The sequence below is a fragment of the Aquimarina sp. AU119 genome (assembly GCF_900312735.1).
Lineage (GTDB): Bacteria > Bacteroidota > Bacteroidia > Flavobacteriales > Flavobacteriaceae > Aquimarina > Aquimarina algiphila.
Window position 1 is genome coordinate 574,826 of record NZ_OMPF01000014.1, and the last position, 102,479, is coordinate 677,304.

General features: G+C 33.3%; 88 protein-coding genes and 1 tRNA gene. 50 read left to right on the forward strand and 39 right to left on the reverse strand.

Translation table 11 applies throughout. From position 1 onward, the window contains the following. The 4 genes from DK442_RS13290 to DK442_RS13305 form a co-directional block, all read left to right on the forward strand. A partial coding sequence (locus DK442_RS13290; RefSeq protein ID WP_160114170.1) for a T9SS type A sorting domain-containing protein occupies window positions 1-858 on the forward strand: 858 nt, incomplete at its 5' end. 471 nt (window positions 859-1,329) lie between these two features. Then, window positions 1,330-6,189 carry a carbohydrate-binding protein gene (locus tag DK442_RS13295; RefSeq protein ID WP_109436358.1) on the forward strand — a complete coding sequence of 1,620 codons (4,860 nt, stop codon included), beginning with the start codon at window positions 1,330-1,332 and terminating at the stop codon, window positions 6,187-6,189. Between the two features lie 370 nt (window positions 6,190-6,559). Continuing rightward, window positions 6,560-8,926: a TonB-dependent receptor gene (locus DK442_RS13300; protein ID WP_109436359.1), complete on the forward strand. Its 2,367-nt coding sequence runs from the start codon at window positions 6,560-6,562 to the stop codon at window positions 8,924-8,926. Between the two features lie 85 nt (window positions 8,927-9,011). Further along, complete coding sequence (locus DK442_RS13305) at window positions 9,012-9,854, forward strand: DUF4249 family protein (RefSeq protein WP_109436466.1); 843 nt, start codon at window positions 9,012-9,014, stop codon at window positions 9,852-9,854. 88 nt (window positions 9,855-9,942) lie between these two features. Here the strand turns inward: DK442_RS13305 and DK442_RS13310 are convergent, their stop codons facing one another. From DK442_RS13310 to DK442_RS13345, 8 genes are all read right to left on the reverse strand, one after another. Further along, entirely contained in the window at window positions 9,943-10,728 is a 786-nt protein-coding gene (locus DK442_RS13310; protein WP_109436360.1) for an HAD-IIA family hydrolase, read from the reverse strand. Window positions 10,729-10,821: 93 nt separating this feature from the next. Next, a complete protein-coding gene (locus tag DK442_RS13315) occupies window positions 10,822-12,468 on the reverse strand; it encodes a solute:sodium symporter family transporter (protein WP_109436361.1) in 1,647 nt (548 codons plus the stop codon). Between the two features lie 105 nt (window positions 12,469-12,573). Continuing rightward, complete coding sequence (locus DK442_RS13320) at window positions 12,574-14,340, reverse strand: glycoside hydrolase family 36 protein (protein ID WP_109436362.1); 1,767 nt, start codon at window positions 14,338-14,340, stop codon at window positions 12,574-12,576. 34 nt (window positions 14,341-14,374) lie between these two features. Further along, a complete protein-coding gene (locus DK442_RS13325) occupies window positions 14,375-17,737 on the reverse strand; it encodes a VCBS repeat-containing protein (RefSeq protein ID WP_235010956.1) in 3,363 nt (1,120 codons plus the stop codon). 114 nt (window positions 17,738-17,851) lie between these two features. After that, window positions 17,852-19,441, reverse strand: coding sequence for a RagB/SusD family nutrient uptake outer membrane protein (locus DK442_RS13330; RefSeq protein ID WP_109436467.1), 1,590 nt, complete (start codon window positions 19,439-19,441; stop codon window positions 17,852-17,854). A gap of 19 nt (window positions 19,442-19,460) precedes the next feature. Next, window positions 19,461-22,529 carry a TonB-dependent receptor gene (locus tag DK442_RS13335; protein ID WP_109436364.1) on the reverse strand — a complete coding sequence of 1,023 codons (3,069 nt, stop codon included), beginning with the start codon at window positions 22,527-22,529 and terminating at the stop codon, window positions 19,461-19,463. Window positions 22,530-22,831: 302 nt separating this feature from the next. After that, window positions 22,832-23,848: a GntR family transcriptional regulator gene (locus tag DK442_RS13340; RefSeq protein ID WP_109436365.1), complete on the reverse strand. Its 1,017-nt coding sequence runs from the start codon at window positions 23,846-23,848 to the stop codon at window positions 22,832-22,834. 37 nt (window positions 23,849-23,885) lie between these two features. Then, complete coding sequence (locus tag DK442_RS13345; RefSeq protein WP_109436366.1) at window positions 23,886-24,572, reverse strand: NUDIX domain-containing protein; 687 nt, start codon at window positions 24,570-24,572, stop codon at window positions 23,886-23,888. A 158-nt stretch (window positions 24,573-24,730) separates the two neighbouring features. On the opposite strand from DK442_RS13345, the gene galK reads away from it, so the two are divergent. Together galK and DK442_RS13355 are read left to right on the forward strand one after the other, a co-directional pair. Further along, window positions 24,731-25,876 (forward strand): galactokinase, encoded by a 1,146-nt coding sequence (gene galK, locus DK442_RS13350; RefSeq protein WP_109436367.1) that lies wholly within the window; start codon window positions 24,731-24,733, stop codon window positions 25,874-25,876. After that, window positions 25,876-26,919 (forward strand): UDP-glucose--hexose-1-phosphate uridylyltransferase, encoded by a 1,044-nt coding sequence (locus DK442_RS13355; RefSeq protein WP_109436368.1) that lies wholly within the window; start codon window positions 25,876-25,878, stop codon window positions 26,917-26,919. Before galK ends, DK442_RS13355 begins: the two co-directional genes overlap by 1 nt. A gap of 109 nt (window positions 26,920-27,028) precedes the next feature. Here DK442_RS13355 and DK442_RS13360 read toward each other — a convergent pair whose 3' ends face one another. Continuing rightward, window positions 27,029-27,250, reverse strand: coding sequence for a hypothetical protein (locus DK442_RS13360; protein ID WP_143917862.1), 222 nt, complete (start codon window positions 27,248-27,250; stop codon window positions 27,029-27,031). 274 nt (window positions 27,251-27,524) lie between these two features. Here DK442_RS13360 and DK442_RS13365 point away from each other — a divergent pair, with 274 nt between their 5' ends. From DK442_RS13365 to DK442_RS13430, 14 genes are all read left to right on the forward strand, one after another. Then, on the forward strand, window positions 27,525-29,519 hold the full coding sequence (locus tag DK442_RS13365; RefSeq protein WP_109436370.1) for an ATP-binding protein: 1,995 nt from the start codon (window positions 27,525-27,527) through the stop codon (window positions 29,517-29,519). A gap of 1 nt (window position 29,520) precedes the next feature. Next, window positions 29,521-30,156, forward strand: a complete 636-nt coding sequence (locus DK442_RS13370) for a response regulator transcription factor (protein ID WP_109436371.1) — start codon at window positions 29,521-29,523, stop codon at window positions 30,154-30,156. A 66-nt stretch (window positions 30,157-30,222) separates the two neighbouring features. Beyond that, window positions 30,223-31,059, forward strand: a complete 837-nt coding sequence (locus tag DK442_RS13375) for a hypothetical protein (protein WP_160114171.1) — start codon at window positions 30,223-30,225, stop codon at window positions 31,057-31,059. A gap of 208 nt (window positions 31,060-31,267) precedes the next feature. Next, complete coding sequence (locus DK442_RS13380; RefSeq protein WP_109436373.1) at window positions 31,268-32,314, forward strand: PD40 domain-containing protein; 1,047 nt, start codon at window positions 31,268-31,270, stop codon at window positions 32,312-32,314. A gap of 121 nt (window positions 32,315-32,435) precedes the next feature. Then, entirely contained in the window at window positions 32,436-32,960 is a 525-nt protein-coding gene (locus DK442_RS13385) for an outer membrane beta-barrel protein (RefSeq protein WP_109436374.1), read from the forward strand. A gap of 87 nt (window positions 32,961-33,047) precedes the next feature. Then, window positions 33,048-33,485, forward strand: coding sequence for an RDD family protein (locus DK442_RS13390; RefSeq protein WP_109436375.1), 438 nt, complete (start codon window positions 33,048-33,050; stop codon window positions 33,483-33,485). A gap of 385 nt (window positions 33,486-33,870) precedes the next feature. After that, window positions 33,871-34,098, forward strand: a complete 228-nt coding sequence (locus DK442_RS13395) for a hypothetical protein (RefSeq protein WP_109436376.1) — start codon at window positions 33,871-33,873, stop codon at window positions 34,096-34,098. Between the two features lie 210 nt (window positions 34,099-34,308). Continuing rightward, entirely contained in the window at window positions 34,309-35,103 is a 795-nt protein-coding gene (locus DK442_RS13400) for an SGNH/GDSL hydrolase family protein (protein WP_109436377.1), read from the forward strand. A gap of 207 nt (window positions 35,104-35,310) precedes the next feature. Next, on the forward strand, window positions 35,311-35,445 hold the full coding sequence (locus DK442_RS13405) for a DUF2256 domain-containing protein (protein ID WP_109436378.1): 135 nt from the start codon (window positions 35,311-35,313) through the stop codon (window positions 35,443-35,445). Further along, window positions 35,446-36,747, forward strand: coding sequence for a DASH family cryptochrome (locus DK442_RS13410; RefSeq protein WP_109436379.1), 1,302 nt, complete (start codon window positions 35,446-35,448; stop codon window positions 36,745-36,747). It abuts the gene before it with no gap. Between the two features lie 3 nt (window positions 36,748-36,750). Further along, a complete protein-coding gene (locus DK442_RS13415) occupies window positions 36,751-38,283 on the forward strand; it encodes a cryptochrome/photolyase family protein (protein ID WP_109436380.1) in 1,533 nt (510 codons plus the stop codon). Further along, entirely contained in the window at window positions 38,273-39,763 is a 1,491-nt protein-coding gene (locus DK442_RS13420; RefSeq protein ID WP_109436381.1) for a cryptochrome/deoxyribodipyrimidine photo-lyase family protein, read from the forward strand. The genes DK442_RS13415 and DK442_RS13420 overlap by 11 nt, the downstream gene beginning before the upstream one ends. Before the next feature lies 1 nt (window position 39,764). Beyond that, entirely contained in the window at window positions 39,765-40,043 is a 279-nt protein-coding gene (locus DK442_RS13425; protein ID WP_109436382.1) for a TIGR03643 family protein, read from the forward strand. 83 nt (window positions 40,044-40,126) lie between these two features. Next, complete coding sequence (locus DK442_RS13430) at window positions 40,127-40,525, forward strand: DUF2452 domain-containing protein (protein ID WP_109436383.1); 399 nt, start codon at window positions 40,127-40,129, stop codon at window positions 40,523-40,525. A 292-nt stretch (window positions 40,526-40,817) separates the two neighbouring features. On the opposite strand, the gene DK442_RS13435 is transcribed toward DK442_RS13430, so the two are convergent. Both DK442_RS13435 and DK442_RS13440 read right to left on the reverse strand, forming a co-directional pair. Continuing rightward, window positions 40,818-40,891 (reverse strand) — tRNA-Ala (locus DK442_RS13435). 7 nt (window positions 40,892-40,898) lie between these two features. Next, a complete protein-coding gene (locus DK442_RS13440; RefSeq protein WP_109436384.1) occupies window positions 40,899-41,699 on the reverse strand; it encodes a universal stress protein in 801 nt (266 codons plus the stop codon). 214 nt (window positions 41,700-41,913) lie between these two features. On the opposite strand from DK442_RS13440, the gene DK442_RS13445 reads away from it, so the two are divergent. The 5 genes from DK442_RS13445 to DK442_RS13465 all read left to right on the forward strand — a co-directional run bounded on the left by DK442_RS13445 (window position 41,914) and on the right by DK442_RS13465 (window position 46,121). Beyond that, complete coding sequence (locus DK442_RS13445; RefSeq protein WP_109436385.1) at window positions 41,914-42,411, forward strand: GNAT family N-acetyltransferase; 498 nt, start codon at window positions 41,914-41,916, stop codon at window positions 42,409-42,411. Then, window positions 42,408-43,748, forward strand: a complete 1,341-nt coding sequence (locus DK442_RS13450; RefSeq protein ID WP_109436386.1) for an MATE family efflux transporter — start codon at window positions 42,408-42,410, stop codon at window positions 43,746-43,748. The genes DK442_RS13445 and DK442_RS13450 overlap by 4 nt, the downstream gene beginning before the upstream one ends. Before the next feature lie 212 nt (window positions 43,749-43,960). After that, on the forward strand, window positions 43,961-44,725 hold the full coding sequence (locus tag DK442_RS13455) for an enoyl-CoA hydratase/isomerase family protein (protein WP_109436387.1): 765 nt from the start codon (window positions 43,961-43,963) through the stop codon (window positions 44,723-44,725). Window positions 44,726-44,863: 138 nt separating this feature from the next. Next, entirely contained in the window at window positions 44,864-45,316 is a 453-nt protein-coding gene (locus DK442_RS13460; RefSeq protein WP_109436388.1) for a 6-carboxytetrahydropterin synthase, read from the forward strand. A 49-nt stretch (window positions 45,317-45,365) separates the two neighbouring features. Beyond that, window positions 45,366-46,121 carry a UDP-2,3-diacylglucosamine diphosphatase gene (locus tag DK442_RS13465; protein ID WP_109436389.1) on the forward strand — a complete coding sequence of 252 codons (756 nt, stop codon included), beginning with the start codon at window positions 45,366-45,368 and terminating at the stop codon, window positions 46,119-46,121. Between the two features lie 58 nt (window positions 46,122-46,179). Here the strand turns inward: DK442_RS13465 and DK442_RS13470 are convergent, their stop codons facing one another. The 4 genes from DK442_RS13470 to DK442_RS13485 form a co-directional block, all read right to left on the reverse strand. Then, window positions 46,180-47,352, reverse strand: a complete 1,173-nt coding sequence (locus DK442_RS13470; RefSeq protein ID WP_109436390.1) for a T9SS type A sorting domain-containing protein — start codon at window positions 47,350-47,352, stop codon at window positions 46,180-46,182. 159 nt (window positions 47,353-47,511) lie between these two features. Next, a complete protein-coding gene (locus tag DK442_RS13475) occupies window positions 47,512-48,462 on the reverse strand; it encodes an ABC transporter ATP-binding protein (RefSeq protein ID WP_109436391.1) in 951 nt (316 codons plus the stop codon). Between the two features lie 144 nt (window positions 48,463-48,606). Beyond that, window positions 48,607-50,775: a prolyl oligopeptidase family protein gene (locus DK442_RS13480; RefSeq protein WP_109436392.1), complete on the reverse strand. Its 2,169-nt coding sequence runs from the start codon at window positions 50,773-50,775 to the stop codon at window positions 48,607-48,609. 199 nt (window positions 50,776-50,974) lie between these two features. Then, a complete protein-coding gene (locus DK442_RS13485; protein ID WP_109436468.1) occupies window positions 50,975-51,343 on the reverse strand; it encodes a DoxX family membrane protein in 369 nt (122 codons plus the stop codon). A 192-nt stretch (window positions 51,344-51,535) separates the two neighbouring features. Here DK442_RS13485 and DK442_RS13490 point away from each other — a divergent pair, with 192 nt between their 5' ends. Beyond that, window positions 51,536-54,082: a M14 family zinc carboxypeptidase gene (locus tag DK442_RS13490; RefSeq protein ID WP_109436469.1), complete on the forward strand. Its 2,547-nt coding sequence runs from the start codon at window positions 51,536-51,538 to the stop codon at window positions 54,080-54,082. 83 nt (window positions 54,083-54,165) lie between these two features. Here DK442_RS13490 and DK442_RS13495 read toward each other — a convergent pair whose 3' ends face one another. The 4 genes from DK442_RS13495 to DK442_RS13510 form a co-directional block, all read right to left on the reverse strand. Next, window positions 54,166-55,158: an aspartate-semialdehyde dehydrogenase gene (locus tag DK442_RS13495; protein ID WP_109436393.1), complete on the reverse strand. Its 993-nt coding sequence runs from the start codon at window positions 55,156-55,158 to the stop codon at window positions 54,166-54,168. 233 nt (window positions 55,159-55,391) lie between these two features. Next, window positions 55,392-55,805, reverse strand: a complete 414-nt coding sequence (mscL, locus tag DK442_RS13500) for a large-conductance mechanosensitive channel protein MscL (RefSeq protein WP_109436394.1) — start codon at window positions 55,803-55,805, stop codon at window positions 55,392-55,394. Between the two features lie 101 nt (window positions 55,806-55,906). Next, on the reverse strand, window positions 55,907-57,019 hold the full coding sequence (gene alr, locus DK442_RS13505) for an alanine racemase (protein ID WP_109436395.1): 1,113 nt from the start codon (window positions 57,017-57,019) through the stop codon (window positions 55,907-55,909). Next, entirely contained in the window at window positions 57,012-57,659 is a 648-nt protein-coding gene (locus DK442_RS13510; protein ID WP_109436396.1) for a thymidine kinase, read from the reverse strand. The genes alr and DK442_RS13510 overlap by 8 nt, the downstream gene beginning before the upstream one ends. A gap of 172 nt (window positions 57,660-57,831) precedes the next feature. Here DK442_RS13510 and DK442_RS13515 point away from each other — a divergent pair, with 172 nt between their 5' ends. The 10 genes from DK442_RS13515 to DK442_RS13560 all read left to right on the forward strand — a co-directional run bounded on the left by DK442_RS13515 (window position 57,832) and on the right by DK442_RS13560 (window position 64,979). Beyond that, a complete protein-coding gene (locus DK442_RS13515) occupies window positions 57,832-58,647 on the forward strand; it encodes a hypothetical protein (protein ID WP_109436397.1) in 816 nt (271 codons plus the stop codon). Window positions 58,648-58,665: 18 nt separating this feature from the next. Further along, window positions 58,666-59,010, forward strand: a complete 345-nt coding sequence (locus DK442_RS13520) for a DoxX family protein (protein ID WP_109436398.1) — start codon at window positions 58,666-58,668, stop codon at window positions 59,008-59,010. A 61-nt stretch (window positions 59,011-59,071) separates the two neighbouring features. Further along, complete coding sequence (rsmI, locus tag DK442_RS13525; protein ID WP_109436399.1) at window positions 59,072-59,743, forward strand: 16S rRNA (cytidine(1402)-2'-O)-methyltransferase; 672 nt, start codon at window positions 59,072-59,074, stop codon at window positions 59,741-59,743. Between the two features lie 21 nt (window positions 59,744-59,764). Further along, complete coding sequence (locus tag DK442_RS13530; RefSeq protein ID WP_109436400.1) at window positions 59,765-60,106, forward strand: HopJ type III effector protein; 342 nt, start codon at window positions 59,765-59,767, stop codon at window positions 60,104-60,106. Window positions 60,107-60,202: 96 nt separating this feature from the next. Beyond that, complete coding sequence (locus DK442_RS13535) at window positions 60,203-60,901, forward strand: M50 family metallopeptidase (RefSeq protein ID WP_109436401.1); 699 nt, start codon at window positions 60,203-60,205, stop codon at window positions 60,899-60,901. Window positions 60,902-61,099: 198 nt separating this feature from the next. Further along, window positions 61,100-61,888 (forward strand): hypothetical protein, encoded by a 789-nt coding sequence (locus DK442_RS13540; RefSeq protein ID WP_109436402.1) that lies wholly within the window; start codon window positions 61,100-61,102, stop codon window positions 61,886-61,888. Window positions 61,889-61,913: 25 nt separating this feature from the next. Beyond that, window positions 61,914-62,570: a hypothetical protein gene (locus DK442_RS13545; protein WP_109436403.1), complete on the forward strand. Its 657-nt coding sequence runs from the start codon at window positions 61,914-61,916 to the stop codon at window positions 62,568-62,570. 71 nt (window positions 62,571-62,641) lie between these two features. After that, on the forward strand, window positions 62,642-63,355 hold the full coding sequence (locus DK442_RS13550; RefSeq protein ID WP_109436404.1) for a hypothetical protein: 714 nt from the start codon (window positions 62,642-62,644) through the stop codon (window positions 63,353-63,355). Window positions 63,356-63,398: 43 nt separating this feature from the next. After that, window positions 63,399-64,181: a sensor histidine kinase gene (locus DK442_RS13555; protein WP_109436405.1), complete on the forward strand. Its 783-nt coding sequence runs from the start codon at window positions 63,399-63,401 to the stop codon at window positions 64,179-64,181. A 144-nt stretch (window positions 64,182-64,325) separates the two neighbouring features. Next, the gene (locus tag DK442_RS13560; protein ID WP_109436406.1) at window positions 64,326-64,979 is read left to right on the forward strand and encodes a response regulator transcription factor; all 654 of its coding nucleotides are present in this window, start codon (window positions 64,326-64,328) and stop codon (window positions 64,977-64,979) included. A 59-nt stretch (window positions 64,980-65,038) separates the two neighbouring features. On the opposite strand, the gene DK442_RS13565 is transcribed toward DK442_RS13560, so the two are convergent. Next, window positions 65,039-65,629, reverse strand: a complete 591-nt coding sequence (locus DK442_RS13565) for a carboxymuconolactone decarboxylase family protein (protein WP_109436407.1) — start codon at window positions 65,627-65,629, stop codon at window positions 65,039-65,041. Between the two features lie 128 nt (window positions 65,630-65,757). Here DK442_RS13565 and recJ point away from each other — a divergent pair, with 128 nt between their 5' ends. After that, entirely contained in the window at window positions 65,758-67,443 is a 1,686-nt protein-coding gene (gene recJ / locus DK442_RS13570; protein ID WP_109436408.1) for a single-stranded-DNA-specific exonuclease RecJ, read from the forward strand. A gap of 61 nt (window positions 67,444-67,504) precedes the next feature. Further along, window positions 67,505-67,858, forward strand: a complete 354-nt coding sequence (locus DK442_RS13575; protein ID WP_109436409.1) for a hypothetical protein — start codon at window positions 67,505-67,507, stop codon at window positions 67,856-67,858. A 4-nt stretch (window positions 67,859-67,862) separates the two neighbouring features. On the opposite strand, the gene DK442_RS13580 is transcribed toward DK442_RS13575, so the two are convergent. The 15 genes from DK442_RS13580 to pdxA all read right to left on the reverse strand — a co-directional run bounded on the left by DK442_RS13580 (window position 67,863) and on the right by pdxA (window position 83,530). Continuing rightward, on the reverse strand, window positions 67,863-68,804 hold the full coding sequence (locus tag DK442_RS13580; protein ID WP_109436470.1) for an alpha/beta fold hydrolase: 942 nt from the start codon (window positions 68,802-68,804) through the stop codon (window positions 67,863-67,865). A gap of 158 nt (window positions 68,805-68,962) precedes the next feature. Next, entirely contained in the window at window positions 68,963-70,027 is a 1,065-nt protein-coding gene (locus tag DK442_RS13585; protein WP_160114172.1) for a hypothetical protein, read from the reverse strand. A 142-nt stretch (window positions 70,028-70,169) separates the two neighbouring features. Beyond that, on the reverse strand, window positions 70,170-71,975 hold the full coding sequence (locus tag DK442_RS13590; RefSeq protein ID WP_235010957.1) for a hypothetical protein: 1,806 nt from the start codon (window positions 71,973-71,975) through the stop codon (window positions 70,170-70,172). A 289-nt stretch (window positions 71,976-72,264) separates the two neighbouring features. After that, window positions 72,265-72,720 (reverse strand): 3-oxoacyl-ACP synthase, encoded by a 456-nt coding sequence (locus DK442_RS13595; RefSeq protein ID WP_109436411.1) that lies wholly within the window; start codon window positions 72,718-72,720, stop codon window positions 72,265-72,267. A gap of 95 nt (window positions 72,721-72,815) precedes the next feature. After that, window positions 72,816-73,493 carry a monofunctional biosynthetic peptidoglycan transglycosylase gene (mtgA, locus tag DK442_RS13600; protein WP_109436412.1) on the reverse strand — a complete coding sequence of 226 codons (678 nt, stop codon included), beginning with the start codon at window positions 73,491-73,493 and terminating at the stop codon, window positions 72,816-72,818. Between the two features lie 17 nt (window positions 73,494-73,510). Beyond that, window positions 73,511-74,632: an FAD-binding oxidoreductase gene (locus tag DK442_RS13605; RefSeq protein WP_109436413.1), complete on the reverse strand. Its 1,122-nt coding sequence runs from the start codon at window positions 74,630-74,632 to the stop codon at window positions 73,511-73,513. A gap of 159 nt (window positions 74,633-74,791) precedes the next feature. After that, entirely contained in the window at window positions 74,792-75,379 is a 588-nt protein-coding gene (locus DK442_RS13610) for an HD domain-containing protein (RefSeq protein ID WP_109436414.1), read from the reverse strand. 96 nt (window positions 75,380-75,475) lie between these two features. Further along, window positions 75,476-77,158 carry a CocE/NonD family hydrolase gene (locus DK442_RS13615; RefSeq protein ID WP_109436415.1) on the reverse strand — a complete coding sequence of 561 codons (1,683 nt, stop codon included), beginning with the start codon at window positions 77,156-77,158 and terminating at the stop codon, window positions 75,476-75,478. A 180-nt stretch (window positions 77,159-77,338) separates the two neighbouring features. Next, window positions 77,339-78,322 (reverse strand): AraC family transcriptional regulator, encoded by a 984-nt coding sequence (locus DK442_RS13620; protein ID WP_160114173.1) that lies wholly within the window; start codon window positions 78,320-78,322, stop codon window positions 77,339-77,341. 101 nt (window positions 78,323-78,423) lie between these two features. After that, window positions 78,424-79,770, reverse strand: coding sequence for an acetyl-CoA carboxylase biotin carboxylase subunit (accC, locus tag DK442_RS13625; RefSeq protein ID WP_109436417.1), 1,347 nt, complete (start codon window positions 79,768-79,770; stop codon window positions 78,424-78,426). Between the two features lie 91 nt (window positions 79,771-79,861). Beyond that, a complete protein-coding gene (gene accB / locus DK442_RS13630; protein ID WP_109436418.1) occupies window positions 79,862-80,353 on the reverse strand; it encodes an acetyl-CoA carboxylase biotin carboxyl carrier protein in 492 nt (163 codons plus the stop codon). Window positions 80,354-80,380: 27 nt separating this feature from the next. Next, entirely contained in the window at window positions 80,381-81,376 is a 996-nt protein-coding gene (locus DK442_RS13635; RefSeq protein ID WP_109436419.1) for a beta-ketoacyl-ACP synthase III, read from the reverse strand. A 171-nt stretch (window positions 81,377-81,547) separates the two neighbouring features. Further along, entirely contained in the window at window positions 81,548-81,745 is a 198-nt protein-coding gene (gene rpmF, locus DK442_RS13640; RefSeq protein ID WP_025743674.1) for a 50S ribosomal protein L32, read from the reverse strand. Between the two features lie 10 nt (window positions 81,746-81,755). Beyond that, window positions 81,756-82,295 (reverse strand): DUF177 domain-containing protein, encoded by a 540-nt coding sequence (locus DK442_RS13645; RefSeq protein WP_109436420.1) that lies wholly within the window; start codon window positions 82,293-82,295, stop codon window positions 81,756-81,758. Window positions 82,296-82,453: 158 nt separating this feature from the next. Further along, a complete protein-coding gene (pdxA, locus tag DK442_RS13650; RefSeq protein WP_109436421.1) occupies window positions 82,454-83,530 on the reverse strand; it encodes a 4-hydroxythreonine-4-phosphate dehydrogenase PdxA in 1,077 nt (358 codons plus the stop codon). A gap of 86 nt (window positions 83,531-83,616) precedes the next feature. On the opposite strand from pdxA, the gene DK442_RS13655 reads away from it, so the two are divergent. Both DK442_RS13655 and DK442_RS13660 read left to right on the forward strand, forming a co-directional pair. Next, the gene (locus DK442_RS13655) at window positions 83,617-84,207 is read left to right on the forward strand and encodes a riboflavin synthase (protein ID WP_109436422.1); all 591 of its coding nucleotides are present in this window, start codon (window positions 83,617-83,619) and stop codon (window positions 84,205-84,207) included. A 36-nt stretch (window positions 84,208-84,243) separates the two neighbouring features. Continuing rightward, the gene (locus tag DK442_RS13660) at window positions 84,244-84,981 is read left to right on the forward strand and encodes a hypothetical protein (protein WP_109436423.1); all 738 of its coding nucleotides are present in this window, start codon (window positions 84,244-84,246) and stop codon (window positions 84,979-84,981) included. Between the two features lie 7 nt (window positions 84,982-84,988). On the opposite strand, the gene DK442_RS13665 is transcribed toward DK442_RS13660, so the two are convergent. The 3 genes from DK442_RS13665 to DK442_RS13675 form a co-directional block, all read right to left on the reverse strand. Then, window positions 84,989-85,615, reverse strand: a complete 627-nt coding sequence (locus tag DK442_RS13665) for a hypothetical protein (RefSeq protein ID WP_109436424.1) — start codon at window positions 85,613-85,615, stop codon at window positions 84,989-84,991. Window positions 85,616-85,693: 78 nt separating this feature from the next. After that, complete coding sequence (locus tag DK442_RS13670) at window positions 85,694-85,885, reverse strand: hypothetical protein (RefSeq protein ID WP_160114174.1); 192 nt, start codon at window positions 85,883-85,885, stop codon at window positions 85,694-85,696. 117 nt (window positions 85,886-86,002) lie between these two features. Next, window positions 86,003-86,419 (reverse strand): hypothetical protein, encoded by a 417-nt coding sequence (locus DK442_RS13675; RefSeq protein ID WP_109436426.1) that lies wholly within the window; start codon window positions 86,417-86,419, stop codon window positions 86,003-86,005. Window positions 86,420-86,891: 472 nt separating this feature from the next. On the opposite strand from DK442_RS13675, the gene DK442_RS13680 reads away from it, so the two are divergent. Further along, window positions 86,892-87,269, forward strand: a complete 378-nt coding sequence (locus DK442_RS13680) for a hypothetical protein (RefSeq protein WP_109436427.1) — start codon at window positions 86,892-86,894, stop codon at window positions 87,267-87,269. Between the two features lie 37 nt (window positions 87,270-87,306). Here DK442_RS13680 and DK442_RS13685 read toward each other — a convergent pair whose 3' ends face one another. Continuing rightward, the gene (locus tag DK442_RS13685) at window positions 87,307-88,497 is read right to left on the reverse strand and encodes a DUF5009 domain-containing protein (protein ID WP_109436428.1); all 1,191 of its coding nucleotides are present in this window, start codon (window positions 88,495-88,497) and stop codon (window positions 87,307-87,309) included. 557 nt (window positions 88,498-89,054) lie between these two features. Here DK442_RS13685 and DK442_RS13690 point away from each other — a divergent pair. From DK442_RS13690 to DK442_RS13730, 9 genes are all read left to right on the forward strand, one after another. Beyond that, window positions 89,055-93,359, forward strand: a complete 4,305-nt coding sequence (locus DK442_RS13690) for a PKD domain-containing protein (RefSeq protein ID WP_160114175.1) — start codon at window positions 89,055-89,057, stop codon at window positions 93,357-93,359. A 22-nt stretch (window positions 93,360-93,381) separates the two neighbouring features. Continuing rightward, on the forward strand, window positions 93,382-96,993 hold the full coding sequence (locus tag DK442_RS13695) for a DUF6443 domain-containing protein (RefSeq protein ID WP_160114176.1): 3,612 nt from the start codon (window positions 93,382-93,384) through the stop codon (window positions 96,991-96,993). Between the two features lie 2 nt (window positions 96,994-96,995). Further along, window positions 96,996-97,598 (forward strand): hypothetical protein, encoded by a 603-nt coding sequence (locus tag DK442_RS13700; protein WP_109436431.1) that lies wholly within the window; start codon window positions 96,996-96,998, stop codon window positions 97,596-97,598. Between the two features lie 2 nt (window positions 97,599-97,600). Next, window positions 97,601-98,035, forward strand: a complete 435-nt coding sequence (locus DK442_RS13705; protein ID WP_109436432.1) for a hypothetical protein — start codon at window positions 97,601-97,603, stop codon at window positions 98,033-98,035. A gap of 407 nt (window positions 98,036-98,442) precedes the next feature. Further along, a complete protein-coding gene (locus DK442_RS13710; protein ID WP_160114177.1) occupies window positions 98,443-99,681 on the forward strand; it encodes an RHS repeat domain-containing protein in 1,239 nt (412 codons plus the stop codon). Window positions 99,682-99,684: 3 nt separating this feature from the next. Further along, on the forward strand, window positions 99,685-100,026 hold the full coding sequence (locus DK442_RS13715; RefSeq protein ID WP_109436434.1) for a hypothetical protein: 342 nt from the start codon (window positions 99,685-99,687) through the stop codon (window positions 100,024-100,026). 100 nt (window positions 100,027-100,126) lie between these two features. After that, complete coding sequence (locus tag DK442_RS13720) at window positions 100,127-101,302, forward strand: RHS repeat domain-containing protein (RefSeq protein ID WP_109436435.1); 1,176 nt, start codon at window positions 100,127-100,129, stop codon at window positions 101,300-101,302. 5 nt (window positions 101,303-101,307) lie between these two features. Continuing rightward, on the forward strand, window positions 101,308-101,859 hold the full coding sequence (locus tag DK442_RS13725) for a hypothetical protein (RefSeq protein WP_160114178.1): 552 nt from the start codon (window positions 101,308-101,310) through the stop codon (window positions 101,857-101,859). 16 nt (window positions 101,860-101,875) lie between these two features. Further along, window positions 101,876-102,322, forward strand: coding sequence for a hypothetical protein (locus tag DK442_RS13730; protein WP_160114179.1), 447 nt, complete (start codon window positions 101,876-101,878; stop codon window positions 102,320-102,322). Window positions 102,323-102,479 lie beyond the last annotated feature (157 nt).

Below are 102,479 nucleotides of genomic sequence, written 5' to 3' on the forward strand. Positions count from 1 at the left end.
GTAGATTTTGATGGTGCAGGCGTAGGAAGTTGTTTTATTTATAGCGTAAGTTATAATGGAACAATTACTGGCCTTACAGCTAATGAAAATATTTCAGGTTTATCAGGAACATTTGATCTTTCTAATAGTATAGAGGTTGTAAGAAACCCTGTTACTACAGGAGGAGATTGTTCTTTTGGAGCACCATTAGCCAATGCATTACCCGCTCTTAATAGTAAATACGAACATATATTTGTTTTAGGTAATGGAGGTCCAAGCCTTGATAATGTTACTAATTTAACGATCAATTGGGATCTTGCCAATAATGGATTGTACCAATTCTCTATGAATACCAATAATGGTACTCCAAGCTGGTATAATGATTTCTTACCCAAAGTGACGCAAACGTTTAATGCAGCACAACCATCACTTACGATTACAGGTTCTGGCTTTACAGGATTAGATGGAGAGTATTGGGCGACAGAAGATTCGGGTAATTTTGTGTTAGTTTCCAAAACAGGAGGATTTACTATTTATTTCAGTACAACTCCTATAACTCCTGATTGTGGAGGTGTTAGCACTACTTCTTTGCAGGATAAATCTAATATTGTAGTAAGCCCTAACCCAGCATCAAGTCATATTACCGTATCTATCGATAATAACATCGAAGCTAAAAGCAGAAATAATGTAATAGATGTTAGAATCGCAATATTTGATTTGGTTGGTAATGTGGTTAAAGTTAAAAACATACAAAATAGACAACAGCAATTAGAAGCAAAGATATCTGTTGAAGAATTAACTTCTGGACTATATATATTAGAAACTTTTGATAGAGTATCAAAAAGAAAATATCAAAGTAAGATATTGATTAATAGATAGTTTTTTTGAAGTCGACTTTTTAAGGATTATCTTAAAGAAGTGTTTAATCTATTTTATAATAAAGAGAGAGGTGAAAAACCTCTCTCTTATATTTTACCCAAATTAGACAAAATGATAAAAAGCAGGATTATCAGATGATTAAGCTTATATGACGAGTTAAATAAATGTTAAAATAAAACAATAAAAGAGAACTCCTGATCCCCTGATGGAGTGATAATAGAATTTATTATTTAATCCGACAATCAAATAATAATCCAGATATAACGAATTCTATTTTTTAAAAGTCAGATGGTAATTTATACAATACATAATCAAGTATTATTAGTATGTTTAATTCCTACAGTTTTGTTGTTTTTTACTTGTTAAATTATGTTAATACCGATTTCATCACATACTACGCAAAGGACTAAATAATTAAGAATAACGTTTATAAATATTAACTCAAAAACCAAACACAAAACCATTTTAATCATGAAACTTACAAAACTCAATTTTTTAATTGTATTTTTCCTTTTTGGGCTAGTAACAAAGGCTCAAACCCCCGAAGGAGAATTAAAAAGATGGCATAAGGTCAGTCTGACTTTTAACGGCCCCAATACCTCTGAGACCGCAAACCCAAATCCTTTTTCAGATTTTAGGTTAGAAGTAACATTTACACATCAAACCAGTAATAGAAGTTATACGGTACCGGGGTATTTTGCAGCTTGTGGTAATGCAGAAAACAATAGCTGTTCTTCAGGTAATAAATGGAGAGTACATTTTGCTCCTGAACAAACAGGAACTTGGAATTGGTCAGCATCATTTAAATCTGGAGTCAACGTCGCCATAAATGGTGGTGGATCAAGTGCTGGATTTATGGATGGAGCGAGCGGTTCTTTTAATGTAACAGAGTCTGATAAATCAGGAAGAGATCACAGAGCAAAAGATAAAGGAAGATTACAATATGTAGGAGAACATTACCTTAGATACTCGGGTACAAACCCTGCAAGTCCCAACGGACCTTGGTTTGTGAAAGCAGGAGCTGATTCTCCAGAAAATGCACTTAACTATGTAGATTTTGATGCTACACCAAGTTATAACAATAACCTTAATAAAATTGGTAGTAAAACATGGCAGCCTCATCAAAAAGATTATGTAGCTGCAGATGCAAGTTCGTATACATGGAGTAATGATAAAGGAACAGAGATTTTGGGTATGATTAATTACCTTTCTTCTCAAGGAGCAAATGTAGTCTCTTTCTTAACTTGGAATACAAGTGGAGATGGAGGAGCTGTTTTTCCTCATGTTTTAAAAGTTTCTGAGCAAGAATATGGAAATACAGGAAGAGCACAACAGTGGAATAAAGTACATCATGATCGTTTTGATGTGTCCAAATTGGCCCAATGGGAAAAAATGATGGAGTATGCAGATAAAAAAGGTATATATCTTCATTTTAAAACCATGGAAACAGAAAATGATAATAAAATGGATGGCGATAATTTTGGTAGAGAAAGAAAATTATACTACCGAGAGTTAATTGCTAGGTTTAGTCATCATTTAGCACTTAATTGGAATCTTACAGAAGAGACTACTCTTAAGGATAATGTAGCAAAGGCTACAGCATCATACATTAAGGATGTAGATCCATATGATCATAATATTGTAATTCATACGTATCCTAACCAACAAGATCAAAGATATAACCCTTTACTAGGTAATAGCTCTGTCTTAACCGGTGCTTCTATTCAAACAGATAAGAATAAAGTACATAACGATGTTAAACGATGGTTAGAAAAATCTCGTAATGCAGGTAGAAAATGGGTTGTAGCTAACGATGAACAAGGTCCGGCTTCAACTGGAATTAGAGTTTCTGATAAAGAGGTAAGACACAAAGTCTTGTGGGGTACACTTATGGCTGGAGGAACTGGTGTAGAATACTATAGTGGTTATACAAATAATGATGGTGATATAAACGGAAACGATCATCGTAAAAGAGGAAATAAATATAAAGAAGGAGGATACGCTCTTAACTTTTTTAATAAGTACCTGCAGAAAGATATGGTAAAAATGACCTCTTCAGATGGTGTAACAGGAGATGGAAACGATTATGTTCTTGCAAACGCAGGAAAAATATATGCTGTTTACAGACCAAATGGTGGGTCTACAGGATTAAGCTTACCCGCAGGAAATAATAAATATGATGTACAGTGGTATAACCCACGTAGTGGAGGTAACCTAACTGCTAAAACAACCTTAGGAAGTAATTTGGTTGCTCCTGATAATAATGACTGGGTAGCACTAATTACTAGTAAAGATGGAAATGGAAACGGTGGTGGAGGCACTTGTGACAACACAAAAACAACTACATCGTCTCAGGATGCTTATTTACAAGGAAGCACTAGATTTAATACTGCAGATCTTAGAGTAGAAAGTGGAAATAGAGTTTCTTATATTAAATTTACGGCACCTTCAACTACAGAAAAAGTTACCGGAGTAAAATTAGAACTTACCGTATCTACAGATAATGGTAATGGACTAATAGAAATTTTTAAAGGAAGTTCTAATAACTGGACAGAAGGTAACCTTTCTAACAGTAATAAACCGGCTGAAGGAACTAAAATAGGATCTCTTAATACTACATATAGTGTAGGTCAATCTTACCAATGGGATTTATCAGGAATCGCTCCTGGTGAAACTGTTTCTTTGATTGTAAAACAAACTGGTGGTAACGATGTATCTTTTTATTCTAAAGAAGGAGCAACAGCGCCAAAACTTATTTTCGAACTTGATTGCGAAGATGCAGGTGGAAGCGGAAATTGTGGAACGGTTGCTATGAAGTCAATTTCAGATTTTCCAACACTATCAGTAACTGGTTTTTCTCCTGCATATAAAGACAATGTAAGAAATGCAGTAGCAATAGATGCTTCACAATATAAAGATAAGTTCGCTGCTGCAGAATCAACTTTTGATGGTGAAACAGGTAAATATGATATCAAATTAACAACGCTTACAGAGATTGATGGAGAATCTACCTATAGAATTTCTGTAGATGGTGTAAGAGTAGGGGAATTTAAAAATCCTACCACTACAACAGATTATGCTGAATCAGGAACTACTTTTAAAGATATTGAAGTTAAAAAAGGAGCGAAAATTAGAGTAGAATTTAATTCGCATACTAATGGTAATATTCCTGAAGGAAACGGTACAGCGTTTTCTCGTGGTAGATGGACAGCACTCGATTTCATTTGCCAGGGGGGCGGAGGTACTGACGGAGGTGGAGATACCGACGGAGGAGAAGGTTGTGTTGCTTTAGAGAAAAACGGAGTAGTAGCTGTAGAAGCAGAACATTTTGCAAGCCAGGAAAAAACAGGTAAAAGAAAATGGTATGTTCTTGAAGGTAGTACAACAGGGACTCCAACCCCAGATCCTGATCCAAATCATGCTAGTGGAGCTAGTAGTGGTGGATACTTAGAAATTTTACCTGATACAAGAGTTACACATGGTGATCCATTAATTGCTGGTGAAAACTTTAGCAATGTGGCTGGTCAACTTACCATTGTAAATTACAAAGTGAAGTTTACAAGTGCTGGTAGATATTTTGTTTGGGTTCGTGCTCATTCTACTGGTACCGAAGATAACGGAGTACACGTTGGTCTTAATGGTACATGGCCTGCATCAGGAAATAGAATGCAGTGGTGTAATGGTAAAAATCAATGGACTTGGGAAAGTAAACAACGTACAGCAGCAAATCACTGTGGCGAAGAACGTAAAATCTATTTGGATATTCCATCTGCCGGAGTGCATACAATCTCATTTTCTTTAAGAGAAGACGGATTTGAAATGGATAAGTTTGTATTGTCTAAAACTTATACAAAACCTACAGGTAATGGCCCAGCAGAAGTTTTGGTAGATTGTAACACCGGATCAGAAAATGCTAAGCCACAAGTAGGGATGACATCTCCAGCGAGCGGAACAACTTTTGGTAAAGAAGAAACCATTACACTTAGTGCAAATGCATCTGATAGTGATGGTACAGTAGCTAAGGTTGAGTTTTATATAGGAACGAACAAGGTTGGTGAAGATACAACAGCTCCTTATGAGATTACAACAACAATTCCTAATATAGGATCTTACAACGCCACCGCAAAAGCAACAGATGATAAAGGAGCTTCAACTACTTCGGCGAGTGTTATTATCGAAATAGAAGATAATACGATGCCTCCGGCAAGTACTGTTGATATTCCAGGAAATTTTGAAGCAGAAAGTTTTAGCGCGAAGTCAGGAGGTGTAAAAATAGAAAACACTCCTGGAACGACAGATAAAAATTTAGGGTTTATTAAAAATAACGATTATGTAGAGTATAATGCAAATGTGCAATCTAGTGGAGAATATACTGTAGATATTTTTGCATCAAGTGCTGGTGTTGGTGGAACAATAGATATTGTAGAAGCAGGAACAGTGGTTGGTTCTATAGATATACCGGTTAATAGTCAATGGCATGATTACAAAAAGTATTCTGTAAATGTTTTACTTTCTACAGGAGAAAAAACCATAAGATTGACATTTAAAGGAGGATCTGGATATTTATTTAATATAGATAAAGTCATGACCACCAAAATAGCAGCACCTGTAGAGCAAACGATTACGTTATCACCAATTCATGATGCGTATTTACAAGGAACAACAAGATATAACAATGGATTGGTTAGACTAGAACAAAATAAGAGAACAGGATATTTGATGTTTGACCTTTCATCTATTAACGGTGCTATAACTAAGGCAGAATTAAAATTTAAAGTAAATTCTGATTCGGGTAATGGTAATCTTAATATACATAAAGGAAGTTCTAATACCTGGACAGAGGCGAATTTATCCAATACTAATAAGCCATCTGCAGGAGTTGTATTAGGGAATCTAAACTCTACTTATGGATTAGGTAATGTAAAAACAATACCTCTTAATGAAGGGGCAATATCTGGAGATGCATTATCATTAGTGCTTAATGTAACTTCAGGAAATGATTTTGCATTTGCATCAAAAGAGAATGCATCTAATACTCCTCCACAATTGGTAATTACCTATGAAGGAGCAAAACTGCAAAGTTTAGCTAGCAAAAAGAAAAATGGAATTAGTGTTTTTCCAAACCCTGTAATAGATATAGTTAATATATCTGGAGTATCTAATGGATCTAAGATTACAATTTTTAATTCAATCGGACTATTACAGAAAGAGATACAACTAAAAGAGGGTCAAAACTCAATAAATATTAATGATTTACCTTCTGGATATTATATTTTAAATGTAATGAATGCTAACAAAGTTATTTCGAGAACCAAAGTTCTTAAACAATAATAAAAAAGAGTTAGTTACTAAAAAGGGGAGCTATTTAGCTCCCCTTTTTTTATGGTTTTTTTTGAGTAAATAATCCTCGGGGTAAACCCAAAGGGCATTCGTATGGAACTGAATTTTAATTTCGAGGCAAGCCTCGGGGTATTATACCCTTTGGCGGTGCCAATAAAATAGAAAAGATTAGAATAAATATTTGTTAAAGAAGCAACCCTTTGTTTTTTCAATTGTCCATGGATGTATAAAAACTACCAAAAGGTTCAATTATCAATTTGTAGAAAAAAATTGAATCTCATCAATTAAAACAGTGTAAAAACAAATGAACATGCTTCGAAATTCCAAATTTAAAAATCAAAGAACAAGGACCTACATCCTCATGATGTGTTGCCTTACGATGCTTTTGGCAAATACAACAGTTGTGAATGCTCAAGAGAGTTATAGTTTAAGTGGTACAATTAAGGATATTAATAATGGAGAAACACTTTTTGGTGCCTCTGTTTTTTTTAAAGGAACCTCAATTGGTGTAATTACCAATGAATATGGTTTTTACTCGATTACAGCTCCAAAAGGAAACTATACATTGGTGGTTTCTTATGTTGGATATACAGATATGAGTAAAGAAATTATACTGGATAAAAATCAAAAAGTAAATTTTGAGGTTACAGAATCTTCTACGCAATTAGATGAGGTTATCATCAAAAGTGAAGAATCAGAGCGTGTAAGCCTCAGAAAACCAGAAATGAGTGTCTCCAAACTTAATATTAAGACGGTAAAACAAATGCCTGTGGTATTAGGAGAAGTTGATATTGTAAAATCTATTCAGATGCTTCCCGGAGTGACTAATAATGGGGAAGGATCTAGTGGGTTTCATGTAAGAGGTGGTGCGGCAGATCAAAATTTGGTATTACTTGATGAGGCTATAATTTATAATACTTCTCATTTATTAGGGTTTTTTTCCATCTTTAATGCAGATGCAATTAAGGACATTAAATTATATAAAGGAGGGATTCCTGCTCGTTTTGGAGGTAGAACCTCTTCTGTTTTGGATGTTCGTCAAAAAGATGGAAACAACAAGAACTTTGCTCTTACTGGCGGAATAGGAGTAATTTCTAGTCGAATTGCTGCCGAAGGCCCGATGTTTAATGACAAAGGTTCTTTTCTTGTAGCAGGTAGAGGTTCGTATTTAGATTTAATCTTAAAAGCAGCTGGAGAGAAAAATACAGTAGGGTTTTATGATGTAAATCTTAAAACCAATTATAGTATAAGCGAAAACAATAAACTATACCTGTCTGGATATTATGGTAGAGATACCTTCAAATTTGGAAATAATTTCAAAACCAGCTACGGAAACGTTTCGGGAAACTTAAGATGGAATCATATTTTTAATGATAAATTATTTTCAAACTTATCCCTTATATATAGTAAGTATGATTATGATTTAGATATTGCTATAGAACAATTCGAATGGATTTCTTCGATTAATAATTATAATGCAAAGTATGACCTTAAGTACTACGCAAGTGATAAATTTAAATTAGATTTTGGAGTAAGTGGTATCTATTACGACTTTGATCCGGGACAAGTAGAACCAACATCTGAAAGTTCGTCAGTGAATCCGTTAACATTAGATCAGAAAAGAGCTGTTGAGAGTGGAGTATATGTAAATGCAGAACACAAAATCAGTGATAAACTCTCTGTACAATATGGTGTTAGATATAGTGCTTTTAGTAGATTAGGAGGGCAAGCACTGGTAGACTATGCAAATAATCAACCTGTTGTATATAATACCGCTTTAGGAATATATGAAAGAGGGACCGAAATAGGAGAAACTGATTTTAAGAAAAGCGAAAGCATCAAAAGCTTTGGTAATTTTGAACCTAGAGCCTCTTTGGCATATCAATTAAATGAGTACTCCTCTGTAAAAATGGGCTACTCTAGGGTTGCTCAATATATTCATTTGCTATCGAATACAACTGCGATTACTCCTTTGGATGTATGGACTCCTAGTGGAAAATATATAAAACCTCAATTATCAGATCAATATGCATTAGGGTATTTTAGAAATTTTAAAGATAAAATGTATTCTTTGGAGGTAGAAGCATATTATAAAACTACAGATAATAGAATCGATTATATAGATGGCTCTGATTTGATAGGAAATAATACTATTGAAACCGAAATTTTGAATGGAGAATCCAGAGCTTACGGATTAGAGTTACTATTTCGTAAAAACGAAGGTAACTTCACAGGATGGCTTGCATATACAGTATCAAAATCAGAGCAACGAACGCTTGGAGATAATGCTGGTGGACCTGGTATCAATAATGGAGATTGGTATAATACTGCATTTGATAGAACACATGATGTTTCACTTACCGGATCATATAAGTTAAATGATAAGTGGACTTTTGGAACCAATCTGGTTTTTCAAACCGGAAGACCAGTTACCTACCCTAATGGTCAATTCGAATATGAAGGATTATCTATAGCTACTTATGCTGATCGAAATTCTGATCGCTTACCAGCATATCATAGACTAGATATTTCTGCAACATATAGACCGAATAGAAAACCCAATAAAAGATGGAAAGGAGAATGGGTCTTTGGGATTTATAATGTATACAATCAGAAAAATGCAGCTTCAATCTCTTTTGGTCAAAATGTTGAAACAGGAGCAAATGAAGCAACAAGAACAGCGATTTTTGGGATAGTACCTTCGATAACGTATAACTTTAAATTTTAATGTGATGAAATACAGGTATTATACAAACCAAAATAAGTATTTGCAGATTGTATTTAAGACTAAAAAAACGATAAAAGATAAACAGATGAAAGCATATTTAACAATCATAATAGCATTGTTTGCTATCGTCTTTACATCCTGTGAAGATGTAATAGATGTAGACGTACAGACAGCACCCACCAGACTCACTATCGAAGCTTCATTGGATTGGGAAAAGGGAACTGCAGGAAATAATCAAACTATAAAATTAAGTACCTCCACTCCATTTTTTGATACAAACTCAGATACTGGTGTTACCGGTGCTTCTGTAAAAGTCACTAATGATACAAATGGGGCCGAGTTTATTTTTGCAGATCAAAATAATGGAGAGTATACCACTACAGATTTTGTGCCTATACTTAATCAATCCTATACTTTAGAAGTCGTGTATAATGGTGAAAACTACACCGCTACAGAAACACTGATGCCAGTAGTAGATATCAAAGAGGTTACTCAGTCCACAGAAAATGGTTTTGATGATGAGATTCTGGAAGTGAATATATTTTTTGATGACCCCGCTGATGAGGATAATTTTTATCTTTTTAGATTCAAAGAAGAAGGAGATCTTTTAGCAGAGTTCGAAGATTTTGATGATGAATTTACAAATGGAAGAGAAATTAGTTGGTATTATGAAAAGGAAGAAGATGAGGATACCAATACCGAAGAATTTACTTCAGGAGATGTTGTAGATATTGATTTATATGGTATTTCTGAAGCATACTATAACTACATAACTATACTCATAGAACAATCAGAAGGAGTAGGTCTTTTTAGTGCAACTCCTGTTGCTTTAAAAGGAAATTGTATTAATCTGGATAACCGGGAGAACTATGCTAATGGGTATTTTAGAGTAACGCAAGTAGTAAGAACCAGATATACTTTTGAGTAGTTAAGGCTAATAATAGTTTTATAAGATGGAAAATGCCCCAAAAACTTGGGGCATTTTTATATCTATTAACAAATTCTACTGTATTTAGTTATTTAGTAAACTTTTGTATCGCTTCATCGACATCAAGTTCTGCCAAAGATTCTATAATCATATCAGGCGTAAAAGCATAATTTACAAGATCCTTCTTTTTAGAAACTCCGGATAGTGTTAATATAGTATTATACCCCATTTGTATTGATCCTAAGATATCAGTATCCATAGTATCCCCAATCACAATAGTTTCATCGGTAGTTAACCCTAATTTTTTTCTTGCAGCTCTCATCATTACAGGGCTTGGTTTTCCAACACTAAATGCTTGTTTACCAGTAGCTTCTTCTATCATAGATACGATAGACTTAATTCCCAGGTTGGACCATCCTTTTTTCTTTGGAGATGGATCTAGATTTGTAGCAATGAGTCTGGCACCAGATAAAATCATGTCTACAGCATTATTTGCCATTTCCAAAGTGAAATTACGACCTTCTCCAACAACTACATAATCCGGATCTGAAGTTACCAGAGAATATCCGTTTTCATGCAGACTTGTAATTAACCCGCCTTCACCCAAAATATAAGCAGTACCATTAGGTTTCATAAAACTCAAAAACCAAGCGGTGGCCATAGCACTGGTATACACATTTTCTTCTTTAATCGAGATTCCCATACCCAGTAGTTTATTTACTGCGTCTATCGGTGATCGTTGACTATTGTTTGTCATAAATAGAAACGGTATTTCTCTATCCTGTAATGTTTTGATAAAGACATCTGCTCCTTTTATAAGTTCGTTTCCATTATAAATGACACCATCCATGTCAATTAAAAATCCCTTCTTCATTCTTTTTCTGAGGTTAAGTTGTATTACAATTCGGACGTAAAGTTAGGGATAAGCAATAGAACTTAAAAATCAATAGTATAGTAAGTTTTTGAATTAAAAGATAAGATAGGTGCTTATTACAAGCACGGTAATCGCAGCACCGGTTATAAAAGCATATTTCCATGGAGTAACATCCACGTCTTCTGTTATTTTCTGTACATAATCTGTTTCTCTAGGGTATAGTTTTCCAATGATGAGCATGATACCAATATTTAAGACAAATAAGATAGCCATCACATGTAAAAAGTGAGGGTATGCTTCTGCTTCTATGAGGCTTAAAGCCGACTCGTCTGTAATGCCATTGACAGCTGCATTTGCTAATGCATTTTTGACCAGTATAGGTTTAATTGCGAATTGACTAATTAGATATAATGCAGAACCTGACAATACTCCTATTTTTGCCGCAATCGGAGGAACACGTTTCGTAAAGAAACCTATTACGATAACAGTTAAAATAGGAATACTATAAAAGCCGCTAAATTCTTGGATTCTTGCAAATAATCCATCTGGAGCGTCAAGGATAAATGGGGCGAGTAGCATTCCAAAAACACCTACGATAACTCCAAAAATCTTCCCGGCTTTTACAGCCTGAAGCTCATTGGCATTCTTCTTAAAATATTGTTTGTAAAGATCAAAACCAAAAAGAGTAGCGCTACTATTTAATACACTGTTAAATGAACTTAAAACAGCTCCAAAAAGTACAGCAGCAAAGAACCCTACAAAAGCTGGAGGCAATACTTTACGCACTAATGAAGGATATGCTTCATCAGGGTTTGCTAAATTACCATCAAACAGATGCCAGGCAATAATACCTGGAAGAACTACAATGATTGGGATTAAAAACTTAATCAATGCGGCCAAAATCATCCCTTTTTGTCCTTCTTTAAGAGTTCTTGCGCCAAAAACACGTTGTAAAATAGCTTGATTGGTTCCCCAATAAAACATTTGTACAAGCATCATTCCCGTAAAAATTGTTCCAAAAGGAATTGATGCAGTGGGGCCTCCTTGTACTTCAAATTTATCAGGATTATTTTCCCAGAGCGCATTAATACCATCGATTACAGAGCCATCTCCAACCATCATTAATCCAAAAAAAGGAATTAATAACCCTCCTGTGAGTAATCCTATTGCATTAACCAAATCTGATACGGCAACGGCTTTTAATCCTCCAAAGATGGCATATACCATTCCTATTAAACCTATAGTCCACACGCAAATCCATATGGTAGCACGTTGCGAAATTCCCATTAAACTTGGCAAGTCGAACATTGTACTAAACGCTAAAGAACCAGAGTATAATACAGAAGGTAACAATACCAAAGCATACCCACTTAAAAATAGTGCAGTAAGAATAGCTTTGGTCTGATGGTCAAATCGTTTTTCTACATATTCTGGGATAGTGGTAATTCCTCCTTTCATATAACTTGGTAGTAACCATACTGCAGTGATGATCATGGCAATAGCAGCCAAAGTTTCCCAGGCCATTACAAGAATACCTTCTGAAAAAGCTTGGCCATTAAGTCCTACTATTTGCTCTGCAGAAAGATTAGTCAGAAGTAAGGAACCAGCTATGGTGATAGCACCTAAGCTTCGACCACCTAAATAGTAACCATCAGCAGATTTTTCATCAGTTCCTTTAGTTTTCCACCAGGCGTATACTGCTACAGCCAGAGTAAATGCGATAAATGAAAGTATTCCCATGAAATAGTATATGTTAAAAGTTAAACTAAAGAAAGATGCTTACTATATTTTTTAAAAGATACAATTATTTGTCAAATGTATCCTGGAGATATTAGTATGGTTAAACTAAATTTCATTGTTTTTTTCTAATCTTACTAATCCACAAACAGGAACTTTTATTTGTACAACTCCTATAAGAATCATTAAATTATATTCTTTTATTTTTTGCCCTAAACAGTCATATATGATACAATGATAGGATCCAAAATTTTTAGTACTACTTAAAACAATGTTAGGAGTAGTTTGTCCATTGATAATATCAATTCGATTCGATTTTTCTTCAAAATCTATAACATAATTATCAAACAACCCGATAATCGTTAGTTCTTCAGTAGTAGATGTAAGTATTGGATAATTAGCCAATGGTTTTTGAGGCGTAAAAACTCCGTTTAAAAGTGTATCTGCATTTGCTTTCCAATACTGAGTATAAAAACGAATCATTGATAATTCATCTTCTGTCGCCTCTTTTAAAAGCACAGAAAGTTGAGGGACACCAAAAAGTGTATTCACTACTTGTAAGGCTTTAATCTCTGTGGGTTCATCATGATGATACGTAAACATATCGCTATGCACTGCAGTTTTTCCACATAACATTTTGATATCTGTAATACGAACTCGGTTCATTGCAGAGTCTCCCGGGCAGTCAAATGCTCTAAACATATTACCGTATTTACGCATAGCTGGTCCAGTATATTTTTGTCTAAACTCTATAACTACTTCTGGTTTTATAGCATGTAATGACGCCATAATATCTGTCATTAAACGGTCTACTGCCAGGTTAACCGATGAATAATCTCTCCCATTTTCTTTGGTTAAAACGGTGGTGGGATATACTTTAAATTCATCTATAAAATCGAGTTTAAAGCCATCAATATTCCAATCATTAAGTGCACTGGTGTATAAATGAATAAGATGCTCTCTTACTTCTGGATATCTAGGATCAAATACAGGAGCCCATCGGTGTTCTTCGGTAAGAAATTTACCTTTAAATTTTTGATATGCTTTGGATTTTTTACCACAAAAAGGGACAGAATACCATAGCGCGATTTTCATTCCTGTTTTATGAATGTTGGCAACAAAATCTGACATCTCAGGAATTCTTTCAGGCTGCCAGTCTCCAGTAAAATCATAACCCCTGTTTTCATCAATGGTTTGCCAGCCATCATCCAGAATTATTAATTCATACCCTAATTCAGATGCAATTTTACATTCTTCTATTAATATTTGAGTGTCTAATTTTTGATGAAATTGATACCATGTTGAATATACTGGTACTTTTGCAAGGTTAGGGGTTTTGATAGGTTTTAAATTTTCAAAAGTACTCCACCAATGCCCAACATTCATCAATGATTCAGAAAAATGTTGTTCTTGTGTGTCAATTCGTAATTGCGCCTGATAGTTTTTTATTTTATGATGCCTTTCTGTAAAAAATGAAATGTGACAATAGATAAAATTATCTTCTTCTCTATACAAAGCATTGAGTTCTGTTGTATGTATGGCATCAGAACAAGCAAAAGTATGTACATTGGTATCCTTATGGCTAAAAAGAGAAATAATAGGAGAATCAACAGAGATTCTAGATTCCATATGATCCAGTTCCCAGTCATCCATAATTCTTTTTGCAAAATCTGTGGTGGGTTTCCAGACTCCTTTAATATTAATGGCAGGGATTTTCCATCGTAAAGTAATAGGATGGGGCTCAAAATCTGAATCTGCAGAAAAATTAATAGTATATATAGAAACTCCATCATTTTCAGAATTTAAAGCAATTGATACTTTAAAAGCTTCAGTTTCTCCAGTTACCTCTATATTGTGAGTAATTACGTCATTCATTAAGTAAAATTTTGTTCATTATATTTTAGCAACCTTATCGATTTGCTAAAACACCATTTTCTTCATTTTTAATTTTAAAAACTCTAATGCTATCATTATTTTGTGTAGCAATCACAAGTGGAATTTTATTCTTATTCTTAATAGAAATGATATGATTAGACTGTTTGGGAACCAGGAATCCACTTTCCTGATTTTTGATAGGGATAAAACCATTTTTTGACCCTTGAAGGTACATCCCGATCATGGCATCATGCCTGCCATAATTGGCTTCTGCAGAATAATTATTTCCTACAATCAATACATCTTTAAATCCATCGGTGTTAAAATCATCAACAAGAAAATCATTGATTGGAGACCTTTGGCAAATAGGAGGTAAATGATGAACAACAAAAGTGTTATTTCCAATATTTTCTGCATAGATTGATTCAAAAATATTGGCGCTTAGTGTCTGTTCTTCAAGATTCGTGATGTCTAATAATTCCTGAAAAGAAGCCTGTGCAAACTCATCATAAGTACCGTATTTCTTTTTGAGAAGTACGAGTTGCTTCATAATATCATCTCGAGTATGGATGGGTTTTAAAGAAATTCCTGACGTAGTTTTGAAATACTGAGCAAGGATGGGATCAATACTTCCATTACCATCAAAATCGTCTTTATAGACATAAACAGGTTGATCAAAAACCGGTTTAATAAATCCATTAAGCCCTTGGTTACCTGCTAGAATATCCATATCTCCGTCATTATCAAAATCGGCAGATGTTATGGTATTCCACCAACCTGACATTTTAATAATTTTGCCATCGGGAGTTTGCCATTGTATGGGAATTTTTTCTGCTTTATCTTCTTTTATGTTATACACTGTTATAGGCATCCAATGACCGACTACAATGAGTTCTTTTGCGGTGTTATCTGTAATATCTGACCATATAGCATCGGTTACAATTCCCTGATGAGAAAAGGAGATGTTTTTATCAATTGATAGTGTACCACTATTATTCTTTAAGATATAACTAGGTGTAGATTCTGGATATCTCCCGGGAAGTACACCTCCTCCTACAAAAATATCAGGATATCCATCGTTGTCAAAATCATTGGCTACTACACAAGATGTGTTCGTATTAATTTGTGGAAGAATTTGATCTTCTGAGACAGTATAGTTTCCTTCTCCATTATTATAATATATGCGATCTTGTAATAAATTTGTATCAACACCAGCATCAGTACCTCCACTACCAATGTATATGTCGTCATCACCATCATTATCGATATCTAAAAATAAAGCTGCAGTATCTTCATATTTAGATTCGAATTCCTGAACAGGGAGATATATCCCCTCATTATTTTCGGCAAAAAGTTGTCCAGGCTTACTTTTGCTGCCGCCAATAAAAATTTCATCTCCAGTTTTATTGTCAATATCTGCGGTAATTATACAAGGGCCATTTGCATTAAACTGATGAGGTAGTAAAGATTGATACACGTAGTCGTTTAAAATGTTTTCCTGATGTGTATAGGTGAGTATTTGTTTTTCTTTTTCAAATAATTTTTTAGGTTCTTTTGTTTTAGTTTCTTTTTCAGCTGAATGGTGGGTCATTGTTATCACCTGGTTAGTTTTGATATTTCTTTTTAAGGAAACGGTTCCGTTAGGCCAAATGACCTTTAGGGAGTCGATATGATCAGATGTAAAACCAAAATGTATAATAGGTTCTACAGAAGACAAGTATCCTTTTACAACAGATTGGTACTGAATTTGACTTTTTTCTTTTTCCCAAACAATGACTTTTGCTCCAATTGCTTTTTTGTTTTTTGGAGTTCCCTTTAGTTGCACACGCAGGTAGTTTTGTTCTTTTTCTGAAGTATGATTTTCCAGAATAAATGCAGGGCTATTGATATTATTGATAATTAAATCCAGATCACCATCTTTATCCAGATCAGCATAGGACGCGCCATTTGAAAAAGAGTTTTTTTCTTTAAACCATTGTGAAGATACATCCTGAAACTGAGTATTCCCTTTATTCTGATACATCACATTAGGGAGGTGTATCCCTGGGAGTTGATCGACAAAACTTTTGAATTTTTCTTTTCGGGTTTCTGGTGTTCCAAAAATATTATTTTGACCAGAGTAATTTACAAAATCAAGATCTGTAATATCTTTTACATATCCATTGGTAATGTAAAGGTCTTTTTCTCCATCATTGTTATAATCTGCAGCAAGTGGAGTCCAACTCCAATCAGTACTTGCAATGCCAGCGGCATATCCAATTTCTGATGCAGGTAAGACTTCTCCATCAATCAGACCATTGTGAATCTGCAATGTATTATGTATATATTGAGGAGTATATTTATTTCGTTGTGAGAGTAAATATTTATCATAATTGCTAAGCCCCAGCATTTTTTTTTGCCTTTCATAATCATTGGGCAACATATCTACAACCATAATGTCGGGTAACTGATCATTATTCATATCTGTTACATCTACTCCCATGGCATTATAGGTCTGTTTGGATACAATTTGATCATTCATTTCGTCAAAACCTAAGTGAACTCCGTTTGAATCCAAGCCTCTATTTATATACATCAGATCATTTGTAATAAAATCATTACTTACATAAATATCAGGTAGATTATCATTATTGAGATCGTTTATGGCGATGCCCAAACCAAAACCTTTATGGGTAATTCCTAAGCTGTCAGATACATTGGTGAAATATATTTGTTGGTCACTTTTTCTGGTTTTGTTTTCTAATAAATAATCTGCTAAATGATTTGGGAAGTATTTTTTTGGTAAAGGGATATTTCTATCTCTTGTAGTATTTCCATTATGAACAATGTAAGCGTCAAGATCTCCATCCAAATCGTAGTCAAAGAATACAGTTTGTTGACTATAGTTTCCGTCGTCTAATCTGTAAATTGCCGCTTTTTCTGTAAAGGTTGGAACACCAGATTCATTGATTCCATTATTTATAAATAATTGATTTTTGCAGTCATTCTGACAATCAGGTCCACCTACATTTAGGTATATATCGTCAAACCCGTCTACATTTATATCGACAATACTTACACCAGTGATCCAGGTATTAGTTTTGAAATTTGATATAATCGAGATGTCTTTAAATTTCATTTTACCTAGATTAAGATAAATTTTACTTGAAACTTGATTTCCTGTGAAAACAATATCTGGCAATCCATCATTATTGAAATCTCCAATTCCAACTCCGCCACCGTTGTAGCAATACTGAAAATCGATAACATTGATTTCATCATTTTCTATTATCGTATTTTCAAAATGTATATTAGAAATAGAGGCTGGAACAAAAGTAAATAGATGCTTTTCTTTGCTCTGATTTTTACAATTAGATAATAGTATGATGACTATGATATGATAGAATATTTTTTTCAAAAATATTGAGGTTAACATGTTTTAATAACCAAGCAAATCGGTGAGATTTGCTTGGTGACTAAAACAAAATACAATTACAAACAAACAATCAAAATAATGCTATATGTTTATATTTTAGTATCCAGGATTTGGTTTTAAATTTGGATTTGCTTGCAATTCTGTTAACGGAATCCATAAATATTCATCTTGCCCTGTGGTGAATACAGCTGCGGGTCCTGCCAGAGATTTTGGATGACGTCCTCCTGCAATAGTAGAACCTGGTCCCAATACATCATCAGCGAGCTCCCACCGTACCAGATCAAAGAAACGATGCCCTTCACCTGTTAATTCCATAATACGTTCATCGATTATAGCTTGTTCAACTTCTGCCTTACTTAGGGTAAGTGCCAAAGGAGCAATTTGAGCCCTTTCTCTAACCTGGTTGATATAAGGAATAGCTTCTGCGGTAGCCATATTTTCATTAAGAGCTTCGGCTAACATTAATAATACATCAGAATACCGTATAATTCTCCAATTGGTTCCTAAGGTATGCCCAAAACCAGGAATTTCTGCGCTAGACAAGTTTTCATCTAAACCTGCATATTTTCTAGAAAATAGTGCTGGAACGCCAAGATTTTCTGCGATTTCAATGCTTGGAGCAAAGTCTTCTGTAAATGGAGCTCCTCCATATCCGGTTGCTCCTGGGTAATCAAAAGCAATAGTTCTATTTCTTCTTATAACATCTCCATTATCTTCAAAAACTTGAAGAATATGTGGATTTATTACATGTCCTTGATCTAAACTTACATGTGGAGGAGAATAATCAATATGCCAGTTGGATTGAGATCCTGTAAGTGGTGAATCTGCTCCCCAAACAAAATTATCTTGTCCTACATATTGAAGTTCATACACAGATTCTGAATTATTTTCCATAGAAGGATCAGATGAAAAGTTATCTCCATAATTTTCAGAAGGTAGTAAAGAATAGCCTAATGTAGTTACTTCTGTAAAGTCTGTAATTGCATTTACCCAATCTTCCATGTATAAATAGGTTTTTCCTCGTAATGCAAGAGCTGATCCTCTGGTGGGACGTCCTATATCTTCTGCTCCCCAGGATTGTGGAAGTCTATTTATCGCTTCAGTAAGGTCTGCAATAATTGCTTCATGATACATTTCTGCCGTTGCATTAGAAGGAAAGAATTCTTCTGGGTTTTGAGGGTCAGGTGTTTGCATAACAAGTGGTGCCGTTCCAAAAAGATTTAACAAATACCAATTGCAAAATGCACGTTGAAAATGTGCTTGTCCTAAAATTTGATTTTGAACTTCTCCGGATAGCACACCATTTTCTGCATCTTCTTCTATAATTCTATTGGCCCTGGATATAGATTGGTATAATTGAGGATATAAGTCTACTGCCCACCTTGAAATACCTGGCTGTCCTTCTAATGTAGACATGGTCGTATTTTGTTGAAATGGGATTACATTATATGCGTCTGAACGTAGCATTGCGCCTGTATGGATAACTCGCCCCCAAAATAATACTGCAGTTATTGAATGGTACATTCCATTTACTGCAAGTTTAAAGTCATTTTCTGTTTGAAAAAATGCTGGTTCTGCTACGTTATTTGGATTTGAAATGTTAAGGTCTTCTTCATTACAGCTATAATAAATTACTACAAAAAGTAATAACATTATAAAAGGGAATAATTTTTTAATAGTTTTCATATTGTATTCTTTTTTGTTTTTAAAATGACATTTGTATCCCAATTACAAAGGTACGAGGTCTTGGTTGTGCTCTTACATCTAGCCCCCTGTCAAAAACAGAATCAGCATTAGTTAATGGCGTAAAACCAAAGAAACCGCGATTAGTTCCTAATCCACTATTGTTAGATCCTATTTCGGGGTCATATCCAGAATAATTTGTAATAGTAAATACATTCTGAATATTTGCAAATACTCTAGCATTAGAGATCCATTCTTTTCCTATGAAATCATTAAAACTATATCCTATTTCGAGTGTCTTAAGACGGAAAAAAGAACCGTCTTCTACAAAGAAATCTGATGGGAGTTGGTTCCCAGCTGTATCTTGAGTAGTTACACGAGGAAGATTTGTATTTGGGTTTGCAGGAGTATAGGCATCTCTTACAATTCCAAGTTTGTTATCGTCTAAGAAGAAATATCCAAAGAATTTGGTAACATTATAAATTTCGTTTCCTTGAACTCCATTAAAGAAGGCTCCAAGATCCCAGTTTTTATAATTTGCAGAAAAGTTAATGCCATATGTGAAATCTGGTGTTGGATCACCTAAAGAGGTCTGGTCTTCATCATTTATGATGCCATCATTATTAATATCAACCCTTCTGAAATCACCTGGTTGCAGTAAAGCTCTTCTGTCAGGGTCATTAGCTAAGAAAGGATCATTATCTATTTCTGCCTGGCTATTATAAATGCCATCGGTCTCGAAACCAAAGAAAAATCCTAAAGGTTGCCCAACTTCAAAACGATTTGCTCTTAATCCTTCTTCATTATACGAGGGACCTACAATTGGATTTGGAGAGTCTGTTAACTCGTTTTGGATGGCAGAAAGATTAACACCTACATTGAATGTGAAATCACCACCTTTGTCATACCTATAGGAGGCTTCAAATTCAAAACCTTTATTATTAATAGATGAAGCGTTTTGAAATACTGGATTTACAGATCCATTAGAATCTGGAATAGCAACGGCCTGAATCACGTCCTCATTATCTCTATTAAAATAGTCAAAACTTAATTTTAAGTCATTGTTTAATAATGAAGTATCTAATCCAAAATTGATAGTTTTTGATGTCTCAAAACTTAATGTAGGATCGACTAAACTTGTAATTGCAAATCCTGGGATTTGTCCTGAAGAACCACCAAATGTGGTAGGGGAATTAGGTTCTACCACAGATTGGTTCGAAAAAGGATCTACGTTTTGAGATCCTAATTCTCCATATCCAGCTCTTAGTTTGAGTGAATTAAAGAGTCCATCTTTATTAAAGAAATTTTCATCACTAATGACCCATCCGGCAGAGAAAGAAGGGAATGTACCTGTATTAAATCCATCTGCAAAAAGAGAGGTCTTATCACGTCGTACTATGGCAGTGAATAAATATTTTTGTTTGTAATTGTAGTTTACACGTCCAAAAAATGAGAAAAGTTTATTATCAAAACGTCCTCCACCAGAATTTATAATATTATCGGCAAACTGAGCTATATTGGTAATATTATTACTAGGGAGTCCTTCTGCATAAATAGCAAGTGTGTTTGTAGTAATATCTTGACGGGCACCACCTATAAGAAGATCAAAATTATGTTCTCCAATGCCTTTTTTATAGTTAAGAGTAGGTTCGACATTTGTAGCATAACGTTCTCCTCTTACCTCTGTAAGATCGTTGAGTGGGTTAGCATTAGTCTCACTATCTATATTACTTTGAAAAAATGTGGGTTGAAAGGTATTTCTATAAAAACTGGTATATTCGGTTCCTACATTAAGCTTTGCAGTAAGTCCTTCGATAATTTCATATGAAAAATTTAAATTACCTAGAAAATTACGTTCTGTATTTTGATCATTTACTAATTGTGCGTTAGCAAATTTATTTGTCCCTCCAATTCCAAAAATTGGATCATTAATAGCCTCAAATCCACCTTCATTTTCAGGAGCAAAAGGACGAATAATAGGTACGGTACCTCCTTGGTTACCAAAAGCATTATTACGAGTAAATCTGTTTTCAGAAAATCCAAAAGATTCTTGAATTTTAAACTTTCCAATTTTAAATTCACTATTTAAACGTACATTTTTACGATTAAATTCTTCACTTATTAATAATCCTTCTTCATCATAATAGTTAGCACTAAAAAAATACTTTGAGTTTTCGCCACCACCAGATATATTAAATCCAAAATCTTGAATTGTACCCGAGTTTATGCTTAAATCTTGAAAGTCTGTGTCGATTCCTGGATTAGGAATATTTCCTTCAAGCCCATCATTAACTCTACGTTGATTAAGAAATGCAATATATTCGGAGCCGTTAAGTAAATCAAGTGTTTTGGCTTGCGTATTAATTCCACTTCGTATATCAATATTTACTGTAGGAGAAGAATCTTGTTTACCTCGATTGGTAGTAACAATAATAACTCCATTTGCAGCACGAGAACCATATATGGCTGCAGATGTCGCATCTTTTAATACTTGCAGATTTACAATATCTTTTGGATTTAAATAATTGATATTATCAGAAATGGCACCGTCAACAACATATAGAGGAAAGGAATTTGTCAAAGAGCTTACTCCACGTACAAAAACGTTTGCAGGACTACCAGGAGCACCCCCGGCAGTTTCTACCTGAACTCCTGCAAGTTTTCCTTGTAAGGCCGAGGTTGGATTTGCTGTAACAACTTGATTGATATCTTCTGATTTAATTTGAGATATAGCACCAGTAAGATCTCTCTTAGATTGTGTACCATATCCTACAACAACGATTTCATCAAGAGCAGCAGCATCTTCTTGTAATGTTAAGTCAATAACAGATTGTCCGTTTACAGGAACTTCTTGAGTGATAAAACCTAGATAGCTAAAGGTTAATGTAGCATCGTCAGCTACATTGGATAAGGTGTATTTACCATCAAAATCTGTCGTAGTTCCATTTTGTGTTCCCTTTACTATGATGTTTACTCCAGGGAGAGGCCCCTGAGCCTCTGTTACTGTACCAGAAACTGTTTGTTGTGCAGAGACTGAAATAACAAGCCCAAATAAAAACATCATAATACTAGTGAATGTTTTTTGATTCATATGATTTGTGTTTATTGATAAAGTTTTGATTTCTTTTTTATTAAAAGCCAAGAAAGTGTAATTGTTTAATATGCTATGATACACTATGCTACTATGCAAATATAAAATTTTTTTTCACATAATTATAATTTGATGTTAATAAAACCAAGAATACTACATTTAAAATGTTAAAATTATATGATTTTTAAACAATTGGTTTTGAAAACTATTAGGGGGTCTTGCAAGAATCCCTTTGTTTTTCTCGAATTCAGAAGCGAAAAAGTAATGTTTTGAAGAAAATGAGGAAAAAGTATAAATATTCTTTATAATGAGTTACGTTGTCTTAGGTAAGTAGGTATAATTTCTTGTATAGGGTTTCTTTCTTTGACAAAAATAGCAGCTTTTTTGGCCATGATTTCAAAATCTGTTGAGATTGTTGTTATTCCTCCAAAGGCAATTTCTTTTACAATATTATCATCATGTGCCAGGATCCCGATATCAGAGCCTATTCTATATTCCATTTTTCGAGCATCTTTTAGTACTTGCCAGAGGTATGTATCACTAATAGAAAAGAATACGGTACCTTTTTTTACGATATTGGATTCATAACTTTCTACTACTTTACCCTTAATATTATACTCCTTAATAAAACGTTTAAACGCATATAAAATATCGGGTGGTAAATCGGTATTTTCTTTAAAGAAAAGTACAAACTTGTCATACTTTTTAATTACGGGAGCAAGTTCTACTAGTTTATTATATGTAACCTCTTCAAATTCCTGAGCAATATATGAATACTCTTTTGGCATTTTTAGGTAACGGTCAATAAGCACTAATCTATCTGAAGGAATTTTTTTTAGAAGAGGAATTACTTCTTTATTTTGTATTGGAGCTATAACATACATTCCATATTTACGCGAAATGTTATCCATTATGGTTTTAAAAAGAGTAAGATTAGTATGGTGGAAAAAGATATCGATATGGTATTTTTTCCCAAGTTCTTTTCTAAAAGTATTATAAAACTCTTCTTGAAAACTGTGAAATGCAAATAGAATCAGTGCTACCTTTAAAGTAACTTTGGTCTCTTGACTTATAATATAATATCCTTTGAGATTTTTGGATTCTACTAACCCTCTTTCCTTTAATTCGGTATATGCTTTTACAAATGTTTTTCGAGCATAACCTATTTCAGCTACCATTTCGTTTATAGAAGGGAGTTTGTCGCCTACTTTAAGAACTCCAGAATCTATGGCTTCGATTATTCCGAGAACAATCTGTTCATGTTTAGAAACAGTATGTATATCTTGTAAGTCGTAAATCTTCTCTAATAACGGCAGCATATTATTTTATATGTTTTAAAATAGGGATAATTCTAAATTAAATTTCAAAATTATACCCTGATTCTTGTAATTCCCTATATCTTTTATAATCAAACTTGTATAGATAAGCCCCTTTTTTAGAAGTGGTTCTATCTTTTTCATCTAATTTGATAATTACGTCAAAAGAAAGGATTTTTTTTCTAAAATTACGGGTATCAAACTTTCTTCTATAAATAGCTTCATAAAGGGTTTGTAATTTAGGGATTGTAAATTTCTTTGGCAATAGCTCAAAACCAATGGGTTTATATCTGGCAACTTCCTCAATTCTTTTTAACGCATCAATACTCATTTGATTGTGATCCAGAATTAAATTTGGGATATTATCGATCTCATACCATTTTGCTCCTTTCTCCTCTACAATCTTTTTAATAGCATTGTCGATACGAATTAAAGCATATTGAGCGACAGAAATACATCTGTACCCAGGATCTCGGTCTACAGATCCATAAGTTTTTAATTCTTTCATGTAGACATTTTCCAAGCCGGTAAAGTCTTTGAGAATTCTAATGGCGGCATCAGAAACACTTTCTCCAATTTTTACAAAACTTCCGATTAGAGATAATGAATCTTTAAATGGGTCAATACGACGATCAAAAACGAGAAGTTTTAATTTTTGATTATCAAATCCGAAAATAATGCAATCAACTGCTACATAGAACTTGTCTTTTTCGTTATATATATCCATATCAAAGCCTTGAGTTTTTAAAAAGATTTTACTTTTAACACAAAGTAAGCAAAAAAATATAGTTCTATAATAATAAATGTAAAAAGTACATTTATTATATTTGCTTCCTTAAAAGTAAATATTGGCATATATTACCAAAAGACTAAAGTATATAAGAAATGGAAAATGATCATGAAGGATTTATATCCAATTTTAAAGCAGAGCTGGTAATTTTATCACCTGGTAGGATTAATTTCATCGGTGAACACACTGATTATAACAATGGATTCGTTTTACCTACTGCAATTGATAAAAAAATTATTTTTTCATTTAGAAAAAATAATACAGATTCTCAGTGTAATGTATATAGTCAAACGTATAAGAAGAAAATCCAGTTTGACCTAAATACATTGAAACCTAGTAATGAGGAATGGGAGAATTATATTCTAGGAGTAATGAATGAACTCAGTAAACTTACGGATAAGATAAGAGGCTTTGATTGTATTGTTAAAAGTGAGTTACCTATAGGTGCAGGAATTAGCTCTTCTGCAGCACTAGAATGTGGACTGGCTTATGGACTTAATGAACTTTTTGATCTAGAATTGCCTAAAATAACATTAGTAGAGTTATCTCAAAGAGCAGAACATAATTATGTAGGAACAAAATGCGGGATTATGGATCAGTTTGCTTCTGTCATGAGTGAAGATCATAAAGTAATCCTCTTGGATTGTAAAACTCAGGAATATAGGTTAATTGATGGTAATTTTGATCCATATAAAATTTTATTACTGAATACCAATGTTTCTCACAATCTTGCAGAAAGTGAATATAATACCAGAAGAGCAGAATGTGAAGAAGCTGTGGCAATGATTTCAGAGTCATATGATAAGGTAAAATCTCTTAGAGATGTTACAAAAAGTATGTTGGATGAATTTAAAAAGAAACTATCTCCGTTGCATTATGAAAGAGCGTCTTATGTGATTGAAGAAAATGATAGAGTACTTCAAGCTTCAGAATCATTGGAAAAAGGAGATTTACAACGATTTGGAAAACTTATGTATGCCTCTCATAATGGGTTGCAACATCAGTATGAAGTAAGTTGTAAAGAACTGGATTTTCTAGTTGATTTTTCTAAAGACAAGACAGAAATTGTCGGATCCAGAATGATGGGTGGTGGTTTTGGAGGATGTACAATAAACCTAATTCATGAGGATTATATAAATGAATATGTTGATTTAGTAACAAAAGCCTATAAAGAGCAGTTTGATATCGAACTAACCTCTTTTATAACTGTTCCAAGTCAAGGAACTTCAATACAAGAATAATGATGCAAGATTTTAACGATAACCCACACAGACGATTTAATATACTGACAGGAGAATGGATTTTGGTTTCTCCGCATAGAACCAAAAGACCTTGGCAAGGAAAAAATGAAGAACCAGCAAAGTTTTCTCAAGTCTCTTATGATGAGAACTGTTATTTATGTCCGGGAAATACAAGAGCAAGCGGAGATGTAAATCCTGAATATACTGCGCCTTTTTCTTTTACTAATGATTTTGCAGCGTTATTACAAGACGTCCCTGAAGAACAATTTGATGATGGATTATTAAAAGCAGAATCTGAAAGTGGTATTTGTAAAGTGGTTTGTTTTTCACCAAACCATGCACTTACCTTACCAATTATGAAAGTTGAAGAGATTACGCAAGTAATTGCACTTTGGCAGGAGGAGTTTATTGGGCTTGGAAAACGTAGTGATATTAACTATGTTCAAATATTTGAGAATAAAGGAGCAGTGATGGGCTGCAGTAATCCACATCCACATGGCCAAATATGGGCACAAAGATCAATTCCTGAAGAGATTATCAAAAAAACTCAACAACAAGAACACTATTGGAAAGATCATAAAAAATCTCTTTTAGGAGCGTATCTAGAACAAGAACTTGAGTTAAAAGAAAGAATTCTGGTAGAAAATGAACATTTTGTAGCTTTGGTTCCGTATTGGGCGATTTGGCCATATGAGACGATGATTATTCCGCGTAGAAAAGTAGAAACCATTGATCAGTTAACAGATGAAGAAGTGCGTGATTTTGCAGATATAATTAAAATATTGACCATTAAATATGATAATATTTTTAAAACATCATTTCCTTATTCGGCAGGAATTCACCAGGCACCTACAGATGGATTAAATCATGAAGAATGGCATATGCATATGTCCTTCTACCCACCTTTATTGCGCTCATCTACGGTAAAGAAATTTATGGTTGGATATGAATTGTTTGCAAATCCACAGCGAGATATTACTGCAGAACAAGCAGCATTGACGATCAGATCACAAAGTAATGAACATTATACTAATTCGATATAAATAGGTAGTAAGATTTTTGAAATTTCGTGGTTTGAATTAGATAACAAGAAAGCTAAAGTTCTAAGCACTACTATTCAAAACTTTTATAGGGATCTTATTTTTGAAAAACCTAGATGTAATCTTTTTTCGCCAAAATATAAATAAGAGAAATTAATGTTTTGGCTTCAAATCTTTTTTTAAGAGCATTTATTCTATGTTCTATGGATCTTAAGCTATAAGGTTCAATATGATTCTTTTTAAGATAATTAGAAACATCGACTTGTGTTAACCCTATTTTTAGCTTGTCGAGTATAAGTTTTTCATACTCGTCAAGTGTTTCATTGTCGTTCATCATTGACATTTTAAATACTTCGGCTAAAATCAGAAATAAATAGGAATACTATTTATGGTTTTCCGTAATGGGGATAAATATTTATATGAAAAGAATTAAAAATCATTGATACTTCAAAAAAGGAGAATGCTGTGTCATCATTGAAATTTTTTACAATAAAAGTAAAGCGATTTTTTATCTACTGGTTTTCAGGTATATTTTACAATTTTCGATGTAATATAGGTCTTAATTAATATCTTGGTAGAAGCAAAATACAAATTTGTTGCATCAGCACATGAAACCGATACTACACTTTTCCATTTTACTTTTGTTTTTGTCTTTTTTTTATATAGGATCAGGGCAAATATTAGATGTTAATGAACTCAAGCAAAAATTAGAAGACGCTAAAGCAGATACGATTAGAATAAAACTAATGTGCAATCTGGCCAGAGCAAATGAAGGTGTAGATTCTTTGAGTGTTTTTCAATATGGCTATGAAGCATTGAGATTAAGTAAAAAGCTACGCTATTCATATGGTACGGCTCTTTCCTATAAGACTATTGCCGATGGCTATTTAAGTTATTTTGATATAGAAAATTCGAAGAATTACTATTTTAATGCTCAAGAAGAAGTAGAACATCTTTTGAAAAAAGATTCTACAAAAGTGTACCTTCAATTATGGGCAAAGATCAATTTTAATCTTGGGGTTTTATATGGATATCAAGGAGATAATGAACAAGAGATTGCGTATGTAGAAAAGACTATTCCTATTGCCAGACAAATAAAAGACACTTTATTTTTAGCCATTGCAAATACTAATTTAGGGATAAAGTATATGAATTTTGCACAATTTAATAAAGCATATACATATTTTGAAAAAAGCGGACCTCAATATGAGGCACTTAATAATCCCGACGATATTATATTTGATCGCCTTAGTTTTTCTCTATGCCTATATGAGATGGATTCTCTTTCGACTATGAAAACAACATTAGATAAGGTGAAGTTTTACTTAGATAAAGTTCCTAAGTCAATTTATAACTATAAATATTATTCACATTTAGGGCTTTATTTAAGTGGAGTAAAAAGGTATGAAGAAGCAATAGAAATGTATGATAAATCATATGAATTATTACAAAACAATAAAATAAGATCTGAGTATGCTTCACTATTTATAAAATATGCTGAAACATACGAACAACTGGGAAATCTTAAAATGAGCAAAAAGTATATGATGGATTTTTTGCAAGAGTCATTAAAATCAGGCAATGATGTAAGTCGTGCCAAAGCATATTATAGATTAGCTAGGTACGAATCAAAAATCAAAAACTATAAAAAAGCTCATCATTATCTCAATCAATATATCCATCTTTTAGATAGCTTAGATATTCAGGAAACATCAAACAGGATTCAACAATTAGAGTTTCAATATCAATCAGAAAAAAAAGAAAAAGAGATTCTGGCATTAACCAATGAAAAAAACATAGTCGCTTTTAATTTAGAAAAAAAGCGATCAGAAGGATATTTAATGATTATAGCAATTATTACTTTGGTTTTTGTGTTGTTGGTAGGATATCAAATATATAGGGATAAATCAAGAGAAAGCCGTTTGGCTGATAGAAAACATGCAGAAGAAATGGTAGCACTAAAACATGAGCAGCAGGCGAAGATTTTTTCTGCTATGATAGAGGGTCAGGAAAGAGAACGAAAACGATTGGCGATTGATCTTCATGATGGTTTGGGAGGAAGATTATCTGCGATTAGTTTGAAGTTGTCTAAATTGGATAAAGACAATCTCAAAACGTATCCGAAACAAGAATTAAGTAATGTACAAAATGATATTCGGGAATCGTTATCAGAGTTACGAGGTATTGCCAGAAACTTGATGCCAGAGACACTTATTAAATATGGTTTAGAAGCTGCACTAAGAGACTATTGCACTAATATGAATAGTAATGAAAGTCAAGTCACACTTCAGTTTTATGGAGATGATAAGAAAATTGCAATTCATAATCAAGTTACCATGTACAGGATAGTCCAGGAATTGATTAATAATGCTATCAAACATGCTAAGGCTTCAGAGGTTTTGGTTCAATACATCCACGAAAATGAGAAAATAGATATCATTGTAGAGGATAATGGAGTTGGTTTTAATGCATCTTCTATTAAAGATAAAAAAGGTATGGGATTAGATAACCTAAAAACAAGAGTTGATTATTTAGAAGGTTTTTTTGAAATACAATCAAAAATAGATGAAGGGACCACAGTTACAGTGCAAATCAATGCGTAGTATGAAAAAAGAATCAATAAGAACAGTAATAGTTGATGACCATCAGATGGTTATTGAAGGTCTTAAAACATTATTAAACGGATATGAGAGTATTGAGATTACTTCTTTTTTTACTACAGGGAAAGCCGTTTTGGAGTTTCTAAACAATCAACCCGTAGATATTGTTTTATTAGACGTAAACTTACCAGATATAAATGGTGTTGAGATTTGTAAAATTATTCATGAAAAGTATCCAGAGACAAAAACTCTAGGGTTAAGTACTTATAATGAGCCTAGTATTATCAATCAAATGATAAAAAATGGAGTTAAAGGATATCTGTTAAAAAATGCAACTGCAGATGAATTGGTTCATGCTATTACTCAGATCCATAATGGAAACTTTTATTTTGGAAGTGAAATTCAGAATATTTTGGCTTCTTCTATTACTGATGATAAGGATGCGCCACCAAAACTAACCCGACGCGAAAAGCATGTCTTAACTCTAATAGCGAATGGTAAAACTACGAATCAAATCGCTGAGGAATTATTTATTAGTCCATTGACTGTAGAAACTCATAGAAGGAATCTAATTAGAAAAATGGAAGTTACCAATGCGGCTGCTTTGGTTAAAATTGCAATTGACAAGAACCTGATTTAAGCAAATCAATACATATCAAAATTAATAATCCCAACACAAGCTATTATTCCAGTTTTTATGAAAAAAATGAAACAATTAATTAGTACTGCGATAACCTTGATTACTATTATTACCTATGGTCAGAAAAATGATAAAGTCGATTTAAAGTGGAAGTTGGATGAAAACGAAACTTTAATTTATAAAATTATAGAAAGTAAAATTGACACTTCTACTACTGGTTCTAAAGTTGATGATTTGATTAACGTGCTGAAAAATGATGAAGTAACTCAGGTCAAAAAAACACAACTCTTATTACAAGAAGTAAGCGATTCTATGCAAAAGATTATTAAGAGAACAGAACTCACTCATGTTAGTCCAAATGTAATTGACATAGTAATAAGTCAGAAAAAAAAGACAAGATCAATATCTATGCAAGAAAATAAAGAGAATGTAAATCGACAAATTTTGGTAAGAGGATCGGTATACGAAGATGGAAGTATTCATAGTTTTTGGTTAGATAATTTTTTAAAAAATAAAATAGCACTCTTTTTTGAACTACCAACCAAGTCCGTGGGTGTTGGAGATACTTGGAAGATAGATGTTAATACAATGAATATACACCGAAGATTTAAATGTGATTCTGCATATAAAACGAATAAAGTACGGCTAGTTGATTTAAAAAAAACAAATAAGGATACTATAGCGATTATAAAATATGAGATAGAAGAATACTTTAAAGGATCAAATACATACAATTCTAGTACTAAAGAAGAAAAAATGATGAAGTTTGGATATTATGCAACTGCAGAATTTTCTATACATAACGGAAGATGGATTTCTTACAATGCGATAATGGAAGCTGAAGAACGTAACAGAAGAGAAAACATGAAATTTGTTTTGACTTATCGTTTAATAAAAGAATGATTATTCTTTATTTCCTGAAATACTTTTCTTTTGAACCTTGTTTAAAACCTTTTTAGATCATAGTTATACCCGAAAACCAGTAGAAAAAAATACAATGTTTAGGGTATTTTTTTATGTAAAATGATCCCCTAATTTTGATTCTAAATTAACTGATTAATAAATAGTTACTAAGTGAGGTGACATTTGTTGATAGCTTAAAATTTTGATTTTGGAAACAATACAGTGGATTCCCTTGTTTTTAAGTCTTGTACTATTTTCATGTACTGATAATGACAATTCACCTGATAAAGAAATAGAACAGGCATTAAATCCAAAAGTTGAAGGTAAAATTTTTATAGGAAACAAGGTGAACGGCGGATGGATATTAGATTTAGATACCGGGCACTATAGTAAGATTCCAAATACAGATTGGGATGAGAATCCTAATTACCCAGGACTTGCAAGTTTTAGTGCAGCAGCATTATACTATGGAAACGGGGAGTTCGTAGAAACGATTGAGAATTGTGTGGTAGAATTTGGTAATGATAAAGATTGTATTGTTTTTCACAATAATGATGGAAACATAAACGGAAGTTTTCAAATTTCAGACATTGCTTTAGGTACAGCTAGACTTTCGCCAGATGGTACTTCTGTGGCTATAACAGTAGAAAATGAAGGTAATCCCTTTAAAATATTACATGTATATAATCGCTCCGGAGAGTTAATGAGAGTATTCGATAAAAGAAAAATTAACAGTGATGATTTTTCATGGACAACAAGCAATCAAATTGTTTATATATCAGGACAGTCAATTTATGTTTCAAATTCAGATGTGCCAATAATCACTTTTAGAGATGAAGGTATAATTCCGGGAGAACCTTCTATTAGTCCTGATGGAACCCAAGTTGTTTTTACTTTGGGAGAAGATACTAGTCAAGGAGTAGAAGGAACTATCTGGTTAATTAATATTGATGGTACTGGGCTTCGACAATTGACCACAAAAGAAATGGATCTTCCTGTAACTCCATCTCACAAATCAGCGATATGGTCTCCAGATGGGCAATGGGTGTTTGTGGTCGATGGTACATCGATTGAAGGAAATGCTTATGTTGTTCCCGCAGATGCCCAAAAAGTTGAGTTAACTCAAAAAAGAAATACACTAGCAGTTCCTGTGCTATCATATTTTCGAGAAACTTTTGAATTTCAGGATAATGATCCTATCTCTTTAAGTAGTCAATTTGGAGTGAATTATGGAGAGATTTATTGGTTGCCATAAGCTAAAATGCATTTTACACTTCATTAGGATTTGAACAAAATTATAGCTTGAAATAATTTATCTCGCTTTAAAAATTCACATAAATCATTTTAAATTAAATACTAAAAACAAACGATTAATTATGAAAACTTTTTTTATTTCTGCCATCATTTTATTAAGTGCTTTTTCTGTTCACGCACAGAAAGATGTAGTATTTGGTATAAAAGCAGGGCTTAACTTTTCAAAATTTGGCAAAGATGTAGATGCTGATGGACGTACTAGTCTTTTTATTGGGGGATTGGCTGATATTACATTAGACAATGAACAATTTCATATTCAACCTGAAATACTATATTCTTCAGAAGGATCAGAAGATCTTGAAGCCAATTTTATAAGAGTATTAGGAGTTGGGAAATATTACCCTATGGATGAGTTAAGTCTAGAAGCAGGGCCTCAATTTGGCTTCTTGATCTCTGGTGATGAAGCAGTAGAAGATAATGCCAAATCATTCGATTTTGGATTGACTTTTGGAGTTGGATATGAATTAAGCGATATAGGTCTTTTGTTCAATCTTAGATACAATGTTGGTATTGCAAATCTTGGAGAAAATGATGTAGATACTAATATGTCTAGTTTTCAACTAGGAGTAGGATATAAATTTTATTAAGTTTTTAGATATTAAGTAATTTTTTTATCCAGAGTGGCTTTTTAAAATCCTGCTCTGGATTTTTTCAATAAATAAAATTTGAGACAAATGAAAATGGCAGGTTTTGGTCCACGATTGATCGCAATATTATTAGATGCATTTTTGATAAGCATCATCATAATCTTTATAGGTTCTGCAGTGCTTAAACTTTTTTTGGGTAATGTAGAAACCTTGTTAAGCAAACTTAATGGGGATGAACTATTAATGGGGGTATTGTTCTATTGTATTGGAATACCAGTACTAACAATATTGTATCAATCCTTGTTTGAGTCTTCTAAGTTTCAGGGAACTCCAGGTAAAGTGATTTCTAATATCAAAGTTGTGAATTACAATGGCGATAAAGCCTCATTTTGGTTTTGTATACTACGTAACGCTTCCAGGGTATTATCTTCTTTCTTCATGATTGGATATTTGATGGTATTTTTTACCAAAGAACAACAGACACTTCATGACATTATATCAAAAACTTATGTGGTGAAAAGGTAAAAGAGACTACCTGTTTTTTTGTTTTATAAATCATTAGAGAAAAAAACTTCCTTTAATTTATAAGGATTATTTATCGATTTGGATTATTTTATAACCGTTACTATATTTGTAGCCTATATTGATACCACAATAGATGCTATTACTCACCTGTAGAATTACTTTACATTATATATGTCTAGTAAAATAAGGACAAAGTTTTAAATACTATTCAATAAGTAATTCTGAATATCAGTTAATTTTTGTTGAAGTTTTGACAAAATAGATAAGCATTATGTAACTTTAATAAAAAGTAATTCTGATAAGAGCTATAGAATTAAAGTGATATCAATTGAAATATTCGATGGCGAATTGTATATTACCGATTTTAAAAATATAAGATAAAAGAATGGAACTAATCGAAAAAGCTTTGGAGTTTGAAAGTAGAACGATGAGTAATATGACTACAAGTGATAGAGTTGAAGCTTCTAGAGAGGCTAAAGCTCTTATTTTAAGTATTAATCAGGTCTATAAAGAAACTAAAGATCCTGAACTTATGGATATTATGAAGCGACTTACCGCTAAAAAACAAAAAATAGAAAAAAGATTAAAAGGACTTCCTCCTGAGACAATTTAAATATTGATATATGTTTAGATTATTTAAAAATAATCTGAAGTAGAAGTTTTGCAAAAGAAATATGAGAAGTTAATGAGTCAATGATATGAATTATCTGGCATTAAATTATGCAGAAAGTGATAAAAAATATACAGAGACCGAAGAAATTCTCAAGAAAATAGAAGAACTTCAGAGAAAATAGTTTCTAAAGGAAAATATATAATATAGGGAATGAACATAAGGTATTTTCTTGGATCAATACTAATCATTCCCCTTTTACCATTGATGTATATTCAAGGTAAATCAATAAGATCAAAAGTACCCACCCTACCAGAGGCTAAAGGAAATCAAGGTATAAGTTTTGGGACCTCTGAAAAAAGACTTCGGGTACTTGCCATTGGAGAAAGTACAATCGCTGGAGTTGGTGTTAAAACCCATCAAGAAGGTTTTACGGGTTCGTTTGCAAATGAACTTGCATTAAAATTAGAATCCAATATCCACTGGAAAGTATATGCAAAAAGTGGGTATACTGCAGAAAAAGTAACAGAACGAATTATTCCCAAAATTAATGAAATTGACACAGATATTATAGTCATTGGACTTGGAGGAAATGATGCATTTACTCTAAATAGTCCAAAAAAATGGAGGAGTCAAATACAAGAATTAATTTATCAATTACGATTAAAATTTAAAAATGCAATAATTATTTTTGCAAATATGCCTCCTATAAAGGAATTTCCTGCATTTACACCTCTCATAAAAGCAACAATTGGAAACTTAGTTGAAATATTGGGTGATGAGTTAGACGACATAGTCAATGATCAGGAAAATGTATACTATTATTCCCGAAAAATAACTTTGAATAATTGGACCAAAAGGCTAAATATAAAAGCAAAACCTTCAGAATTTTTTAGTGATGGAGTTCATCCCTCCAAGCTTACTTATCAAACCTGGGCCAAGGATATGGTAAACTTCATATTAGGAGAAAAAGAAATTAAAAGTAGTATAAAACATAAGCTGAGCTAACAATATTTTAATATTTCTTTTTATATCTATTGAATCGCTATAATTAGTTGAGATAAATCCTAAGTTTTAATAATCTTCTGTACATCAATTAGATACCTCGTATTTAGAGGGGTTCATGTATTTTTAAAAAACACTTATTGTTAAACTATAATGAATTAACATATTTTTGTTTAAGTATTTTGTAAATTTGTTAAACAATTTTAGAAAATGAAAAAAACACAACTTCCAACAAAAATTTGTAAAGTATGTAAGTTGTCATTTAGTTGGAGGAAAAAATGGGAACGTGTTTGGGATGATGTTCAATATTGTAGTGAACGATGTCGAAGAAATAAAAATAAGTAGATGAGCAGTACAGGTTTAGTTTGGTTTAGAAATGATTTAAGAATTAATGATAATAGTTCTTTACTTAAAGCTGTGACTGATAACGAAAATGTAATTGCAATATTTTTTTTTGATCCAAGGCATTTCGAATTAGGAACTTATGGATTTAAAAAAACAGAAAAGTATAGAGCTCTTTTCTTATTAGAAACGATAGCCGTTTTAAAAGAAAATTTAAAAAAACTTAATATTTCTTTGTTTGTATATCGTCAGTATCCAGAAGATGTTATTCCTCAATTTTTAGAAGGACAGAATATAAAAAAAATCTATCTTCAGAAAGAATGGACCTACGAAGAATCTAAGATCCTCAATACAGTAAAAAAAAGCACACAACGTTATGATTTAGAATGGGTAGAAACCTATGATCAGTTTCTTTTTCATCCAGAAGATATACCTTTTACTACAAATAGCGTTCCCCAGGTATTCACAGATTTTAGGAAGAAATGTGAGAGATACACTTCGGTTAGATCCACAACTACGGTGTCTCCGTTATCTATGAACAATAAAGTCAAAAATGAGACTAATATTCCTTCTCTTTCAGATTTAGGATTTGAGAATTTTGAAATAGATTCCAGAACGGCATTTCCTTTTAAGGGAGGAGAAGATCAGGCGTTAGATCGTGTTGATGAGTATTTTTGGAAGACCCAACAACTCTCTCGTTACAAGAAGACCCGTAATGGACTATTAGGAAAAGAGTATAGCTCCAAACTTTCAGCCTGGTTAGCAAATGGAAGTATTTCTCCTAGAATAATATATCACGAAGTTAAAAAATATGAAAAACAAATTACCAAAAATGATTCTACCTATTGGTTGATTTTCGAATTAATTTGGCGAGACTTTTTTAAATATACCTCTCTAAAACATGGTAACAACATATTTAAGATGGGAGGCATTCTTTACAAAGATTATCAATGGAAAAATAATAAAGAATCTATCGATAACTGGATCCATGGAAAAACTCTAGAACCTTTTGTAAATGCTAATATGATAGAACTTAAGAATACAGGATGGATGAGTAACCGAGGTAGACAAAATGTGGCATCTTTTTTTTCAAAAGAACAAGAATTGGATTGGAGAATTGGAGCATCATATTTTGAGTCTCTTTTGATAGACTACGATGTACATAGTAATTATGGAAATTGGTTATATGTCTCAGGTGTTGGAAATGATCCGAGAGATAGAAAATTTAATATAAAAACACAGGCAGAACGATACGATGGTCAACAAAATTATCAAAACCAATGGCTTCAAACTACTTTATTTTAATATATGATATTAAGACTATTACTTGGTGATCAACTTAATCAAAAACACTCGTGGTATACTGATGGAACTGAGGATGTTTGTTATTTTATGGCAGAAATGCGTCAAGAAACTGATTATACAAAGCATCATATACAAAAAATAGTAGCTTTTTTTAAAAGTATGCAGAATTTTGCGGATTGGTTGCAAAATCAAAAGTATCAAATCACATATTATAAATTAGATGATCCTGAAAATCAACAAGACTTAATACTAAATCTAAAAAAGATCATCAAAGAAAAAAACATTACCAAATTTGAATATCAGTTACCAGATGAATATCGATTAGATAAACAATTAGCAGAGTTTTGTAGCACATTATCCATAGAATTTGAGGCATTTGATACTGAGCACTTTTTGACAACTAGAACAGATCTTGCCATATTTTTTAAGGGGAAAAAACAATATACCATGGAGTATTTCTATCGCAATATGCGAAAGCAATATGACATTATGATGATCACAAAAAAAGACCCAGAAGGAGGTAAATGGAATTTTGACCAAAGTAATCGCAAAAAATGGAAAGGTGATCCTCCTATTCCAATAGAAGAAACCATAAAAAATGATATTAACGGGATAGTTGATTATATCAAAAAATGTGAGGTTAAAACTATAGGGAATATTGATGTAAGACACTTTAATTGGCCCACATCACGACAAGAAAGTTTATCGATCTTAACCTATTTTTGTGAACACTTATTGATTCATTTTGGAGATTATCAAGATGCAATGCATTCTGATGAGAAATACCTTTTCCATAGTAGATTATCTTTTGCGATGAATAGCAAAATGCTACATCCTTTGGAAGTAATAGAAACCGTAATTCAATATTGGAGAGCACATCAAGAGGATATTCAGATTTCTCAAGTAGAAGGTTTTGTTCGTCAGATTTTGGGTTGGAGAGAATATATGAGAGGAATATACTGGATGAAAATGCCAGAATATCAAAATATAAATGTCTTAGAAAATCAAAACTCACTCCCTGATTTTTACTGGACAGGAAAAACCAAAATGAATTGCCTTCATCATGCGATACAACAGAGTCTAGATCATGCATATGCGCATCATATTCAAAGACTTATGATTACAGGTAATTATGCATTACTTACACAAACACATCCAGATGAAGTTGATCAATGGTATCTGGGAATATATATCGATGCTATCGAATGGGTAGAGATCACCAATACGAGAGGAATGAGTCAGTTTGCTGACGGAGGAATTGTCGCGACCAAACCTTATGTATCTAGTGGTAGTTATATTAATAAGATGAGTAATTATTGTAAAGGATGTCATTATAAAGTTGCCAAAAAAACAGAAGATGATGCATGCCCGTTTAATGCTTTATATTGGAATTTCTTAGATGATAAACAAGAGTATTTTAAGAATAATCAGAGGATGAGTATGATGCTTAATTTATTGCATAAAATGGATAAAAAAAAGCTTGAGGCACTTAAAAAAAGAGCTAACCATATTATTAACGCACCCAATGAATATTAATAAACAAGAACATATCAATGTCGTTTGGTTTAAACGAGATCTTAGATTACAGGATAATGAAGCTATTAATAATGCTATTTTGGCGGATAAACCTATTTTATTGCTTTATGTTTTTGAAAATTCGCTTAAAGAAGATAATCATTATAGTGAGCGGCATTGGAACTTTATTAAACAATCTTTACAGGATCTCAACAAACAACTTTTGCCTTTTAAGACTAAAGTGTTAACGGTATCATCAGAAATACTTAAAACTTTTGGAACATTACAGCAGTTCTGGAAGGTTGACACTGTTTTTTCACATCAGGAGACAGGAATTAAAATAACATACGACAGGGATAAAAATTTTAGAACTTTTTGTAAAAACAATCTAATTACCTGGATAGAAAATGGAAATAATGGAATTTTTCGGGGATTAAAAAATAGAAAAACATGGCAAGAGGACTGTGAACAGTATATGCAACAATCACAATTTGAGTTACACTTAGATAACACAAATTTTATTCCGCTTGAAACACTTCATGAAATTGAAAAAGTTTTTGTTCTGGAAAATCTAGATACTCCAAAAAATAAAAGTTTTCAAAAAGGAGGGACTTCAAATGCTATGAAATATTTACAGTCTTTCTTTTATAATGGAAGATATAAAAATTACAGTTTTGATATTTCCAAACCAGAACTTGCACGTAAAAGCTGTAGTCGATTATCCCCCTATCTGGCGTGGGGTAATCTTTCTATTCGGCAAGTATGGCAATATGCAATGCAATTTAGGCAAATATCAGATCATAAAAAACAAGTTGATGCTTTTGCATCAAGATTACATTGGCAAGTTCATTTTGTTCAAAAATTTGAAATGGAAGACGTTATGGAGTTCGAAAGTATTAATAAAGGATACCGAAGACTTAAAAAGAACCTTTCAAAATCATATCAAATCGCATGGAAGGAAGGAAAAACAGGATATCCAATTATAGATGCATGTATGCGCTGCTTGAAGGAGACAGGATACATTAATTTTAGAATGCGTGCTATGGTAGTGTCTTTTTTTACTCATAATCTTTGGCAACCATGGCAGGCAGCAAGTGCACATTTATCGAGCATGTTTTTGGATTTTGAACCCGGAATTCATTTTCCACAATTGCAAATGCAAGCAGGGGAGACAGGAATTAATATACTTAGAATCTATAACCCTATCAAAAATAGCAAAGAGCATGACCCAGAGGGTATATTTATCAAAAAATGGGTATCAGAACTACAAAACGTTCCTGTAGAGTTTATCCATGAACCTTATAAAATGACAGTATTGGATCAAAAGTTTAACGATATTACAATTGGAGAGGATTATCCTCTGCCCATTGTAGATATTCATAGCACTCGTAAAAAAGCAAGCGATACACTTTGGAGTATGAAAGATGATGCTCTGGTAAAAAAAGAAAGTCAGCGTATTCTAAAAAAACATACACGACCTGATAGAAATAAACTTGATTAATATGAAGAAAAATTTATCCGTTAGAGATATTGACCGAATTATTGAAATGGCATGGGAGGACAGAACCCCATTCGAAGCTATTTTGATGCAGTTTAATTTAAAAGAACAAGATGTTATTGATTTGATGCGAAGAGAGATGAAGCTTTCGAGTTTTAAAATGTGGCGAAAACGAGTACAAGGAAGAAAGACAAAACATGTAAAGAAGCGTATTTTTGAAGAAGGAAGATTTAAATGTACAAGACAACGGCAAATAACACATAATAAAATCTCGAAACGTTAAGAGATTGAATTAATCAATTTGAAATGATCTTTATTACTAAAGAAAAATTGATTATTTTAAAAATAAATATTACATAAACACATATGAAAAAGAAAAAACCTGATCATGTAGTGTATAACGAAGAAGAAGAACGTTATGACGCAGCCCTAAAACCTTATGCTACTGATACAGGAGCTCCTGTAATTACAACTACAGATACAGTTGCCTGGAAAAATGCAAATATTTATAAAGTTAATAAGCAGGTTAAAGCACAATATGATGAGCTAAAAGCACAGTATGATGAGTTAATTGCCAAATTTGAATACAATAATTTGGTTTATGGAGCTAAGTTTAATTTTGAACCTGTGGTAGGAGAAGTATATCATTTATATAAAAACCATAAAGAAGAATCCTTTTTGTCTATTATCGCCCCAGAGGAATGTAGTTTTGAACATTTAGGAAGTTTCCGGCTTAATGCTGATAAAATGTGGGAAAGTATATAGATATAAGATTCTCTGGATAAATATTGATGGACATTATAAAAATTATACTATTTTCAAGATGTTTCAACCATTTTATGGCTAATTTCAAATTGCTTTGAATTAACGGGTTAGTGTATACAGCTTACATATACAAAGTAGTTTTAATATATGTGTCACTATAAAGTTGTTTTGTTCTTATGCACAAATCATTCTTTTTTGTTGATTTAATCATCATTTTCAAACCTCTCTATAGACGTATAGAGCCCAAAAAGAAGAGTTATTTTTATAACTATCTAATAAACGATTATTAAAGTGGAGAAGATGGGACTCGAACCCACGACCTCTTGACTGCCAGTCAAGCGCTCTAGCCAGCTGAGCTACATCCCCAATTGTTTTAGTCAGCACCTCGCAACACCAGCAGAGGGATTCTACTATCAAAATCTTTCTTTAGCACCGTATTTTCTTCCCAAAGCTTAGAAAAGAAGCCTCTTTTGCGTCTGAAAACACAAAGGAGGTCGGGATAATTTTCATTAAGATGTTCCAGAACCCCTTGAAACAATGTTGCATTTTCTGAAGATTTATACGATGAAACAATTTCACCTAAATCATTATGAAACTCAGAATCTTCAGGTAAAAATCCGGCAGTTTTTACTTGAAGTAATTTCATTTTAGCATTGAACGTATTTAATACTTCTTTTATAGGAATCAAGGCATTGTTCTTGTTTATGATACCTGATTTAATGGCCATAAGGACATTGTTAATCGGTTGAAAAGTATACATTTCAGGAATGATAAGTACAGGTATTTCAGTCTTTTTTACTAAACTTCCTGTAATTTCACCCAGAAAATAAGGAACCTTAATATCACTTATTTCAGCCCCCAGAATAATTAAATCAATAGCGTGTTGTAAATTAAACTTTGGGATAGCTTCTAGAATTTCTTCTTCTAACGGCAATGCAATAATATCAACACCTTTTTTATCAATTTTTGCAATTTCTTCTTCAATCGTAGATGCCTTAATTTCTTTTAATGCTTTATTTACAGAAGGCAAACTGCCTGATCTTGGTAGTTCCTTAAAAACCTCTACAACATATACTGTCGCATTAAGTTCCTTTGCAAAATCAATAGCATATTGTAACCTTGCGATACTTACAGAATGTTCAGATAAGCCTAGAGGAACTAATATATTCTTCATATACTATTTTGATTTGTGATTTAGCCTATAAAATTACGACTTTAGTGCTTTTACCAAGTAGGTTTTTTGATAAAAAATAAAAACTGAATATTCTAAGGATTTAGAGAGCATTTTAAAAAGATAAAATAAATCTATTTCTTAAAGTTTATTTAAATGTTTATTTGAATAGAATCGAAAGGTGCTAACTGAAATATAAAGTTAGTACTTTTGACTGATGATTCGTAAAGCATTTCTTTCTGATCTGGATATTATTTATCAGCTATCCCAAGCATGTGCTAAAGAGATGATAGCAAATGGTATCTATCAATGGAACGAGGAGTACCCTACTCTAGAGCGTTTTAAAAAAGATATAGAGCTCCATGAGTTATATGTTTTAGAAGAAAAAGATATTAAAGGGATTATTGTACTCACCGAGTTGATTGATGAAGAGTATGTTCCTGTTAAGTGGTTAACCGAAAGCAAGAATAATCTATATGTTCATCGCTTGGCAATCCATCCACAATTTTGGGGACAAGGATATGCACAACAATTGATGGATTTTGCAGAAGGATATGCAAGAGACTATGACTATCAATCTTTGCGGTTAGATACATTTAGCCAAAATAAAAGAAATCAGAAGTTTTATGAAACTAGAGGCTATAAGCGTTTGGGAGATATATACTTTCCAAAACAAAGTACGTATCCGTTTCATTGTTATGAGCTCATTATATGAGTAAAGTAATCGGTTTTAAAAATATTAATCGCTTAGCTGTCCCGGCTATTATTGCTGGTATTGCAGAACCTCTCTTATCCATAACAGATACAGCGATAGTAGGAAATATCCCCGAATATGGAACAGAATCTCTGGCGGCAGTTGGTATTGTGGGGTCTTTTTTGTCAGCACTAATATGGATCTTGGGACAAACCCGAAGTGCTATATCTGCTATTATTTCACAATATTTAGGAGCAGGTAAAATAGAAGAGGTAAAAACACTACCGGCACAAGCTATTTTCTTTAATGTGTCTTTAAGTATTTTGGTATTAGTGTCTACTGTGTTTTTTGTTGAAGAAATTTTTAAATTATATAATGCCTCAGGATTGATTTTGGAGTATTGCGTGGTATACTATGATATTAGGGTCTGGGGATTTCCACTAACATTATTTACGTTTGCCGTTTTTGGTATTTTTAGAGGCCTGCAAAATACATTTTGGCCAATGATTGTAGCTGTTATTGGCGCAGTAGCAAATATTGTTTTAGACTTTATTTTGGTATATGGAATTGATGATTTTATTACTCCAATGGGAATTAGTGGTGCTGCTTGGGCAAGTTTAGTTTCTCAATTTATAATGGCCGTTATAGTTTTTGTATTATTACTAGTTAAAACAGATGTTAGTCTTAGGCTACGTTTTCCGCTAAATAAAGAATTAGGTAGATTGGTAACCATGAGTCTTAATCTTTTTGTACGTTCAATAGCCTTAAACACAGCATTGTATTTTGCAACATCTCATGCTACCGATTATGGAGATGAGTATATAGCTGCATATACGATAGCGATGAATATATGGATGTTTACAGCCTTTTTTATTGATGGATATGGTGGTGCAGGTAATATTTTAAGTGGAAAATTATTAGGAGCAAAAGATTATAATTCGTTATGGAAATTAGGAAAACGTGTAAGTTCTTATGGGATTGGCGTTAGTCTAATTTTAGCAATATTTGGATTTATATTTTATTATAAAATAGGAGAAGTATTTACTAGCGAGGTTATTGTACTGGATACATTTTATAGTGTCTTTTTTATTGTTTTAATCGTACAGCCGATTAATGGTTTGGCTTTCGTATTTGACGGAGTTTTTAAAGGCCTGGGTGAGATGGGGTATTTAAGAAATGTGTTACTGGGAGCAACATTTTTAGGGTTTATTCCTACCCTCTATCTATGTGACTATTTTGATTTAAAATTGTACGGAATTTGGATTGCATTTACTGTATGGGCTCTTTTTAGAGGGGTAGCACTCGTCATAAAATTCAGAAATAAGTTCCTGCCTTTAATTGCTTCTAATAGAAATTAAAAAGAAGCATATACAATAGTAAAGGAGCATATATAAGAATTAAAAAAATTCCAATTCGTAATCTGTTTTTTTCAAAAAATTGTTCCATCATCATCAGTTTTTAGTAAGATCCCCATTTTAAAGTAAAAGACGAATTCTATTACAGATAGTTGCGATTGATTACGTATCTGTAATAAAATATTATCTATTTTTATAGAAAAGTAGTAACAAAAATGATACCAGAATCCAGAGGAAGTCTCTATACACATATCGAAAATACTGTTGCAACAATAGAATTTGGTCACCCTGCCAGTAACTCTTTTCCGTCAGAATTATTAGTAAGATTAGAAAAGGCTTTTGATGAATTATCTAATGATGAATCGGCTCATGTGATTATTCTTAAATCAGAAGGAGACCGAGCTTTTTGTGCAGGGGCCTCGTTTGACGAATTAATTACTATTGATAATCTTAAGGAAGGAAAAAAATTCTTTTCTGGCTTTGCGAATGTAATTAATGCTATGCGAACATGCAAAAAACCTATCATTGGTAGAATACAAGGAAAAACCGTTGGAGGAGGAGTAGGATTAGCCGCTGCTTGTGATTATTGTTTGGCCTCAGAATCTGCATCGATTAAATTAAGTGAACTAACTATTGGGATTGGTCCATTTGTAATAGAGCCTGCAGTATCAAGAAAAATTGGACTTGCAGCTTTTGAAGCACTTGCATGGGATGCTTCACAATGGAAAAATGCATATTGGGCTAAGGAAAAAGGATTATATTCCAGAGTTTTTGAAACCGTAGCAGAATTGGATAAAGAAGTACAGATATTTGCAGAGAGACTTGCAAAGTATAATCCCAAAGCAATACAGCAAATGAAAGAAACGTTATGGAAGGGAACAGACCATTGGAGTGAATTGTTAATAAAGCGTGCAGAAATCTCAGGTGAACTTGTACTATCTGAATTCACAAAGAAAGCATTAGAAAAATTCAAAAAATAAATAATGGAGATATTAAATTTTTTAGGAGGGAATGGATTGTTTCTTATTTTGGGAATCATATTAGTAGTGGTTTACTTTATAAATAAGAGAAAGAGAAGGTAATCTTCCGTAACTTTGCCAAAAATTACAAAGTAAGTGATGAGTAAAATTCGTATCACCAAACAATTTTCTTTTGAAACAGGTCATGCCTTATATGGATATGATGGCAAATGTAGAAATGTTCACGGACATAGTTATAAGTTAAGTGTTACCGTAATTGGAACACCTATCTCTGATATATCACATGTTAAGCTAGGCATGGTAATTGATTTTGGGGATCTAAAAAAAATCGTAAAAGAGGATATAGAAGATGTTTTTGATCATGCTACAGTGTTTAATAAGAATACTCCGCATGTAGAATTAGCAAAAGAACTTCAGGATAGGGGGCACAATGTTATTTTAGTAGATTATCAGCCTACCAGTGAGAATATGGTAATTGATTTTTCTAAAAAAATAAAGGCTCGATTACCAGAAAACATCAAACTACATTCTCTCAAGCTTCAGGAAACAGAGACTTCGTATGCAGAATGGTATGCCTCAGACAATCAATAGATAATATGTCTTGTGATGCTTTTCTTATTTTTACCTTTAAATTAAAATTATGAACCTTCCAGAAGGGAAAAAAATATATTTTGCCAGTGATAATCATTTGGGAGCTCCAACAACAGAAAAGAGTTTTCCCAGAGAACAAAAGTTTGTAAAATGGCTAGACGAGGTTAAAGAAGATGCTGCTGCTATTTTTTTATTAGGAGATCTATTCGATTTCTGGTTCGAATATAAAACAGTGGTTCCTAAAGGTTTTACCAGAACATTAGGGAAACTAGCAGAAATTACAGATTCTGGAATACCTGTATATTATTTTGTTGGTAATCATGACTTATGGATGAATGGATATTTTGAAGAGGAGTTAAGTATCCCGGTGTATCATAAACCCCAGGAATTTACATTTAATGAAACAACTTTTTTTATAGGGCATGGTGACGGTTTAGGGCCTGGAGATAAGGGATATAAACGCATGAAAAAAGTATTTACTAATCCTGTGGCTAAATGGTTCTTTAGATGGTTGCATCCTGATTTGGGAGTAAAACTAGCACAATATTTATCAGTTAAAAACAAATTGATTTCTGGTGATGAAGATGTTACCTTTTTGGGTGAGGATAATGAATGGCTAGTGCAATATTGTAAAAGAAAATTAGAGAACAAACATAGAGATCATTTTATATTTGGGCATAGACACCTTCCTATGGAAATACAATTAGAAGAAAACTCAAGATATACCAATTTAGGAGATTGGATTATCCATTATACTTATGCCGTTTTTGACGGAAAAGAATTGAAATTAAGTACATTTAAATAATAAAAAAGGGAAGTAATTTTTAAGTTACTTCCCTTTTTTGTATTATAATAACATACGTTTATTCTATCATTATTTGTTTTACAGTAGAGTTTTCGCCTAATTTAACATTAACTAAATACAAGCCTCTTACATTAATAGAATTTCGTAGTTCGTTGAGTAAGATAGATGTAGATCCTTTTTTTAGCATTCCTAAATCCTTTTTTTGGATGCTTTTCCCATTTAGACTTATAATTTCTATGGAGCCATGAACGTCTGCTGGAACATTTATTTGTAGACTTAGGTTATCAGCAATTACAGGGTTGGGATATAGACTGATACTTTGCTTAGTGTCACTAGCTATTTGTAGGCTATTGGTTTTGTTATTAAGACCTTTGATAATGAATTTTTCCCATGAACCAATAGCATTTCGATTACAGAAAATTCCCATATCTCTTCCATTCTCATGACTTACATATTTACCGTTATTACCTTTTATTGCATATAGATCTCCTCCTAGCGATTCTAATGTAAATTTTTCCCAAGCTCCTACAGCATTACGATTACAGTTCATAGCTTTGTTTCCATTTTCAGAACTTACATATTTACCATTGTTACCTTTTATACTTACGGTACCATTCCCAGAGGATTGTACAGTAAATTTTTCACCTGCACCGGCAGAATTACGATTTGCTCGCATTGACCTAGAACCTCCTTCAGAGCTTATAAATTTATTAATACTCTGCCCATTAAAAGTAACATTACTACCTCCTGTTGGTGGATTTGGAGGGTTTCCGCCACCACCAAACCTTGGTCTGGATGATAACCAATTGAGGTCAAATCTTGGTCCTTTTTGGTTACATCCATTAGGTCCTAAATCAGTACGTCCTGGACATCCTGCTTCGTCTGGAGCATCATTTGCCGGACCATTTCCACATTGGATGTCATTATATGGGGCATCGCCATTTCTATAAGCTCTGTATTGAGGATGTTTTTTTAGCTCGTCACATACAGCACGAAGGTTTCTCTTAACCCCGTTAATAGTAACAGAAGCAACATTAATATCATCTAGATTGTGATCAAAAGTAGTATCACACCAGCAAAAGCCATTTGCAGCATAACTGTCTGTCCAACTAGGATGTCGGGGATTCCATTGCATTTTTGAATTATTTTCTTGCTGAGTTGATTGGGATATTGCAAGATGTGTCGTAAGACAAGCAATTAGAAATGTTAGAATACATAGTTTACGTTTCATAATAATATCTTTAAGTTAGTAACTTTAAAGGTCATATTATAAAAGCAGGTTTTAAGGTTTGTAAGGGGTACATTAGGAGTACAAAACAATAAAAGGGAATACATAAAGCATACTTTGCCTTAAAAAAAGATAAACGATAATTTAACCATTTACTTCGGGTTATAGTGCATCAGAAAGCCGAATACCGATCATTTCTGTTGCTTTAAGTTCAGAATGATGTTCAAAAAATATGATGGTATCACGCAAAACTGCTTCAATCAGATAATGGTTTCCTTTAAAATACGAATTTTTTACCCGTGCTTTTAATTTAGCATTGGTATCAACTAATAGTTGATGTGGGTAAACGAGAATGATATCTTGACTCTCTGAATTTGTAAACCAAGAGGTTTGTATTTGGTTTACTTCTCCAAAAAGAGAGGCGATGTAATAGTTAGAAGGGTTTTTATATAAAGAGATCGTATTTTCTTTAGTCAAGATTTCACCTTGATGAATCACGATAGTTTCATCTGCAAAAGATAGAATATCTGTCTTATCATGAGTCGCGGTAATACTGGTAATTTTGTTGCGTTTTAGATATCTAAAAAGGTTTCTTCGTAAAGAACTTCGTCTAAAGTTATCGATATTGCCAAAAGGTTCATCAAGCAATAATAATTCTGGTCTTTTTGCCAGAGCTTTTGCCAAAGCAACTCTTTGTTTTTGCCCTCCGCTTAAATTTTCAACTTTAATGTCAGCAAAATGAGTCATCTCTACAATTTCAAGTAATTCATTTACCCGACCTTGTTTGAGTTCTGGTTCAAAATTAGAAAGATATTGACCAATATTTTCTGCAACACTTCGATAGGGTGATAATTCAAAACCTTGAGAGAGATATTTCATATTTTCTTCTCCCGGAACTAAATTGAAAAGAGGCCCTAATATTTTTTTGTCATTCCAGGATAATTCTCCTTCTTGGACGTCCAAAAGTCCATAAATGATTTTTAATAAGGTACTTTTACCACAGCCACTTGCTCCAATCAAAGCAATATGCTGCCCTTTTTTGATAGTGAAACTAACATTTTTTAAGACAGGTAATTCGTCATAAGCAAAGGAAATATTCTGGACTTTAAGCATATTCAAATATATTGACTCTTGACCAAATAAAAAACCCACTTTTAGTTTATAAAAGTGGGTAGATAAAAAAATATTTGTTGTAATAAGACTCAGTCAATTACTTCTGAGGATTTAATATTAAAAACAATTGTATTTTGATAAAATTTATCCTTTTACTTTTTTATTAATTTTTTCAGGTAACACTTCATATCCCATATTGTATAAAGTAAAGCCAAAAATATCAGCGTATTGCTCGATGGTTTTACTTACAGGTGTTCCTGCACCATGACCAGCATTCGTCTCAATTCTAATTAGTGTTGGATTATCGCCAGATTGTTTTTCCTGAAGTTCTGCTGCGAACTTAAAAGAATGAGCAGGTACAACACGATCATCATGATCTCCTGTTGTGACCAATGTGGCAGGATAGTGTGTCCCTTCTTTTACATTATGTATAGGAGAGTACCCTTTTATATATTCGAACATCTCTTTATTATCCTCAGCTGTACCATAATCGTATGCCCATCCTGCTCCTGCTGTAAAGGTATGATAACGTAGCATGTCTAATACACCAACCGCAGGTAAAGCTACTCTCATCAAATCAGGGCGTTGTGTCATTGTTGCACCAACTAATAACCCTCCATTAGATCCTCCGCGAATTGCAAGGTAGTCACTCGAGGTATAGTTGTTTTCTATTAAATATTCTGCTGCTGCAATAAAATCATTAAAAACATTTTGCTTTTGTAGTTTTGTACCTGCAACATGCCATTTTTTGCCATATTCGCCACCACCTCTTAGATTCGGGACAGCATAGACTCCTCCTTGCTCCATCCATACAGCATTTGCAATACTAAAGGCAGGTGTTAGACTTATATTAAACCCTCCATAACCATATAGTATTGTTGGATTTTTTCCATTAAGTTCAATACCTTTTTTATAGGTAATAATCATAGGTACCTTTGTACCATCTTTGGAAGTGTAAAATACTTGCTTACTTTCGTAATGATCTGGATTAAAATCTATTTTTGGTTTTCGATATAATGTTGAAGTACCCTCTGCAATGTTATATTTATAGATACTACTTGGTGTTTTATAATTAGTAAAAGAATAGTATAATTCCTTTTCTTTTTTCTTCGTGCCAAATCCATTAGCGCTTCCGACCCCTGGCAATTTTACTTCTCTGATTAATTTACCTTCATAATCATATTGTAATACTTTAGATACTGCATCTACCATATATTCTGCGAAGAAATATCCACCTCCTGTATTGGGGCTAAGTACATTTTCGGTTTCAGGAATAAAATCTACCCAGTTTTCTGGAGTAGGATTGGCAGCATCTACTGCTACTATTTTTTGATTAGGAGCGTTTAGGTTTGTAACAAGATAGAGCTTAGATCCAACATTTTCTATAACGTAAGTGTCACTATCAGTATGATCTAAAATGGTGATTAACTTACTATCTGGTTTTGTTAGGTCCTTAATGAATAGTTTATTTCCTGATGTAGATACACTTGCAGAAATGATAAGATAGGCATCATCTTCTGTTACACTGGCTCCAACATATCTGTGTTTTTCTTCTGGAGTACCTCCAAAAATTAAAGCATCTTCTTTTTGAGTAGTTCCTAATTTATGATAGTATACTTTATGCTGATCTGTTTTGGCAGAAAGTTCACTTCCTTCTGGCTTATCATAACTAGAATAATAGAATCCTTCATTTCCTTTCCATGACATTCCAGAAAACTTAACATCGATAATAGTATCTTCAACAACTTCTTTGGTCTCAGTATTTTTAACTATTATTTTACGCCAGTCGCTTCCTCCTTCAGAAATAGAATAGGCTACTAATTTTCCATTTTTAGAAAAATTTACACCTCCGAGAGAAGTGGTCCCATCTTTGCTAAACGTATTTGGGTCTAGAAATACTTCTGGTTCATCACCTTCATTCTTAAAACGATAGATCACATATTGATTTTGAAGGCCGTCGTTTTTGTAAAAATAGGTATACTCACCTTCTTTAAATGGTGAGCCTACTTTTTCATAATTCCATAGGTCAGATAGACGTTTTTTCAAATCTGATCTAAAAGGAATATTTTCTAAATACCCAAAAGTGGTTTTATTTTGATTAGCGACCCAATTCTCGGTCTCTTCACTTCGATCATCTTCCAGCCAACGGTAAGGATCTTGTACTTCGGTACCAAAATAAGTATCAACGGTATCCACTTTTTTAGTTTCAGGATAATTCAATGCAATGGTAGTTTTTGTGGTTTCTTCTTTAGTTTCATTTTTACATGCTATCATTAGAACTACGATAGATAATGCAAAGAGTGTTTTTTTCATGATGTGTTGTGTTATAATAATTCACAAATCTATCAAAAGAAGATGCTATAAATGCTAAATAAAATATAAAAAAGACTGCTCTGTACAACCTGTGAAGAAACTAAGGGTTTTCTTCCGCATTGCTTTGGGGTTTAGCGACACGTAGGATAACTATACAAGAGCAGTCAGAATTTTCTGTAAGAAACGAAAAATTTTGCTTTTAGAAAAGAGTTTTATACGTGCTCCAGGATTTAAAAATTAAGAAGGCGTTAGCGACAAAGACAAATGCTCCTGGTCCTATGTTTGCAGGATCCAAAGTAGCATGAAATAGAATAATATTTACTGAAATTGGTGCAAGTAGAATTAAAGCAAATGGTACAGCCTTTTTTGTAAGCAACAAAAGTCCAACAAGTACTTCTATAATTCCTACAGTTTTAAGCACATAGCTATCAGCGAGAGCACCAAAGAAAATACCAGCATCAGGATTAGCAAATTCAAAACCGGGAATAAATCCAATAAATTTATTACTTCCAAAAACGACAAGCATCGCTCCTAATACTATTCTTAACACTAAAATTAATGTATTCATTTGTTCTGTTTTTTTGGGATTAAATTGCTGTATTAGAGGAAGAAATGTTAAAAACCTTACAAATGTCAAGGAAAACCAGAGTTAAAAAAATACCTTTCGTATCTATAAATACATAAAGTTGATTTGTTTCTATATCGAGAAACGATGTCAAGAATTTTTATGGGGCTAACCTTATTAATTATTTTAAAACTAATGAAACTATTACATCTTTTAAGACTTACTTTTTTTGCTTGTATTTTATGTGTTCCTTCTATCAAAGCACAAGACTATTTTTTTAAAGACAAAGCACCTTTTAACCCAGAAATCCCTTCCCCAGAAGAATTTCTTGGGTATGCTATCGGAGAACAACATACACGTCACGATCAAATCGTAGCGTATTTAACTAAACTTTCTGAAGTTTCTGATAGAGCTACTATTACCAGTTATGGAAAAACCCATGAAAATAGAAAACTAGTAATTCTTACGGTTTCTTCGCCGGAAAACCTTAATAAACTTTCAGAGCTTAAACAACAACATTTGGCATTTACAAAACCATCTGAATCACCTACGAATTATGATGAAGTACCCATTTTTGTTCAGCTTGGATATAATGTTCATGGTAATGAACCATCTGGTTCTGAAGCTTCTATGCTAATGGCATATACCCTTGTGGCCTCCAATAGTGCTGAAATTAAAAACTATATAGAGAATGCTGTATTATTTATTGATCCTACCATTAATCCTGATGGTCGTGATCGACATACGCAATGGGCAAATCAGTATAAAGGAAACCCTTTGGTGAGTGACGGATATGATGCTGAGCATAACGAAGCTTGGCCTCGTGGGCGCACCAATCATTATTGGTTTGATCTTAATCGAGATTGGTTATTAGGAATTAATCCAGAAAGTCGGGGAAAATTAAAATGGTACCACGAGTGGTATCCTAACGTGGTAACTGATTTTCACGAGATGGGAACAAATAGCAACTATTTCTTTGAACCTATGAAACCGATTGGTTCTCAGGATCCTATTATGCCTAAGGAAAATTATGAAGGTTTAAACGATTTATTCGCTCCATACTTTTCTAAAGCATTAGATAATATAGGCTCATTTTATTTTACTAAAGAAGCCTTTGATGGAACATATCCGGGGTATGGTTCTTCTTATCCTGACTTACAAGGAGGATTGGCATTATTGTTTGAACAGGCAAGTTCTCGAGGGCATTTACAAGATACTGATTACGGAACCATATCGTTTCCTTTTACGATTAGAAATCAGTATATCTCTAGCATTGCTACGGTTAAAGCAGCTGTAGAAAATAAAGGACGATTACGTAAATATCAACAGGATTTTTTCAAATCTGCTGTTGAGAATACTTTAAAAAAAGGAAGTGAAGCCTATGAGTTTGGAGATGCTTATGATCAAAATAGAAATAAAGCGTTTATTGATAAATTATTGCTTCATAAGATTAAGGTGTATAAAAAAGGAAATCGATTTGTAGTTCCTGTAAAACAGCCTCAACAACGTATGGTACAAACTGTTTTCGAAACATATAATAAGTATCGGGATAGTGTATTTTATGATGCTTCGGCTTGGAGTTTGGTGAATTTTTATAATATAAAATATCAAGCTACAAAATCTAGTGACTTTGGTGAGGAAATCACTTCAACAAATGGATTGGTAAATGTTTCTACGGTCCCGAGGTCTAATTATGCATATGTTATGGATTGGGATGATTATAATGCTCCTGCGGCTTTATATTTTATGCAATCAAAAGGATTAAAGATTGCATCGGCTTTTAAACCTTTTAGTAGTATAACTTCAGAAGGAAATAGAAGTTTTAATTATGGTAGTGTCATGATACCTGTAAGTAAACAAAAGAAAACGAGTGATGAGGTATATGCTATTATTAAAAAGGCGCAAGCTAAGTTTGATGTACCTATATATTTTGCCAATTCAGGTTTTAGTACGTCAGGGATTGATTTAGGAAGTCAAAATTTTAGAAAGTTGAATACTCCCAAAGCTCTATTACTGGTAGGAGAAGGAGTAAATTCTTATGAGGCTGGCGAAGTTTGGCACTTATTAGATACAAGAATGCATATGCCTATTACCAAATTAAGAATGAATAGATTTGGAGCTGTTCCCTTAAAAAAATACAATACTTTGGTTATGGTGTCGGGTAGGTATAGTCAATTGGATTCTCTTAAACGGAAAAAAATAAAAGACTGGGTCTCCCAGGGAAATACTTTGATAACTATAGCCGGAGCATCAAAATGGGTAATTGATAAAAAACTGGTAAAAGAGAAATTTACCAAAAAAGAGAAAGATACATCCAATACTAAAGCAGTAAAAAGGCTGCGATATGCTGATGCTCAAGAAAATATAGGGCGAGAAGAGTTAGGAGGTGCTATTTTTGAGGTTGATTTGGATATTACACATCCTCTGGGTTTTGGATATCGAGATTCTTCGGTTCCTGTATATAAAAATAATGAGGTATTTCTTGCTCCTAGTAAAAACCCATATGCTACGGTAGCAAAATATACCGATGATCCACATATTGATGGATATATTTCTACTGATAACTATGAAAACTATCTAAAACCTTCTGCATCATTAATTGTAAGCAAATTAGGAAGAGGACGTGTAATTATGTTTGCCGATAACCCTAATTTTAGAGGGTCATGGTATGGAACCAATCGATTGTTTTTGAATGCGTTGTTTTTAGGGAATCATATATTTGTTCCTAAAATAAAAGAGTAATTAGAATTATTAGGATGAATTAAAAATAAAACCTCCTTGCTTCAATAAAGCAAGGAGGTTTACTATATCATTATAATGCTTAATTAACCTATAAGATTATGTTCAACAAGATGCTCTCCTATTTGAACTGCGTTGGTAGCAGCACCTTTGCGAAGATTATCTGCAACAATCCACATGTTTAACGCATTTTCTCTAGAGTGATCTCTTCGAATTCTACCTACGAAAACATCATTTTTACCTTCTGCATAAATTGGCATCGGATACGTATTAGTATCTGGATTATCTTGTACAGTAACCCCAGAGGTTTCATTAAGAACCTTTCTAACATCGTTTTCATTAAAGTCACTATCAAATTCTAGATTGACACTTTCACTATGTCCTCCTACTACAGGAATACGTATCGCAGTTGCAGTAACTGCAATTGTACGATCATCAAGGATTTTCTGAGTCTCATTAACCAATTTCATTTCCTCTTTGGTGTATCCATTCTCCTGAAATACATCACAGTGCGGAATCGCATTACGGTGAATAGGATAAGGATATGCCATTTCTCCTTTTTCACCAGCATATTCGTTTTCTAATTGCTGTACCGCTTTTACTCCGGTACCTGTGATAGATTGGTACGTAGAAATAATGGCACGTTTTATTTTATATTTATTGTGCAATGGTCCCAAAGCCATAACTAACTGTATGGTCGAACAATTAGGGTTAGCAATAATCTTATCTTCTTTTGTAAGTGTTTTGGCATTAATTTCTGGAACTACCAATTTTTTTGTAGGATCCATTCTCCAGGCAGATGAGTTATCAATAACCGTTATTCCAGCTTCTGCAAATTTTGGTGCCCATTCTAGAGAGGTGTCTCCTCCTGCAGAGAATAATGCTACATCAGGTTTCATTTCGATAGCAGTAGTAAGACCTACTACAGAAAATGTTTTGTCTTTATAAGAAATTTGTTTTCCGATAGATCGTTCTGATGCTACAGGAATTAATTCTGTTACTGGGAAATTACGTTCCTCTAATACTTTTAACATTACGGTTCCTACCAGTCCGGTAGCACCTACAACGGCTACTTTCATAATTCGATTGATTTTTGGCTTTTGCTTATGCAAAAATCGTATAAACTCTTTTAAACTCTGGCAAATGTGCGTAATATTTCTAATATGACAAGTGTTTATATATAAAAATACTAAAATTTGTATTATTTGTTAAATATATAACATTTTGTAAAAAAGAACCACCCGATCAAGGGTGGTTTAGTTAGAATATGTAGTATAGCGGTAGCTATAGAAAAATCATGTTCTTTTAGAAATTATTTTTTAAGTAAATCTCTAATTTCTGCAAGTAGCTCTTCTTGTGTTGGACCCGCTGGTGGTGCAGGAGCTGCCTCTTCTTCTTTTTTCTGACTTCTTTCGTAAGCTTTTAATACCATAAAAATACAAAATCCAATAATGATAAAATCGATTACTGTTTGTACAAAAGAACCATAATTTATGGTTACAGGAGCAATTGCCTCTCCAGCTTCATTTACAGCAGCTTCTGTAAGTTGAAATTTAAGATCGGTAAAGTTCACTTTGCCTAATAGTAAACCAATAGGAGGCATTAATACATCATTAGTAAAGGAAGTTACTATTTTCCCAAATGCTCCACCTACGATTACCGCGGTAGCTAGATTTATAATGTCACCTTTTAATAAGAAAGATTTAAAATCTTTTAAAAACCCCATGTTTAATTAGATTTAGATAGTTAGTAGATGTCTAATTTAACAAAAAAATAAGAGATCGATTAAGATTACAAGTGTTATTCCTATAAGGTTTTCGATGAAAATCAATTATCATCGATAACAATACGTTTTACTCTTGGGGAAATAGCGGTAAGTAACTCATAGGAAATTGTTCCCGAGTTTTCAGCTACTTTTGATGCGCTATACTTAGTATCAAAAATAATAACTTCATCTCCTTCTCTGCAGTCGATATCAGTTACATCTACCATAATCATATCCATACAGACATTGCCAATAATATAGGCTTGGGTATTGTTAATGGTAACGAATCCTTTTTTATTACCATATTGTCTGCTGATGCCATCAGCATGTCCAATGGGGATGGTGGCAGTTTTTGTATGTTTTGTAGCTATAAATGCTCTATTATACCCTAGTGATTCTCCAGATTCTAAATTATGGATTTGCGAAATTACAGATTTTAGACTAGCCACAGGTTTTAATTCAGGGTCATATTTTGCATCATTCCCATAACCATACAACCCTATTCCGGCTCTGACCATATCAAAATGTGCTTCAGGGTAGTTAAGAATTCCAGAAGTGTTAGATTGATGAAGAATAGGTTTATACCCTAATCTATCATTCATTTCTGTAGTAATTTTTTTAAAAGAATTAATTTGTTTTAAAGTAAATTCCTTTTCTGAGAGATCTTCGCTGGCAGCCAGATGAGAAAGAAGAGCAACTACTTTAATCGCAGTAGTATTGTTAATAGTTTCAAGAATATGATCAACATCATCTTCAGAGAAACCAATTCTATTTAATCCAGTATTAAATTTGATATGAACAGGATATTCTTTTTTACCTAATGAGTTTGCTGCTGCTGTAAAGGTCTTAAGTACTCTAGAGCTGTAAAGGCTGGGTTCTAACTGGTTCTCTATTAATTTTTGAAAATTTACTGGTTGAGGGTGCAGTACCAAAATTGGAGTTGTTATTCCAGATTCACGAAGCGCTATTCCTTCTGCAACATAAGCAACTGCAAAGTAATCTGCTCCTACTTTTTCAAGATGTTTAGCAATTGCTCCAGCATCACTACCATAACCAGAAGCTTTTACTACAGCTAACATCTTCACATTAGGATTGACCTTGCTTTTTAAATAGTTAAAATTGTGAGTAAGGTGTGCCAGATTAATTTCCAGAACCGTTTCTTTTACGTTACTCATTAGATTTATGTGATTTTTTGGATACTTCTTTAGGATCTGTAACATCCATTTGTTTTACTTTTTCTTTGAGCATTGCTTTGTAATATGCTGCTCTACTAAGAGGTTCATACTCATCGGTTTCTCCCAACAAAACCAAATCGTCTTTTGTAGATTTTCTATAGCTGAATTGGGCTAGGTTTCCTGTTCTGGTACAGACAGCATGTACTTTGGTTACATATTCTGCGGTAGCCATTAGTGCCGGCATTGGACCAAAAGGATTTCCTTTAAAGTCCATATCCAATCCTGCAACAATAACCCTAATTCCTTTATTAGCCAAATCATTACATACTGCAACGATTTCGTCATCAAAGAATTGAGCCTCATCAATTCCGACTACGTCACAGGTATCTGCCAGGATTCTAATATTAGCAGCTGCGGGAACTGGAGTAGATCGAATTTCATTTGAATCATGAGAAACAACCATTTCATCGTCATACCGAATATCGATAGCGGGTTTAAAAATTTCAACATTTTGTTTAGCAAATTGAGCGCGTTTTAACCTGCGAATCAATTCTTCAGTTTTACCTGAGAACATAGAACCACAGATTACCTCTATCCACCCAAATTGCTCCTTATGATTTACTGTATTTTCGAGAAACATTTTGTATTTTTCAGCATCAATTAAAGAAATCCCTTCTCCTTAAAACCAAATGAATTTTAAAATGATTGATGAAAGCATAGTCACCCATTTATATCTTTATTTGGTATTACTCTAAAGATGAGGTAAATTTATTAAAAAACAAAAAGCAGTATCACAAACGAATAAGAAAGTTATGAAGAAGAAATTGGAAGCGGAGCTTATAAGTATTGCTCATAGAATACTACAACTTAAAGATAAAACTACTTTACCTCAGCTACAGGAAGAGGCAAGGATACTGTATGAGAAGTTGACTATCCTTAATTTTTCTGAAACTCATTTTGCAGGACCACAACCTACCATTGGCCAGATTAAGACAGCTTTAGATACTGATGAATCAGAAGCGTTAAAAGAAGTGCGACAAAAAATAAAAGCAATTATAGAGCCAGAGCCTGTAGTAACAGAAACAATAGAAGAAAAACCAGAATTAGACCAACCGCCTGTGCAGGTTGAGAACCAAGAACAGGAAAAGAAAGAGGATATTTCTGCTTTAGAGCATAAACCAGAACTGGTAATTGAAGAGATTAATGCCCGGGTTACCGAAGATCTTTTTGTTCCCGCAACAACTCCAACAGAAGAACATAGTTCTTTTTCAGATGCTTCATCATCTCAATCCGCCTATGAAAAAAATGACAGAGAAGAAAGCATATCTACTATAGGTTCTGATCCATTTGATAAAATAGATGATGATAAACCTAAATCACTTAATGATCAACTTAGAAAAGAGATTCATATCGGATTAAACGATAGATTAGCTTTTATTAAATATCTTTTTGAAGGGAGTGCATCCGATTATAATCGTGTTTTGTCTCAACTTAGTACATTAAGAAATAAGAGTGAGGCAGAAGAATTCATCGCAAATATGATAAAACCAGATTATCATAACTGGGAAGGAAAAGATGAATATGAAGAACGATTTATGGATGTTGTTCTTGGTAAATTTGATCACTAAATATAAAATTATAAACATATGAAAATTGTATATTGGATTGCTACAGTGGCTTTATGTGCTATTATGTTGTATTCTGCTCAGATGTATTTTTTTAAAACAGAAATGATAAAAGGTTTCTTTGAAAGTTTTAATTATCCAACATATATTGTAATTCCGTTAGCAGTAGCTAAATTATTAGGAATAGCAGCTATCCTTACCAATAGGATAAAATGGATTAAAGAATGGGCATATGCAGGATTTTTCTTTGATTTGGTATTGGCAAGTTTAGCACATCATTATGCCGGACACGGTATAGGGCTATCTATATACGCAATCATAATTCTTATTATTTCTTATACTATTGGTAAAAAGGTAAGACCATAATTAATCCTTTAAATGAAATGTATTTACCAAAAGCACTGCTATTTGGTTTTTAATATACGATATGTCTAAACTATACCTTGTCCCCACACCTATCGGAAATCTGGAAGATATGACTTTTAGAGCTATTAATGTGCTAAAAGATGTAGACTTGATTCTTGCTGAAGATACCCGTACCAGTGGGAAATTATTAAAACATTTTGAGATCTCAACTCCTATGCAAAGCCATCATATGCATAATGAGCATAAAACTATAGATCGAGTTATCCAGAAGTTAAAAAGTGGCGATGTTATTGCGTTAATAAGCGATGCAGGAACTCCAGCGATCAGTGATCCCGGTTTTTTATTGACAAGAGCTTGTGTAGAAAATGGAATAGCAGTAGAATGTTTACCGGGTGCAACAGCCTTTGTTCCAGCATTGGTGAATAGTGGACTGCCAAATGATAAATTTGTTTTTGAAGGGTTTTTACCGGTAAAAAAAGGAAGACAAACTCGGTTAAAATTTTTGGCAGAAGAAACCAGAACTATGATTTTTTATGAATCACCACATAAGTTAGTAAAAACACTAAGTAGTTTTATGACATATTTTGGTGAAGATCGCCAGGTTTCTGTATCCAGAGAGTTGAGTAAATTATACGAAGAAACCATTCGAGGGACAGCTAAGGAGGTAACTCAACATTTTGAAAATAAACCTCCAAAAGGTGAGATTGTAATCATCGTAGAAGGTAATAAATAGTAATAAAAGATAAATTTAATAATGACAATTACAACATTTGTTGAAAAGCTAAAACAAGAACCTAAAACAGTCAAATTTGAAGAAACCATTGCTGTGATTGACACTCACTACGATTTTACTCCAACGTTATTTGTCAATGGTAATATCACAAATCAAGCAGGTGAGAATTCTGGCTCTTGTAAAGTGTTCTCTTTTGCAAAACTGCATCAACTTAATGAAGAAGAGACATTGTCTTGTTTTGGAAAATATTATCAGGATGTATTAAACACTCCAACAAACAATGATCATCAGAATATCAGGAACTTTATAAAAACAGGATGGGAAGGAATTTCATTTGAAGGTGAAGCATTACTCAAAAAGTAATAACACCAAGTTATTTATAAACGTTTTTATAATTTTAAATACCGTTATTTCGTTCTATCAACTTAATAATGCTTTATACACTAAACTATAAAACGTTTGAAACAAAAACCATTACTTGCTGTTATAGGTACTAGCTTGCTTGTTTTTTTGCTATGGCAACTACCCTATTTTGGATATATACAATATCCATTGTTATTATTAGGGACCTGGTTTCATGAAATGGGTCACGGACTTACCGCATTATTGCTTGGGGGAGAATTCATTTATCTGGAGATTTATGAGAACGGAGGAGGTGTAGCCTATTCTAATGTTTCATCGAGTTATTTACCATATACGCTTGCCAGAGCACTAACTGCTGCAGGAGGGTTATTAGGACCCGCTATCTCAGGAGCTATTCTTATTGCTTCTGCCAGAAACAAAGTCAGTTCTAAAATTACCTTGTGGTTATTGATTATAATCATGGTATTATCGCTTTGCCTTTGGATTCATGCATTGTTAGCATTAATCATTTTGAGTGTTTTTGCTGCGATTTTGTTTTTTATCGCTATTCTTAGAGTAAGAAACCTTGAAGCGTTTACACTTTTGTTTCTTGGGACACAATGTGTGTTGAGTACCTATTTACAAATAGGATATTTGTTTACAAAACAATTTGAACGCGATGGAAAAATCCAGTATTCAGATACACAGATGATTGCAGCTCATTTGCCAGGTGTCTATTGGATGTGGGCCGTCTTAATTCTTTTGATTACCATCTATCTGTTATATAAAAGTTATCGGTATTATTTAAAGAAATAAGGACTATGATTGGAACTTCATTTTAATTTTAGATTCATTTATATGCATACGTTGTGAAGGTAGACTTTGAAATAAAGCCCGTGGTAAATACGTGTTTTAATACCATATAGTACTTGTTAACATGTTGGTAATTAGTTATGAGTCGTTTTTTTGATTAGCTTTAGTATTTATATTAGTAAACCACTAAACAAACACAAAATGAAAGACGTAATCACACAAAAAGACGAAGTAATCACTCCAGAGATTTTCGAATCAAGAACCGAAGAATGGTGTAGAGAAGATGTATTGAAATTAGCACATCATTTTCACAAATTTGAAAAAGCTAAAGGACAATATCATCGCGTAGCGCGTTTTGATATGAAACAAGGCAACTTAGAAGAATTTAAGGCGATCGAAAAAATTGAAAAACTCACCGTGTTTTTATCACTTAAAGAAGGATATCGAGAGAAACTTACATTTAGCCCCATTCTTAAAGTAATATATGATGGAAATAAAAGTAAAGAATATGAGCTAAAACCTAAAACAAAATTAGATATTGAACGAGAAAGAAGAGAAATAGGAGGAGGAAAGATAGCTGCAGAGATTGTGCCTGATACCTTTAAAGAAATGATTTGTAAAAACTGGGAAGATGCTGAGATACATATCATAGATGATCTGTTTCATTGCTGGGGTAAAAAAGACCCAGAAGATGAAGAATCTATAATACGTGTAGAACGTTTTGAGATAGACAGAATGGTAGAGTATATTGATGGGTTACGAGATAGTTTATTGGGTGTTAGTCTCTATCCCGGAATTGACATGAATAAGTTTAACAAGAAAAACATGATTTCTTTTACCCCGGTACTAGGATTTCAAATAGATGGGTCTCAAAATAAAGAAAAATCAGGATTTGGTCTTAAAGGAGTTTTTGAATTTGCATCAAATGAGGTTTTTGCCGAATATCTAACTCCTTGCCCTCCGACTTGTGTCCCTCCATCGGTGAGATAATAAAAATTTAAAAGTATAGTTTTTGATGAGCAGAACATTATTTGAATATCTAACTTTTGGAGCTTTTATTTTTTTATTCGCTCCTTTAATAGTATCAATTTTTAAATTTATATCTTTTAATTTTTTACAGAAGAGATTACTACTTTTAATTTTGGTTACTGTATTGGTAGAAGTAATTTCCAGAATACTTTGGTATAAACAAGTAAACAATTTACCAGTCTATCATTTTTATACCGTTATCGAGTTCTTGCTTATTATTAATGTATACAGGTTTGAGTTATCAAAAGTATTTTCAAAATTATTCTTTATTATTATTAGTATTGGTTTCGTCATTTTTGCCATAATTAACACTTTGTTTTTCCAGAACCTGACTACTTTTAATTCTAATGTAACAACGCTTTTGGGCTTAATCGTTATCTTTTTTGCATTAAGTTATTTTTATGCTTTATTGAAAGAAGTAAAATATAGAACGCTGGAGAGCAATCCTATGTTTTGGATCAATTCGGGGTTCTTGATTTATTTTTCCAGTAACCTGATTCTGTTTTATATGAATAACACATTATTTAAAGGAGTAACAGAAGCTAGTTTAATCCTTTGGGGACTTCATGCTATTGTTAATATCGTTCTTACTATTTTCTATACGATTGCTTTATGGGTAAATCCAAAGAAACAGAATACATAAAGTTTCAATTGATGAGGAAATATTCCTGTTTATTTTGAATTATATTTATATACCTTTTAAAACCTAAAATTATGAAAACAAATCATGTAGTATTTATAATCCTGTTAGGATTAGTTATGGCTTGTCAAAAAGAAGAGACTCCTGATGCCCTGGAGCAACAAGATTTGACGTTAAACTGGAAAACTGTGAACCCAGAAAAGGTTTTCGGGAGTCCAGAAGATGGATTTAATATTTCTAAAGATGCGTTAAAGCAAGCCTTAAGTTTACCTAATGTATCTACGGTTCGTTTTATTTTGGAAGTAGAGAATGAACAGCTGCAAATCCGGGTAGCTGGGGTGAACCCAAATGGAGATATTACAAAAGGGGTATTAGCAAAACCAGTCTCATTGCAAAAAGAAGTACATAAACTATTTACAGAGAAATCAAAACAGTTTGAGACAACGGTATTATCCAAAGCAGTAGCTTCTCATGTTTTACAACCCAATGATGCAGTAGATTTTGTTTCGACCTGGCAACAAAAAATAAAAGGAAAATCACTGCAAGAAACAGTTGCTTATGACGGAGAGCGTATTCAATATTTTAGTATGCCTGCTGAAGCAATAGAGCATATGCTAGAAAGTAGATCTAAGAGTATAAACCTGGTATGGGGTGTTAATCCAAAAGGCAAATTTACTACAGTGTTTTTGCCAGAGATGGATAAAGATGGTAAAGAGTTATTAAAATCTGGGGAGTTTATTTATGAATATTTAAGACCATGTCCACCAACTTGTACGCCACCTGAATAAACTAATTTTGATATGGTGCTTTGCTAGTTTATAAAATCACTTTATGGTAGAATCAGAACAAGAAATAACCTTAAAGATTATAATCATTGGTATGGTAGTGATTTTTTTACTATCCTTATCGGTGATTATATTCTTTATTCTCTACCAACGTAGATTATTGGCACAACAACAAAAACATCAAAAAATAGAATCTGATTATCAAAAAGAATTACTAAAAACATCCATTTTAAGCCAGGAAGAAGAACGTACCCGAATCGCTAAAGAATTGCATGATGATGTGGGAGCGATGTTAACCACAACCAAATTGTATTTTGGACAGATCACCCCAGAGTTACCTCCAGACGAACTTAAAGATATTGCTAAAAAAACAAGTGGTTTTTTAGACGATATGATCCATAGTGTACGTAGTATTTCTCAGGATTTAAGACCAGTAGTTTTAGAAAAACTGGGACTTATAGAGGCAATACAAAGTTTGGTGCAAACCATCAATGAGTCTGGGAAAATTTCTGCTGGTTTTCAAAACAATACAGTAAAAACGATTATCAAAACAAAAGAACTCAATATATATCGTATTGTTCAGGAGTTGGTTACAAATACACTAAAACATGCAGAAGCAACAACGATAAGAATCCAATTAAAAAATGACAAAAATGTATTGATAATTCTATATGAAGATGATGGAAAAGGATTAAAAGGAGAAAATATGCTGCATAAAAAAGGATTGGGACTTAAAAATATAGAAAGTAGGTTATCTGTACTCTCAGGAACATCGCAATTTATAAATAAGAGTAAAGGAATGAAGGTTAAAGTCGAAATACCGATTTAATCCCTCATAGAGGGTTCAATTCTCTTAGGCTTGTCTCAAAAACAAAATATATTTTCAGAAGCATACCCTGTGAGCTTGCTCAGAGGTTGTTGATGTAAAGAGAATATAACAGCAATGACTAAATAACATTAATTATACACGATCATGGAAACTATAAAACTAGGACTGATTGATGATCATAACTTATTTCGGGAAGGAATAAAATCATTATTAAAAAAAATGCCAGGGATTACCTTGGTATTAGAAGCTGTTAGCGGTAAAGATTTATTGGCACAACTAAACAATGTGGTTCCAGATGTTATCTTATTAGATTTGGAGATGGAAGATATGAATGGAGTAGATGCAACGCTTAAGTTACAGGAGCGATATCCTGATCTTAAAATCATTATTCTTACTATGCATAAAGAAGAACGAATGATATCGTATTTGATGGAAGTAGGCGCTAATGGATATTTGTTAAAAGATACCAATCAAGAAGAATTAGAAACAGCAATACGATCGACATATGAAAAAGGCTTTTATTTTAATTCTTTTGTATCAGAAGCATTGTTAAAAGGACTAAAACATAAAACGACCAAACCCCCTGCTATAGGAAAAGATTATCATCTTACCTCTAGAGAATTAGAAGTTTTAGAAGGAATTACTCATGAGTTTACCACATCCGAGATTGCAGAACAACTTTTTCTAAGTGTTAGAACTATTGAAGGACATCGAAAAAACTTAATGAATAAATTAGGTGTAAAAAACACAGCAGGATTGATTGTTAAAGCTGTAAAAGAGAAGATTATTTCGGTGTGATACCATCAAAAAATAAACCTCGCAGGTTTTTAAAATCAGCGAGGTTTACTATTCATATTTTAAACATGCTTTCCTTTTTCCCAACCATGTTTACCAAGATATTGTTCGCCAGATTCAATGGCACCTTCTTCGACCATAGTACCCATAGAATCGTTCCATCGATTTAGATACCCAAATAAAGAAATCACTCCTAGCATTTCTACAATCTCTCCTTCATCCCAGTATTTATATAACTCTTTTTTGATGTTATCATCAACAGCGTTAGGAATGACAGATGCTGCAAGCGAAAAATCAAGCGCTATGCGTTCTGCATCACTAAAAGCAGGGTGAGTTTTATATTCCCAAATATTATCTAACTGTTCTTGTTCTGCTCCATAACGCTCTGCAGCGCGTATAGCATGTGCCTGGCAATATCGACACCCTGTAGCGTTACTACTTACCCAGGCAATCATACGTTTGAGGGCAGAAGTTACCCTGCCTTCATTAGCCATTACAGCTTTATTAAGGTTAATAAATGCCTTAGAAATTGCTGGCCTTCTTTGCATGGTAAGTACTGAATTGGGGCAAAAACCTAAGGTCTCATTAAAAAATTCTGCTAATTCTCTGGTTTCTGGATCGTGATCAGCAGACAATGGTGTTACTAATGCCATGTGTATATGTGTTTTGAGTTTAAATGTAAAATTTTAAGCGAGACAAAATACAAAACTAATGTCAAATCAAGAGTGGTCAAGATGTTTTTTGTACTTTGGATTTTTTAATATCGGAATTTACCGCACTAATGAGATGGACACTACAACCAAAACCGGATACAACAACAATACAACATTTGGCTGAAGCCCTTAATGTAGATACTATTATAGCTTCTTTACTGATACAAAGAGGGATAGAGACCTTTGATCAGGCTAAAAAATTCTTTAGGCCCTCTCTGGATGATCTTCATGATCCTTTTTTGATGAAAGATATGGATCTGGCGGTTTCCAGAATCCAAAAGGCACTTGCAGAAGGTGAAAATATAATGGTATATGGGGATTATGATGTAGATGGAACAACCTCGGTGGCATTATTATCATCTTATCTAAAAACATTATCAGAACAAATTGCAACTTATATCCCAGATCGATATGAAGAGGGGTATGGGATTTCATATAAAGGTATCGACTATGCTCATGATAATGATATTTCTTTGATTGTAGCCTTAGATTGCGGGATTAAGGCGATCGAAAAAGTAGCGTATGCCAAAGAAAAAGGGATAGATTTTGTTATTTGTGATCATCATAGACCAGGAGATAAAATTCCTGATGCTATCGCAGTTTTGGATCCAAAACGTGAAGACTGTGAATATCCATATAAAGAATTATGCGGTTGTGGAGTAGGTTTTAAGTTGATTCAAGCCATAGCAGAGGGACAAGATCAAACCATAAATGATTTATTACCATATCTAGATCTGGTGGCGACTGCAATAGGAGCAGATATTGTGCCGGTTACTGGAGAAAATCGTATACTAGCATATTATGGTTTACAAGTCATTAATACAAATCCAAGGATAGGGTTTAAAGCAATGTTATCTGAAGTCAAAAAAGAAACATTGACAATAACAGACGTTGTATTTATGATCGCTCCAAGAATTAATGCTGCAGGGAGAATGAAACATGGATTGCATGCGGTAAACTTATTAATTGAAGAAAATCTTGAAACGGCATTACAATACGCTTCAGAAATAGAAGCCTATAATAGCGATAGGAAAGATGCAGATAAAAAAATTACTCAGGAAGCATTAGCACAAATACTGGAAAATAATGAAGAAGATCGATATACTACTGTAGTGTATGAGGAAAATTGGCATAAAGGAGTCATAGGTATTGTAGCATCTAGATTAACAGAAACATATTATCGCCCTACATTGGTGTTTACCAAAAGTGGTTCAAAACTGGCAGCTTCTGCGCGATCAGTAAAAGGATTTGATGTCTATAATGCTTTACATGCCTGTTCTGATTATATAGAGCAATTTGGCGGACATAAATATGCTGCGGGACTTACGTTATTAGAAGAACAGTATCCATCTTTTAAAAATAAATTTGAAGAAGTTGTATCGACAACTATTGATAAAAAGATGCTAATTCCGGAGATCACGATTGATACGCTGTTAGAATTAGACCAAATTACTCCCAGATTTTATAGGATATTAAAACAATTTGGGCCGCATGGTCCAGGAAACATGACGCCGGTTTTTATGACCGAAGGAGTAAAAGATACAGGGTATGGTAAATGTGTAGGAGCAGATGAAAAGCATCTAAAATGTAAAGTGCAAAAAAATGATATTGCCATAGGGTGTATCGGTTTTGGTCTTGGATCAAAATACAATTTGATTAACCAAAAGCAACATTTTAAGACAGCTTATACTATTGATGAAAATGAATGGAATGGAGAAGTATCGCTTCAATTAAAACTGAAAGATATAAATTAACTTATTTTTATTTAGATTTATTATAAATAGTTATTATTTTTGATACAAATATGTATTCAGAATGAGCGCTATAGATAAAATTTACAGTAATGAGTTAGGCATTTCTTTCTTTTGGAAACAAGAAAATCATATTTCAATGTCCAGAGTTCAATTGGTGTTTAAAGATATTGGTTTTTTACTTTCTCTAAATGAGCTTAAAGATTTTTCTAGTGCTTGTAGAACTACTCTTCAAACCCAGTGTTGTAGTCAATGTAAAGATACTCAACATTGCAGATCTTTGTTATTAAGAACACCTTCGGATAAAATAGATCTTGCCGTAAATAAGGAAGAACTTCTTCAAATACAGGAACTCATCAATGGAACTATCTATAAAGTAGAGCTGCAAAACTGGATGAATAATTTGCCTCTTAACTGATATTTTAGTCTTCTTTAGTTAAGAAATTGACAATTTTATATGTGATTTCTTTTGCTTTGGTTTCCTGTAAAAAATGTTTCTCATCTATAAAATGGATGTCTTCACTATTCACTTTTAACGCATTAGCCGCTCTGGTCTGTTGTGGAGGCCATTGTAGCATAGTGTCATGTATTCCCCATATTACAGATACAGGAATATCAATATTTTCAAAAACGTCTGAGTAATCAGGTAAATCATTGCATGTTTGACTAAAAAAGTAGTACATAGCATTGGTTTTACCTTCTAGAAGAGGTGTTTTATATCCTTCGACATCTAATTGATTTAAGGTATTCTCCTTTAGGCCCTGATCAAATAAGTTTTTTAATAACGTATTAGTTGTTACTCCATTTCTATAGCCCCACATTGCCGTCTTGGCCAGACCACCTGGTTTCATACGTACAGGAGGATAAAACCCTGCTTCATAAATAATGGTATTAAGGACAATAAGGTTTTCAATTTTCTCAGGAGCTTGTTTCATTAATTCCCAGGTCCATAACCCTCCGGCATCATGCATAACATGAGTCCAGGTATCCTCTCCTAATGCTTCCATAAGTTGTAGTAAGCGTTTTGCATGATTTTCTGCATTATAAATCTCAAACCCCTCTGGAGAATCACTCGATCCATATCCAAGCATATCTGGAACGATTACGCGATATCCGTTGGCTACTAATGGATCTATCATTTTACGATATAACCAACCCGATGTAGGAACCCCATGTAATAATACAATTGCAGGTCCTTTTCCTCTATCTATATATTTTATTAGACCATCATCGGTAGGGTATAATCTTTGATCTGCCCTAAAATCTTCATAGGTGATCTGGTTTTTTCTAACTTCAGTGTTTTGATAAGGTTTACACGAAAAAAGTAATATCCCTATAAGGACTAATACTGAAATCTTTTTCATAGCATTCATGATTTATGAGGTAGCAATTTAATTAAAATCCTTTTTGTATGCTATTTCTTAGAAGATTTGATTTTTAAAAAAAAATACAAAATTAAAAAAAGCAGTTTTTAGAATTTCTAAAAACTGCTTTTAAACTATATAACTAAATTAAAGTTAGTTTATTTTCTTTTAAAGATAACTTTTTCATTTGGATCACCATCAAGCCCAGTGATTACTAGTTCTCCATCAATAACCTCAACTTTAGCTCCTTCAAAATATAATGAACCATCTGTATATTCTTCATTTTGTTCTGTATTTAAAAGGTTCTCATATTTGAAATCAACAACAGTTAATGTTCCAGCTTCTTCATTAAATGCCCAGTTTCCAGAATATTTGTCATTATACATGTATTCATTAGTATAAACAGCAGTACATGATGTTTGAGATTGTTGTATATCAAGGTTTTTTCCTTTTTCGTCATAGGTTTCATAATAACTACCATCTTCATTTAACACAAAAATCCACTCATCTTTTTCTTCCATATTATATGGAATATCTGTAAGCGTACTTCCGTTTTCACACTGGATGGTAGTAGTATCATTATTTTCAGGATCGGTTGGTTCTTCTCTATCAAAAATCCACTCTCCGACAATTGTAGTGTTACCTCCCCATGACTCTACTTCTACACAAACTTCTTCAATTTGACTTATATTACCTTCGGCATCATAGATGCAAATAGCGTAGCAAAATTTTCCTGGAGACACAGTTTCTTCAAAATCTACATTAATCTCTAATTCACCTTCTTCATTCATTTTAGAGGTAAATAGAGTTTTTTTCTTTCCTTTAATTCCTGATGTTTTGTTTCCATCCCCATTATTAAAAGCAGTACTTGGAATATCAAAATAACCAGGTACTGCATTTCCATTAACATCCTGAAATTGTATATATGCACCAGCAACAGCTCCAGTTGAAGTGAACGAAATGTTGAAACCGTTATTTAAGAAAGCTTCCTTTTGTGCAGTGCTTGTTACAAAATTTAAAGCTCCACTTGGAGAAGGAGGTGTCCCTGTTTCCATTTTAGCACCAGGAATAGTTATCCCACTAGTAAGTTCTGCAACAGGAATTTCACGTTCTTCTGCGTTAGCGCCGTCATCAACGGCTGGACTGTCATCATCACTACTACAAGAAAATAGAAATACACTCACGAACATGATGCTCGTAAAAAATAGGTTTAGTTTTTTCATTTGGGTTTCCTTTTTATATTTATTACCAATTACAATTTTGTATAAAAAAATTAACAAAATGTTCACAAATATAGAATAATTTTTAAAACTTATTAATTTGTTATGTTGTGGTGCTTAGAAGACGATTTTTCTGTTAGAATTTTTACAATTCATCTTCTGATAATACAACTAAAAAATCATCTTTATCCAACTCAATAACTTGGTTCTTATCCAGATTTAAGGTTACCCCAAAATTCTCATCTGCATTCTTACTTTGATTACCTTTTCTAATTCCAAGGCAAATTTCATCACGCAAATCGGCTAATCCAATCAAGTCACCAAAAGTTGTTTTAAGGGGAAATTGATTAGTATATAATTGAATGGACTTTACATAAATCTCACTTCCGTCTTCAGAGAATATATCCTCATAGAATTTCATAATCAAAGGTTCTTCACTCAATTGTGCCAAAATCATAGTGATTAACTTATTACTAATAATAAAATCATCTACATCGGTTTGGGTTATGATTTCCTGATTATCAGAATTAAGAACTTGTGTGATAATTTTTGTATGTACATCTGGCGTAGCCATTTTAATTTTTCTTAAGAGTAAAAGAATAATCAGGGTATCAGAATCAATTCTGTCTGCTCGTTGTTCATTAAACTCTTGTGATAGAATGATAATATTATCATAATCAAATGGATTAGTAGCCTGAAGGCTATCCATTAATAAAGGATCTGCATCGGTGAGGGTAATTTTAAATTCTGAATATATTGTTTTGAGCTCCTCTACACGATTGATAAATTCCTCATTTGGATTCTTGAAATAGATATCAAAAGAAGATCCTTCTGTAAGATAATCAGCAGATTCACTGATAAATATCTCTGCTACACTATGCCAACCTAATATTAGAATAGACTTTTGACCCTGCTCTAATTTGGTGTCTATTAGTTCAATTTTGGAAAATTCATGAATCGATTGTGTTTCAAAATTGATAGTTGAATCGTCTTCTGCAAGAATAATGATCTGATCTTCTGATTTCATTTTGTAATCTCTTCCAGGGCGAAGTGTCATTCCGTCTTCTTCATTATATACCCCCAAAGGAATTCCGTCCTTAAAGTGGAGTGGCAAATCACCAAAACTGATGTTATTCCAATTACTTTCATAGAAATAAATTTCACAACCATCAAATGATAGAATTTCATTATATACCATTTCAAGACCACTAGTCAATGAGGTTTGTACCAATAGTTTACCCATAATTTCCCAGGAGTCCAAAGCAATAATATTTTCGTCATGAAAATAACCAATGAGTTCTCTTTTATCCTCATTAAAAATTTCTGCAATGATTGGTAATTCGTTTTTCCCGTCCTGACATGAAATAATAGCCATTATAGATTTTACTGACTGGACATCAGAATTTATTTTTTCATCCTGAAAAGCACTTTCTGAACAGTTTGCTAATAAAATAACAGATTTTGCGGCTTTTATACTAACCCTTTTTAATTCATTGATATTAGCATAATCCCCGGTGGTGGTGATAATACTTGTTGTCTTTTTATCTGGAATTCGTTTTGCAATTAAATCGTCCATTTCTTCCTTATCCTCATCAGAAAGAATAACTATAGAGGCATAGCTTTCGCTTTCATTTGCCAGAATTAATTCTCTTATAATATCTACTACTCTTTCATTCCAACCCAGTATTAAGGTATGATTCTCTTCTATTACTTTTCCTCTACCTTTTCTAAAATTGTAGAATACTTTTTCTAAGGCTGTTGTAATAAAGGCAATTAACATCGATAAAATTACTACTCCAATAACTCCCGATAAAATTGTAGTAATTTTTAACCAGGTTGGAGCAACATTGTCCTGATTCATATTACCGGGATCAGTCATCTGTAACCAAGTAAGCCAGATGTCATCAAAAAAGTTATCTGTATAAGCTAATTCTGGCCATAGGGATATCATAATCCATCTTAAAAAGACCATTAGGGTGAATAGGACTATAAAAACTACAAATAAACTTACGAAAATTGAGGATCCCCCTCGGTTAAGATACTTCTCAAAACGGTACCTTAGTTTGTCTTTAAAATTTGCTTGCATGGTATATATTAGAATGTTTTTGGTTGGTGTTTTTAATAACAACAAAAAGTAATTATCTCATGACTACCAAAGTAAACAATAAAAATGAAAGAAATAAATTGCTGGGGTAACCGAGATTATGGTTATGTTATTTCTCTATTAAGAACGGCTGATATTAATAGACTTTTGCTATCAAAACTTTACTTCCATTAAAGCTAAAGGTGTCCCCAATAGCTTTTCCCAACAGCAATTTTCCGATGGGTGAGTTGGCTGCAATTGCATAATAGGATTTGTTTTCTACAGATAACTTTCCAACAGAAATACTTATAAAATAATGAGCTTGAGAAGTCATCACTAAGCTTCCTAATCGAATATGTTCTGAAGAAGAAAGGGTAATTTTTGCCAAAATTTCTTGCAATTTTTGCACTTCTGCTAATTGCGCACCTGCTTTTTCACGTTCTAATTGTAACATAGCGCGACCTGTTTCGTGTTTATCTCCAGCAGTACTTTTGGTTTCAGAAGTTAGAGATTCCTGAATACCTTCAATGGTTTTTTGAATACGTTGTAATCGCTCATTTACATAGTTTTGACATTGATCTAATAGTACTGATTTAATCTGGTTAGCAATCATAATGTATTCTGATTTTAATCAATTTTGGGTTTTAATAGAAAATAAAGAGGGTAGCCAAGCATAGGGGGTTTCGTCAAATATCTCAAATAGACCTTTTACTCATCTTTAAGCACTAAAGTACCATAATTACGCATTTGTATAGTAATCCATCGTTTTCTTTTTTGAATATATCCAGAAGCTGGATTTGCTAGAAATTTTATTGGATTAGGAAGGATTGCTGCAATTGCAGTTGCCTGATCTCGATTAAGTGCAATGGCAGAGGTATTAAACCAAAATTGTGACGCTGCTTGCGCACCATAAATCCCGTTACCCATTTCGATGCTATTAAGATATACTTCAAGGATACGTTCTTTACTCCAAAAGGTTTCAATTAAAAATGTAAAATAGGTTTCAAACCCTTTTCGTACCCAACTGCGATGTGGCCATAAGAATACATTTTTGGCAGTTTGTTGAGAAATAGTACTGGCACCACGTAATCGTTTCCCTGATTTATGCTCGGCCATCGCTTTTTCAATTGCTTTTTTATCAAAGCCATTATGTTCAACAAATCGTTGGTCTTCACTGCAGATAACAGCCAATTGTAAATGAGTAGAAATTTTTGATAATTGTACCCATTGATGTTTAATGACATATTCATTGTCGGATTGCCATTTTCGTATGACCATTAATGGAGTGGCAGGGACATTAATCCATTTATATATCAGTACCCAGAAGACACTTAGTATAATAAATGCAATACTGCTTTTAACGATAAAACGGAGTGTTTTTTGCATAACTCAATAAATTTAACTTATAAAAGATCTGCTAATTCTGTGCCAACTAGACTCCCTATAGCAACACCCATTCCGCCTTGACGTACACCACAAAAAACATGCTGTGATAATGGTTTGATTATAGATTTTTTTTGATCTCCAACTCCCATAATTCCACTCCATCTACGATCAATCTCAAATTTGGTATCAGGTAAAATAACCTCATGTAAAATCTCTTCTAGCTTCTTTTGAATCAATTGGGTTTGGCCTAAATTGGTAGTCTCTTCTGTCTTAAAATCTAAGTTGCGACCTCCTCCAAATAGAATTCTGTTATCTATATTTCTAAAGTAATAATAGCCTTTATCAAGATGAAATGTCCCTTTGATATGCAGGTTTTCAATAGGATGAGTGATAAGCACTTGAGCACGAGCAGGTTTTACTTGCTTAATTCCTAATTGTGAAGCAAAACCATTTGTAGCAATTAATAATTTATGAGTAGAAAATGTAAACTGATTAGTTTTTATTTCAACAGCAGTATTATTGTCCTCAAAATTTGTAACGGTACAATTATTAAGAATTTTGATATTAGAATTTTGTGCTTTTTGCAGTAATGCTTCCATCATTTGCCCGGTATTGATCTGACCTTCGAATTGATTAAGAATGTATTTTGGTTGAATGTTATTAAAGTTGAAAATATTCTCTTTACTGCAGAAGACATCACTTTTAAAAATAGGTTTTAATAGGCTGTTGATTTGTTCTATTTTTGAAAGGCAATCTTCATACAATATTTTGTCATGTGTGGTAAAAAGTTCATATCCTCCATATTGTACATAATCAATAATTTGATCTCCTAAGTGTTGGCGTAATAACTGAAGCCCCTGATATCTTTTTTGGATAAGCCGAAGTACTTCTGCTTCAGTATGTGAATTGAGATCATCCAAAATTTCTGATAGACTTCCAAAACAAGCAAACCCTGCATTTTTTGTACTGGCTCCATTGGGTAACATCCCACGTTCTAAAATCAAGATTTTGGCTTTAGGGAATTTGGTTCGTAACCGTAAAGCACAGGATAATCCAACAATTCCACTTCCTATAATGGTAAAATCGATATTGGATAACCAGGTCTTATATTCCCAATAGCTAAGATTCGTCTCGTTCATGCTTTACTTTCGATATGATCAAAAGTACGTCAAAAATGTTCACATATTTTATTTCTTGTTTTAATATTGTTTGCTATTCCTGAAATGTTGTAGAGTATATCAGATTCTAAGAGTAAAGGCTATGTTTCAATATAAGTTCTTGGGTTAAGAGACTTAATTTTATAATTTATGGTGTCCTAAAATTCTGATTAATTTTTCTAAGTTATTATTTTTACCTTTCTCTAAGATATTTTTACCATAAGTGGTCCAGAAGTCATGGTTTTCAAGAAATTCTTTATTAATCATATACCATTCAAAATCATTGATATGGTAGTTGAAATAGATACTCCATTCTTTCCTTAACAATGGGTTTCTATAAAAAAAAGAAGGAGTTCCAATATGCATTAAATCAGCATCGCAAAGTACTTGTGCTAATTTGGTCTTAGGTATTTGTGGTACTTTTGTAGCTTCAATACAATTGCAAATTGTATCAATATGTTTTTTTGACATTCCTTCTTTAATCAAAAACTTTTTGGCAATATTCATGCTTTCTTTTTCATGGTTTTTATAACAAATACTATATCCAGTATCATGAAACCATGCAGCTATGGTAAGCCATTCAATTTCTTCCTCAGTAAGTTTTAATTCTCTTGAAATAAGCAGCACATTTAATACTACATCTTGTGTGTGTTCCAGATTATGAAAAGGTAATTGTTTACAATTTTTTTGTAATATTTTTTCACAATATGCTTCAACTCTTTTTATCATAAGGAATACTTTATATATGTTGTTATTGAAGAAATGGTTACTTTATTTAAGACCCCGAATATTTTGCTCGGGGTCTCTTATATAAGGTATTTTTAGTTATTCCAGAACCGGGATTTGTAAGTATGATTTATATTTTCCTCCCGTATAAATTGTGGTATTCCCCTTGTTTAATATTCCTTTATGTTCTTCTTGTGATTCTACGATATCATTTCCCTGTATCACTAATCTCAATATTTCTCCTGATTTAAATTTAACAGTGGTAGGCCATATCTCTACTTGTACCTCTACAATTTCGTTTGGACTAATTTTCTGGATATGATCATGCGTGTGAAATGGAATCTCTACTGTAGATTTGTTTTTGTCTAATGCACGATGAGATACGCGTAGCCAACCTGAAGCAATCTGACCTTTCTCTTCAGCGGGCCCTTGAAAATGTATGATTTCTCCAATAGTGTTCTCTTTTTGGATACCTACAAACAAATCTATATCATCTGCTATATCAGAACTTACAAATAAATTTAGTTTTATGCTTCCAACAATATCCGTATCTTCATTAAAGTGATACTTAAATATGACCCTTTGTTTTTCTGTAATTAGTTCTGGTTCTTCAATTACTGTTGCATCATAAGAGGTTGTGTTTTCATTAGTATTGGGATGCGTACTCATAGTCATTGTTTCTGCATTGAGATACATTTTGGTTAACTCTCTTCCTAGAATAGGCCATTCACTGGCAGTTTTAACAGATCCTTTGTAAAATGCTTCTCTCAATTCATAGCGAATAGGAGCTTGATTTAAAATACCAGAATCTTCATCTTTTAAAAATTGATCAAAGAACATTTTTTGTCTCGAAGTTGCGTCTTCAGAATAGTAATATTCCCATTTTTTTCTCCCAAAGAGTTCTAACCATTTATTAGGTGATCCGATTTTTTGAAACCCATTGATTGTACCTCTTGTATGAAGCCCATGATCCTGAATACTTACCGCAACATATGCAGGAACCTTAATTTGTGATAGCGTGCTCCCTAAATCCAAATCTTGATAAACCTGTGCTGTTGACAATGGATTTTTATTAATTTCATTTTGCAAGTGTCTATACCCTGTGTTTTCTGAGGAAAGATTACTAAGTATTCTATAATTAAACCAAAGATCAATAAACGTACTAGAGATACCACCATGATATGTTCCGTCACGATATATATCTGTGAACCCTTCATAAGGCATAATGGCTTTAAGATGTGGAGGGTTCATTGAAGCTACTCTCCATTGAGATAGACCAAAATATGAAACCCCATTTAAACCAACTTTTCCTGAAGACCAATTCTGAACTCCTGCCCATTCAATAGCATCATAAAAATCTTGTGCTTCACCACTTTCTAATAGAACAACTGTGCCAGGGGATTTACCAGTGCCTCGACTGTCGACAGCAATAACTACATAACCATTTTTTACCCAATATGCAGGATCAGGGGTTTCAAACGCTGCATATTCTGAAACTTGAACATTACCGTCGTCTTGCGGATCATATTCTGCAGGTAAGTCATCCTTGCCGTAAGGACCTAAAGACATAATTACAGGAAATTGACCTTCTGCATCTGGTCGATACACATTAGCAGATAAAAAGATACCATCTCTCATTTTTATCTGGACATCATTTTCAATTAACATTTTGTATTCGATAGGTGGTATTGGATTACCGGTAAGGTCATCTTCATAAGTACAATTACTTGCTAAAAAAATAAAGACTGTTATTATTAAAAATTTTAATGTGCTTCGTAACATAATAGTGGAGTTTAAATTCTTTTGAGTTTATTTTTGATTAAACTTGGTTACTGTAGTGCACTATTGGATCCAAACAGAAACTAACTTTATGAAAACAAAGTTATTAGAGTGGGTTAAGACATTATGCCTCTAAAAGGTAATTAAATGCTCCAAAAAGCCATAATTGAAGATGGTGACGTACTAAGCTTTATTACTGTTCACTTCACTGGGGAGAAAATTATATTTCTTTTTAAAAATTTTTGAAAACTGACTGAGATTTGAGTATCCAACAATATATCCAATATCAGAGACAGAATATTCTTTTTTTTGAAGTAATTCAAGAGCCTTTTCCATTTTGAAGTTTAAATAATATTGATACGGGCTATCTCCAAAAACCTGTTTAAATAATTGTTTGAACTTACTTAGGCTCATGCCTGCTTGTTCTGCTAATACCGCGTTAGAAGGTTTTTCGTGCCAATTATGCTCTATTGTTTTTCTAACTCTTAACAAGTTTTCTAAATCTTGGGGATTAATATATGCGTCTTTTCCTATAACAGATCTTGCTTCTATTTTCTTGAAAAAGTTAGCTAGAAGTCTTAATACATTAGAGAATAAGGATATTTTATTAATGTTTTCTGAAGATTGAGTAATTTCTTTTAAAATAGTATTAAAATTAAAATCTAAATTTTCATATAAATAGATAGGACCTTGCTTGCCAAAAAACTTTTGGAGATTATTTGCCTTATTTTCTGCGCCCAAAACATTTTGATGCAGCCATTTTTTTGAGAAAGTAATATTGAAAATGCTGACAGGAATATTTGCAGGTATAATTGATTCAGATTCAGTCATTGAAGAATATAGCATAATACTATAAAAATCAAATCCTAATGATTGAACCATAGTATCTATTTTCTCTTTTATGTTTATACTGGAAAAGTAAAAATTAAGTATAAAATGGTCATTGGTTTTTGTTGCTACCCTCTTTAATTTTAGATTACTGGCTAAGGTTACGTTTATAAATGTAATAGCAAGCCCTTCTTGAATATTAACAACGTCAATGGTACCTTTGCCAGATTTTTCTTGTAAAATCAACTTCTTTCCTTTCAATTTTGAAAACGTATTCTTATGGATAACCTCTTGCCATTTTTGAGGGCTAGTTATGCTATAGACTATTTCGTTTTTCAAATCCAAAGCTTTTTTAATAAGTTAAATTACAGATACAATGTCATGTCAGACAGGATCAAATGGTAAAAAAAAGCCTCAGAAATGAGGCTTTATATTTGTAGTTATTTTGGATCTTCCATTTCGAAATCTTCCATAAATTTCGTTGTATAATTACCTGCAACATAATCGGGGTGATCCATAAGTTGTCTATGAAAAGGAACGGTGGTTTTTATCCCTTCTACAACAAACTCATCTAATGCTCTTTTCATTTTATTGATCGCTTCTTCACGTGTTTGTGCAGTAGTGATCAATTTAGCGATCATAGAATCATAATTAGGTGGAATAATATATCCACTATATACATGAGTATCTACTCGTACCCCATGTCCTCCAGGAATGTGTAAATTGGTGATTTTTCCAGGTGAAGGTCTAAAATCTTTATATGGATCTTCTGCATTAATTCTACATTCTATAGAGTGTAGTTGTGGGAAATAATTTTTACCAGAAATAGGGATTCCGGCGGCAACAAGAATTTGTTCTCGTATTAAATCATAATCAACAACCTGCTCTGTAATTGGATGTTCTACCTGGATACGAGTGTTCATTTCCATGAAGTAGAAATTTCGATGTTTGTCCACCAAAAATTCAACTGTTCCAGCACCTTCGTATTTTATGAATTCAGATGCTTTTACAGCAGCTTCTCCCATTTTCTTACGCAATTCATCTGTCATGAATGGCGAAGGAGTCTCTTCAGTAAGTTTTTGGTGCCTACGTTGTACAGAACAATCTCTTTCTGATAAATGACATGCTCTACCGTTGCTATCTCCTACGATCTGAATTTCTATATGACGTGGCTCTTCAATGAGTTTTTCCATGTACATACCGTCATTACCAAAGGAAGCTGCAGCCTCTTGTCTTGCACTATCCCATGCTTTTCTTAGTTCTTCTTTTTCCCATACGGCTCGCATACCTTTTCCTCCACCTCCTGCAGTAGCTTTGAGCATTACAGGATATCCCATTTCATCAGCAAGTTTTTCTGTTTCTTCAAAAGAGTCCAGAATACCTTCACTTCCAGGAATGGTTGGCACCCCTGCAGCTTTCATAGTGGCTTTTGCAGAAGCTTTATCACCCATTCGGTCTATCATTTCTGCACTAGCACCGATAAATTTTATCTCGTGCTCTTCACAAATTTTAGAGAATTTAGCATTCTCAGAAAGAAAACCATAACCGGGGTGTATAGCATCAGCATTTGTGATTTCTGCAGCTGCAATGATGTTGGACATTTTAAGATACGATTCACTACTGGGTGCAGGTCCTATACAAACCGCTTCGTCTGCGAAACGTACATGTAGACTTTCTGCATCTGCAGTAGAATAAACTGCAACGGATTTTATACCCATTTCTTTGCAGGTTCTGATTACTCGCATGGCAATCTCACCTCTATTTGCAATTAGAATTTTTTTAAACATAACTTTTAAAATTTAAAAATCTCAAATTCCAAGTTCCAAATTCCAGTATAACCGGATTTTGGGATTTGTATATTGGAATTTTAAAATTGGGTTATGATGGGTCTATTAAGAATAGTGGTTGATCGAATTCTACTGGAGAAGAGTCGTCAACTAATACTTTTACAATTTTACCAGAAACTTCACTTTCAATTTCATTAAAAAGTTTCATAGCCTCGATAATACAAAGTACATCTCCTTCTTTTATAGTGTCGCCAACTTCTACAAATGTTGGTTTGTCTGGAGATGGTTTCCTATATAGAGTTCCTATAATAGGAGATTTAATAGTTAGGTATTTTGAATCATCCTCTGAAGGACTACTTTCTGTTGCGGCAGGAGTAGTTGCAGGAGGTGTTGTTTGCACAGGTGTTACGGCCTGAGGAGTAACAGGGTTACTAACAGGTAAATGCTGTACAATTGTAGTTTCTTTGCTTTCGTCTGATGCAGTCTTGATGGTGATTTTAATGTCGTCCATCTCTAACTTTACTTCGCTTGCGCCTGATTTGGCCACGAATTTAATTAAATTCTGAATTTCTTTTAAATCCATAATGTGGGTATTGTGTGTTTTAGTTGTTTAGGAGTTATAGGCCCATTTAAGATAAATAGAACCCCAAGTAAAGCCTCCACCGAATGAAGCAAATACTATGTTATCCCCTTTTTTGAGTTGTTTTTCGTAATCGTGTAATAGTAGTGGTAACGTTGCTGAGGTAGTGTTACCATATCGTTGAATATTCATGAGTACTTTACTCTGATCTAGTTCCATTCTTTTGGCAGTAGCATCTATAATACGTTTATTAGCTTGATGTGCAACAAGCCAATTAACGTCCTCACCAGTAAGGTTATTACGTTCCAGAATTTTTGTACTGGCATCTGCCATATTAGAAACAGCATATTTAAATACCGTTTTTCCATCTTGTTGCACAAAATGTTGTCTTTTGGCAACAGTTTCTTCTGTTGGAGGAAGTATAGATCCTCCTGCTTCAATTTTAAGAAACTCCCTTCCTATACCATCAGTACGCAGATATTCATCTTGTAGCCCCAAACCTTCATGATTTGGTTCAAAAAGAGCTGCTCCACCACCATCTCCAAAGATAATACAGGTAGTTCGATCAGTATAGTCAATAATAGAAGACATTTTATCTGCTCCTATGAGTAGGACCTTCTTATATCTTCCGGATTCTATATAACTGGCTGCAGTAGACATTCCATATAAAAAACTGGAACAAGCTGCTTGTAGGTCATAAGAAAATGCATTGACAGCTCCAATTTGAGAAGCGGTATATGCTGCTGTGGCAGCAACAGGGAGATCAGGTGTTGCAGTAGCAAAAATCACCATATCGATTGTTGCAGGATCAAGATTTTTTTTGGAAATCAGATCTTCTGCCGCTTTAATACCCAAGTAAGAACTTCCTTTGTCCTTGTCTTTTAGTATTCTTCGCTCTTTTATACCTGTACGACTGGTAATCCATTCGTCGTTAGTTTCGACCATTGTTGCTAATATATCATTAGTTAACACATAGTCTGGCACGTATGCGCCTACAGCTGTGATAGCGGCTGTGATTTTACTCATATCTTAGTTTTAGTTTCACGAACTACAGCACAAAAATGCCCAAAAAGTCGTTGAAATTACTAAATTATACACAAATATGGCGCAAAATAATTGGATTTTGACACATATTCAACTAAAAACAAAAAAACTCTCACATTTGTGAGAGCTATCTTTAAAATTTTAACAGTATTGTTATGCTACTTCTTCCTCAGTATTATCGATAACAATCTGACCACGGTAATATAATTTACCTTCATGCCAGTGTGCTCTGTGATATAGGTGTGCTTCTCCTGTAGTAGGATCAGTAGCTATTTGAGGAACAGTAGCTTTATAATGCGTTCTTCTTTTATCTCTTCTGGTTTTCGATATTTTTCTCTTAGGATGTGCCATTGCTTAGCTATTATTTATCGTTTAATAAGTTTTTTAATTTATCCCAACGAGGATCCGTTTCCTCATCGTTATCTACTATTGTTTTTTCTTTCGGACTTAATTCTTCTAGTTTTTCGAGTATGTCAGATTTTAATGTACCATTTTCTACACCAGGATGAACTCTTTTAGGAGGCATTGCCAAAACAATGAGTTCATAAATATATTGTTGAACGTTTATTTCATATTCTCCATGCGGTAGAATAAGAATGTCTTCGTTTTCATCATTATATTCTGAACCAAACTTCACTACTAAAAACAATTCGTTTTGAATAGGTAAATCAAAAGGTTCGTTGGTGAGATCACAATTTACATTAACAGTTCCTGAAGCTTTAAACCGAAGCTCAAACATAGTTGTCTTCTTGTTAAACTCCAGATCAGCTTTTATTAAAGCCGAATTAAAGTCATCATACTCAAAATGTTCAAAGAACGTGTTTTCAATTTGATACTCAAACTGGTGTAATCCTTGCTTCAGCCCAACGAAAGGAATGGTATACTCTTTAAGTTGTTTCATTTCATCATCAGTTTCAGACGCCTATCGATTCGATAAAGGCGGGTGCAAAGATAATAAAAATTCGTTATGAAAGTATTTTTGTAAACAAAATTATATCAGATTGTTAGTGATTAATCTGGTTTTGGGTTTTAGGGAATAGATTTTAGGATTTTTTAGGTTTATAATTTCTGCTCTCTCCCTGCTTTATTTTGTGGTTTACGAGGTTGTTTCTTTAATGGGTTTTTGGTCAATTCATTATATTCATTTCTGTTTTTAAAAATTTTAAGTGCAGCGAATACAGCTTCTTTAAAAGAACTGTTATCTGCTTGATTTTTTCCTGCAATCTCAAAAGCAGTGCCATGATCTGGTGAAGTACGTACTTTATGTAATCCTGCAGTATAGTTTACCCCTTTACCAAAAGAAAGTGTTTTAAAAGGAATTAAACCTTGATCATGGTAAGAAGCCACTACTGCATCAAAAGCTTTGTAGTTATTAGATCCAAAAAAACTATCTGCAGCATAGGGGCCATATACTAATTTACCAGAATCATTGATTTTTTGAATAGTAGGTTTTAAAACTTCTTCATCTTCTTTACCAATAACACCATTGTCCCCGCTATGCGGATTAATACCCAGTACAGCGATCTTTGGTTTTGAAATACCAAAATCTTGTCGAAGTGCATTATGGATAGTACTTATTTTTTGTTCGATAAGTTCTGGGGTTATGGTTTCAGCAATATCTTTTACTGCAACATGATCTGTAAGTAAACCAACCTTTAGATCATCAGTGATCATAAACATTAAGCTGTTTCCGTTTAATTCCTGATCCAAATAATCAGTATGTCCTGGAAATTTAAACTCTTCTGACTGGATACTATGCTTATTAATTGGTGCTGTTACCAATATGTCAATATCATCATTTTTTAATGCCTTGGTGGCCGCCACAAGTGATTTAATTGCATAACTTCCCACCTTTTCGTCTTCCTGTCCAAAATTAATACTTACTGATTCTTTCCAAACATTCAATACATTGATCTTTCCGTCAAGGATTTGAGAGGTTTTATCGATGCCATGTAAATTGGTATTACTTTTATAGTGTTTCTTGAGAAAAGAAAGAATTTTTACAGAGGCAAAAATTACCGGAGTACAGAAATCTAACATTCGCGAATCTTCAAAAGTTTTGAGAACCACCTCGCTTCCTATGCCGTTAAGATCACCTATCGAAATCCCTAATCTTATTTTTTCTTCTTTCTTCATTATATAAACTACTTTATCAGTATTTTTGAATCTTAAAATCAAGACTCAAACTTCAAGCCACAAATTTAACTAAATAATTCGCATTTATGTTTACAGGAATCATCGAAGAATTAGGAACGATTACTTCTCTACAAATAGATAAAGAAAATCTGGATATTACTGTGCGTGCAAATTTTACTTCAGAACTCAAAATTGATCAAAGTGTAGCGCATAATGGAGTTTGTTTAACGGTGGTATCGATTAAAGAGGATACATATACAGTAACAGCAATCAAAGAAACATTAGATAAAACTAATCTTAATGATCTTACTCAGGGAGCGATTGTAAACCTAGAACGTGGAATGAAGCTTGGGGCTCGGTTAGATGGACATATAGTGCAGGGACATGTAGATCAAACAGCAGTATGTACTGCTGTCGAAGAAGCAGATGGAAGTTGGTATTTTACTTTTACATACGATGCTGCTTTACATAATATTACTATAGAAAAAGGCTCGATTACTGTTAATGGAGTGAGTCTTACTGTAGTGAATTCTAAAAAAAATGAGTTTAGCGTAGCTATTATCCCTTTTACTTATGAACATACAAATTTTAATACGTTCGAAGTAGGAACTGTAGTTAATCTAGAGTTTGATGTTATTGGGAAATATGTAAAAAGAATTACAGAATTAGGGGTTTAATAACTATTATGGCTATAATAAAAGGGTATAAAACAGATGAAAAATTATTTTCTTTTTATTGTATGTACATTTCTATGGTGTTCTTGCACAAATAATACGATCCTTTTTGAGGATGATTTTGAAAACCAAAGTATAGGTAAATTACCAGGTCATCCTTGGGAAAAAACAGGAAATGGTAGTGTCGTTGTAGATACCTTAAGGGCATTTAGTGGTAAAAAATCAGTACATTTTACTTCAGGAGAAGGGTATAAGAATAGAGCTTTTATAGGGATAGATCATATTTTTCCGGTACAGGAAAATCGCTTTTATGGTCGGCTAAAAATGTATGTAGAAGAAGCTCCCCGTGATGGTATTCATTGGACCATGATTCAAAGTTCAGGAAAAGTGAAAGATCATGATTTTTCATCTGAAATAAGATATGGAGGTCAACATCAGAAAAGGTTAATGGCTAATTATGAAACTCAAGGAGTAAAAAGTGATTGTTGGCAACATTCTCAAACCAAAATTCCAGAAGAAAAGTGGTTTACTCTACAATGGATGTTTGATGGAGAAAAGGATACCATGAAATTATGGCTTAACAATGTATTGATCGAGTCTATTATTGTAGTTGGTCAAGGAGAAGGTTGCGTGTCGAATGAAATCGATGGTAAATGGAAGTTCCCTGTTTTTGAAAATATGCTCATCGGATGGGTTGATTATCAAACTGGAGGAGGAACCCGGAGCATTTGGATAGATGATGTAGTTTTATCTGAACGTATGATTTCAGACAAGTAGATAGAATCTATTGCTTCTCGTATTTGGCATAGAACCATAATTTAGGTGATTTTGAAGGGTTGTCATTTTGGTAATATCCCCACCCTATAATTTCATAAAACCGGTTAGAGACAGTTTCTTTAAAATACTCAATTTTTTGAGGAGTTTTTTCATTGCGTTCCCAAATTATAGTATTATCACCTTCAGTATTTCCTGCATGTATTACAGTTTCGTCTGGTTTTCTTACAACGCACCACATCTGTCCATTCTGGATTTTATTTACACCTTTACTCACTATTTTTTGTCCAGAATCGGGATAAAAATCGGTAATAGTTACTTTTTGAAAATAAGGAGTTTCTGAAGAGTATACTTGCTCTACTTTTATACTATTAATTTGTTTAAGCTGCCTTTTTTGTATGCTGGATAAAGAAATGTGTTGTAGTTCTAATTGTTCTTTGGGGACAGGGTTTTGATCTTCAAATATTAAGAAATCTCCCTTCCAATGGCCATCTAATATGCTAAAAACATTGGCGTAACTTTTATCTTCTTTCGTGACCTTGGGAATATCTTGAATGTTATCAATAGTAATATCATTTTGACAACTACTGACGATCCAAACTAAAAATAAAATATAAGTGAGATGTACTTGTTTCATATAGTAATAAAAGATATAATTTTATACTAAAATAGAAACAGAAGAGTTATAGTAAAGTGTTGAGAAGTAGAATTGTAATTATACCAATTCTACTTCGTTAAATTTAAAAAGTGAAACCCTGTTTCTTTCAATTTTTAAGAGTACTCCTCCTAGATCACTTAGTGTAGAGCAGGATTCGAAATCCAATATTTCACCAAAATATTGACTTTTTGCATCTATTACTTTATACCGCATAATTCTTGATTTGATTTGTTTTCCCATTTTTTTCATTATAGTAGTTCTTTCCCCAAAAAACATACCATAGTGCATCAAATTCTGAAGTAAATGTAACGGTCAACCGTCATTTTTAAAAATAAACTTATCAGGTTTTATTAACAATACTTCTTTTTAAATCATGTTTTGCATCAAGCTTAATACAAAAATCAGGGTCCATAAAATTGTTCTTAACCAGTTGATCTTGATAAGCTTACGAAGTGCAAAAGGAGTGTATAGACTTTTGTTTATTTTCTTGTGAATAGGGACAATAAAAAAGAAGGTGATGACCCAAATACTGTATATAGATAAGCAAATAATAATGTTAAACATTGAAGTGTTTTTTAAGATCTCAATGATACTAATTACTAATTGACCTATCATTAAAGGGATTACTATTAATGTAATTCTTGACGTATATTTTTTATGCCACAGCATAAGTTCTTTATGTCCATAATATGGAAAAGCCGAATAGATAACCAATTGAACTAACCATATCAAAATAACTAATCCAAAATCTAATAGTAGTCGTACTACTTCAAAAATACTCATGTCAGATTAATGCAAGTTCGTTTTAAAATATAGTGATATTCACTTTTATCAATAACTGCTCTTTTCTTGTGATAATGGGGAGAGATTAAAAAGAACAACGGCAAGATAAGAGTTTTTTGTAGCATAGCCTTAGTTTTTAAGATGCTCTTACCACAGTATATCACAGAAGAATTTAATTTTCAATGACTTAGGGGATGTTAAATTTTTCTTATCAGGATCTCAAGCCTTAAATCTGTATACGGATTCTGTCTTTTTTGATGACTTTAAAAATGCTATAATTTCAAAAATATTTAAAATGAATATATTGGAATTATTCCAAATTTTGTAACTTTGTATTGGAATTATTCCAAAGCCAACTGCATCAGTCACTAATTGCTAATTTTAAGAGATTTTCACTTTTTGTTAAGTTAATTTTTTATGGACTTGGCATACGTTTTGCAAAAATATAAATAACAACCCAAATCGTATGACTATGATAATACAGTTACCTAACGCAAATGATTCTTATGTTATGAGTGGTATGAACTATGAAATACAAAACCGAAAATTACAATCGTATAAACATACTTTTGATTATAATTTCTGTAAAAGAAAGTATAATGAGTATGCTCGTATGACGCTGGATCAATTTCGGGAATGTTTGAAAGATCCTCAGAAGTTAGGGGAAATTGGTCATTTATGTTCCTTTATTTTATGGGTTAAAAATAAGGAGAAGCATGAATATAGAGATGCTTTGGGTGATTATGGATTGATTCATTTATTGTTTCATTGTTTAGAGAATAAACACCATGCAGAGATACATGCCGAGTATATCCACGTATTATTTAAGGAAGATATCAAGTTAGTATAGTGGTTAAAAAAAGAAATATTCAATTGTATCTAAATAGTTATAAACGAAGCTTGATATGAACCTTATTAAAAAACTGTACAATGAATACCATAATTATAGTAAAAATCAAGGACCAGAGGATTCCCGGAATGCCACTGGTAAATGCCTCGGGTAAGATATGAATGCCGAGGAGCATATTTAGGTATAAAATAATTCCAGGGATAATATAAATCAATAATGGATTTGAAGCAGCCGGCATTATAAAATTAGACCATTGCACTATTTTTTTTACTTCGATTATATAATACAATAGGTAATATAGAAGTACACAAATCCCAGCAGTATATAAGCACCAGGATGGGGTTGCTCTAATTTTGGATACTTCAAAATACGGGCGTAATCCATATCCAATGGCAAATAAAAACACAGCAAATACAATAGCCTTAAGGTTTAGGATACGTTTTGAGTTGTTTTCGAAGAAAAATAGGGATGTAATGACTCCTGCAACGACAATTGAAGTATGCGCAAAATGACTGCCAATAACTCCTATCCAGGTAAACCCTTCTTTTTGATCCCATTGTGCAGCATGTGCTATATTGATCCCAATACAAATGACTAAGATAACCAACATTCCTATTTTGGTACCCTTAGTAAACCAATAAGCAATAAAGGTGATCAAATATGCCCACCCAATAAGTCCCAGAATCCCCCACCATTTTATAGTCATTCCGATCTCACCCGTATCCTGTACATATAGAAAATACATAATGATCAGAAGCCCTATGGCTCCATATTGCAAACTGTATTGTAACAGTTTAGAAAAGCTTTTGGAGTATTGATTCCAGATCGGAATAGGAAGTGTATAGGCTAGAAAACCCCATAATGCGATAGGAATAAACATTTCTGCTTCATTATATCCGTATTCTGCATTTACCATATAAAGACCCATAACTAATAGTGCAACAGTTCTTTTGATCGTATGTGTCCATATCTTTATAGAAGTTCCTCCCTTCTTTAATCGGGTATTTATGGCAAACGGAATAGACATACCTACAATAAATAAGAATGCCGGAAATACAATATCCACAAAAGTCATACGATCCTCTTCAGCAAGAGCATGTTTCATCCACAAAGGCACGTTTTGTACCCCAGCCAATTCATTTACAAAGATCATTGCAAAAATAGTAATCCCTCTAAATACATCTATAGATGTTATCCTACCAGTGTATAAATTCTCTTTAACAGTCATATACTGTTTTAAAACTACAGAAAGGTAAATAAATTGGAAGTATTAGCAATATAAAATTCTACAAACTACAGTAAAGAATAGATATTAAACAGGATGTAATGAATGAACGTAATAAAGACTTTCTTAATCCAATCTCAATAGCTTGATTTTTGAGAAAATTCACCTAAAAATTGAGCTAGATACGTATAAATTTCAATTATAAAAGAAGTTTTTTAAAAATACCAGAATAGTATGATGCTGCTTAAAGCCTTATGAAAACTAATGTTTTTAGTCTGTTTGATTGTTTTTATTCAAATTTTAACAAAAAAAGTCTTTAAAAAATTCTCAGTCCCGAAAAATGAAACTGGCTTTTACTATTCTTGTACAAGGAAAACAGAAAACATGGGGAAACCCGTAAAATTTTTGTTGAAAAAACATCGTTTTTTGTGCCGCTAAATACATGTTCGATTATGCTTTTCAAACATAATGATAGGCAGGGGATAGACCTGATATTTGAATATAGTTTTAGTCACAAATTCGTAAAGGGAAAATTAAAATTAGTCACAAAATTAGTATTTATGAAAAAACAACTTCTATGTTTTTTACTCATGGTATGTACTCTTACTATGGGTCAGGAAACCAATGCACCGAATCCATTACAGGAAGCCTTACAGGTTTTTCCTGTTTCACCAGAAGCGGCAAGTTTGGGAAAATATGGGGATATCCCGGTAAATTTAGCCTCGGGTAAGATCAATTATACCGTGCCTTTATACACCATAAAAGTTGGTGGTTTTGAATGGCCAATCTATCTCTCCTATAATTATGGGGGATTAGTTACCGAACAAGATCATGCGATGACCGGGATGGGTTGGGATTTGATGGCTAACGGAAGAATTACCAAGCAAATTAGAGGAATGGATGATGATTTTGGAGACCAGACCTATAAAGCCAGTACAATAATACCTTATCTTCAGGGAGCATTCGGTAGCCTTCCTTCAAATGAGTTCAGTGAAAAACAGTATGGCATCTTTAAAAACATTGCTGATAATAACTATGATGCAGAACAAGATAAATATAACATTAGTGTACCTGGTCTTGATGGTAGTTTTGTCTTTAATGAAATAGGAGATGTGGTATTTCTAAACCATAGAAATTATACCATAGAAAAGAATGGAGATATTTTTATAGTGACTAATGATAGCGGAATCCGATATCATTTTGAGATTCATGAAACAGGAACGCATCACTATAGTTCAGGTTCTGAGTCGGTGGCTCATACTTCACCGGTTAGTTATTTACTCACAAGAGTACAACTACCCAATAATAAGGGGGATGTTTATTTTACCTATGATCCAGCAGAGATTTATACCAAACGTGTATATTCTGAATCAGAAACCTCGGGATTTGCCATTGCTACAGAAACCCAGATGGGATATAAGGATAACACCCTAACCAGGCATCGACTTCAAAAAATTACGTTTCCCAATGGTGAAGTACGTTTTGATACTAGCAATGCCACCGACCAGGGGGTAGCTACTTTAGCACTTAATGGATTGTCAGTGTGGGATGCAAACCGGCAAATCATGAAGTATGATTTTACCTATAATGATGCTTCAAAAAACAGGAAAACACTTTTAGGGATTACCAGAAGTAATGGAGATGATATATTGCCATGGTATCAGTTCGAATATTACCCTTTCCCAAATACCCTTCCTGCAAGTAGTAATTATAAATATCAGGATTTTTGGGGATATTATAATGGTATTGCAGGTTCGCTATTATCTGCAGAAAGCAGGGAGATTGACGCTTTAAAAACGCGATCAGGAGCTTTAAAAAAGATTACCTATCCTACAGGAGGCTATAGTGAGATCACCTATGAACAAAATAGAGTCCTAGCTACTGGTGATGTTGGGACAGAGAATTGTAGCTATTCTCATAATAAAACGATTACCAAAATTATTAGATCAGAGATCGGAGTTTTTGACAAGGTATTAGATACTGTAATAGAGGTACCGGCAAACCAGATTGTTAGCGCGTATGCAAGAGTAGTATTAGGAGAAGGTGTAAATAATAGTTTTATAGGTGCTGAGGTAGATTTTGACATTACCACTGTAGGAGAGGCATGTACCTATGAGAATATAAATCTTAATTTTACGGCATATGGAGAAACTATTCCATGCGAACCAGGAGTAGCATGTCCCGATACCTACGAGGATTCTAAAAGCCAAACCGGTTTTTCCTCTGATGGACAAGTTCGTATTCATGCCAGGATAAGTACTCCTATTGGGACTAGTGCTTATGTACAGTATACTATAAAATATGAAGATCGCACCCAAACCGATGATCCCCATCCCTATAAATATGTAGGAGGAATTCGCGTTAGCCAGACCACAGATTGCGATGGTGAAGGTAACTGTAAAACTAAAAATTATAGCTACCGTTTAGAGGATGGTAAACACAGCGGAGTTTTGGCTGGTTCTCCTGCGGTATTTCAATATACCACCACCCATAGAAATAATCTTCATGTAGTTACCAAGTTACATAAAATGGCTAAGAGTATGTCTGATGTTACTAGTTACCAGGGGAGCCCGGTGTTATATAAGCAGGTTGAAATCATAGAAGAGGACGGTACTAATGGAAAAACCAGAAACCAATACTCGGTCTCTAGTAATGGAGCAATTAATTTTCCTTTTGCCACAGCCATAAATAACGATTGGAAAAAAGGAAAAATGCTTAAAAGCGAAGTGTTTAAAAATCAACAAGGAGCATATCTTATACAACGTGAAACTATAAACGAATATGCCGAGGTATACCCTTATGGCAGAAGTATTCATAGTACGATAAAAGCTTATGGGATGGTTGTAGGAAGAGATCAATTTAATCAATCAGGCGACAATGGTTCCAGCGTATCCCAAAATTCTGAAAGGGATTATGCTCATAATTACTATGTAGACTATCCTAAAGAACATAAGCTAATTAAAACCACTACACGAGAATTTTTGGATGATAAAATAGTGACTAATGAGACCTCGTATACCTATGATAATCCTTATGGTCAGCTAAAAACACAGACCACAACAGATAGTGATAACAAAACGTTGACGACCACCTATAGTTATCCTTATGATAAAAATAGTACAGTAAATAATCTTTTGGTAGCTCAAAACAGGATTACGACCCCTGTAGAAACACAGAGCAAAGAAAACACCACTATTCTTGGGACTCAGGTTACAGAATTTATCGATTGGGGTAATGGTATCGTGCTTCCCGGGATCACTAAGGTGGCCAAAGGAGGTGATACCCCAGAGCCACGTTTAACTTATCATAACTATGATGCCCAGGGGAATCCTCTAGAGGTTTCTCAGGTCGATGGGCGTCATATTATGTATGTCTGGGGATATAACAACACCCAACCCATTGCAAAAATTGATAATGCAAGTTATACGGGGATACCTGCAGCAGTAACGACACTGATCAATCAGTTAAAAACAACTTCAGATACAGAAGATACGGCTGCTGAAGAAACGACCATGCGTACTCTGTTTAAAAACCTAAGAGAGCATGCCTATTTTGCAAATGCACAAGTGAGCGGGTATACCTATGATCCATTAATCGGGTTAACCAGTATGACCAATCCACAAGGACAAACGGCATATTATCGGTATGATGATATGAACCGAATGCAATATGCTTTAGATCAGGATCAGCATGTGGTACAGCAAGTACGCTATAACTATCAAGGTCAGCAGTCTGATGCTTTGGGCGGAGTCATTATCGATACTCCTGGTGATCAGCCTAAGGTTCCTAACCAGCCTGCAACCTTTACTGCGAATACTTCTGGTAGTGGGAGTGCTAATCTATATACATGGAGTGTGAATGGTGCACAAGAACAATGTGGTAGTGGAGTAAGTTTTACCAAAACCTTTACTAGTGAAGGTACTTATGAAGTAAAGGTATTGGCCTACAATACAGAAACCAAACACAGAGTAAGTCATACCATGAGTGTAATAGTAAAATATCCTGAACTAACTACACCATTGGTTAATGCAAATTATACACATATTGTAAAAGGAACCAATGTTGATTTTAGTGCATCGAGCATAGGAGGTGGTACAGGTAACCTTCGCTATGAATGGTATCTCAATAACGTAAAACAAACATCGACAACAACTACCTTTAGATACAATCCTAATACAGCAGGAACTTATAACGTGTATTTTAAAGTGATTGATAATGAAAGCGGAAAATCAGTAAATAGTGCCATACGAAAACTATATGCATATAATCCTTTAAATACCCCCAATGTAAGTGCCTCAAAAGCACATATAGAGCGAGGAACAACTACAACATTTACAGCTTCTAATATAGGTGGGGGTTCAGGATCTCGAAGGTATGAATGGTATGTGAATAATGTAAAGCAAAGTGCTACAGGGACATCATACTCTTATCATTTTCCTACTTCAGGAACCTATACTATTAAATTTAAAGTAGTGGACTTAACCATGCAGAATGCAAATACTAAATGGGGAGCTAATAGCCCCGTCTTAAAAGTATATCCTAAAATGGTTGTCAGTACAAGCCAGTCTGCTACCTCGGTCTCAGGTTCTAGTGCAAGCGTATCGTTTAATGTAACAAGCATTTCTGGGGGATCAGGATCACGTCAAATCACATGGAGAGCCTTTAAAACTGTTAGTCCATCACAAACTGCTGGTTCAGGTACTGGGACACAATTTAGTTTTTCCAATTTTGCAACAGGGACTCATGAGTATAATATTACCGCTAAGGTTAAAGATAATCTAACAGGTAAAGAGGTCACAAGGCTTATGGTAGTCGTATCCAGTATTTCTGATGAAGATTGCCCAAATTGTGGACCACAACATTAATCCCATAAACAAAATATTTAAGATGATAAATAATAAAATTATATATAGCATAGTGATGCTACTTATGGGATTGCAAATACAGGCCCAGGTAGTGTTGTCTGATAAGAATTATGTCCATACCACTGTTCCTCAAACTGCAGTAAAGATTGCTGATATGGAGAATGTGAGTTGTGCCAATGCTAATGATGTAGATAACACCATCGAGAGTGTCACCTACTATGATGGTCTGGGAAGACCCATACAGCAAAGAGCCATCAAAGCCTCTCCAACAGGTAAAGATATTGTCACCCATATGCAGTATGATGCTTATGGTAGACAAGACAAACAATATCTTCCTTTTGAGGCGAACAATACTATTGGAAGTTATAAAACCGTAGATGTCAATATTGATATCAATGCGTATTATAAAAATACATATTCAGACGACTTTCCTGGGATTACGACCAATCTGGGAGATGTTAATGCCTATAGTGAGAGTGTATTTGAGGCTTCTCCTCTAAATAGAGTTACAGAACAAGGTGCACCCGGAAAAGCATGGAAAGCTGATCCCAACAGCGATACCGATCATACGATCAAATTTGATTGGGGTACTAATGCAAGTAATGAAGTAGTGAATTTTACTGTAACCTTTACAGGAGGTGATACCGAAAAGCCACAACTGGCACAAGAGAATCATTATGCTGCTGATCAATTAGTGGTAACCATCACCAAGGATGAGAACTGGACACCCGCGGATGGAGATGTACATACCACCAAAGAATATAAAGACAAACAAGGTAGAGTAATCCTGAAGAGAACCTATGCATCGACACCTTCAGCAACATCAGAAGCACATGACACCTATTATGTCTATGATAGTTATGGGAATCTTACTTATGTAATCCCGCCAAAGGTTACTAACAATGATGGAGTATCAAACACAGAGCTTGCTGAACTCTGCTACCAATACACATACGATTATAGAAATAGGCTCATCGAAAAGAAAATCCCAGGAAAAGGATGGGAGTATATCATCTACAACAAACTTGATCAACCGGTACTTACCCAAGATGCATTACTAAAACAAGACAACCTCTGGCTCTTTACCAAGTATGATGCTTTTGGGAGAGTAGTCTATACCGGATTAATAGAAAATGGAAGTACAGTAGCTTTACTACGTAGTCGAGTGAGTTCATCTACTTATGAAACTTACGAAACCAAAACAACAAGCCCAATCACCATTGCAGGGACACCAGTATATTACACAAATGATATGTACCCAGTAAGAATGTATAAGATCCTTACCATCAATTATTATGATGAGTATATTTTTGATATCGATGGATTAACCAATCCGGGAACTGTATATGGAAAATCTATAGATACCAATACAAAGTCACTACCCACCGGAAGCAAAATAAGGGTATTGGACACCAATGATTGGATTACTACAGTGACCTATTATGATGATAAATCTAGGCCTATATATGTAGCCACTACAAATGCATATCTAAACACAACGGATGTTATAGAGAGCAAACTGGATTTTACAGGCAGAGTAGAAGAAACCAAAACCAGGCATACCAAAGGGGGTAATGCTGCTATTGTAACCATTGATAAATTTACCTATGATCATATGGGCAGACTCCTTACTCAAACTCAAAAGATCAATACACAGGATACCGAGCAGATTGTAAGTAATACCTATGATGCCCTTGGTCAACTGAAACAAAAAGATGTGGGTGGCACTTCGACTCCGCTCAGTGGCAGCAATGGAACCCTGAGCGTAGTCGAAGGGTTACAAACCGTAGATTACACTTACAACATACGAGGGTGGTTAAAAAGTATCAATGATAGTGATATCACAGACAACATCCTTACATTAGATTCCAATGATCTGTTTGGTTTTGCTTTAGAGTATGACATAGGAGCTAATCCATTATACAATGGTAATATCTCAAGATCTTCTTGGCAAACAGCAAATGATAATGTAACCAGAAGTTATGCATATACTTATGATGCCTTAAATAGGATCACAAGTGGTATTAGCAATGATGGTAGATATAATCTAAGCAATATATCTTATGATAAAATGGGTAATATTATATCCTTAACCCGAACAGGGCATATAAATGAAGCTGCTACTTCTTTTGGAGTGATGGATAATTTAGGATACACCTATGATACAGGTAATAAACTGGTAAAGGTCGCAGATACAGCGAACAAAACTTTTGGTTTTAAAGATGGTAGCAATACTAATGATGATTTTTCCTATGATGATAATGGCAATATGATCACTGATCAAAATAAAGGCATCACAGGGATTACGTATAACCATCTAAATCTTCCCAAAACAGTTTCTATATCCAATAGCGAAGGAACAGGAAATATTACTTATATTTACGATGCTACTGGGGCAAAACTAAAGAAAATTGCTCCAAGTGGAAGTTCTTTAATAGACACTGAGTACGCAGGTAACCACGTCTATAAAAATGGTACTTTACAATATATGGGCACTCCAGAAGGATATGCAACACCCAATGGTAATTCATATCGATATGTGTATCAGTTTAAGGATCATCTGGATAATGTTCGTTTAAGTTATACTAAAAATGATGTAGGTAGTTTAGAGATCATTGAGGAGAGTAATTATTACCCTTTTGGACTACAACATAAAGGATATAATACTCAAATAATATCCGAGTATCCTTATGGATATAATGGGAAGGAAGAACAAAATGAGCTAGGTTTAGGATGGTTAGATTATGGTGCTAGAAATTATAATGCTAGTTTAGGTCGATGGATGAATATGGATCCACTAGCTTCTGGATATACTCCAATTTCTCCATATACATATGTTGCCAATAGCCCAGTTAGATTATTAGATCCAGATGGAAGGATAATTGGTGATGGCATTGAACTTTTTAATCGATTCAGGAATCAAGTTAACAATAAAAGAACTTCAATACAAAATACTATTGCTAACAGAACAAGAAGGGTTCAGAGAAGAATTGATAGAGCAAATAAAATTGGAGATACAGACAAAGCTGCTAGTCTTCAATCTAGTCTTGACTCTAGAAATGCTGATGATCAAGCAAGTATAGGTACCTTAAATACTATTGATTCAGAATTGAATACTTTAGAATCATCCAGTCAAGTATATGACATTGTTGCTAATGAAGAGTCACTTCCTAGCAGAGCGGGAGGCTCGACAACATTTAATACAGAAACAGGTGCAGTAACTGTTAATATTGGTAATGGAGGTGCAGGTGAAGCAGCTCATGAATTTAAGCATGCATTTCAGTTTGATGCTGGAGAATTATCATTTGATAGTTCAGGTCAAAGAGGTGGCGGTCTTTATGACCTTGTAGATGAATTTGATGCATATAAAAGAAGTACACTATTTGGGCATAGTATAAGAATGAATAGTCTTTCTGATGTTGCAGATGTGTATACTTCTATAAGAGATAGGAATTCACAATTAACACTTTCAACTCGTTCTATCGACATACCAGGAGTAGCAACAAATGGACAACAGCTAAGAAGTCACCTTAGAAGTAATGGAAATCAAGGAAGAAAACCAGGACAATATTTTAAAGGATGGAGAAGTTATTATATTTTGGGCTCATTTGATCGCTTAATTAAAAAATTATAAGAATGAAGAAAGTTGGAGAAATTTTAGTTTTGTTGATTTTTTTGGTTGGATGCAAATCGACATTTGATTTCGATAAGGATCTTGAATTTATTTGTAAATCAGAAAAATCAACCACTACTCTTTCTTTATTAAAAAATAGAAAATTTCAATATAAAAATATAGAAGAACTCGCAAATCAATATTCATCTGGTATATGGTCATCGACTGAAGGAAAAATAAGTTTACTAAGTAATGAATATTTCAAAACAGGGATTATTTCTTCAGAAGAAAAAAATATTGATTCAAATGAAGTTACCATGGTTATTTTGGATATGGAACAAAATCCCATTCAAAATGTTTCAGTGGTAATCAACAGAAATGACAAAGTCAATTATCAATCAAATAGTAAAGGGATCTTGTCATTTCCATTTGAAAAAGTAAAAACAATATCTTTTTATTATTTGAGTGAGAAGTATAATTATGAAGTCAAAAATAGTGTAGCCAATCATTTTAAGTTAAATTTAAAAATTGATGATCGATCAACTTTATATTTTGATAATGAAATTTGGATTATTCACAATAATAAAATTATCAGCCCATCAAAAAGAATTTTTAAAATAAAATAATTATGAGAATACTGTTATTAGCATATTTTTTAGAGGCTTTTTTAATACCAAATAATATCGATGAAGAATGTGGTGATGGAAATGTGTATGTTGTTGAGAGACAAACGAAATTTGATAAAAGATTTGATTCCTACAAAAAAATTGGTGACAGCCCTTCATTAATTAATGGTGACCTGAATAAGGTAATTGAAGATAATTTAAAACTAAGTGACGAAGCAAAAAAAATAGTATTTCGTCTCAATTATATGTTTACAATAACGTGCGATGGTAAAATTAAAGATATTGAAATTATTGGTGAACCTAAAATGTATAATTGGACAAATTTAATTGAAATAGTTAAAAAGACTGAAGGTAATTGGATCCCAGCGAAGAAAGAAGGAAAGGAAGTAGATTGTGTTTATTTTTCAAAAAAAACTATCATAGGTAGTAAATATTAAATAAGCATTTTCATCCAACTTGATGACCATATGAACTCAAAAGGTCAATAAACCTACTCTAAGAACAGGACTTACGGAACGAAAGCAACAACAAATTTGATGGTTCTAGTGTTCGTTCCGTTCTAGATTGCGATTATATTAGTAAGCGGTAAGTAGTAATAGACAAATAAAAAAACAGTTATAGGTATTATTGTCCTTCGCTGTTCCATAGTATGTACTAGTGTCAGTTTACAACTAGTAGCATTACGATTGAAAAATAAAAATATAAAACAGTTACAGCTTTTAGCTGTAACTGTTTTAACCTCATTTCATAAAAACCCCAGCTAGCGCTCGTCTGTGACGGGTGCCGTCAAAGCTTGGTAGGCACAAAGAGTAAATAATAAAAGATTGATAAATCCACAGCATTAGTGTTGTGGATTTTTATTACAAATACAGCTGGAAATATTACTTATATTTACGACGCTACTGGAGCAAAATTAAAGAAAATAGCTCCAAGTGGAAGTTCTTTAATAGAAACGGAGTATGCTGGAAACTACATATATAAAAATGACCAATTACAGTATATGCCTACACCAGAAGGGTACGCAACTCCGAATGGTAGTTCATACCGATATGTATATCAGTTTAAGGATCACCTCGATAATGTTCGTTTAAGTTATACTAAAAATGATACAGGTACTCTTGAGATTATAGAAGAGAGTAACTATTATCCTTTTGGTCTTACTCATAAAGGTTATAACAATACGGTATCTTCTTTAGGGAACTCTACTGCACAACTATTGAAGTTTGGTGGAAAAGAAGAACAGAATGAACTTGGTTTAGAATGGTTAGATTTTGGAGCTAGAAACTATGATGCTACTTTAGGTAGGTGGATGAATATTGACCCTCTAGCTGATAATTATTGGGATTATTCTCCTTACAATTATGTAGCTAATAATCCTATATTATTTATAGACCCAGATGGTCAACGAATTGTTTTTGCATTTGAAAAAGATGATGATGGAAATAGAAAAGGAGAGCAAAGTATTAAAGATAATATAAATAATGGTCTTGGTGGTGGAGATATTGCTCAAATTGATAAGAATGGCAACCTCACTCTAAATCTTACTAAAGAACAGCGAGCTAATCTTTCAGAAGAACAATCGGAATTTTTAGGTGTTTTAGAAGAAGGTATAAATGCCATTGATGCAGATGGTAACAGTGTTGATGTTAATATAGGTATAGTTGAAGGGGATGATCGTATTGTATTTGCTGATTTTGGAGATAAAAAAGTTGATATATCAGATGTTAATAATGTAGGTAATGATCCAGCGCTAAATCCAAATTCGGTATTAGGTCATGAATTGAATGAGCAATATCAACTACAATTATATGGAAACAAAGACTACTCAAATGAAGATGGTACAGGTGCTCATGATTTGTCATTTAGTACCGAGGAAAAAATCACAGGATATAAAAGAGGAAAGACTAATTTTATAGAAAAGCCTACTTTTAAAAAGATAATAAGGAGAGGTGCGCCTGGGAGAGGTACATTTACTTATTATACAGCATCATATAAGGCTTCAGTTCCATTTACTAAGAATGGAAAAACTAGAAACGTAAATTATCAGGTAATCAATGGTAATGTTGTAAAAAAAGATAAATAAAGAATGAATAGGATATATATATTAATGCTTACATTGATATTTGCAATATCGTGTAAAAGTGATCAGCAAGCAGAAAAAATAGATCAGGATATTAACGAAAAAATGAAATTTATTGAAGATTTTGTCAATTTTAAATCAGATACAGTTGATGGCGAAAAATTATACTCAATAATTTCTTTTTTTGAACAATTAACAGATATAAAATCAGATGTTACTGAATCCTATGATCCAATATATCAACCTACACAAGAAAATTTGAAAAATTGGCAAGACTGGTATAAAGAGAATAAACACCTTTTGTATTGGGATGATCAAGAACAGAAAATAAAAGTCAAAAAAGAATGAAGTAGAAAACCTCCAGCTAGCGCTCGTCTGTGACGGGTGCTGTCAAAGCTTGGTAGGCAAAGAGTAAATAATAAAAGATTGATAAATCCACAGCAGCAAAATGTTGTGGATTTTTATTACAAATACAGCTGGAAATATTACTTATATTTACGACGCTACTGGAGCAAAACTCAAGAAAATTGCTCCAAGTGGAAGTTCTTTAACAGAAACCGAGTATGCCGGGAATTATATCTATAAGAATGATAATCTTGAGTTCTTTAACCATCCAGAAGGTTATGTAGAACCTGTCATTGCAAGCGGTAGCGCTGCAATCTCATCATTTGATTATGTATATCAGTATAAAGACCATTTGGGTAATATAAGATTATCCTATAAAGATGCTGATGGAGATGGAATTATTACACAAAACGAGATTGTAGAAGAAAAGAATTATTATCCTTTTGGATTACAACATAAAGGGTATAACAATACCATTACGGGTAGAGAGCATAACTACGGTTATAACAGCAAAGAGGAACAGAATGAATTAGGCTTAGAGTGGTTAGATTATGGTGCCAGAAATTATGATGCTTCCTTAGGTAGATGGATGAATCTTGATCCGCTTGCTAATAAATATTATCCTATATCACCTTATGCTTACGTGGCTAATAATCCAATAATGTTTATTGACCCAGATGGGAAGAGAATTATTTTACCTAAAAACAAACAAGAGAGACGCTTAGTTAGAAGAACTTTAAGGAAATTAAGAAGAAGTTCAAAAACTGCTCGGTCACATATTCGAAGATTGAAGAGAGATAAAAACCATGATGTTACCATAAAAGTGACTAATAACCCTAGAGCGGGAAGTAGGTTTATTTCTAAAAATGCAAAAGCATCTTCTACAAAAGGAGAAGGTAGTGGTGGTACGTTAACCTGGAACTCTAATGATACTACGTTTAAATCCGATAAGAATGTTGATGGAACTAATACAGCTTCTTCTTCGCGTAATCTTTTAGAAGAAGTTGTGCATGCATCCAGATCAGTTGCTGGAGAACAAGCCGAAGGTGATTCAAAGGCAAATTTAGGGAATGAATGGAAATCATCCTTTAATAATGCTAATGAAGAGGTTGAGACTAACGAAATAGTTAATGAATCATTAGTTGAAATAGGACAAGATGAAAAACAAAGAACAACTTATACCATGACTTTTTTAAAAAAGGATGAAAATGGAAGTATTGTAGATAAAAAGAAAGTTTCATTACCAATTCCAGTGACTAAAAAGGAAGAAGAAAAATAATAATTATGAAGAAGAACCTATTTCTCATTTTTTGCTTGCTTATTTTTTTCTGCAAAGCTCAAGATAAAAAACAAAATGACTTATCAGAAAGTTGTTTTATTCTAGAAGAATCATTTGATAATAATTCAATGAAGAAGTTTTTAAATACAACATCTTTTAAGAGAGATATTATTGATAAATTCATGGAAGATGAATCTGAATATTCTTATCTTTCAATTACTGACGATGATATTATCATTGCTTCTTTAGAAAATAAAAACTGGTCGGTTATTCAAAATGAAAGAGAATACATTTTAAATAAAACTAATTTAGGTTTTGATATAAAGAGCTTTACTGATCTTAAAACAGTGTATAAATTAGAATGCCCCGAGAACTTTGTAGTTTTTGATGCGGATATAGATTTTCAAGCAATATGGATTAAGGAAGCTGGTGAATTGAAATTTTTATATTATTCTACCAAATGTGACCAATTTTGTTTGCCTGAAAAAGAAAGAAAAAAAGTTTCCCTATTAATGAGAATTAATGATTTTTTTACATCAAATTCTAGTTCAGAATAAATCCGCGCGATCAGGAGTGAAACGAATATTTTTAATATTGATATTTTTAACTTATTGTTTAGTAGAGTCATGTGCAGTTAAGCCGAAACTTAAGTTTAATGAAAATTTAAACTACATAATTACTGATACATTGAATCTTTCAGGATATCTCATTTATGATGATAAATTTAAAAGTATTAATTTCATAAGGAAAGAGCAAGAAATCATAAAAGACAGTTTGAAATTTGCTAAACGAAGTTTAAATAATAAGGAAAAATATTTTTGGATGGAACCATATAAAGTACATCGATTTTTTAAAAATATTAATTTTTGTAGTATGGTAGATCAGGAAAAATATTATTTAAAAACTGAAGAATTGAATGGAGAGAGGTATCAAATACTTTTTATTTCTAAAGAAGATTTTATTTTAATAAATTCTGAGGATAACGAAAATAATAAATTGATATCCTTTAAGTGTTGGTAGAACACCCGATCGCTCGGATATGATAGCGCGGATTTGCAATCATAAGTGTTCGAAACCTTAAAATTATGTAATTTAGGGAGAAACTATGAAGGTTTCAGAAGTTTTAAATTATATTCCAAAGGATGAATTAGAAAAATTATCATTGGACTATAAAGTT

Excerpts from the sequence above, each read along its gene's own strand:
- DK442_RS13295 (WP_109436358.1), top strand. The coding sequence starts at position 1,330 with ATGAAACTTACAAAACTCAATTTTTTAATTGTATTTTTCCTTTTTGGG.
- DK442_RS13300 (WP_109436359.1), top strand. The coding sequence starts at position 6,560 with ATGATGTGTTGCCTTACGATGCTTTTGGCAAATACAACAGTTGTGAAT.
- DK442_RS13305 (WP_109436466.1), top strand. The coding sequence starts at position 9,012 with ATGAAAGCATATTTAACAATCATAATAGCATTGTTTGCTATCGTCTTT.
- DK442_RS13310 (WP_109436360.1), bottom strand. The coding sequence starts at position 10,728 with ATGAAGAAGGGATTTTTAATTGACATGGATGGTGTCATTTATAATGGA.
- DK442_RS13315 (WP_109436361.1), bottom strand. The coding sequence starts at position 12,468 with ATGGGAATACTTTCATTTATCGCATTTACTCTGGCTGTAGCAGTATAC.
- DK442_RS13320 (WP_109436362.1), bottom strand. The coding sequence starts at position 14,340 with ATGAATGACGTAATTACTCACAATATAGAGGTAACTGGAGAAACTGAA.
- DK442_RS13330 (WP_109436467.1), bottom strand. The coding sequence starts at position 19,441 with ATGAAAACTATTAAAAAATTATTCCCTTTTATAATGTTATTACTTTTT.
- DK442_RS13335 (WP_109436364.1), bottom strand. The coding sequence starts at position 22,529 with ATGAATCAAAAAACATTCACTAGTATTATGATGTTTTTATTTGGGCTT.
- DK442_RS13340 (WP_109436365.1), bottom strand. The coding sequence starts at position 23,848 with ATGCTGCCGTTATTAGAGAAGATTTACGACTTACAAGATATACATACT.
- DK442_RS13345 (WP_109436366.1), bottom strand. The coding sequence starts at position 24,572 with ATGGATATATATAACGAAAAAGACAAGTTCTATGTAGCAGTTGATTGC.
- galK (WP_109436367.1), top strand. The coding sequence starts at position 24,731 with ATGGAAAATGATCATGAAGGATTTATATCCAATTTTAAAGCAGAGCTG.
- DK442_RS13355 (WP_109436368.1), top strand. The coding sequence starts at position 25,876 with ATGATGCAAGATTTTAACGATAACCCACACAGACGATTTAATATACTG.
- DK442_RS13360 (WP_143917862.1), bottom strand. The coding sequence starts at position 27,250 with ATGAACGACAATGAAACACTTGACGAGTATGAAAAACTTATACTCGAC.
- DK442_RS13365 (WP_109436370.1), top strand. The coding sequence starts at position 27,525 with ATGAAACCGATACTACACTTTTCCATTTTACTTTTGTTTTTGTCTTTT.
- DK442_RS13370 (WP_109436371.1), top strand. The coding sequence starts at position 29,521 with ATGAAAAAAGAATCAATAAGAACAGTAATAGTTGATGACCATCAGATG.
- DK442_RS13375 (WP_160114171.1), top strand. The coding sequence starts at position 30,223 with ATGAAACAATTAATTAGTACTGCGATAACCTTGATTACTATTATTACC.
- DK442_RS13385 (WP_109436374.1), top strand. The coding sequence starts at position 32,436 with ATGAAAACTTTTTTTATTTCTGCCATCATTTTATTAAGTGCTTTTTCT.
- DK442_RS13390 (WP_109436375.1), top strand. The coding sequence starts at position 33,048 with ATGAAAATGGCAGGTTTTGGTCCACGATTGATCGCAATATTATTAGAT.
- DK442_RS13395 (WP_109436376.1), top strand. The coding sequence starts at position 33,871 with ATGGAACTAATCGAAAAAGCTTTGGAGTTTGAAAGTAGAACGATGAGT.
- DK442_RS13400 (WP_109436377.1), top strand. The coding sequence starts at position 34,309 with ATGAACATAAGGTATTTTCTTGGATCAATACTAATCATTCCCCTTTTA.
- DK442_RS13405 (WP_109436378.1), top strand. The coding sequence starts at position 35,311 with ATGAAAAAAACACAACTTCCAACAAAAATTTGTAAAGTATGTAAGTTG.
- DK442_RS13410 (WP_109436379.1), top strand. The coding sequence starts at position 35,446 with ATGAGCAGTACAGGTTTAGTTTGGTTTAGAAATGATTTAAGAATTAAT.
- DK442_RS13415 (WP_109436380.1), top strand. The coding sequence starts at position 36,751 with ATGATATTAAGACTATTACTTGGTGATCAACTTAATCAAAAACACTCG.
- DK442_RS13420 (WP_109436381.1), top strand. The coding sequence starts at position 38,273 with ATGAATATTAATAAACAAGAACATATCAATGTCGTTTGGTTTAAACGA.
- DK442_RS13425 (WP_109436382.1), top strand. The coding sequence starts at position 39,765 with ATGAAGAAAAATTTATCCGTTAGAGATATTGACCGAATTATTGAAATG.
- DK442_RS13430 (WP_109436383.1), top strand. The coding sequence starts at position 40,127 with ATGAAAAAGAAAAAACCTGATCATGTAGTGTATAACGAAGAAGAAGAA.
- DK442_RS13440 (WP_109436384.1), bottom strand. The coding sequence starts at position 41,699 with ATGAAGAATATATTAGTTCCTCTAGGCTTATCTGAACATTCTGTAAGT.
- DK442_RS13445 (WP_109436385.1), top strand. The coding sequence starts at position 41,914 with ATGATTCGTAAAGCATTTCTTTCTGATCTGGATATTATTTATCAGCTA.
- DK442_RS13450 (WP_109436386.1), top strand. The coding sequence starts at position 42,408 with ATGAGTAAAGTAATCGGTTTTAAAAATATTAATCGCTTAGCTGTCCCG.
- DK442_RS13455 (WP_109436387.1), top strand. The coding sequence starts at position 43,961 with ATGATACCAGAATCCAGAGGAAGTCTCTATACACATATCGAAAATACT.
- DK442_RS13460 (WP_109436388.1), top strand. The coding sequence starts at position 44,864 with ATGAGTAAAATTCGTATCACCAAACAATTTTCTTTTGAAACAGGTCAT.
- DK442_RS13465 (WP_109436389.1), top strand. The coding sequence starts at position 45,366 with ATGAACCTTCCAGAAGGGAAAAAAATATATTTTGCCAGTGATAATCAT.
- DK442_RS13470 (WP_109436390.1), bottom strand. The coding sequence starts at position 47,352 with ATGAAACGTAAACTATGTATTCTAACATTTCTAATTGCTTGTCTTACG.
- DK442_RS13475 (WP_109436391.1), bottom strand. The coding sequence starts at position 48,462 with ATGCTTAAAGTCCAGAATATTTCCTTTGCTTATGACGAATTACCTGTC.
- DK442_RS13480 (WP_109436392.1), bottom strand. The coding sequence starts at position 50,775 with ATGAAAAAAACACTCTTTGCATTATCTATCGTAGTTCTAATGATAGCA.
- DK442_RS13485 (WP_109436468.1), bottom strand. The coding sequence starts at position 51,343 with ATGAATACATTAATTTTAGTGTTAAGAATAGTATTAGGAGCGATGCTT.
- DK442_RS13490 (WP_109436469.1), top strand. The coding sequence starts at position 51,536 with ATGAAACTATTACATCTTTTAAGACTTACTTTTTTTGCTTGTATTTTA.
- DK442_RS13495 (WP_109436393.1), bottom strand. The coding sequence starts at position 55,158 with ATGAAAGTAGCCGTTGTAGGTGCTACCGGACTGGTAGGAACCGTAATG.
- mscL (WP_109436394.1), bottom strand. The coding sequence starts at position 55,805 with ATGGGGTTTTTAAAAGATTTTAAATCTTTCTTATTAAAAGGTGACATT.
- alr (WP_109436395.1), bottom strand. The coding sequence starts at position 57,019 with ATGAGTAACGTAAAAGAAACGGTTCTGGAAATTAATCTGGCACACCTT.
- DK442_RS13510 (WP_109436396.1), bottom strand. The coding sequence starts at position 57,659 with ATGTTTCTCGAAAATACAGTAAATCATAAGGAGCAATTTGGGTGGATA.
- DK442_RS13515 (WP_109436397.1), top strand. The coding sequence starts at position 57,832 with ATGAAGAAGAAATTGGAAGCGGAGCTTATAAGTATTGCTCATAGAATA.
- DK442_RS13520 (WP_109436398.1), top strand. The coding sequence starts at position 58,666 with ATGAAAATTGTATATTGGATTGCTACAGTGGCTTTATGTGCTATTATG.
- rsmI (WP_109436399.1), top strand. The coding sequence starts at position 59,072 with ATGTCTAAACTATACCTTGTCCCCACACCTATCGGAAATCTGGAAGAT.
- DK442_RS13530 (WP_109436400.1), top strand. The coding sequence starts at position 59,765 with ATGACAATTACAACATTTGTTGAAAAGCTAAAACAAGAACCTAAAACA.
- DK442_RS13540 (WP_109436402.1), top strand. The coding sequence starts at position 61,100 with ATGAAAGACGTAATCACACAAAAAGACGAAGTAATCACTCCAGAGATT.
- DK442_RS13545 (WP_109436403.1), top strand. The coding sequence starts at position 61,914 with ATGAGCAGAACATTATTTGAATATCTAACTTTTGGAGCTTTTATTTTT.
- DK442_RS13550 (WP_109436404.1), top strand. The coding sequence starts at position 62,642 with ATGAAAACAAATCATGTAGTATTTATAATCCTGTTAGGATTAGTTATG.
- DK442_RS13555 (WP_109436405.1), top strand. The coding sequence starts at position 63,399 with ATGGTAGAATCAGAACAAGAAATAACCTTAAAGATTATAATCATTGGT.
- DK442_RS13560 (WP_109436406.1), top strand. The coding sequence starts at position 64,326 with ATGGAAACTATAAAACTAGGACTGATTGATGATCATAACTTATTTCGG.
- DK442_RS13565 (WP_109436407.1), bottom strand. The coding sequence starts at position 65,629 with ATGGCATTAGTAACACCATTGTCTGCTGATCACGATCCAGAAACCAGA.
- recJ (WP_109436408.1), top strand. The coding sequence starts at position 65,758 with ATGAGATGGACACTACAACCAAAACCGGATACAACAACAATACAACAT.
- DK442_RS13575 (WP_109436409.1), top strand. The coding sequence starts at position 67,505 with ATGAGCGCTATAGATAAAATTTACAGTAATGAGTTAGGCATTTCTTTC.
- DK442_RS13580 (WP_109436470.1), bottom strand. The coding sequence starts at position 68,804 with ATGAAAAAGATTTCAGTATTAGTCCTTATAGGGATATTACTTTTTTCG.
- DK442_RS13585 (WP_160114172.1), bottom strand. The coding sequence starts at position 70,027 with ATGAAAAAACTAAACCTATTTTTTACGAGCATCATGTTCGTGAGTGTA.
- DK442_RS13590 (WP_235010957.1), bottom strand. The coding sequence starts at position 71,975 with ATGATATCCCTATGGCCAGAATTAGCTTATACAGATAACTTTTTTGAT.
- DK442_RS13595 (WP_109436411.1), bottom strand. The coding sequence starts at position 72,720 with ATGATTGCTAACCAGATTAAATCAGTACTATTAGATCAATGTCAAAAC.
- mtgA (WP_109436412.1), bottom strand. The coding sequence starts at position 73,493 with ATGCAAAAAACACTCCGTTTTATCGTTAAAAGCAGTATTGCATTTATT.
- DK442_RS13605 (WP_109436413.1), bottom strand. The coding sequence starts at position 74,632 with ATGAACGAGACGAATCTTAGCTATTGGGAATATAAGACCTGGTTATCC.
- DK442_RS13610 (WP_109436414.1), bottom strand. The coding sequence starts at position 75,379 with ATGATAAAAAGAGTTGAAGCATATTGTGAAAAAATATTACAAAAAAAT.
- DK442_RS13615 (WP_109436415.1), bottom strand. The coding sequence starts at position 77,158 with ATGTTACGAAGCACATTAAAATTTTTAATAATAACAGTCTTTATTTTT.
- accC (WP_109436417.1), bottom strand. The coding sequence starts at position 79,770 with ATGTTTAAAAAAATTCTAATTGCAAATAGAGGTGAGATTGCCATGCGA.
- accB (WP_109436418.1), bottom strand. The coding sequence starts at position 80,353 with ATGGATTTAAAAGAAATTCAGAATTTAATTAAATTCGTGGCCAAATCA.
- DK442_RS13635 (WP_109436419.1), bottom strand. The coding sequence starts at position 81,376 with ATGAGTAAAATCACAGCCGCTATCACAGCTGTAGGCGCATACGTGCCA.
- rpmF (WP_025743674.1), bottom strand. The coding sequence starts at position 81,745 with ATGGCACATCCTAAGAGAAAAATATCGAAAACCAGAAGAGATAAAAGA.
- DK442_RS13645 (WP_109436420.1), bottom strand. The coding sequence starts at position 82,295 with ATGAAACAACTTAAAGAGTATACCATTCCTTTCGTTGGGCTGAAGCAA.
- pdxA (WP_109436421.1), bottom strand. The coding sequence starts at position 83,530 with ATGAAGAAAGAAGAAAAAATAAGATTAGGGATTTCGATAGGTGATCTT.
- DK442_RS13655 (WP_109436422.1), top strand. The coding sequence starts at position 83,617 with ATGTTTACAGGAATCATCGAAGAATTAGGAACGATTACTTCTCTACAA.
- DK442_RS13660 (WP_109436423.1), top strand. The coding sequence starts at position 84,244 with ATGAAAAATTATTTTCTTTTTATTGTATGTACATTTCTATGGTGTTCT.
- DK442_RS13665 (WP_109436424.1), bottom strand. The coding sequence starts at position 85,615 with ATGAAACAAGTACATCTCACTTATATTTTATTTTTAGTTTGGATCGTC.
- DK442_RS13670 (WP_160114174.1), bottom strand. The coding sequence starts at position 85,885 with ATGAAAAAAATGGGAAAACAAATCAAATCAAGAATTATGCGGTATAAA.
- DK442_RS13675 (WP_109436426.1), bottom strand. The coding sequence starts at position 86,419 with ATGAGTATTTTTGAAGTAGTACGACTACTATTAGATTTTGGATTAGTT.
- DK442_RS13680 (WP_109436427.1), top strand. The coding sequence starts at position 86,892 with ATGATAATACAGTTACCTAACGCAAATGATTCTTATGTTATGAGTGGT.
- DK442_RS13685 (WP_109436428.1), bottom strand. The coding sequence starts at position 88,497 with ATGACTGTTAAAGAGAATTTATACACTGGTAGGATAACATCTATAGAT.
- DK442_RS13690 (WP_160114175.1), top strand. The coding sequence starts at position 89,055 with ATGAAAAAACAACTTCTATGTTTTTTACTCATGGTATGTACTCTTACT.
- DK442_RS13695 (WP_160114176.1), top strand. The coding sequence starts at position 93,382 with ATGATAAATAATAAAATTATATATAGCATAGTGATGCTACTTATGGGA.
- DK442_RS13700 (WP_109436431.1), top strand. The coding sequence starts at position 96,996 with ATGAAGAAAGTTGGAGAAATTTTAGTTTTGTTGATTTTTTTGGTTGGA.
- DK442_RS13705 (WP_109436432.1), top strand. The coding sequence starts at position 97,601 with ATGAGAATACTGTTATTAGCATATTTTTTAGAGGCTTTTTTAATACCA.
- DK442_RS13715 (WP_109436434.1), top strand. The coding sequence starts at position 99,685 with ATGAATAGGATATATATATTAATGCTTACATTGATATTTGCAATATCG.
- DK442_RS13720 (WP_109436435.1), top strand. The coding sequence starts at position 100,127 with ATGTTGTGGATTTTTATTACAAATACAGCTGGAAATATTACTTATATT.
- DK442_RS13725 (WP_160114178.1), top strand. The coding sequence starts at position 101,308 with ATGAAGAAGAACCTATTTCTCATTTTTTGCTTGCTTATTTTTTTCTGC.